At 70.6% G+C, this 95,809-nt stretch carries 97 protein-coding genes, 1 tRNA gene and 1 pseudogene; 59 read left to right on the top strand and 40 right to left on the bottom strand.

The window, feature by feature from the left end; genetic code table 11:
* Positions 1 to 79 precede the first annotated feature (79 nt).
* The 3 genes from VO99_RS22515 (at position 80) to VO99_RS22505 (ending at position 2,813) form a co-directional block, all read left to right on the top strand.
* A complete protein-coding gene (locus VO99_RS22515) occupies positions 80 to 304 on the top strand; it encodes a hypothetical protein (RefSeq protein ID WP_046115179.1) in 225 nt (74 codons plus the stop codon).
* 132 nt (positions 305 to 436) lie between these two features.
* On the top strand, positions 437 to 1,483 hold the full coding sequence (locus VO99_RS30960; RefSeq protein WP_232315474.1) for a methyltransferase domain-containing protein: 1,047 nt from the start codon (positions 437 to 439) through the stop codon (positions 1,481 to 1,483).
* Between the two features lie 103 nt (positions 1,484 to 1,586).
* Positions 1,587 to 2,813, top strand: coding sequence for a GAF domain-containing sensor histidine kinase (locus tag VO99_RS22505; RefSeq protein WP_157039709.1), 1,227 nt, complete (start codon positions 1,587 to 1,589; stop codon positions 2,811 to 2,813).
* A gap of 34 nt (positions 2,814 to 2,847) precedes the next feature.
* Here the strand turns inward: VO99_RS22505 and VO99_RS22500 are convergent, their stop codons facing one another.
* Both VO99_RS22500 and VO99_RS22495 read right to left on the bottom strand, forming a co-directional pair.
* Positions 2,848 to 3,840 (bottom strand): helix-turn-helix transcriptional regulator, encoded by a 993-nt coding sequence (locus tag VO99_RS22500; RefSeq protein WP_052736554.1) that lies wholly within the window; start codon positions 3,838 to 3,840, stop codon positions 2,848 to 2,850.
* The gene (locus VO99_RS22495; protein WP_046115178.1) at positions 3,807 to 4,208 is read right to left on the bottom strand and encodes a VOC family protein; all 402 of its coding nucleotides are present in this window, start codon (positions 4,206 to 4,208) and stop codon (positions 3,807 to 3,809) included. Before VO99_RS22495 ends, VO99_RS22500 begins: the two co-directional genes overlap by 34 nt.
* 200 nt (positions 4,209 to 4,408) lie before the next feature.
* Between VO99_RS22495 and VO99_RS22490 the strand changes: the two genes are divergently transcribed.
* From VO99_RS22490 to VO99_RS22480, 3 genes are all read left to right on the top strand, one after another.
* Entirely contained in the window at positions 4,409 to 6,082 is a 1,674-nt protein-coding gene (locus tag VO99_RS22490; protein ID WP_198157023.1) for a PAS domain-containing sensor histidine kinase, read from the top strand.
* A gap of 99 nt (positions 6,083 to 6,181) precedes the next feature.
* On the top strand, positions 6,182 to 7,792 hold the full coding sequence (locus VO99_RS22485; RefSeq protein ID WP_046115176.1) for a GGDEF domain-containing protein: 1,611 nt from the start codon (positions 6,182 to 6,184) through the stop codon (positions 7,790 to 7,792).
* 27 nt (positions 7,793 to 7,819) lie between these two features.
* Positions 7,820 to 9,187, top strand: coding sequence for an APC family permease (locus VO99_RS22480; RefSeq protein ID WP_046115175.1), 1,368 nt, complete (start codon positions 7,820 to 7,822; stop codon positions 9,185 to 9,187).
* Between the two features lie 30 nt (positions 9,188 to 9,217).
* Here the strand turns inward: VO99_RS22480 and VO99_RS22475 are convergent, their stop codons facing one another.
* Together VO99_RS22475 and VO99_RS22470 are read right to left on the bottom strand one after the other, a co-directional pair.
* On the bottom strand, positions 9,218 to 9,502 hold the full coding sequence (locus VO99_RS22475) for a DUF2185 domain-containing protein (protein ID WP_046115174.1): 285 nt from the start codon (positions 9,500 to 9,502) through the stop codon (positions 9,218 to 9,220).
* Between the two features lie 40 nt (positions 9,503 to 9,542).
* Entirely contained in the window at positions 9,543 to 10,490 is a 948-nt protein-coding gene (locus VO99_RS22470; protein ID WP_083440837.1) for a PEP-CTERM sorting domain-containing protein, read from the bottom strand.
* Between the two features lie 174 nt (positions 10,491 to 10,664).
* On the opposite strand from VO99_RS22470, the gene VO99_RS22465 reads away from it, so the two are divergent.
* Positions 10,665 to 11,033 (top strand): DUF1428 domain-containing protein, encoded by a 369-nt coding sequence (locus tag VO99_RS22465; RefSeq protein WP_046115172.1) that lies wholly within the window; start codon positions 10,665 to 10,667, stop codon positions 11,031 to 11,033.
* On the opposite strand, the gene VO99_RS22460 is transcribed toward VO99_RS22465, so the two are convergent.
* Entirely contained in the window at positions 11,023 to 11,943 is a 921-nt protein-coding gene (locus VO99_RS22460) for a LysR family transcriptional regulator (protein WP_046115171.1), read from the bottom strand. The genes VO99_RS22465 and VO99_RS22460 overlap by 11 nt on opposite strands.
* 150 nt (positions 11,944 to 12,093) lie before the next feature.
* Between VO99_RS22460 and VO99_RS22455 the strand changes: the two genes are divergently transcribed.
* The 3 genes and pseudogenes from VO99_RS22455 to VO99_RS31760 all read left to right on the top strand — a co-directional run bounded on the left by VO99_RS22455 (position 12,094) and on the right by VO99_RS31760 (position 13,467).
* Positions 12,094 to 12,861 (top strand): SDR family oxidoreductase, encoded by a 768-nt coding sequence (locus VO99_RS22455; protein WP_046115170.1) that lies wholly within the window; start codon positions 12,094 to 12,096, stop codon positions 12,859 to 12,861.
* Between the two features lie 50 nt (positions 12,862 to 12,911).
* Positions 12,912 to 13,339: pseudogene (locus VO99_RS22450) on the top strand (VOC family protein).
* Complete coding sequence (locus VO99_RS31760; protein ID WP_259374802.1) at positions 13,339 to 13,467, top strand: hypothetical protein; 129 nt, start codon at positions 13,339 to 13,341, stop codon at positions 13,465 to 13,467. The pseudogene VO99_RS22450 and the gene VO99_RS31760 overlap by 1 nt, the downstream one beginning before the upstream one ends.
* 588 nt (positions 13,468 to 14,055) lie before the next feature.
* Here VO99_RS31760 and VO99_RS22445 read toward each other — a convergent pair.
* The 8 genes from VO99_RS22445 to VO99_RS22410 form a co-directional block, all read right to left on the bottom strand.
* The gene (locus VO99_RS22445) at positions 14,056 to 15,132 is read right to left on the bottom strand and encodes an RES family NAD+ phosphorylase (protein ID WP_046115169.1); all 1,077 of its coding nucleotides are present in this window, start codon (positions 15,130 to 15,132) and stop codon (positions 14,056 to 14,058) included.
* Positions 15,133 to 15,297: 165 nt separating this feature from the next.
* Positions 15,298 to 16,446: a galactonate dehydratase gene (gene dgoD / locus VO99_RS22440; protein WP_046115168.1), complete on the bottom strand. Its 1,149-nt coding sequence runs from the start codon at positions 16,444 to 16,446 to the stop codon at positions 15,298 to 15,300.
* Positions 16,443 to 17,390, bottom strand: a complete 948-nt coding sequence (locus VO99_RS22435; protein ID WP_046115167.1) for a dihydrodipicolinate synthase family protein — start codon at positions 17,388 to 17,390, stop codon at positions 16,443 to 16,445. The genes dgoD and VO99_RS22435 overlap by 4 nt, the downstream gene beginning before the upstream one ends.
* A gap of 11 nt (positions 17,391 to 17,401) precedes the next feature.
* Positions 17,402 to 19,141, bottom strand: coding sequence for an IlvD/Edd family dehydratase (locus VO99_RS22430; protein WP_046115166.1), 1,740 nt, complete (start codon positions 19,139 to 19,141; stop codon positions 17,402 to 17,404).
* A gap of 35 nt (positions 19,142 to 19,176) precedes the next feature.
* Positions 19,177 to 20,190 (bottom strand): galactofuranose ABC transporter, permease protein YjfF, encoded by a 1,014-nt coding sequence (yjfF, locus tag VO99_RS22425; RefSeq protein WP_046115165.1) that lies wholly within the window; start codon positions 20,188 to 20,190, stop codon positions 19,177 to 19,179.
* Positions 20,187 to 21,224 (bottom strand): ABC transporter permease, encoded by a 1,038-nt coding sequence (locus VO99_RS22420; protein ID WP_157039708.1) that lies wholly within the window; start codon positions 21,222 to 21,224, stop codon positions 20,187 to 20,189. The genes yjfF and VO99_RS22420 overlap by 4 nt, the downstream gene beginning before the upstream one ends.
* Before the next feature lie 4 nt (positions 21,225 to 21,228).
* Positions 21,229 to 22,755 (bottom strand): sugar ABC transporter ATP-binding protein, encoded by a 1,527-nt coding sequence (locus tag VO99_RS22415; RefSeq protein WP_046115190.1) that lies wholly within the window; start codon positions 22,753 to 22,755, stop codon positions 21,229 to 21,231.
* A gap of 26 nt (positions 22,756 to 22,781) precedes the next feature.
* On the bottom strand, positions 22,782 to 23,750 hold the full coding sequence (locus VO99_RS22410; RefSeq protein WP_046115164.1) for an ABC transporter substrate-binding protein: 969 nt from the start codon (positions 23,748 to 23,750) through the stop codon (positions 22,782 to 22,784).
* A 116-nt stretch (positions 23,751 to 23,866) separates the two neighbouring features.
* On the opposite strand from VO99_RS22410, the gene VO99_RS22405 reads away from it, so the two are divergent.
* On the top strand, positions 23,867 to 24,823 hold the full coding sequence (locus tag VO99_RS22405) for a LysR family transcriptional regulator (RefSeq protein ID WP_046115163.1): 957 nt from the start codon (positions 23,867 to 23,869) through the stop codon (positions 24,821 to 24,823).
* Here VO99_RS22405 and VO99_RS22400 read toward each other — a convergent pair whose 3' ends face one another.
* Positions 24,824 to 25,597 (bottom strand): SDR family NAD(P)-dependent oxidoreductase, encoded by a 774-nt coding sequence (locus tag VO99_RS22400; protein WP_046115162.1) that lies wholly within the window; start codon positions 25,595 to 25,597, stop codon positions 24,824 to 24,826.
* A gap of 120 nt (positions 25,598 to 25,717) precedes the next feature.
* Here VO99_RS22400 and VO99_RS22395 point away from each other — a divergent pair, with 120 nt between their 5' ends.
* Positions 25,718 to 26,641, top strand: a complete 924-nt coding sequence (locus VO99_RS22395; protein ID WP_046115161.1) for an SMP-30/gluconolactonase/LRE family protein — start codon at positions 25,718 to 25,720, stop codon at positions 26,639 to 26,641.
* A complete protein-coding gene (locus tag VO99_RS22390; protein WP_046115160.1) occupies positions 26,628 to 27,566 on the top strand; it encodes an aldose 1-epimerase in 939 nt (312 codons plus the stop codon). The genes VO99_RS22395 and VO99_RS22390 overlap by 14 nt, the downstream gene beginning before the upstream one ends.
* Before the next feature lie 36 nt (positions 27,567 to 27,602).
* Here the strand turns inward: VO99_RS22390 and VO99_RS22385 are convergent, their stop codons facing one another.
* The gene (locus tag VO99_RS22385; RefSeq protein WP_046115159.1) at positions 27,603 to 28,355 is read right to left on the bottom strand and encodes an SDR family oxidoreductase; all 753 of its coding nucleotides are present in this window, start codon (positions 28,353 to 28,355) and stop codon (positions 27,603 to 27,605) included.
* Between the two features lie 112 nt (positions 28,356 to 28,467).
* On the opposite strand from VO99_RS22385, the gene VO99_RS22380 reads away from it, so the two are divergent.
* Entirely contained in the window at positions 28,468 to 29,418 is a 951-nt protein-coding gene (locus VO99_RS22380) for a LysR family transcriptional regulator (protein WP_046115158.1), read from the top strand.
* 56 nt (positions 29,419 to 29,474) lie between these two features.
* On the top strand, positions 29,475 to 30,926 hold the full coding sequence (locus tag VO99_RS22375) for a PQQ-dependent sugar dehydrogenase (protein ID WP_046115157.1): 1,452 nt from the start codon (positions 29,475 to 29,477) through the stop codon (positions 30,924 to 30,926).
* Here the strand turns inward: VO99_RS22375 and VO99_RS30955 are convergent.
* The 4 genes from VO99_RS30955 to VO99_RS22355 form a co-directional block, all read right to left on the bottom strand.
* Positions 30,905 to 31,600 carry a hypothetical protein gene (locus VO99_RS30955; protein ID WP_046115156.1) on the bottom strand — a complete coding sequence of 232 codons (696 nt, stop codon included), beginning with the start codon at positions 31,598 to 31,600 and terminating at the stop codon, positions 30,905 to 30,907. The genes VO99_RS22375 and VO99_RS30955 overlap by 22 nt on opposite strands.
* Before the next feature lie 73 nt (positions 31,601 to 31,673).
* The gene (locus VO99_RS22365) at positions 31,674 to 32,675 is read right to left on the bottom strand and encodes a Bug family tripartite tricarboxylate transporter substrate binding protein (RefSeq protein ID WP_046115155.1); all 1,002 of its coding nucleotides are present in this window, start codon (positions 32,673 to 32,675) and stop codon (positions 31,674 to 31,676) included.
* 40 nt (positions 32,676 to 32,715) lie between these two features.
* Entirely contained in the window at positions 32,716 to 33,933 is a 1,218-nt protein-coding gene (locus VO99_RS22360; protein ID WP_046115154.1) for a CaiB/BaiF CoA transferase family protein, read from the bottom strand.
* 1 nt (position 33,934) lies between these two features.
* Complete coding sequence (locus tag VO99_RS22355) at positions 33,935 to 34,879, bottom strand: hydroxymethylglutaryl-CoA lyase (RefSeq protein ID WP_046115153.1); 945 nt, start codon at positions 34,877 to 34,879, stop codon at positions 33,935 to 33,937.
* An 84-nt stretch (positions 34,880 to 34,963) separates the two neighbouring features.
* Between VO99_RS22355 and VO99_RS22350 the strand changes: the two genes are divergently transcribed.
* The 3 genes from VO99_RS22350 (at position 34,964) to VO99_RS22340 (ending at position 37,861) form a co-directional block, all read left to right on the top strand.
* Positions 34,964 to 35,851 carry a LysR family transcriptional regulator gene (locus VO99_RS22350; RefSeq protein WP_046115152.1) on the top strand — a complete coding sequence of 296 codons (888 nt, stop codon included), beginning with the start codon at positions 34,964 to 34,966 and terminating at the stop codon, positions 35,849 to 35,851.
* A 349-nt stretch (positions 35,852 to 36,200) separates the two neighbouring features.
* Positions 36,201 to 36,725, top strand: coding sequence for a hemerythrin domain-containing protein (locus VO99_RS22345; RefSeq protein WP_046115151.1), 525 nt, complete (start codon positions 36,201 to 36,203; stop codon positions 36,723 to 36,725).
* Positions 36,722 to 37,861 carry a glutathione-independent formaldehyde dehydrogenase gene (locus VO99_RS22340; protein WP_046115150.1) on the top strand — a complete coding sequence of 380 codons (1,140 nt, stop codon included), beginning with the start codon at positions 36,722 to 36,724 and terminating at the stop codon, positions 37,859 to 37,861. The genes VO99_RS22345 and VO99_RS22340 overlap by 4 nt, the downstream gene beginning before the upstream one ends.
* A 57-nt stretch (positions 37,862 to 37,918) precedes the next feature.
* On the opposite strand, the gene VO99_RS22335 is transcribed toward VO99_RS22340, so the two are convergent.
* A complete protein-coding gene (locus VO99_RS22335) occupies positions 37,919 to 38,350 on the bottom strand; it encodes a winged helix-turn-helix transcriptional regulator (RefSeq protein WP_046115149.1) in 432 nt (143 codons plus the stop codon).
* A gap of 158 nt (positions 38,351 to 38,508) precedes the next feature.
* Here VO99_RS22335 and VO99_RS22330 point away from each other — a divergent pair, with 158 nt between their 5' ends.
* The 5 genes from VO99_RS22330 (at position 38,509) to VO99_RS22315 (ending at position 44,090) form a co-directional block, all read left to right on the top strand.
* On the top strand, positions 38,509 to 39,117 hold the full coding sequence (locus tag VO99_RS22330) for a (2Fe-2S)-binding protein (RefSeq protein ID WP_083440835.1): 609 nt from the start codon (positions 38,509 to 38,511) through the stop codon (positions 39,115 to 39,117).
* Positions 39,110 to 40,099, top strand: a complete 990-nt coding sequence (locus VO99_RS22325) for an FAD binding domain-containing protein (protein WP_046115148.1) — start codon at positions 39,110 to 39,112, stop codon at positions 40,097 to 40,099. Before VO99_RS22330 ends, VO99_RS22325 begins: the two co-directional genes overlap by 8 nt.
* Before the next feature lies 1 nt (position 40,100).
* Complete coding sequence (locus VO99_RS22320; RefSeq protein ID WP_046115147.1) at positions 40,101 to 42,308, top strand: xanthine dehydrogenase family protein molybdopterin-binding subunit; 2,208 nt, start codon at positions 40,101 to 40,103, stop codon at positions 42,306 to 42,308.
* Between the two features lie 116 nt (positions 42,309 to 42,424).
* Positions 42,425 to 42,574 (top strand): hypothetical protein, encoded by a 150-nt coding sequence (locus VO99_RS30460; RefSeq protein ID WP_198157021.1) that lies wholly within the window; start codon positions 42,425 to 42,427, stop codon positions 42,572 to 42,574.
* 10 nt (positions 42,575 to 42,584) lie between these two features.
* A complete protein-coding gene (locus VO99_RS22315) occupies positions 42,585 to 44,090 on the top strand; it encodes an FGGY-family carbohydrate kinase (RefSeq protein ID WP_046115146.1) in 1,506 nt (501 codons plus the stop codon).
* A gap of 48 nt (positions 44,091 to 44,138) precedes the next feature.
* On the opposite strand, the gene VO99_RS22310 is transcribed toward VO99_RS22315, so the two are convergent.
* The 7 genes from VO99_RS22310 to VO99_RS22280 all read right to left on the bottom strand — a co-directional run bounded on the left by VO99_RS22310 (position 44,139) and on the right by VO99_RS22280 (position 51,372).
* Positions 44,139 to 44,840 (bottom strand): ABC transporter ATP-binding protein, encoded by a 702-nt coding sequence (locus VO99_RS22310; protein WP_046115145.1) that lies wholly within the window; start codon positions 44,838 to 44,840, stop codon positions 44,139 to 44,141.
* A 78-nt stretch (positions 44,841 to 44,918) separates the two neighbouring features.
* A complete protein-coding gene (locus VO99_RS22305; protein ID WP_046115144.1) occupies positions 44,919 to 45,662 on the bottom strand; it encodes an ABC transporter ATP-binding protein in 744 nt (247 codons plus the stop codon).
* On the bottom strand, positions 45,662 to 46,678 hold the full coding sequence (locus VO99_RS22300) for a branched-chain amino acid ABC transporter permease (protein ID WP_157039706.1): 1,017 nt from the start codon (positions 46,676 to 46,678) through the stop codon (positions 45,662 to 45,664). Before VO99_RS22300 ends, VO99_RS22305 begins: the two co-directional genes overlap by 1 nt.
* A 43-nt stretch (positions 46,679 to 46,721) precedes the next feature.
* Positions 46,722 to 47,594, bottom strand: a complete 873-nt coding sequence (locus VO99_RS22295) for a branched-chain amino acid ABC transporter permease (RefSeq protein WP_046115142.1) — start codon at positions 47,592 to 47,594, stop codon at positions 46,722 to 46,724.
* Positions 47,595 to 47,721: 127 nt separating this feature from the next.
* Positions 47,722 to 48,846 (bottom strand): ABC transporter substrate-binding protein, encoded by a 1,125-nt coding sequence (locus VO99_RS22290; protein ID WP_232315475.1) that lies wholly within the window; start codon positions 48,844 to 48,846, stop codon positions 47,722 to 47,724.
* Between the two features lie 47 nt (positions 48,847 to 48,893).
* Entirely contained in the window at positions 48,894 to 49,715 is an 822-nt protein-coding gene (locus tag VO99_RS22285) for an alpha/beta fold hydrolase (protein ID WP_046115140.1), read from the bottom strand.
* 73 nt (positions 49,716 to 49,788) lie between these two features.
* A complete protein-coding gene (locus VO99_RS22280) occupies positions 49,789 to 51,372 on the bottom strand; it encodes a benzoate-CoA ligase family protein (RefSeq protein ID WP_046115139.1) in 1,584 nt (527 codons plus the stop codon).
* Between the two features lie 293 nt (positions 51,373 to 51,665).
* Here VO99_RS22280 and VO99_RS22275 point away from each other — a divergent pair, with 293 nt between their 5' ends.
* From VO99_RS22275 to boxA, 4 genes are all read left to right on the top strand, one after another.
* Positions 51,666 to 52,598: a helix-turn-helix transcriptional regulator gene (locus VO99_RS22275; protein WP_046115138.1), complete on the top strand. Its 933-nt coding sequence runs from the start codon at positions 51,666 to 51,668 to the stop codon at positions 52,596 to 52,598.
* A 112-nt stretch (positions 52,599 to 52,710) separates the two neighbouring features.
* Positions 52,711 to 54,384 carry a 2,3-epoxybenzoyl-CoA dihydrolase gene (gene boxC / locus VO99_RS22270; RefSeq protein WP_046115137.1) on the top strand — a complete coding sequence of 558 codons (1,674 nt, stop codon included), beginning with the start codon at positions 52,711 to 52,713 and terminating at the stop codon, positions 54,382 to 54,384.
* A gap of 19 nt (positions 54,385 to 54,403) precedes the next feature.
* Positions 54,404 to 55,831, top strand: a complete 1,428-nt coding sequence (boxB, locus tag VO99_RS22265) for a benzoyl-CoA 2,3-epoxidase subunit BoxB (protein ID WP_046115136.1) — start codon at positions 54,404 to 54,406, stop codon at positions 55,829 to 55,831.
* Between the two features lie 22 nt (positions 55,832 to 55,853).
* A complete protein-coding gene (gene boxA / locus VO99_RS22260; protein ID WP_046115135.1) occupies positions 55,854 to 57,152 on the top strand; it encodes a benzoyl-CoA 2,3-epoxidase subunit BoxA in 1,299 nt (432 codons plus the stop codon).
* A gap of 50 nt (positions 57,153 to 57,202) precedes the next feature.
* On the opposite strand, the gene VO99_RS31755 is transcribed toward boxA, so the two are convergent.
* Positions 57,203 to 57,325 (bottom strand): hypothetical protein, encoded by a 123-nt coding sequence (locus tag VO99_RS31755; protein WP_259374803.1) that lies wholly within the window; start codon positions 57,323 to 57,325, stop codon positions 57,203 to 57,205.
* A 110-nt stretch (positions 57,326 to 57,435) separates the two neighbouring features.
* Here VO99_RS31755 and VO99_RS30950 point away from each other — a divergent pair, with 110 nt between their 5' ends.
* Positions 57,436 to 57,858: a CBS domain-containing protein gene (locus VO99_RS30950; protein ID WP_232315472.1), complete on the top strand. Its 423-nt coding sequence runs from the start codon at positions 57,436 to 57,438 to the stop codon at positions 57,856 to 57,858.
* Positions 57,855 to 58,418 (top strand): GGDEF domain-containing protein, encoded by a 564-nt coding sequence (locus VO99_RS30945; protein WP_198157019.1) that lies wholly within the window; start codon positions 57,855 to 57,857, stop codon positions 58,416 to 58,418. The genes VO99_RS30950 and VO99_RS30945 overlap by 4 nt, the downstream gene beginning before the upstream one ends.
* 28 nt (positions 58,419 to 58,446) lie before the next feature.
* Here the strand turns inward: VO99_RS30945 and VO99_RS22250 are convergent, their stop codons facing one another.
* Genes VO99_RS22250 through VO99_RS22240 form a run of 3 tightly spaced genes read right to left on the bottom strand, consistent with a single transcriptional unit; the run spans position 58,447 to position 62,410 of the window.
* The gene (locus VO99_RS22250; RefSeq protein WP_046115134.1) at positions 58,447 to 60,219 is read right to left on the bottom strand and encodes a phosphodiesterase; all 1,773 of its coding nucleotides are present in this window, start codon (positions 60,217 to 60,219) and stop codon (positions 58,447 to 58,449) included.
* On the bottom strand, positions 60,216 to 62,156 hold the full coding sequence (locus tag VO99_RS22245; RefSeq protein WP_052736551.1) for a DNA/RNA non-specific endonuclease: 1,941 nt from the start codon (positions 62,154 to 62,156) through the stop codon (positions 60,216 to 60,218). Before VO99_RS22245 ends, VO99_RS22250 begins: the two co-directional genes overlap by 4 nt.
* Positions 62,157 to 62,182: 26 nt before the next feature.
* The gene (locus tag VO99_RS22240) at positions 62,183 to 62,410 is read right to left on the bottom strand and encodes a type II toxin-antitoxin system HicB family antitoxin (RefSeq protein ID WP_046115187.1); all 228 of its coding nucleotides are present in this window, start codon (positions 62,408 to 62,410) and stop codon (positions 62,183 to 62,185) included.
* 180 nt (positions 62,411 to 62,590) lie between these two features.
* Between VO99_RS22240 and VO99_RS22235 the strand changes: the two genes are divergently transcribed.
* Genes VO99_RS22235 through VO99_RS31905 form a run of 3 tightly spaced genes read left to right on the top strand, consistent with a single transcriptional unit; the run spans position 62,591 to position 66,308 of the window.
* On the top strand, positions 62,591 to 63,184 hold the full coding sequence (locus VO99_RS22235) for a PEP-CTERM sorting domain-containing protein (RefSeq protein WP_046115133.1): 594 nt from the start codon (positions 62,591 to 62,593) through the stop codon (positions 63,182 to 63,184).
* Complete coding sequence (locus VO99_RS22230; RefSeq protein ID WP_046115132.1) at positions 63,181 to 65,061, top strand: bifunctional metallophosphatase/5'-nucleotidase; 1,881 nt, start codon at positions 63,181 to 63,183, stop codon at positions 65,059 to 65,061. Before VO99_RS22235 ends, VO99_RS22230 begins: the two co-directional genes overlap by 4 nt.
* 5 nt (positions 65,062 to 65,066) lie before the next feature.
* Positions 65,067 to 66,308: a hypothetical protein gene (locus VO99_RS31905; protein ID WP_046115131.1), complete on the top strand. Its 1,242-nt coding sequence runs from the start codon at positions 65,067 to 65,069 to the stop codon at positions 66,306 to 66,308.
* Positions 66,309 to 66,314: 6 nt separating this feature from the next.
* Here the strand turns inward: VO99_RS31905 and VO99_RS22220 are convergent, their stop codons facing one another.
* Positions 66,315 to 66,833, bottom strand: a complete 519-nt coding sequence (locus VO99_RS22220) for a hypothetical protein (protein WP_046115130.1) — start codon at positions 66,831 to 66,833, stop codon at positions 66,315 to 66,317.
* 88 nt (positions 66,834 to 66,921) lie between these two features.
* On the opposite strand from VO99_RS22220, the gene VO99_RS30445 reads away from it, so the two are divergent.
* Positions 66,922 to 67,152 (top strand): hypothetical protein, encoded by a 231-nt coding sequence (locus VO99_RS30445; RefSeq protein ID WP_157039703.1) that lies wholly within the window; start codon positions 66,922 to 66,924, stop codon positions 67,150 to 67,152.
* Here VO99_RS30445 and VO99_RS22215 read toward each other — a convergent pair.
* Positions 67,149 to 67,736, bottom strand: a complete 588-nt coding sequence (locus VO99_RS22215; RefSeq protein WP_046115129.1) for a flavin reductase family protein — start codon at positions 67,734 to 67,736, stop codon at positions 67,149 to 67,151. The two genes, VO99_RS30445 and VO99_RS22215, sit on opposite strands and share 4 nt — an antisense overlap.
* 368 nt (positions 67,737 to 68,104) lie before the next feature.
* Here VO99_RS22215 and VO99_RS22210 point away from each other — a divergent pair, with 368 nt between their 5' ends.
* The gene (locus VO99_RS22210) at positions 68,105 to 68,743 is read left to right on the top strand and encodes a cysteine hydrolase family protein (RefSeq protein WP_046115128.1); all 639 of its coding nucleotides are present in this window, start codon (positions 68,105 to 68,107) and stop codon (positions 68,741 to 68,743) included.
* Entirely contained in the window at positions 68,740 to 69,471 is a 732-nt protein-coding gene (locus VO99_RS22205; RefSeq protein WP_052736550.1) for an alpha/beta fold hydrolase, read from the top strand. The genes VO99_RS22210 and VO99_RS22205 overlap by 4 nt, the downstream gene beginning before the upstream one ends.
* 9 nt (positions 69,472 to 69,480) lie before the next feature.
* Here the strand turns inward: VO99_RS22205 and VO99_RS22200 are convergent, their stop codons facing one another.
* Positions 69,481 to 70,338, bottom strand: a complete 858-nt coding sequence (locus VO99_RS22200; protein ID WP_198157017.1) for a DUF3750 domain-containing protein — start codon at positions 70,336 to 70,338, stop codon at positions 69,481 to 69,483.
* Positions 70,339 to 70,513: 175 nt separating this feature from the next.
* Here VO99_RS22200 and VO99_RS22195 point away from each other — a divergent pair, with 175 nt between their 5' ends.
* The 3 genes from VO99_RS22195 (at position 70,514) to VO99_RS22185 (ending at position 72,526) form a co-directional block, all read left to right on the top strand.
* Positions 70,514 to 70,786 carry a hypothetical protein gene (locus VO99_RS22195; protein WP_046115127.1) on the top strand — a complete coding sequence of 91 codons (273 nt, stop codon included), beginning with the start codon at positions 70,514 to 70,516 and terminating at the stop codon, positions 70,784 to 70,786.
* 49 nt (positions 70,787 to 70,835) lie between these two features.
* Positions 70,836 to 72,065, top strand: a complete 1,230-nt coding sequence (locus tag VO99_RS22190) for a patatin-like phospholipase family protein (protein WP_157039702.1) — start codon at positions 70,836 to 70,838, stop codon at positions 72,063 to 72,065.
* 122 nt (positions 72,066 to 72,187) lie between these two features.
* On the top strand, positions 72,188 to 72,526 hold the full coding sequence (locus VO99_RS22185; protein WP_232315469.1) for a hypothetical protein: 339 nt from the start codon (positions 72,188 to 72,190) through the stop codon (positions 72,524 to 72,526).
* Between the two features lie 53 nt (positions 72,527 to 72,579).
* Here the strand turns inward: VO99_RS22185 and VO99_RS22180 are convergent, their stop codons facing one another.
* Both VO99_RS22180 and VO99_RS22175 read right to left on the bottom strand, forming a co-directional pair.
* Positions 72,580 to 72,906, bottom strand: coding sequence for a hypothetical protein (locus VO99_RS22180; protein WP_083440833.1), 327 nt, complete (start codon positions 72,904 to 72,906; stop codon positions 72,580 to 72,582).
* A 180-nt stretch (positions 72,907 to 73,086) separates the two neighbouring features.
* Positions 73,087 to 73,162: transfer RNA gene (locus VO99_RS22175), tRNA-Ala, on the bottom strand.
* 124 nt (positions 73,163 to 73,286) lie between these two features.
* On the opposite strand from VO99_RS22175, the gene VO99_RS22170 reads away from it, so the two are divergent.
* From VO99_RS22170 to VO99_RS22125, 10 genes are all read left to right on the top strand, one after another.
* A complete protein-coding gene (locus tag VO99_RS22170) occupies positions 73,287 to 74,219 on the top strand; it encodes a MurR/RpiR family transcriptional regulator (RefSeq protein WP_046115124.1) in 933 nt (310 codons plus the stop codon).
* Positions 74,216 to 75,220 carry an isoaspartyl peptidase/L-asparaginase family protein gene (locus tag VO99_RS22165; RefSeq protein ID WP_046115123.1) on the top strand — a complete coding sequence of 335 codons (1,005 nt, stop codon included), beginning with the start codon at positions 74,216 to 74,218 and terminating at the stop codon, positions 75,218 to 75,220. Before VO99_RS22170 ends, VO99_RS22165 begins: the two co-directional genes overlap by 4 nt.
* Positions 75,217 to 77,088 carry a dipeptide ABC transporter ATP-binding protein gene (locus tag VO99_RS22160; RefSeq protein ID WP_046115122.1) on the top strand — a complete coding sequence of 624 codons (1,872 nt, stop codon included), beginning with the start codon at positions 75,217 to 75,219 and terminating at the stop codon, positions 77,086 to 77,088. Before VO99_RS22165 ends, VO99_RS22160 begins: the two co-directional genes overlap by 4 nt.
* Before the next feature lie 68 nt (positions 77,089 to 77,156).
* Complete coding sequence (gene gsiB / locus VO99_RS22155; RefSeq protein ID WP_083440832.1) at positions 77,157 to 78,695, top strand: glutathione ABC transporter substrate-binding protein GsiB; 1,539 nt, start codon at positions 77,157 to 77,159, stop codon at positions 78,693 to 78,695.
* A 1-nt stretch (position 78,696) separates the two neighbouring features.
* Positions 78,697 to 79,617, top strand: a complete 921-nt coding sequence (gsiC, locus tag VO99_RS22150) for a glutathione ABC transporter permease GsiC (protein WP_046115121.1) — start codon at positions 78,697 to 78,699, stop codon at positions 79,615 to 79,617.
* Positions 79,614 to 80,495 (top strand): glutathione ABC transporter permease GsiD, encoded by an 882-nt coding sequence (gene gsiD, locus VO99_RS22145; protein WP_375136414.1) that lies wholly within the window; start codon positions 79,614 to 79,616, stop codon positions 80,493 to 80,495. Before gsiC ends, gsiD begins: the two co-directional genes overlap by 4 nt.
* Positions 80,464 to 81,579 carry a P1 family peptidase gene (locus VO99_RS22140; protein WP_083440831.1) on the top strand — a complete coding sequence of 372 codons (1,116 nt, stop codon included), beginning with the start codon at positions 80,464 to 80,466 and terminating at the stop codon, positions 81,577 to 81,579. The genes gsiD and VO99_RS22140 overlap by 32 nt, the downstream gene beginning before the upstream one ends.
* Positions 81,576 to 82,421 carry a M55 family metallopeptidase gene (locus VO99_RS22135; RefSeq protein ID WP_046115119.1) on the top strand — a complete coding sequence of 282 codons (846 nt, stop codon included), beginning with the start codon at positions 81,576 to 81,578 and terminating at the stop codon, positions 82,419 to 82,421. The genes VO99_RS22140 and VO99_RS22135 overlap by 4 nt, the downstream gene beginning before the upstream one ends.
* An 11-nt stretch (positions 82,422 to 82,432) precedes the next feature.
* The gene (locus VO99_RS22130; protein WP_046115118.1) at positions 82,433 to 83,065 is read left to right on the top strand and encodes a hypothetical protein; all 633 of its coding nucleotides are present in this window, start codon (positions 82,433 to 82,435) and stop codon (positions 83,063 to 83,065) included.
* Positions 83,065 to 83,697 carry a flavin reductase family protein gene (locus VO99_RS22125; protein WP_157039701.1) on the top strand — a complete coding sequence of 211 codons (633 nt, stop codon included), beginning with the start codon at positions 83,065 to 83,067 and terminating at the stop codon, positions 83,695 to 83,697. Before VO99_RS22130 ends, VO99_RS22125 begins: the two co-directional genes overlap by 1 nt.
* A gap of 27 nt (positions 83,698 to 83,724) precedes the next feature.
* On the opposite strand, the gene VO99_RS22120 is transcribed toward VO99_RS22125, so the two are convergent.
* The 3 genes from VO99_RS22120 to hpaR all read right to left on the bottom strand — a co-directional run bounded on the left by VO99_RS22120 (position 83,725) and on the right by hpaR (position 86,918).
* On the bottom strand, positions 83,725 to 85,485 hold the full coding sequence (locus VO99_RS22120) for a diguanylate cyclase (protein ID WP_046115116.1): 1,761 nt from the start codon (positions 85,483 to 85,485) through the stop codon (positions 83,725 to 83,727).
* A 277-nt stretch (positions 85,486 to 85,762) separates the two neighbouring features.
* The gene (locus VO99_RS22115) at positions 85,763 to 86,302 is read right to left on the bottom strand and encodes a type 1 glutamine amidotransferase domain-containing protein (protein WP_046115115.1); all 540 of its coding nucleotides are present in this window, start codon (positions 86,300 to 86,302) and stop codon (positions 85,763 to 85,765) included.
* Between the two features lie 106 nt (positions 86,303 to 86,408).
* Positions 86,409 to 86,918: a homoprotocatechuate degradation operon regulator HpaR gene (hpaR, locus tag VO99_RS22110; protein WP_046115181.1), complete on the bottom strand. Its 510-nt coding sequence runs from the start codon at positions 86,916 to 86,918 to the stop codon at positions 86,409 to 86,411.
* 58 nt (positions 86,919 to 86,976) lie between these two features.
* Between hpaR and VO99_RS22105 the strand changes: the two genes are divergently transcribed.
* From VO99_RS22105 to VO99_RS30440, 11 genes are all read left to right on the top strand, one after another.
* Entirely contained in the window at positions 86,977 to 87,666 is a 690-nt protein-coding gene (locus VO99_RS22105; protein ID WP_046115114.1) for a fumarylacetoacetate hydrolase family protein, read from the top strand.
* Positions 87,663 to 88,430: a fumarylacetoacetate hydrolase family protein gene (locus tag VO99_RS22100; protein WP_046115113.1), complete on the top strand. Its 768-nt coding sequence runs from the start codon at positions 87,663 to 87,665 to the stop codon at positions 88,428 to 88,430. The genes VO99_RS22105 and VO99_RS22100 overlap by 4 nt, the downstream gene beginning before the upstream one ends.
* Positions 88,431 to 88,459: 29 nt before the next feature.
* A complete protein-coding gene (gene hpaE, locus VO99_RS22095) occupies positions 88,460 to 89,920 on the top strand; it encodes a 5-carboxymethyl-2-hydroxymuconate semialdehyde dehydrogenase (RefSeq protein WP_046115112.1) in 1,461 nt (486 codons plus the stop codon).
* Between the two features lie 20 nt (positions 89,921 to 89,940).
* On the top strand, positions 89,941 to 90,858 hold the full coding sequence (hpaD, locus tag VO99_RS22090) for a 3,4-dihydroxyphenylacetate 2,3-dioxygenase (RefSeq protein ID WP_046115111.1): 918 nt from the start codon (positions 89,941 to 89,943) through the stop codon (positions 90,856 to 90,858).
* A 13-nt stretch (positions 90,859 to 90,871) separates the two neighbouring features.
* Positions 90,872 to 91,300: a 5-carboxymethyl-2-hydroxymuconate isomerase gene (locus VO99_RS22085; protein WP_046115110.1), complete on the top strand. Its 429-nt coding sequence runs from the start codon at positions 90,872 to 90,874 to the stop codon at positions 91,298 to 91,300.
* Positions 91,301 to 91,302: 2 nt separating this feature from the next.
* Positions 91,303 to 92,106: a 2-oxo-hept-4-ene-1,7-dioate hydratase gene (hpaH, locus tag VO99_RS22080; RefSeq protein ID WP_046115109.1), complete on the top strand. Its 804-nt coding sequence runs from the start codon at positions 91,303 to 91,305 to the stop codon at positions 92,104 to 92,106.
* Between the two features lie 12 nt (positions 92,107 to 92,118).
* On the top strand, positions 92,119 to 92,940 hold the full coding sequence (gene hpaI / locus VO99_RS22075; RefSeq protein ID WP_046115108.1) for a 4-hydroxy-2-oxoheptanedioate aldolase: 822 nt from the start codon (positions 92,119 to 92,121) through the stop codon (positions 92,938 to 92,940).
* Positions 92,941 to 93,012: 72 nt separating this feature from the next.
* Positions 93,013 to 93,990 carry a Bug family tripartite tricarboxylate transporter substrate binding protein gene (locus VO99_RS22070; RefSeq protein ID WP_046115107.1) on the top strand — a complete coding sequence of 326 codons (978 nt, stop codon included), beginning with the start codon at positions 93,013 to 93,015 and terminating at the stop codon, positions 93,988 to 93,990.
* Between the two features lie 70 nt (positions 93,991 to 94,060).
* Positions 94,061 to 94,636 (top strand): TspO/MBR family protein, encoded by a 576-nt coding sequence (locus tag VO99_RS22065; RefSeq protein ID WP_052736547.1) that lies wholly within the window; start codon positions 94,061 to 94,063, stop codon positions 94,634 to 94,636.
* A 52-nt stretch (positions 94,637 to 94,688) separates the two neighbouring features.
* Positions 94,689 to 95,033 carry a cupin domain-containing protein gene (locus VO99_RS22060; RefSeq protein WP_046115106.1) on the top strand — a complete coding sequence of 115 codons (345 nt, stop codon included), beginning with the start codon at positions 94,689 to 94,691 and terminating at the stop codon, positions 95,031 to 95,033.
* A 5-nt stretch (positions 95,034 to 95,038) separates the two neighbouring features.
* Positions 95,039 to 95,182 carry a hypothetical protein gene (locus VO99_RS30440; RefSeq protein WP_157039700.1) on the top strand — a complete coding sequence of 48 codons (144 nt, stop codon included), beginning with the start codon at positions 95,039 to 95,041 and terminating at the stop codon, positions 95,180 to 95,182.
* Positions 95,183 to 95,235: 53 nt separating this feature from the next.
* Here VO99_RS30440 and VO99_RS22055 read toward each other — a convergent pair whose 3' ends face one another.
* Positions 95,236 to 95,457: a hypothetical protein gene (locus VO99_RS22055; protein WP_046115105.1), complete on the bottom strand. Its 222-nt coding sequence runs from the start codon at positions 95,455 to 95,457 to the stop codon at positions 95,236 to 95,238.
* Positions 95,458 to 95,809: the final 352 nt, after the last annotated feature.

Raw genomic sequence — 95,809 nt, 5'->3', positions numbered from 1 at the left:
TCTTCGTGTTGCGTGTCAGTCAACTTCCTACACGCCGGCCGCGCGGGTGGCTCGGCACCGCGCTTGCCCCCGCACGGGCATGGACTTTCCCGCCCCCACCCGCCGTCACGCCGCCCCGGCGGATCCACGCCTCCTGCAGCAGGCCGGCCGACCCTTCACCAGCGTGGCCGCGGTGCAGGCCTGGGTGGCCCGCCACGGTGTCGCGCGCCTGGTGCTGGCCTGCGTGTGCGGACGGGTGCGAGGTCCGGCGGCCATGGCGGTGCGGCTGTGGGTGCGCGAGGCCAGCTGGGCCCGGCCCAGGTGAGCGGCTGCGGCGGATCCCCCTAATCCATCGGCGGTTTTTCCAGGGTGGGGCGATTGCAATAGGTTGTATCCCCATGGGATGCCAGGCGTGGGCTGCACAAGCTCGAAGGCCTTCCACTCCGCCATCGCCGTCATGGATGCTCAACGCCAATCGATCGGGGCCAACCTGCAGGGGCATGTGTTGGAAATCGGACCCGGCGCCCGGCCGTATCCCACCGCGCCCGGCGCCTGCGTCACCTATGCCGACCGTTCGGTCGCCGGCGGGCGAGAGCTGAACTGGCCGGAGCTGAAGGGCGCGCCCGCAGGCCCGCAGGCGGACTACGACATCGACCTGGACCACGACGGCCTGGGTGCGCTGGCCGATGCTTCGCAGGATGCGGTGGTGGCCAGCCATGTGATCGAGCACCTGGCTAACCCGGTGGCGGCCCTGGTGGAATTCCAGCGCGTGCTGCGCCCCGGCGGCCAGTTGGTGCTGGTGGTGCCCGACCGCCATCACACCTTCGACTGGGTGCGCCGGCCCACCTCGTTCACGCACCTGTGGGAGGAGTACCAGGCCGGCGTGGTGGAAGTCAGCCGGGCGCACATCCTGGAGTTCTGCCGCGCCATCTCCATGCAGCCGCCACTGCATCCACCGCAGGTGCGCGCCTGGCACGACCCCCGTTGCCTGGACGACCGCCTGCTGGCCCTGCATCGCCGGCGCAGCATCCATGTGCATTGCTGGGCGCCGGAGGAGTTCGCGTCGCTGCTGGCCAACCTGCTGTGGAAGGGCACGCTGTCGTTCAGCCTGGCGCATGCCTACTTCGTCGAAGACCTGGAAGACGGCCATGGCGACGAGTTCGGCTTCGTGCTGGTGAAGGACGCCGCCGCTTCGTCGCCGTCATCCGTCGCCGAGCGGTTCGCGCACGACTGGAGCGTGATCACGCTGGAGAAGTCCCGCGCCTCGCCACAGCGCCTGCTGCGCTTGCAGGCCGCGCTTCGCCGCGACGCCACCGATGCCGGCCCGGTGCTCGGCGCGGTGGTGATGCAGGCCCTGGCCGAGCGCCGGTTGCGGCCGCGCCGCCCGGGTCCGCAGAAGCGGGACCTGCGCCGCCTGGTGCTGCGCGGCCGGCAGGCGGTACGGGAGCTGCTGCTGCCGGCGGCACGGCCCCAGCTGCCGCAGGCCTCGTTCGATCCGGGCTGAGCCCGACGCGCCGCGCCGCGGGGCGGGCCGGCGCTGCGCCTGCCCGTCGACACCCCCGCTGCATAATCACCCGTTGACAGCTGCAACGGTGAGGCGTTGTTCTTTGACTGGTCTGCCTGACAGCGAATCCGTCGCGATCGCCCGCGACCTGGAAGCGGTGCGGCGCGTGAGCGCGGTGCCCACGATCCTGCGCATCCTGTGCGACACCACCGGCATGGGCTTCGCCGCCGTGGCGCGGGTGTCCGACCAGACCTGGACCGCCTGCGCGGTGGAAGACCACATCGGCTTCGGCCTGCAGGCCGGCGCGCAGCTGGAACTGGCGACCACGCTGTGCGTGGAGTCGCGCGCCGCGCGGGCGCCGATCGTCATCGAGAACGTGGCCGAGAGCGATCTCTATCGCGACCATCACACGCCCCGCATCTACGGCCTGCAGAGCTACGTGTCGGTGCCCATCGTGCTGGGCAATGGCGACTATTTCGGCAACCTGTGCTGCATCGACCCCCGGCCGGCGCAGCTCGACCGGCCCGGCCTGCTGGCCACCTTCACCGCCTATGCGGATCTGATCGGCCGGCAGCTGGACCTGGAAGGCGAGCGCCTGCGTGCCGACCAGGCCCTGGTGCACGAGCGCAGCCAGTCGGCCCTGCTGGAGCAGTACGTGGCGGTGCTGGGCCATGACCTGCGCAACCCGCTGGGCGCCATCATGGCCTGCGCCGAGCTGCTGGCCCGGCGCAAGCCCGGCATCGACCCGTCCGACCTCGTCCGCCGCATCCTTGCCAGCGGCGAGCGCATGAGCAAGCTGATCGGCGACGTCCTGGACTTCACCCGCATCCGCTTCGGTGGCGGGCTGCCGGTGCAGCCGCGCTTCGAGCACGACCTGGCCGCCGCCCTGCACAACGTCATCGCCGAGATGGCGGTGCAGCATCCCGAGCGGACGGTGGACGAGGCACTGCAGATCCGCGGCATCGTGTGGTGCGACACCGCGCGGCTGCAGCAGTTGCTGTCCAACCTGCTGGGCAATGCGCTGGTGCATGGCGCGGCCGACCAGCCGGTGCGGGTGGAGGCCCGCCTGACCGGCGGTGAACTGGTGCTGCGGGTGGCCAATGGCGGCGATCCCATCCCGCCCGACCAGCTGGTGCAGATCTTCGAGCCCTACTACCGGCCGCCTTCCAGCCGCCAGGGTGGCGGGCTGGGCCTGGGCCTGCACATCTGCGCCCAGATCGCGGCGGCGCATGGCGGGCGGCTGGAGGCGGCGTCCGATGCCCTCCAGGGCACCGTCTTCACCGCCCGGCTGCCGGTGACGCAGCCGCTGGTGCCGCCGGCCGTCGGCTGAAGCGCCGGGCGCGCAGGCGCCTCATGCCTCACCCTCAGGCCGGGCCGTGCCGCCATGGGTCCGGGTCTCGGCCGGGTCGGGCTCGGGCCCCAAGGCGCCTGCATGGCGGGGCGGGTTCAGGGCCTCTGGCATGGCCGCGCACGGCGGTCGGCGCAAAGCCGAAGCGGTGTCGGAAGCGCACCGCGAAACGCGAGGGCGAGTCGTAGCCCACCGCCAGCGCGATCTCCGACACCGGCCGCGTGGTGGCCTGCAGCATCACCAGGGCGGAGGCCATGCGCACGTCGGCCACCAGCGCGCTCAGCGTGCTGCCTTCGGCGGCCAGGCGGCGGCGCAGCGTGGCCTGGGACATCGCGAAGGCCTGCGCGATGGCCTCGGCGCTGCAGTCGCCGTCCAGCCGGGTGGACAGCAGGGCGCGCAGGCGGCTGCTCAGCCGCGCGTCGTCCGGCGGCATGCGCACCACCAGGCCCGCATGCAGCAGCCAGTGCAGCACCTCCAGCAGCTGCTGGCGCACCACCGCATCCGGCCGCGAGGGGTCCGGCGCCAGCCCTTGCCGCGCCCGCTCGAAGGCTTCGGCCAGCCCTGCCCCCGGGCGTGCACAGGCCCGCGCCGGCGGCATCGCCGCACCGGCCGGCCGCAGGCGCTGGGCCTCGGCCAGGTAGTGCGGGTCGTCCAGCACCGCCGCGCCGAACAGCAGCCAGCGGGCCTCGTAGCGCTGGCCATCGGTCACGCGGTTGTGGAAGTCCACCGTCTGCCCGCCGGCCAGCAGCAGCGCCTGGCCCGGACCCGCCCCCACCGCCGCGCCGCGCGCGGGCTGCACGGTCTTGAGGCCCCGGTCCACCAGGATCAGCGCCGGTCGCTCCACCCGCACCCGCACGATCTGAAGCCCTTCGCCCTGCAGCACATGGGCGGCCACGCCCAGGCCCGGCCGCAGGTGCAGGCTGCGGGCCAGCTCGCCGCCCGCGGGCGAGACGACGAGGCGCCGCGTGCCGCTGCTCAGGGCTGCACCTTGGGCCGGTGCACCGCGCACAGCTTGTTGCCGTCGGGGTCGCGCACATAGGCCAGGTAATAGGCGCCCAGCGCATCGCTGCGCAGGCCCGGCGGCTCCTCGATGGAGACGCCGCCCTGCGCCAGCGCTGCGTCGTGGAAGGCATGCACCTGCTGCGGCGAATGGCAGCGGAAGGCGATGGTGCCGCCATTGGCCACGGTGGCCGGCTCGCCGTTGATCGGCTCGGCGATGCCGAAGCTGCCGCCGTCATGTCGGTAGAACATGCGCATGTGGCCCGACCTGGCGCGGTGCGGCGTGGCGGCCGGCGCGCCCAGCACGCCCAGCACCTGGTCGTAGAACCGGCGCGAACGCTCGATGTCGTTGCTGCCCACCATGATGTGATTGAACATCGCTCCTCCTTGTGATGACGGCACCAGTGTAGGAAGCGGTGGCCGCCAGGGCGGCGCGCGGTCGCTCGACTTCCGTGCCGATCCGCTCACGCGCTCGGCGCGCCTGCGCCGGCTTCGTGTCAATTGTTCGGCGCTGTAACGCGTGCAAGTGCGTGGCGCAGCGATTGCCCTGGCGGGGCATCGTTGGCATGCGTGCGCAGATGTCCCGTCCCCCCACTGAACCTACCGATCCCGCCGACACCAGCGCCCGTGCGGTGTTCCACCGCACCGCCTGGGACCAGACCCCCTTGGGCCCGCCCGCGCAATGGCCCGCCAGCCTGCGGCATGCCGCGGCCATGGTCATCGACAGCCGGCTGCCCATGTACATCGCCTGGGGGCCGGACTGGACCCAGATCTACAACGACGGCTATGCCGCCATCCTCGGCTGGAAGCATCCGGCGGCCATGGGGCTCAGCGCCTGCGTTACCTGGCAGGAAATCTGGTCCACCGTGGCGCCGATGTGGGCGCGCGTGATGTCGGGCGAGGCCCTGGGCTTCGACGGCCTGAAGCTCACCGTCGACCGCTATGGCTTCCCGGAGGATTGCGTCTTCAACTTCTCGTACAGCCCCTTGCGCGACGACGACGGGCAGGTCCGCGGCGTGTTCGTCAGCTGCGTGGAGACGACCGACCGCGAGCGCGTGGAGCAGCGCCTGAAGTGGAAGGCGCAGCGGCTGAAGGAACTGGGCGATGAGGCCGAGGCGCGGGAACAGCAGATGCAGGCGGTGCTGGACTCCGTGTCCGCGGCCGTCATCACCGTGGACCCGGAGTTCCGCATCACCCTGTTCAACAAGGCGGCCGAGCGGGTCTTCCGGGTGTCGGCGGCACAGATGCTGGGCCGCAGCATCGACGACCTGCTGCCCGAGCGCTACCGCCGGGGCCATGGCGCGAAGATGGCCGCCTTCAGCAACGGCGGCGGCGGACCGCAGGTGCTGGGCGTGGACCGCGAGCTGGTCGGCCGCCGCTGGGACGGCGAGGAGTTTCCGCTGGAGGCGGCCATCTCCCGCGTGGGCATGGGCAGCACGGCCCTGCTCACCGTCGTGCTGCGCGACGTGACCGAGGCGCACGAGCTGCGGCGCGAGCGGCTTGCCCGGGCGGCTGCGGAGGAAGCCAGCCAGGCGAAGTCAGAGTTCCTGTCGCACCTCAGCCATGAACTGCGCACGCCGTTGAATGCGGTCATCGGCTTCGCACAGCTGCTCGGCCTGCCGGGCACGGCCGACCAGCCCGCGACGGTGGCCAAGTACGCGCGGCTGATCCACGACGCCGGCCAGCACCAGCTGTCGATGATCGAGCAGCTGCTGGACCTGAGCCAGATCGAGGAACACCGGCTGGAAGTCAAGCTGGCGCCGGTGCGCTTGAGCGAGGCGGTGGAGAGCAGCGTGGCCATGGTGCGCGAGCGGGCGCATGCGCACAGCGTCAGCATCCGCCAGCTGGTCAGCGCGGGCGATGCGGACTTCATCGTGCTGGCCGACCTGCTGCGGCTGCGGCAGATCCTGCTGAACCTGCTGTCCAACGCCGTCAAGTACAACCGGCCCGGCGGCGAGGTGGTGCTGCGGGCCTGGCAGCATGCGGCGGGCACGGTGGTGCTGTCGGTGCAGGACACCGGCTGGGGCATCGCCAGCGACCTGATGCCCCGGCTGTTCATGCCGTTCGAGCGGCTGCATCCCAAGCGTGCCGGCATTGAAGGCGCGGGCATCGGCCTGGCCTTGTCGCGCAAGCTGGCGCGGCTGATGCGCGGCGACCTGGGCGCCAGCAGCACCGAAGGCGTGGGCAGCAGCTTCGAGCTGTCGCTGCCGGCGGCGGGCGCCGGTGCGGTGCGGCCGATCCCGGCCGGTTGATCGGCCCCGGTCGGCCGGCCGCTTCGGTGCAGAATGCCGCCACCGCGACGCCCGTGCCCTGCAACCGGCGCCGCAGGATCCAGCCGTACCGTGACATCCATGACCCGCTCCGCGCCCGTCGGCCCCGTACCCGGCATCGAGGCGGCGCTGGGCCTCTTCCGCACCGATCGACTCCAGGCCGCCCGGGCGCAGGCCGAGGCGCTGTCGGACAGCGACAGTCCCATGCTGCGGGCGGACGCCGCCACCTTGCTGGCGCGCATCACCCGGCGCCAGGGCGAGCTTGACGTGGCCCTCGCCGCCTGTGCGCGTGCCATCCAGGCGGCGGAGGCCGCGCAAGACCCGGCGCGCGAATGCCGGGCCCGTGTGCAGAAGGCCCATGTGCTCGCCGCCCTCGGGCGCATCGAGGCCGCGGCCGAGGAGAGCGACCTTGCGCGGCGACTGTCCGCCGACAGCGGCGATGCCGCGGTGGAGGCCGCCGGCCTGGAAGCCCTGGGGGCGGTGCAGTGGGCGATGGGCCGATGGACCGATGCCCTGGCGAGCTTCGAGCGCATGCAGTTGCTGGCCACCTCGGCCGGCGACCTGGAGCTGCAGGCGGTGGCGCAGGGCGCCCTGGCCAGCGTGCAAGGCGAGCTCGCCCAACGGCCGGCCTGCGACGACCCCGGCCTGCACCGCCGTCGCGCCCTTCGGCATGCAGCCGAGTACCTGCGCCTGGCCAGCGAGCTGGGCGACCTGCATGCCATCCGCTCGGCCCGCCACAACCAGGACGTGGCCCAGCTGGCATCGGGCGACCGCGCGGCCGCACGCCGCACCTTCGAAGCGGTGCATGGTGAAGCCGGCACCGGTGAAGCCCGTGCCGTGGCCCTGCTCAACCTGGCCGAGATGGACCTGGAAGACGGTGCGGCAGCGGCCGCGCTGCAGCGGCTGCAGGACGCCCATGCCTTGCTGTCGGTGCTGGGCGATGCGGCCTATCTGCAGAAGTGCTGCGAGCTGCTGTGCAACGCGCAGGAGGCGCTCGGCGAGCTGGCCGCGGCGCTGCGCTGGCACCGCCAGTTCCATGCGCACTACGTGCAGCTGGCCTCCGACCGGGCGCAGATGCATGCGCGCGCGCTGGAAGTGAAGTTCGAGACGGGCCGCGCCCAGGCGGAAGCCGAGTTCGAGCGCCTGCGCGCGGAACGTTATGAGCGCGCCGCGCTGGTGGACGGGCTCACCGGCATCCCCAACCGGCGTGCGTTCGACCGGGCGCTGGCCACCGCCCAGCGGCACCTGGCCGATGGCCGGCCGTTCTCCCTGGTGCTGCTGGACCTGGACCATTTCAAGTCGATCAACGACCAGCACTCCCACCAGGTGGGCGACGACGTGCTGCGGCGGGTGGGCCGCGTGCTGGTGTCCAGCTGCCGCCACATGGACCTGGCCGCCCGCTATGGCGGCGAGGAGTTCGCGCTCGTGCTGCCCGATGTCGATGCGTCGCTGGCCGAAAGCATCTGCGAGCGCGTGCGCGCGGCCGTGGAGCGCGAGCCGTGGCATGAGGTGTCGCCGGGCCTGCAGGTCAGCGTGAGCATCGGCTGCCTCGGCGTTGCCGCGGCCGATCATGCGCTGTCGATCGAGGCGCTGCTGGCGGCGGCCGACCAGCGGCTGTACCTGGCCAAGCGGGCCGGGCGCAACCGGGTGGTGGGCGCGCGGCCGGAGGCTGGCGGCGCGCCCGGCCCTTGACGGCATACCGGTTGCCCGGTGGCCGGCATGAAGCCTTCCGTTGCGCCGCCTCCGTCCTCCGCCTCCTCCTCATCCTCCGCACCGGATCCGGCCCGTTCCGGCTCGCTGGCGCGTGTGGTGGGCGGGCCCTTGCTGTTCCTGTTCATCCTGGGGGACGTGCTGGGCGCGGGCGTGTATGTGCTGGTGGGCAAGATCGCGGGCCAGGTGGGCGGCGCCACCTGGGCGCCCCTGGCGGTGGCGCTGCTGTTCGCCTTGCTCACGGCGGCTTCCTATGCCGAACTGGTGACCAAGTACCCGCAGGCGGGCGGCTCGGCCGTGTTCGCGCAACGGGCCTTCGGCTCGCGCCTGGTTGCCTTCCTGGTGGGCTTTGCGATGCTGGCGGCGGGGGTCACCAGCGCGGCGGGCCTGGCGCTGGCCTTTGCCGGCGATTACCTGCGGCCCTTGCTGGACGTGCCCGCCTTGCCGGTGGCACTGCTGTTCCTGCTGGCCGTCGCGCTGCTGAATGCACGCGGCGTGCGCGAGAGCCTGGGGGCCAACGTGCTGATGACGCTGGTCGAGGTGAGCGGCCTGCTGCTGGTGATCGGCCTGGGCTTCGCTTTCCTGTGGGGCGGCGAGGGCACGACCGACCGGCTGCTGCGCTTCGATGGCGGCAGCTCGCCGGGTGCGGCAGTCCTGGGCGCCGCGCTGATCGCGTTCTACTCGTTCGTCGGCTTCGAGACCTCGGCCAACATGGCCGAGGAGGTGCGCGACGTGTCGCGCGTGTACCCGCGGGCCCTGTTCGGCGCGCTGCTGGTGGCCGGCCTGGTGTACGTGGGCGTGGCCGTGGCCGCCTCGCTGGTGCTGGACGCGCCGGCATTGGCCGCCTCCAGCGCACCGCTGCTGGACGTGGTGCGTGCCACCGGCTTCAACATGCCGCCCTGGCTGTTCGGCGTCATCGCCCTCATTGCGGTGGCCAACGGCGCCTTGCTCACCATGATCATGTCCAGCCGCCTGGCCTATGGCATGGCCGAGGAAGGCCTGCTGCCCGCGGTGCTCAGGCGCGTGCTGCCGCAACGCCGCACCCCCTGGGTGGCCATCGTGGCGACCACCACCGCGGCCATGCTGCTGGCCGTCACCGGCACGCTGGTGGTGCTGGCCGAGACCGTGGTGCTGCTGCTGCTGTTCGTCTTCCTCAGCACCAACGTGGCCGTGCTGGTGCTGCGGCGCGACGTGGTGCCCCATGCGCACTTCCGTACGCCGGTGGTGCTGCCGGTGCTGGCCATCGTGTCCTGCCTGGTGCTGATGACGCAGCAGGCGCCCGAGAACTGGCTGCGGGCCGGGCTGCTGCTGGCCGTGGGCATGGTGCTGTACTTCGTCTCCGGTGCCCGGCATCCCGTGGTGGCGCCGGCGCATTGACGGACGCACCGGCCCCCGGCAGGGCCTGCGCTATTCCGGCACCGCGTCGAAGCGGCCGCCGGCCTTGGTTCTGGCAAAGGCCGAGCCGACCGGATGCGCCAGCAGGGGCGCGACCTCGGGATGCTCGCGCACGAAGTCGGCCAGCACGCAGGTGACGTAGTGGCTCGGCTGGTCCATGTACTGCTCGCTCTCGCTGCCGCTGAGAAAGCGCCAGCCGCTGTCGGCGGGCGATACCGGCTTCTCCCGGTACGCATAGCCGACGGACTTCTGGCGGGTGGTGATCACCTCGGTGGCCACGCAGGTGGGAGAGGACATGGGCAGGATGGGGGAGGGCGCTGGCGCCGGAGCGAGTAGCTTATCGCCGCGGGGCCGAGGCCCGGCGCCGGGCCACCGCCAGCACGCACAAGCCCCCGCCCAGCAGGGCCCAGGTGCCCGGCTCGGGCACCGCGCTGATCGCGTAGTCGTGGCCGCTTTCGGCCACCAGTTCCAGCCCGGGCGTGATCGCATCCAGGTACAGCCGGGCCGTGTTGGAGGCGTCGATGTGCGTCTCCTGGTTGGTGCCGTAGGTGGTGAGGAAGCCGCCGCGGTCGAGGTACCAGCCGGCGCGGGCGTCGGCGCCCACGCTCAGCTCGGCGCCCAGCGTCAGCGTGTCGCCCACCAGGCCGCTGACCGTCATCGGCAGGCTGAACTCGAAGCTGGGCACCGACTTGTACAGGCCGTTCGGAAAGCGGTACATCGTGTCGATGCCGCTGCCCAGGAAGTAGTGGAAGTAGAAGTTGCCCGAGTCCCAGCCGCTGGCGTCGGGGCCGTTGTGGCCGGGGCGGTTGGTCACCACGTGCATGTTCACCGTGAAGTTGAACTGCACCGGCGTGCCCACCGCCAGCGTGCTGCTGGTCAGGTTCACGGTGTCGACGAAGCGGCTGCTGAAGCTGCCGTCCGCAATCGGTGCGCCGTGGGTGACGGTGGGGATGTTGTCGGCGAACGGTGCGATGAACGTCGAGCCGTCGATGCGGGCCTTGAGCACGCCGGGCGCCGCATAGGCGGAGCCGCTCAGGTCGGCGCCGGCGATCGGGCCCCCGCCGATGGGCCCGACGCGCAGCCGCTTCAGGCCGCTGGCCGATTCTCCGGCGCCCTGGGCCTGCCGCGTCACCGCCATGTCGACGCGGTTCTGGCCGTTGTCGGGCGAGACGAAGCCGCCGCCGTTCGCCTCCACCAGCGTATAGGCGCTGGCGGTGCCGGCGATGGAACACAGCAGCAAAGCGGCCGCCCCCGAGGGGCTGCACCGGACCAGCGTGCACAGCATGATGAGATCCTTGCGTGAGTCATTGCAACAGGACCGCAGCGTGCCAGCCGAACGCGGCCGCGGCTATCGGGCGGCCGCCCCGGCGCTGTTGATTTCATAAGTTTTCATGGGGCGGGCGTGTCGATCGGGCGGGGTCTCGTTCGTCGTTCCACTCCACCACCCGAGGAGCCGACCATGGCCTACATCGACGGATTCGTGATCGCCGTACCCACTGCCAGCAAGCAGGCCTTCATCGACCATGCGCGCCACTTCGATGCGATGTTCATCGAGCTGGGTGCGCTGCGCGTGATCGAGGGCTGGGGCGACGACGTGCCCGACGGCAAGCTCACCGACTTCCGCCGCGCGGTGCAGGCCACGCCCGAGGAGACGGTGGCGTTCTCCTGGGTCGAATGGCCGGACAAAGCCACGCGCGACGCCGGCATGAAGAAGATGATGGAAGACCCGCGCATGGACCCGTCCACGCCGGGCAACCCGCCGATGCCCTTTGACGGCAAGCGCATGATCTTCGGCGGCTTCGAGGCGGTGGTCGAAGTCAAGGCCTGAGCGGCGCGGTGCCTGTTTCCCAATACGGGGGGTTTCCGAACGACTTGCGCAGGCAATCCACCAGTGCTCGCAGCTTGGCCGAGGCGCGGCGGCCCTCGGGGTGCGCGACGTAGATCGACTCCGGCGCGGCGGCTTCGCCGATCTGCACCTCGACCAGGCTGCCGGCCGCCAGCGCTGGGCCGGCGATGAAGGTGGGCAGCAGCGCCAGGCCCAGGCCGGCCAGCGTGGCGTCCAGCATCATGTCGCCGTTGTTCACGCGCAGGGCCGCGGGCGGCCGCTGGAAGGCGTCGCTGCGCACGTCCTCGAAGCGCCAGTCGGCGGCGCCGCGGTTCAGGTAGTAGACGGCGCGGTGCCGGCCCAGGTCGTCCAGCGACTTCGGCCGGCCCTGGCGCCGCAGGTACGCGGGCGAGGCCACCAGGCAGCGCCGGCTGCTGGCCAGCGTCCAGGCCACCAGCCGCGAATCGGCGATGGCGCCGTGCCGGATCACCGCATCGAAGCCCTCGGCCGAGGCATCCACCTGCCGGTCGTCCAGCTCCAGCGTGAGCGAGATGCCCGGGTGCTTCCTGAGGAAGGGGTACAGCGCCGGACCCAGGTGCAGGTGGCCGAAGGCGACGCCGGCCGACAGCCGCATCGGGCCGGTGAGCCGGCCGCGACGCTCGCCCAACTCGGCGGCGGCCTCGTCCACCTCGCGCAGGATGCGCAGCGCACGTTCCAGGAAGGCGGCGCCGTCCTCCGTCAGGCTCAGCTTGCGGGTGGTGCGGTGGAACAGCGGCGCGCCCAGGGCGCTTTCCAGGTCGGCCAGCCGTTCGCTGATCACCGACTTCGACAGCTGCAGCCGCCGCGCCGCCGCGCTCATCGAGCCTTCCTGCGCGGTGGCAACGAAGCTTGCGATGCCTTCCAGCTTGAGCATGCCTTTCTCCCGCCGCCGGCAGGGCGGCCCGGGCCGGATTGTCCGGTGAAACCGAACAGCAGAATCGCTGCGGAGCCGCTTATCGAAAGCACCTCGCCGCACCAGACTTCGCCCATCGATTCATCACGGACCCTTACAAGGAGATTGATCATGGGCAAGCGACTCGAAGGCAAGGTGGCGCTCATCACCGGCGCCAGTTCCGGCATCGGCCATGCATCGGCACTGCTGTTCGCCAGCGAAGGCGCACGGCTGGTGGTCGGCGCGCGCCGCGCCGCCGAGCTGGAACAGCTGGTGAAGGACATCCGCGCCGCGGGCGGCGACGCCGTGGCCCTGGCCGGCGACGTGCGGTCGGAGGCCTATGCCCGCGAGCTGGTGGCGCTGGCCGTCAGCCGCTATGGCCGGCTGGACGTGGCGTTCAACAATGCCGGCACGCTGGGCGAGGGCGGTGCCAGCACCGGCGTCTCGGAAGCGGGCTGGACCGACACGCTGGCCATCAACCTGACCGGCGCCTTCCTCGGCGCCAAGCACCAGATCGCGCAGATGCTGAAGAACGGCGGCGGCTCGGTCATCTTCACCTCCACCTTCGTCGGCTACACCGCGGCCTTTGCGGGCGTGGCGGCGTATGCGGCCAGCAAGTCGGGCCTGGTCGGGCTGACGCAGGCGCTGGCCACCGAATATGGCGCGCAGGGCGTGCGCGTGAACGCCATCCTGCCCGGCGCGGTGGACACGGCGATGTACCGCGAGATGAACGACACGCCCGAAGCGCAGAGCTTCCTGGCCGGCCTGCATGCGCTCAAGCGCGTGGGCACGCCGCAGGAACTGGCCCGCTCGGTGCTGTACCTGGCCTCGGACGACGCCAGCTTCGTCACCGGTACCGCTTCGCTGGTGGACGGCGGGGTGTCGATCAGCCGGGGGTGAGGGGCCGCGCGGGCATGGCAGCATCGCAGCTTCCATTCAGGAGGTTCACGATGGAAGCCATGCCGTTGCACCGCGGCCGGCTCATCGACCACATCCACCTGGTGGTGCGTGCCCGGCCGCCAGCAAGCGCTTCTACCGGGCCATGCTCGGCGCCCTCAAGCTGCCTATGGGCGGCGAGGGCGACGACCACTTCTGGGCCGACGAACTCTTCGTCTCCAGTGCCGAGAGCGAATCGGCCCAAGGCCACCTGACCGGCCGCCACCACCTGGCCTTCCAGGCGCAGGACGAAGCGATGGTCAAGGCCTTCCACGAAGCGGCCCTGGCCCATGGCGGCCAAGACAACGGCGCCCTCGGCCCGCGCAACTACCACCCCGGCTACTACGCCGCCTTCGCGCTGGACCCTGACGGCAACAACATCGAGGCCGTGTACCACGGGCCCGCCCGCCGCAGCGCGCCTTCGGTGCAGGTGGACTTCTGATGGCCGGCAAGGCGGGCAAGCCCACCGGGGAAGATGAGCACGCGGCGCTGCTGGCCACGCTGCAGCAGCGCTTCGAACAGCATCAGGCCAGCAACGTTGCTCTGCGCCGCACATCGGCGGTCACGTGAACCCACAAGGTCATCGCACGGACGAGCCGATCGAGGTGGTAATCGACGGGCCACCAGGCCGTTGCTGGCAAAGGGAAACTGGAAAAACGTGGATCTCATCGTAGCTGTCCACGACACCTTGTCCATGATTGAGGCCAGGGCGAATCGGCCCGGTCAACTGAGCGGTATCGAAGCAAGGTCGCGTGCTTGGAAGGGTCGCGGGCGGCAAGATTTTTGCCGTCAGCCATCAAGATATTGATTGTCGTAACGTTCCCGTCGAACCGAAGTTGCTAGTCCACAAATGAAGGCACTTCGTCGCGTGCCAAATTTTGCAACGCGGCAGGGAGGCGATGGATATGCCGCTTCACATGCCCGGCGCGCTAGCGCGAGCTTGTCCGTGCCGAATGAGCGAAGCTCTGCTGCATACTCATCTTGGACACTCATCAGCGGATGTGTCTCATCGCGTTAGCAGGGCGTCGGATCGACTCGCATCTCGCCCAGTTCGTCTGCTGCCCGGCTTGCAAAAATTCCTAGAGCGCGGCCTTCGCGTAATTCGCAAGTGGTGCGCCGCGGCCGCAGGATACTCAAACGCACTCAGATCGCATCAAGTCAATAGATCACCGGACCGAAGTGCCCCACATAGCCGATTTGGGTTAAGACCAACCGATTGATGCAGTGCACACGCACCGACCGATTCTCGAGTGGGCGCCCGAATAGAGCGAAGTTTGGAATTGTGAACGCGCGGCCGTACTCCTCAGCCTGCGGATGGAACTGACGCAGTGAAAGCCCGTAGGCTGTTTCGAACGGTCGCCCGCCCGTGCGAATCAAGCTGAAGAACGATGGATAGATCACGCCGTCGAACCCGGCATCTCTTGCTGATAGCGCAATCGTGCGGGAGATCTCGTAGGAGTGAGATCGCGCAAGGAAGAGCATGTGAATTGCCATGTCCAAGCTCTCAAACTCAGTCACCTCCTCCTTCAGAACGTGCGTCAGATCTAGCAGCCTCAAGTCCCGCTCTGGCTTTAGCGTCGCGACGAAGATCTCATCTTCGGCGGTTGCGCGGCACTCGTGAACGCAGATGTCGATGTCTTGAGAGCCATATAGGACGGGAAAGCCAATAGAGTCCAGCCGCCCTTTCCCCGCCAGTTGCGTCGGCGGGCTATCGTACTCGCCAGGGTCGTCAGGTTGTTGAGGGCCGACGCGGATGCGATAAAACGCGGAGTCTTTCGCTAATATCCGCTCCGGGTACTCCGTCAAAACACGCGCAATGACGCGTAACCGCTTCGAAGCATCTTGAAGATCCTTGAGTGGTTCGACCTCACCGACCATCCAAAGTCGCGGTCCATAGTGGAAGAACCCGATTTTCGCTGCCTCCTCAATCAGCCTGATGTCCCCCTTGAGCCATGGCGATGGGTAAATATCGCTCTTGCCGTAGTGGTCCTCGTTGAATTGAATAGCTGGAGCGCCACCGTAGTTTCCGAGAACTGTCGTGCCGCTGACAAAAAAACGCCAAGCTAGCGACTTAATGTCGTTCTTGGTGAGCTTCCGCCCGGCCGAGCTCTTGCAGTTCGGGCAATCGCCTTGCTCCTCACGGCCGTGTTTTGAGGCGTCGATACGGAGACCTTCATCCACAAAGCAGGCTGAGCAGAGGAGAGCGGCATCAATGTCGTCTTCAGCGGATTTCATTTCAAAGTAGGCGATGTTTTAGATGCAGACGGCCACGAACAACTGCTTTATAGCCGCTGGCGCTCAGATCTGTTTGGACTTTGACCCACAGCAACCGCTACACGGCGGAAGGTCGCGTTTCCATGCGACCCTCCGCTCTAGATGCCATTCGCAACGCCACGCCCCTCACCACTCCGCCACACTCCCATCCCCATGCCGCCAAACCGGGTTATGCCAATCCGGCGCCTCCCGGCTTGCATGCACCACCCGCTCCTCGTCAATCTCCACACCTAACCCGGGTAAAGGCAGAGCGCGCATATAGCCGCCCTCGATCCGGAAGTCGTCCTTGTTGATCACGTAATCCAGCAGATCCGCATCCCGGTTGTAGTGAATGCCCATGCTCTGCTCCTGCAGCACCGCATTCCAGGCCGTGAAGTCGACTTGCAGACACGCCGCCAGCGCGATCGGCCCCAGCGGGCAGTGCGGCGCGAAGGCCACGTCGTAGGCCTCGGCCATTGCGGCGATCTTGTGGCATTCGGTGATGCCGCCGGCATGTGACAGGTCGGGCTGCAGGATGGCGATGCCGCCTTCCTGCAGCACCCGCTTGAACTCGAAGCGTGAGTACATGCGCTCGCCCGCCGCCAGCGGAATGCTGGTGGCGGCGGCCAGGCGCGGGTAGTGCTCGGCCTGCTCGGCCAGCACCGGCTCTTCGACGAACAGCGGCTTGTAGGGCTCCAGGTCCTTCAGCAACCGCTTGGCCATCGGCGCTGCCACGCGGCCGTGGAAGTCGAGGCCGAAGCTCACCTGTGTACCCAGCGCTTCATGCACCGCGGCGATCTTGGCGACCGCGGCGTCCACCGCGCGCGGTGAGTCCAGCATCGCCATCTCTTCGGTGCCATTGAGCTTGAAGGTGTCGAAGCCGCCTTCCATCAGGCGCTGCATGTGCTCCACGATGTCGGCCGGCCGGTCGCCGCCCACCCAGCTGTACACCTTCATGCGGTCGCGCACCTTGCCGCCCAGCAGCTGGTACACCGGCACGCCCAGGGCCTTGCCCTTGATGTCCCACAGCGCCTGGTCGATGCCGGCGATGGCGCTCATCAGGATGGCGCCGCCGCGGTAGAAGTGGCTGCGGTACATGGTCTGCCACAGGTCGTTGATGTCGGCCGGGTCGCGGCCCACCAGCGTCTCGGCGAACTCGTGCACCGCTGCTTCCACGGTGCGGGCGCGGCCTTCGATCACCGGCTCGCCCCAGCCGCTGATGCCCTCGTCGGTCTCGATCTTCAGGAACATCCAGCGTGGCGCCACGCGGAAGGTCTGCAGCCTCGTGATCTTCATGCCGCGCGCGCTCCGGCCCAGCGCAGCACCAGCGGGTCGAGCCGGCGCGCGGTGTCGAGCAGGCCTTCGCGCACCTCGGGCGACAGCGGCTGCCAGGGGTGGCGCGGCGCATCGCAGTCGATGATGCCGCCAGCCTTCATCAGTGCCTTGGCCGCGAGGAAGCCGGCCTGCCGGTTCTCCACGTTGATCAGCGGCAGCCAACGCTGGTACAGCGCAAAGGCCTCGTCGCGCCGGCCCTCGCGGTGGGCGGTGATGATGGGCTTCAGGCCATCGGCAAAGGCGCCGCCGGTCATTGCGCCGGTGGCGCCGGCGTCCAGGTCAGCCAGCAGGGTAATGCCTTCCTCGCCGTCCCACGGGCCTTCGATGGCTTCGCCGCCCAGGCGGATCAGCTCGCGCAGCTTGGTGGCCGCGCCCGCGGTCTCGATCTTGAAGTACGCCAGGTGCTCGATCTCCTGCGCCATGCGGGCCAGCAGCACGGCGGGCATCGGCGTGCCGCTGGCGGGGGCGTCCTGCACCATGATCGGGATGCCGATGGCGTCCGACAGCCGGGCATAGAACTCGTAGATCGCCGCCTCGCCCACGCGGAAGGTGGCGCCGTGATAGGGCGGCATCACCATCACCATCGCCGCGCCCATGTCCTGCGCGCGGCGGCTGCGGGCCGCGCACACCGCGGTGCTGGTATGGGTGGTGGTGACGATCACCGGCACGCGGCCGGCCACGTGTTCCAGCACCGTGCGGGTGAGCAGCTCGCGCTCGTCGTCGGCCAGCAGGAACTGCTCCGAGAAGTTGGCCAGGATGCAGATGCCGTCCACGCCGCTGTCGATCATGAAGTCGATGCAGCGGCGCTGGCTGGGCAGGTCCAGCGTGCCGGTCTCGGTGAAGGTGGTGGGCGCCACCGGGAAGATGCCGCGAAAGCGCGGGTGGCTCAGTCCGGGTCGGGTCATGGCCGGTGTGCTCAATGCGAGTGGCGGGGCACCGCATTGCCGCGGCAGCCCACGAGAAAGTCGAAGTCGCAGCCTTCGTCGGCCTGCAGCACATGGTCGATGTACAGCCGCTCGTAGCCGCTGCGGCGGCCGGCATGTGGGCTTTCGCCGCTCAAGGCGGCCATGCGGTCGGCCATCTCGGCTTCGCTGATGTCCAGGTGCAGCCGGCCCTCGAAGCAGTCCAGCTCGATCCAGTCGCCGTCGCGCACGATGGCCAGCGGGCCGCCGGCCGCGGCCTCGGGCGCCACATGCAGCACCACGGTGCCATAGGCGGTGCCGCTCATGCGGGCGTCGCTGATGCGCACCATGTCGGTCACGCCCTGGCGCAGCAGCTTGGGCGGCAGGCCCATGTTGCCCACCTCGGCCATGCCGGGGTAGCCGCGCGGGCCGCAGTTCTTCATCACCATCACCGAGCTGGCGTCCACGTCCAGGCTCTCGTCGACGATGCGCTCCTTGTAGTGCTCCAGGTTCTCGAACACCACGGCACGGCCGCGGTGGCGCAGCAAGGCGGGCGTGGCGGCCGAGGGCTTGAGCACCGCGCCGTTGGGCGACAGGTTGCCGCGCAGCACGCGGATGCTGCCGTCGCGCATCAGCGGCCGCTCGATCGGGCGGATGACTTCGTCATTCACGCTGGGCGCGTCCTTCACGTTCTGCCACAGGCTGCGGCCGTTGACGGTGAGCGCATCGGGGTGCGGCAGCAGGCCATGCTCGCCCAGGCGTCGCAGCACCGCGGGCAGGCCGCCGGCGTAATAGAACTCCTCCATCAGGAAGCGGCCCGAAGGCATCAGGTCGACCAGCGTGGGCGTGTCGCGGCCGATGCGGGTCCAGTCCTCCAGCGCCAGCGGCACGCCGATGCGCCCGGCGATGGCCTTGAGGTGGATCACCGCATTGGTGGAGCCGCCGATGGCCGCGTTCACGCGGATCGCGTTCTCGAAGGCTTCGCGGGTGAGGATCTTGGACAGGGTGAGGCCTTCGCGCGCCATCTCCACCGCGCGCATGCCCGACATCTGCGCCAGCACGTAGCGGCGCGAATCCACCGCCGGAATGGCCGCGTTGTGCGGCAGGCTGGTGCCCAGCGCCTCGGCCATGCAGGCCATGGTGCTGGCGGTGCCCATGGTGTTGCAGGTGCCTGCCGAGCGCGACATGCCGCCTTCGGCCGACAGGAACTGGTGCAGGTCGATGGTGCCGGCCTTCAGCGATTCATGCAGCTGCCACACCGCGGTGCCCGAGCCGATGTCCTTGCCGTCGAGCTTGCCGTTGAGCATCGGCCCGCCGGTGACGACGATGGCCGGCACGTCGCAGCTGGCCGCGCCCATCAGCAGCGCGGGCGTGGTCTTGTCGCAGCCGGTGAGCAGCACCACCGCGTCGATCGGGTTGCCGCGGATGGCTTCCTCCACGTCCATGCTGGCGAGGTTGCGCGTGAGCATCGCGGTGGGCCGCAGGTTGGATTCGCCGTTGGAGAACACCGGGAACTCCACCGGGAAGCCGCCGGCCTCGGAGATGCCGCGCTTGACGTGCTCGGCGATCTTGCGGAAGTGGGCATTGCAGGGCGTCAGCTCGCTCCAGGTGTTGCAGATGCCGACGATCGGGCGGCCGTCGAACTCATGGTCGGGGATGCCCTGGTTCTTCATCCAGCTGCGGTACATGAAGCCGTTCTTGTCGGCGGTGCCGAACCATTCGGCGGATCGCAGCTTGCGCGGTTGGTCCGGCATGGCGGAAAGGTCCTGTGGTGGAAAGAGGAGAGCGCTCAGCGCCGCGGCGGGCGTGAGGTGATGAAGCGCTGCAGCAGGCAGAAGACGAACAGCAGCGCGCCGATGACGATGCGGGTCCACCAGGAGCTGAGCGTGCCGTCGAAGGAGATCAGCGTCTGGATGATGCCCAGCGTGAGCACGCCGAACAGCGTGCCCACCACGTAGCCCACGCCGCCGGTGAGCAACGTGCCGCCGATCACCACCGCGGCGATGGCGTCCAGCTCCAGGCCCACCGCATGCAGGCCGTAGCCCGACAGCATGTAGAAGGTGAACACCACGCCGGCCAGCGCCGAGCACAGGCCCGACAGCGTGTACACCGCCACCACCGTGCTGCGCACCGGCAGGCCCATCAGCACCGCCGAATGCTCGTTGCCGCCGATGGCGTACACCGTGCGGCCGAAGGGCGTGCAGTGCGCGAGGAACACCGCCGCCAGCACCACCACGATGGCGATGAGCGCGCCCACCGATAGCGAGGCCTCCTCGCCCAGCGGCAGCCTGTACTGCGACAGCGCGGCATAGCTGCCTTCGGTGATGCTGATGGAATCGATGCTGATGAGGTAGCACAGTCCGCGCGCCATGAACATGCCGGCCAGCGTGACCACGAAGGGCTGCAGCCGGAAGCGCTCGATCAGCAGCCCCTGGAAGGCGCCGAAGGCCGTGCCCATCAGCAGCACCAGCGGGATGACCACGGCCGGGTGCCACTGCCGGTGTTCCACCAGCGCGGCCGACACCATGGTGGTGAGCGCGATCACCGAGCCCACCGACAGGTCGATGCCGCCCGACAGGATGACGAAGGTCATGCCCACCGCCACGATCACCAGGAAGGCGTTGTCGATCAGCAGGTTGAGGAAGACCTGCGCCGAGAAGAAGGCGTCGTAGCGCAGCGCGCCCAGCGTGGCCATTGCGAAGAACAGCGACACCGTGGCCGCCAGGGGCAGGTACTTGGGATTGAGGCGCAGCAGGGGCCGGGCCGGCGCGGGGGCCGCGGTGCGCGGGATGGTGGCCGTCATGCCCGCAGCTCCCGCACCGCCGGCCGGCGTACCGCGCTGCGCACGGTGGCGCGGAACTCGGGCGACTGCAGCAGCATCACCACGAACACCACCGCGGCCTTCACCACCAGGTTGATCTCGGGCGGCACGCCCAGCGAGTAGATGGCGTAGGTCAGCGTCTGGATGATGAGCGCGCCGATCACGCTGCCGGCCAGGCTGAAGCGCCCGCCCGCCAGCGCGGTGCCGCCCAGCGTCACCGCCAGGATGGCGTCCAGCTCCAGCAGCTGTCCGGCATTGTTGCCATCGGCACTCTTCACGTTGGAGCTGATGAGCAGCCCGGCGATGCCGGCGCACAGGCCGCAGAAGGCATACACGCCCAGCACCAGCCGCCGCGAGCGGATGCCGGCCACGCGCGCGGCCGTGGGGTTGATGCCCACCGCCTGGATGAACAGGCCCAGCGCCGTGCGGGTGACCGCCAGGTGCAGCAGCAGGTAGAGGCCGCCGGCGATGAACAGCGAGAACGGCAGCCCCAGCAGCCAGCCGCCGCCGATGAAGAAATAGGGCGCGTAGTAGATGGTGATGATCTGGCCGTCGGTGATCAGCTGCGCGATGCCGCGGCCGGCCACCATCAGGATCAGCGTGGCCACGATGGGCTGCATGCCGATGCGCGCCACCAGCAGCCCGTTCCACAGGCCGCACACCAGCGCCACGCCCAGCGCGGCCAGGATGGCGGCCCACATCGGATAGCGGCTGGCGCCGCCCGAGACGGCCCCGCCGATCATCCAGGCCGCCACCGCGGCGGCAATGGCCACCACCGCGCCCACCGAGATGTCGATGCCGCGGGTGGCGATCACCAGCGTCATGCCCAGCGACACCAGCACCAGCGGCGCGGCGCGGTTGAGGATGTCGACCAGGCTGCCGTACAGGTGGCCGTCGCGCCACTCCACGTGCAGGAAGCTGGGGTTGAAGGCGGCATTCACCGCCAGCAGCAGCACCAGCGTGAGCAGCGGCCACAGCAGCCGGTGGCGGGAGGAGGGCATGTCCATCGTGGCCATGGCGTCAGGCCGCCTGCGCGGCGATCATCTCCAGCACCTGGCCTTCGCTGCTGCCGCCGGGCAGCTCGCCCACCTTGCGGCGGTCGCGCAGCACCACGATGCGATGGGCCACCCGCACCACCTCGCTGATCTCCGACGAGATGAAGACCACGGCCATGCCGGCCTGCGCCAGCCTGAGGATGTGCTCCATGATCTCCTGCTTGGCGGCCACGTCGATGCCGCGGGTGGGTTCGTCCAGGATCAGCAGCCGCGGCTCGGTGGCGAGCCAGCGGGCGATCATCGCCTTCTGCTGGTTGCCGCCCGACAGCAGGCCGATGGGTATCTCGATGCTGGCCGTCTTGATGCCCAGCATCTGCACGAAGCGCTCGGCCATCGCCGCCTGGTCGGCGGCCGACAGCGTGCGCCGCATGCCGCGCCGCGCCTGCAACGCCAGCACGATGTTCTCGCGCACCGACAGCTCGGCCACGATGCCGTCGGTCTTGCGCTCTTCCGGGCACAGCGCCAGGCCGTGGCGGATGGCGTCCGACGGATCCGCGAAGCTCACGGCCTGGCCGTCGATGCGCAGCATGCCGCGGTCGGGCGTGGCCAGGCCGAACAGCAGCCGCGCGGTCTCGGTGCGGCCGGCGCCCAGCAGCCCGGCCAGGCCCAGCACCTCGCCGGCACGCACCTGCAGGTCGATGGGCAGCAGCTGGCCCGCCTGGCCCAGGCCCTCGGCCTGCAGCAGCGGCGCCTGCCGCGCATCGAAGGCGGGCAGGGCGGCCGGTTGGCTGGCCTGCTCGGCCAGCTCGCGGCCCAGCATGGCGGCGATCAGCGCGGCCGGCCCCAGCTCGGCGGCCGGCCATTCGCCCACGCAGCGGCCGTTGCGCAGCACGGTGATGCGGTTTGACACGGCATACACCTGGTTCAGGAAGTGGGTGACGAAAACGATGGCCAGGCCCTCGGCCCGCAGCCGGCGCAGCACCTCGAACAGCTTCTGCACCTCGTCGTCGTCCAGGCTGCTGGTGGGCTCGTCCAGGATCAGCACCTTGGCCTGCACGCCCAGCGCGCGGGCGATGGCCACCATCTGCTGCACCGCCACCGGGTAGCTGGACAGCAGCCGCGTCACGTCGATCTGCAGCCCGATGCGGCCCAGCAGCTGCGCGGCGCGGCGGTGCACCTCGGCCCAGTCGATGCGCCAGCCCTGCGCGGCACCGCGGCGCGGATAGCGGCCGGCGAAGACGTTCTCGGCCACCGACAGGTTGGGGCAGAGGTTCACCTCCTGGTACACGGTGCTGATGCCCAGCCGCTGTGCCTGCAGCGGGGTGGCGGGGCGGATCTCGCGGCCCTCCAGCTGCATGCGGCCGCCATCGTTGGCCAGCACGCCGGTGAGCACCTTGATCAGCGTGCTCTTGCCGGCGCCGTTCTGCCCCATCAGCGCGTGGATCTCGCCGGGGTACAGGCGCAGCGAGATGTCGTCCAGCACCGTGACGCCGGCGAACTGCTTGCGGATGCCATGCAGCTCGAGCAGTGGCTGCGCTGGGTTGCTGGCCATGCCGGCTCCGCCCATCAGCCGCGGCATCAGTACTTGCGCTTCGGAAATTCCTTGGCCGCCACCTCCATCGGGAAGATGCCTTCCTCGGTGACGATGCGCTTGGGCACCTGCTTGCCGGCCTTGATGTCCTTGATCACCGACATCAGCTGCGGCCCCAGCAGCGGGCTGCATTCCACCGACACGTTGAGCTTGCCGGCGATCATGGCCTCGAATGCGCCCTTCACGCCGTCGATGGAGATGATGATGATGTCCTTGGCCGGCTTCAGGCCCGCTTCCTCGATGGCCTGGATGGCGCCGATGGCCATGTCGTCGTTGTGCGCGTACAGCACGTTGATCTTCTTGCCCTCGGCCTTCAGGAAGGCTTCCATCACCTCCTTGCCCTTGGCGCGGGTGAAGTCGCCGGTCTGCGAGCGCACGATCTTGAACCTGGGATCGGCCGCGATGATTTCCTCGAAGCCCTTCTTGCGGTCGATGGCCGGGGCGGAGCCCACGGTGCCCTGCAGCTCCACGATGTTGACCGGGCCGGCCTGGCCCTTCATCTTGTCCACCAGCCAGCGGCCGGCCTTGCGGCCTTCCTCGGTGAAGTCGGAACCGATGAAGGTGACGTACAGCGAATCGTCCTTGGCATTGACCGCGCGGTCGGTCAGCACCACCGGGATCTTGGCGTTCTTGGCTTCGCGCAGTACCGTCTCCCAGCCCGACTCCACCACCGGCGAGAAGGCGATCACGTCCACCTTCTGCGCGATGAAGGAGCGGATGGCCTTGATCTGGTTCTCCTGCTTCTGCTGCGCGTCGGAGAACTTCAGGTTGATGCCCGCGTCCTTCGCGGCCTGCTTGATCGACTCGGTGTTGGCGGTGCGCCATTCGCTTTCGGCGCCCACCTGGCTGAAGCCCAGCACCAGCGGCTTGTCGGCGCTGAAGGCGCGTCCGGGCAGCAGCGCGGCCAGCGTCGCGGCGGCGGCAAGCGTGTTGAAGGATCTGCGGTTGGATGCCATGGGTCGTCTCCGTCGTTGTGCAGCCAGTGTGAGACGAAAAACAATATGCTTCCAATAGTTTTTTGCGCACAATCCATATCCATGGAAGCATTCGCACAAACCCCGATGAGCCGCCGATGAGCACCGCACCCTGGTTCATCCGCCTGCGCCTGAAGACGCGGCAGCTGCTGCTGCTGGTCACGCTGGCCGAGGAGGGCAACATCCACCGCGCCGCGCAGGTGCTGAACATGACGCAGCCCGCCGCCTCCAAGCTGCTGAAGGACCTGGAGGACGTGCTGGAGGTGTTGCTGTTCGACCGGCTGCCGCGCGGCATGCGGCCCACCTGGTATGGCGAGACGATGATCCGCCACGCCCGCGAAGCGCTGGCCAGCCTGCACCGCGCGCATGACGAGCTGTCGGCCTTGAAGGCCGGCCGCTTCGGCCAGGTGAGCGTGGGCGCCGTCACCTCGCCGGGGCTGGTGCTGCTGCCGCCGGCGGTGGCGCTGGTCAAGCGCGACCAGCCCAGCCTGCGGGTGGCCATCGACATCGAGACCAGCCCGGTGCTGCTGGAGCGGCTGGACCAGGGCCGGCTGGACGTGGTGGTGGCCCGCCTGTTCGCCGGCCACGACAACGCCAACCTGCGATACGAATCGCTCACCGGCGAGGCGGTGGTGGCCATCGGCCGGCCGGGCCATCCGCTGGTCCGGCAGCCCGGGCTGACCCTGCGCGACGTGGTGGACGCCGGCTGGATCGTGCCGCCGGCCGGCAGCATGCTGCGCCACCGCTTCGACCTCACCTTCCAGGAGGCCGGGCTGGCGCCGCCGGCCAACGTGGTGGAGACGGCGGCGCTGCTGTTCATCACCGGCATGCTCCAGCGCAGCGACATGATCTCGGTGCTGGCGGCCGACGTGGCGCGGTACTACGAGTCGCACGGCATCGTCTCGGTGCTGCCGCTGGAGCTGCCCTGCCACATGGACGACTTCGGCATCATCACCCGCACCGACCGCGAGGCCTCGCCCGCCGTCAAGGTGATGCTGCAGGCGCTGAAGACCGCCAGCCTGACGCTCTACGGCCGGCGGCTGGAGTCGGTCTAGCTACACCCAGCCGGCGTCCACGGTGAACTCCTGCGCGGTGCACATCGCCGCGTCGTCGGAGGCCAGGAACAGCACCATCGCCGCGATGTCCTGCGGCTGCAGCTTGCCGGGCAGGCACTGGTTGCGCTGCAGTTCCTGCTCGCCGGCCTCGTCCAGCCACAGCGCGATCTGCCGCTCGGTCATCACCCAGCCGGGCGACACGGTGTTGATGCGGATGCGGTCGGCGCCCAGCGTCTTGGCCAGCCCGCGCGTCAGGCCGTTCACCGACGACTTGGCGATGGCATAGCAGGGGTAGCCGCTGCCCTTGGCCTGCCAGCCGGTGGAGCCCAGGTTGACGATGGCACCGCCGCCGTGCCGCCGCATGCCCGGCACCACGGACTGGATGGCGAACAGCGCCGGCCGCTGGTTGATGGCGATGCGCTCGTCGTAGTAGGCCGGCGTCACCGATTCCAGCGTGTGGCGGTCGTCGCTGGCCACGTTGTTCACCAGCACCGAGAAGTCGCCGAGCGCCTGCGCCGCCTCGGCGATGGCCTGCTGCAGCGCCGGGATGTCGCGCACGTCGCAGCGCTGCCACCACGGCGCCGCATGGCCCGCCTCGGCGATGCGGCCGGCCAGCTGCCGGCTGGCCGCCTCGTCGATGTCGACGAAGGCCACCCGGGCGCCCTGGGCGGCAAAGCCCTGCACGATGGCCGCGCCAATGCCGCTGCCGCCGCCGGTGACGAACACGTTGCGGCCTTGCAGGCTGGGGTAGCGGGTGGCGTCGGCTGGTGGCATGCAGGTCTCCGGTGGTATTGCAACTTGAGTATCGAAGCATCGCGAAAATACGGCTTCTGATAATCAATATGCCTTGCTAGCATCGGCCGCGTCAAGCAGCACAACAAGCAGGAGACATCCATGCCGTTCGACATTGCCGGTGACGCGGTGCGCTGTGTGTGGCCGGCCGCCGCAGCGCTGGGGGAGGGCACCACCTGGTCCGAGCAGCGGCAGGCCGTGTGGTGGGTGGACATCCTCGGCGGGCAACTGATGCTGTACAGCCCCGGCAGCGGCAGCCGGCGCAGCTGGGCCATCGGCGGCCATGTCTCGGCCGTGGCGGAATATGCCGAGGGCCCGTCGCTGCTGCTCACGCTGCGCCACGGCTTTGCCCGCTTCGATCCTGAACTGCCCGGTGCGCAGCCGCAGCTGCTGCATGCGCCGGCGGGCGAGCCCGCGGGCAACCGTTTCAACGATGGCAAGTGCGATGCGGCCGGCCGCTTCTGGGGCGGCACCATGGACTTCGACTGCGAGGCCGCCAGCGGCGCGCTGTACCGCTATGGCGCGGACGGGCACTGCAGCCGCGTGGATGCCGGCTACGTGGTGGTCAACGGCCCGACCTGGTCACAGGACCAGCGGCGCATGTACGTGGCCGATACGCCGCTCAACCGCATCCATGTGTTCGATGTCGACATGGCCAGCGGCCAGCCGTCCCGCAAGCGCCCCTGGCTGAGCCTGCCGGCGGGCGACGGTCTGCCCGACGGCATGACCACCGATGCACAGGGCCGGCTGTGGATCGCCCACTGGGGCGGCGGCTGCGTCAGCTGCCACGATGCCGACAGCGGCGCCGAGCTGGGCCGCATCCGCCTGCCGGCGCAGCACATCACCAACTGCAGCTTTGGTGGCCCGGGGCTGCAGACGCTGTTCATCAGCAGCGCCCGCACCGGGCTGGACGAGGCGCAGCTGCAGGCGCAGCCGCTGGCCGGTGCGCTGTTCGCGGTGGACCTGGCCGGCCTGGCCTCCGGCCTGCTGCCGCACCGCTTCGGAGGCCCGCATGACCACGCCTGAAGACACCCGTTTCCAGTCGGAGGCCCATGAGGTGCTGTGGCTGCGCGCCGGCGAGCAGCGCCTGGGCCTTCTGCCCACGCTGGGCGGCGCGGTGGCCGCCTGGCAATGCGGCACGCCGCAGGGCATGGTGAACCTGTGGCGCCCCTGGGATGGCGGCACCGACCTCTACCGCTGCGCGAGTTTTGCGATGGTGCCCTGGTCCAATCGGATCAGCGGCGGCAGCTTCGAAAGTGCGCCGGGCCGCTTCCATGCCATGCAGCCCAATCGCCAGGGCGAGCCGTATCCGATCCACGGCGATGGCTGGCTGCAGCCCTGGCAGGTGGCCGAGCATGGCCCGGCCCATGCCACCCTGGTGCTCACCTCCTTCGAGCACGGCGGCAACCCGCATCACTACGAGGCCACGCAGCGCTTCGCGCTGGACGCCGAAGGCCTGGACCAGGTGCTCACGGTGCGCCACCTGGGCACCGAGCCGCTGCCCTATGGCCTGGGCGTGCACCCGTGGTTCGAGCGCACGCCCCGCACCCGGCTGCAGGCGCCGGTGCAGGGTGTGTGGCTGAGCGGTGACGACCCGATTCCCACCGGCTACAGCACGCAGCTGCCCGATGACTGGAACCTGAGCGCGGGCATCGAAGCCCACGGCAGCTTCATCGACAACGCCTTCGGCGGCTGGGCCGGCACCGCCCGCATCGAATGGCCCGAGCGCGGCATCGCGCTGGCGTTGCACATGCCCGGCTTCGACCCGGGCGCAGCGGCCGACGCCCGCTGCTGCCTGGTGTACCGGCCGCCCCGGGGCGATGCCTTCTGCTTCGAGCCGATCACCCATCCCATCGATGCCTTTCACCTGCCCGGCCGACCCGGCCTGCGGCTGCTGCAGCCTGGCGACAGCCTGAGCCTGCGCATGCGGTGGTCGGTGCATGCGCTGTGAGGGCGTGGCAGCAATGCGGCGTCCGCCCGGGGCGGATCACACCTGCGTCATGCCGCCGTCGGCGAACAGCTCGACGCCGTTGACGAAGCTGCTGTCGTCGCAGGCGAGGAACACCGCCGCCTTGGCGATCTCGTCGGTGGTGCCGACGCGGCCGAGCGGGATCGTGCGGGCCTGCATCTCGATGAAGCCGGCCAGCTGCTCGCCCTGGAGTCCCAGCAGCTCGTAGGCCGGCGTCGGCACCACGCCAGGGCTGAGCACGTTGACGCGGATGCCCGCCTCCTTCAGGTCCAGCATCCAGCTGCGTGCCAGGTTGCGTACCGCCGCCTTGCTGGCGCTGTAGATGCTGAAGCCGGGCGTGCCCTTGATCGAGGTGGTCGAGGCATTCAGCACGATGGTGGCGCCCCTGGGCATCAGCGGCAGCGCCTTCTGCACCGTGAACACCAGGCCGCGCACATTGGTGTTGAAGATGCTGTCGAAGTGCTCCTCGGTGATCTGGCCCAGCGGCGCCACCTGGCCGCCGCCGGCATTGGCGAAGAGCACGTCGAGCCGGCCCTGGTCGCGCTGGATCGTGGCGTACAGCCGGTCGAGGTCGGCCAGGTCGGACACGTCGCTGCGCACGCCGGTCACGTTGCCGCCGATCTCTTCCACCGCGGCGTCCAGGTGTGCCTGGCGGCGGCCGGTGACGAAGACATGCGCGCCTTCGGCGACGAAGCGCTTGGCGGTGGCCAGGCCGATGCCGCTGGTGCCGCCGGTGACGAGGGCGATCTTGCCGGTGAGTCTGGAAGTCATGGGGGTCTGCCTTGCTGGTGTGTTCAGGAGCGATGCAGTGTGGAAGCGCGATACCCATCGGCCAAGCCGCTGGCCGGCACCGCTCTGTTTCCAATCTGCCAATAATCCGCCGATGGACCAGATCACCGCCATGCGGGTCTTCGCCCGCGTCGTTGAGGCCGGCAGCTTCACCCGCGCGGCCGACCAGCTGCAGATGCCCAAGCCCAGCGTGACCAAGCTGGTCCAGCGGCTGGAGGCGCGGCTCAAGGTCAAGCTGCTGCAACGCACGACCCGGCGGGTGACGGTCACGCCGGAAGGCGCGGCCTACTACCAGCGCACCGCGCGCGTGCTGGCCGAACTGGAGGAGATCGAATCCGACCTGACGCAGGAACGCACCAACCCCAGAGGTTGCGTGCGCGTGGACGTCGGCTCGGTGGTCGCCAACCTGATCCTGATGCCGCGGCTGCCGGCCTTCTACAAGCGTTATCCGCAGGTGCAGATCGCGCTGGGTGTCAGCGACCGGCCGGTGCATCTGGTGGGCGAAGCGGTGGACTGTGTGATCCGCGGCGGCGCGATGACCGACCAGTCCCTGGTGGCCCGCCGCATCGCGCAGATGGCGTTCACCACGGTCGCCTCGCCGGCCTACCTGGCGCAGCACGGCACCCCCGCCAACCCGCAGGAGCTGCTGGATGGCCGTCATGCCATGGCCAACTACTTCTCGGCCGCGTCCGGCCGCATCGTGCCGGCGGTGTATGTGCGCGGCGACCAGCGGTTCGAGATCGCCGCCCAGGGCCCGATCTCGGTCAACGAGAGCACGGCGCACCTGAACGCCGCGCTGACCGGCCTGGGCCTGGTGCAGACCTTCGGCCCCATCGTGCAGCCGCACATCGACACCGGCGCCCTGGTGGAGGTGCTGGCCGACTGGGCGCCGCCGCCGATGCCGTTCCACGTGGCCTATCCGGCCAACCGCCACGTCAGCGCCAAGCTGCGGGTCTTCGTGGACTGGGTGGTCGAGGTGTTCAAGCCGTACAACGCGGGACGTGCTGCGGCCGCATCGATGGCCTTGCCCCGCGGCACGACCTAGGGGTTCAACCGCCCAGGCCCATGGACTAGGCTCGATGCGCTTCGAGGAGCGGTGCCATGAAGAGCCTGTCCCGCGTGGTCGCGATCGCCACCGCCCTGCTGGGCACCTTCGCGCCCTGCCTGGCGCAGACGGTGGCGGACCCGGCGCTGGTCGTCACGCCGTATGCCACCGGCCTGCTGCAGCCGGTGGGCCTGGTGTTCATCGGGCCAGGCGATGCCCTGGTGATCGAGAAGGCGTCGGGCCGGGTGCGGCGCGTGGTCAACGGCGTGGTGCAGGCCGCGGCGGTGCTGGACCTGCCGGTCAATTCCAGTTCGGAGCGCGGGCTGCTGGGCATCGCGCTGCATCCGCAGTTCCCCGCTGTGCCCTCGGTGTACCTGCTGTGGACCGAAAGCGCCACCGGTGCCGACAGCGTGGACGTGTCGGCCACGCCGGCGCTGGGCACGCGGCTGGACCGCTGGACCTGGAACGGCAGCCAGCTGGTGTTCAACCAGAAGCTGCTGAGCCTGCGCGCGCGGCAGACCGACAACGTGCCGGTGCCCGGGCATGAAGGCACGCAGAACGCGGCCGAGCGGGGCAACCACAACGGCGGCCAGTTGCGCTTCGGGCCCGATGGCAAGCTGTATGTCTTCGTCGGCGACCTCGGCCGGCGCGGCTGGATGCAGAACCTGGGCAGCGGCCCGTTCGTGGCCGAGCCGCTGGTGGACGACACCCTGGGCGGGCCGGCGCCGGACGCGGCGCACCTGTCCGGCGTGGTGCTGCGGTTGAATGCCGATGGCAGCGTGCCGGCCGACAACCCGTTCTTCGCGCTGGGCAGCAGCCTGGGTGGCGACGTGGGCGCACAGCTCACGCGGGTGTATTCATACGGCCATCGCAACGGCTTCGGCATGGACTTCGACCGCGCCAGCGGCCTGCTGTGGCTGACCGAGAACGCGGACGATGCCTTCAGCGAACTCAATGCGGTGACGCCCGGCATGAATGGCGGCTGGATCCAGGTGGCCGGGCCCTTGTCGCGCCTGGCGGAGTTCAAGCGCATCGAGACGCTGTCGTTCGGCTCCTCGCTGCAGCAGACCCGCTACCCGCCCACCCGCATCGCCTACACCGCCGCGCTGGCCCGCTCCCGCATGGTGATGTTGCCGGGCGCCACCTACCGCGACCCGCAGCTCAGCTGGCGCTACGAGGTGGCGCCGGCCGGCGCGGCCTTCGTCCACGGCAACGGCCTGGGCACCCCGTACACCGGCACGCTGTGGCTGGGCACCGCCACCGACAGCAACAGCCGCCTGTATTGCCTGCGCCTGACGGCCGACCGGCGGTCGGTGGACACCAGCGCCGATCCGCGGCTGGCCGACGGCGTGGTGGACAACCTGGCCAAGTACGACGCCACCGAGGCCGAGAGCCTGGTCATCGGCCAGGGCTTCGGCGCCACGCCGGATATCCGCGAAGGTCCTGACGGCGCGCTGTACGTCGTCTCGTTGAGCCGAGGCACGGTCTACCGCATCGCCCTGCGCTGAAGGAGTGTCGCCATGCAAGCACCCGCCGCTTTCCATCGCCTGCTGGGGTCGGCCGCGTTGTGCGGTGCGCTGGCCGCCACGGGGGCGCCGGCGCAGGCCGTGCTGGTCAATGGCGGTTTCGAGTCGGGCCTGGACGGCTGGACCGTCGCCGACCGGCCGGGCAGCGACGGCGGCTTCCGCAGCCAGTCCGGCAGCGGCAGCCCGCTGACCGCCAGCCCGGTGGCCGCGCCGCCGCAAGGCACCCGCGCCGCGATGAGCGATGCCGAAGGGCCGGGCGCCCATGTGCTGTACCAGGACTTCGTGGTGCCGGCCGGCGTGTCGACGGCGCTGCTGTCGTTCCAGCTGTACGTTCGCAACGAAGCGGGCGAGGCCTTCGTGCCCGAGACCCTGGCCTTCGCCACGCCCGCGCTCAACCAGCAGGTGCGGGTGGATCTGCTGCTGCCGTCGGCCGACGTCTTCGCCACCGACAGCCTGCAGCCGCTGTACCGCAGCACGCCCGGCACCGCCGGCCAGGCCGCGTACCAGCTGCTGTCGTTCGACGTCGCGGCCGTGCTGCAGGCCCACGAGGGCCAGACGCTGCGGCTGCGCTTCGCGGACACCAACAACGTGGCCCTGCAGAACGTCGGCGTGGACGCGGTGAACCTGGCCGTCAGCGTGGTGCCGGAGCCGGCCACGGCCGGGATGCTGGCGCTGGGCCTGGCAGGCTGCCTCGTGCCGGGCCTCTGGCGGCGCCGGCGGGCGGCGGCCTCAGTCCAGCCGCACGTTGGCCTTGCGCACGATGGCGGCGTACTTGTCCAGTTCGCTGCGCAGGAACGGGCCGGCCTGCTCCGGCGTGCCCAGGCGGATGACGTTGCCCTGCCGGTCCATCATCTCCTTGACCTCGGGGCTGGCAAAGGTGGCGGCCAGCGCGCCATGCAGGCGCTGCACCACCGGCGCGGGCAGGCCCTTGGGCCCCAGCATCGCGAACCAGGCATCCACCACATAGGCCGGCAGGCCCTGCTCGGTAAAGGTAGGGATCTCCTTGGCGGCCGGCACGCGCTCGGCGGTGGTCAGGCCGATGGCGCGCAAGGCGCCGCTGCGCAGATGCGGCTGGGCGGTGGGCAGGGCCACCACCGCGAAGTCGATCTGCCCGCCCACCAGGTCTGAGACCATGGGTCCCACGCCCTTGTACGGAATGTGGCGCGCCTTGGTGCCCGTCTCGTCCAGCAGCAGCTCGGCCGCCAGGTGCAGGATGGTGCCGTTGCCGCCCGAGCCATAGGTCAGGTCGGTCGGCCGGGCCTTGAGCAGCGCGAGGAAGCCCTGCGCATCCGTCACCTGCCAGCGCGGATGCACCACCAGCACCATCGGCGTGGTGCCGCACACGGCCACCGGCGTGAAGTCACCGGGCATCTGGAACGGCAGCGACTTGTAGACGCTGGGAAAGATGACCACGTTGTTCGACACCAGGCTCAGCGTGTGGCCGTCGGGTGTCGCGCGGGCCAGCTGCTGCAGGCCGACGATGCCGCCGGCCCCGGGCTGGTTGTCCACCACGATGGAGGCGCCCAGCGCCTTGCCCAGGGCGTTCTGCATGGCGCGGGCGATGGCATCCACGCCCGATCCCGCCGCATGGGGCAGCACCAGCCGCACGGCGGCAGGCGTGTCGGCGGCCCGGGCCGTGCGCGCCAGGGGCAGGGTGGCCGCTGCCGCAAGGGCGACTGCGCTGCGCAGGCATTGGCGCCGTGTCGCATGGAGGGTCAGGTCGTGGGTCATCGTTGTCTCCGTTTTGTGGAAGGGTCCGGGGCCGCTGCGCTCAGCGCGCGCAGCCCGCAACGCGCAGGGCCTCGACCTGCGCCGGGTCGTAGCCCACGCTGGCGAGCAGGCCGTCGGTGTGCTCGCCCAGCCGGGGGGGCTGCAGCCGCACGCCGGCACGCCGGCCGTCCAGCGTGAAGGGCAGCAGCGTGGTCTTGGCCGTTTGCCCGGCGCGGGCGCCGTCGGGCAGCACCACGTCGGCCAGGCCGCCGCTGGCCAGCAGGTGCGGATCGTCCAGCAGTTCCTCGGGCCGGCGGATGGGCGCAAACGGCAGGCCGGCGGCTTCCATCAGCGCAGCCAGCTCCGCCGCGCTGCGGTGGGCCAGGCGCTCGGCCAGGGTGCGCAGCAGCTGCGGCCGCAGGTTCACCCGCTGGTGGTTGGTGGCCAGCGCAGCGTCCTGCAGCAGGTCGTCCAGGCCCAGCGCGCGGCAGAACAGGCGCCACTGGGCGTCGCTCACCGCCGCCAGGAAGATCTGCTCGCCGCCGGCCACGGTGAACACGTCGTACACCGCCCACGGGTTGTCGCGGGCCGGCATGGGTTGCGGCGGCCGGCCGGTCACCGCGTACTGCAGTATGTGCTGGCCCATCAGGAACACGTTGTTCTCGAACAGTGCGCTCTGCACCTCCGTGCCGCGGCCGGTGATGCCGCGCTGGATGAGCGCGCCCATCACCGCGATGGCGCCGAACAGGCCGCCCATGATGTCGTTGACGCTGGTGCCGGCCCGCACCGGGTCGCCCGGCCGCCCGGTCATGTAGGCCAGGCCGCCCATCATCTGCACCACCTCGTCCAGCGCGGTGCGCCGCTCGTAGGGGCCGGGCAGGAAGCCCTTGTGGCTGGCATAGATGAGCCGCGGGTTGGCGGCGCACAGGCTCGGGAAATCGAGTCCGTACTTGGCCATCGTGCCCGGCTTGAAGTTCTCGATCACCACGTCGGCGCTGGCGGCCAGGCGACGTGCCGCCTCGGCCCCGGCGGGGGTGTGCAGGTCCAGCCCGATGCTCTTCTTGTTGCGGTTGAACATGGGGAAGAAGCCGCTGCCGGCGCCCTGCAGCGTGCGCGTGCCTTCGCCGGCCACCGGCTCCACCTTGATGACCTCGGCGCCCAGGTCGGCCAGCACCATGCCGCAGGTCGGGCCCATCACCATGTGGGTGAACTCCACCACTCGCAGCCCCTGCAGCGGCAGGGCGGTGGTGTTCGCTTGTTCTTGCAGGATGTCGGTCATGTCAGGCTTCAGTGGGTTGGGCCAGCAGGGTCCTGGGCAGGCCGGCGCGCCAGATGGCGCCATGCAGCGGCTCGCCGGCCAGCCACCCGGCCAGGCGGCCGCGCAGCGACATCAGCGCATCGAACTGCAGGCCGGTGGGCACGCCCATGCTGGCGAACAGCCAGGCCAGGTCCTCGGTGGCCACGTTGCCGCTGGCCCCGGGGGCATGCGGGCAGCCGCCGATGCCCCCCGCGCAGGCGTCGAAGCGGCGGATGCCGGCCTGCCATGCCGCCACCACGTTGGCTGCGCCCAGGCCCCGGGTGTCATGGAAGTGCGCGGTGGTGAGGCGCTCGCCGGCCAGGCGCAGGGCGGCGTCGAACAGGCTGCGCACCTGCTGCGGGCCGGCATAGCCCACGGTGTCGGCCAGGCTCACCTCGTCGGCACCGGCATCCAGGCCCGCGGCCACCAGCCGCAGCACTTCCCGCGGCTCGACCACGCCCTGCAGGGTGCAGCCGAAGGCGGTGCTGATGCCCAGCTCGATGCGGCAGGGGCTGCCGGCGCTGTCGCGCGCGGCGCGGATGCGGCCCAGCTCGGCCACCACGTCATCCGGTGTCTTGCGCAGGTTGGCCAGGCTGTGCGCGTGGCTGGCCGACAGCGGCAGCAGCATCACATGGGCACCGGCGGCCAAGGCCGCCTCGGCGCCGCGCAGGTTGGGCACCAGCGCCGTGACCTGCAGCCCCGGCAGCTGGCAGGCAGCCTGCACGATGGTGGCGGTGTCGGCCAGCTGCGGCATCAGCCGCGGCGGAACGAAGGAGCCCACTTCCAGCTGCCGCAGGCCGGCCTGGTACAGGCCCTGCAGCCACTGCAGCTTGGTGTCGGTGGGCACGGTGCGCGCGATGGACTGCAGCCCGTCGCGCAGGCTGGTGTCGCGCACGGCGACGGGGGTCAGGGGCGTATCGGAAGGCATGGCTGCACTCTAGGCATCGCGGCGCGAGAGTCCAGCGACTTTTGGGAACGTCTTTCGTTCCCGTTGGCGATGCCAGAATGCCCCATGGGCCGCATCTTCGATCCCGTGTCGCTGCGACTGTTCATCGCCGTGTGCGAGGAACGGAACATCGCCCGCGCGGCGGCCCGCGAAGCGCTGGTGGCCTCGGCCGTGAGCAAGCGCATGGCGATGCTGGAGGCCGACGTGGGCACGCCGCTGCTGGTGCGCGGGCGCCGCGGCATCGAGCCGACGCCGGCCGGCGAGACGCTGCTGCGCCGCGCCCGCGAGATGCTCAGCCTGATGGCGCGGGCGCATGCCGAGCTGAGCGAGTTCCAGGGCGGCGTGGTGGGCAACGTGCGCATCGTGGCCAGCGTGTCGGCGCTGGCCTCCGGCCTGCCGGGCGACGTGGCCTGCTTCCTGGAAGCGCATCCGCGGCTGCGCGTGTCGCTGACCGAACGGGTGGGCACGGAGGTGGTGCGCGAGGTGCGCGAGGGCACGGCCGACCTCGGCGTGGTGTGGGACGAGGTGAACACGGGGCAGCTGGTGGCGCAGCACTACCGCCACGACCGGCTGGGCGTGCTGATGCCGCACGACCATCCGCTGGCGGCGCAGGCCTCGGTCTCCCTGCTCGAGACGCTGGCCCATCCGGCCGTGAGCGTGGCGCCCGGCGGCCTGCTGGACGGCCTGCTGCGCCGCCATGCGGCGCTGGCCGGTGCCACCTGGATGCCGCGCCTGGAAGTGGCCAGCTTCGAAGCGGCCGAGCACATCGTTCATGCGGGCCTGGGCCTGGCCATCGTGCCCATCGGCGTGACCGGGGATGCCGCGGGCGCCTTGGTATGCCGGCCGCTGAGCGAGGACTGGGCGCATCGCCGGCTGGTCGTGGTCTCGCGCACCGATGACTGGCTGCCGGCGCCTGCGCGGGCACTGCGCGATCACCTGCTGCCCCGGACCTGAGGCGCGCAGCGCGGCCTGACCCCGGCTGCGGCCGCCCCGTGCGGCAATGGGTGCCGATCGGCGCCGGCATGCCAGGGCTTGCACGCCACCGGCCCGCGACATCGGCCTGTGAAGGTCCATGCGCGTCAGACTCTTTCGCAGTCACCGGGCCTTTCATACCAAAGCATCGTCATGTGAAGACGGTGGTTTGCTCGCTGGCCTTGAACGCACCGGGGGCGGGGTCTGGCGGGCGCGTGGCCGGCGGGGCTCGCGATGCGTGGACGGCAGCCTGGCGGAACAGGGCTTGCCCATCCGGATCCCCGCTGCACCGAGCATCAGGCCCAGGCGGCGGCTCAACCAGGAGCGAGCCATGCCAAGCACCATTGCCTATGAAGACGCGGTGGACCTTCTGGACAGCGATCACAAGCTGGTCCAGAAGCTCTTCATCCAGTACCAGACCTTCCATGAGTTCGGTGCCCCCGCCGAGGACCGACAGAAGCTCGCCGAGCGCATCTGCGCTGCACTGAGCGTGCATGCGCAGATCGAGGAGGAGATCTTCTATCCCGCGGTGCGCGAGGCCACCGGCGACGATTCGCTGCTCGACCACGCCGAGGAAGAGCACCAGGAGGCCAAGGACCTGATGGCCCGCATCCAGGGGCTCAGCCCGGACGACGACGGCTATGACGACTGCGTGACGCAGCTCGCGGACGCGGTCATGGCGCATGTGATGGAGGAGCGCGAGCGTGTGTTCCTCCAGGCGCGCTATTCGGCGCTCGACCTGCGCGGACTGGCCGTGACCCTGCATGAGCGCAAGCAGGAACTGAAGGCGGAAGCGGGCGGCATGCCTGAGCTGCCGGCAGAGAAGACCCCCACCCAGATCGAGGAGAACGTATGAAGGCCCTCGTCTACAACGGACCCTGCGACGTGTCGGTCAACGAAGTGCCGGACGCCAGGATCGAACGCGCGACCGATGTGCTGGTGAAGATCACCACCACCAACATCTGCGGCTCGGACCTCCACATGTATGAAGGACGCACCGACATGCCGCCGGGCCGCATCCTCGGCCACGAGAACCTGGGCGTGGTGATCGAGGTGGGACCGGCGGTCGACCGGGTCAAGGTTGGCGACCGCGTGGCCCTGCCGTTCAACGTCGGCTGCGGCTTCTGCGAGAACTGCGAACGTGGCCTGAGCGCGTATTGCCTGACGACGAATCCCGGGATGGCCGGCGCCGCCTATGGCTTTGCCGACATGGGTCCGTATGCGGGCGGCCAGGCCGAGATGCTGCGCGTGCCCTATGGCGACTACAACTGCCTGGTGCTGCCGCGCGATGCGCAGGAGAAGGAGAACGACTACGTCATGCTCGCGGACATCTTCCCCACGGGCTACCACGCCACCGAGCTGGCGGGCGTGCAGCCCGGTGAAAGCGTCGTGATCTACGGTGCCGGCCCGGTCGGGCTGATGGCGGCCCTGTCCGCCGTCACCAAGGGGGCGAGCCAGGTGATGATCGTCGACACCCAGCCGGATCGCCTCGCCCTGGCCGAGAAGGTGGGCGCCATACCGATCGACGACACCGAGGGCGATGGTGTGGAGCAGGTGATGGAGCTGACCGGCGGCAAGGGCGCCGACCGCGGCTGCGAATGCGTGGGCTACCAGTGCTGCAACCTGCACCGCGAAGAGGTGCCGGGCCTGACGATGAACAACCTGGTGGCCTCGGTGAAGTTCACCGGCCGCATCGGCTGCGTCGGGGTGTTCGTGCCGCAGGACCCCGGCTCCAACGACAGGCTCGGTCGCGTCGGCAAGATGCCGTTCGACTTCGGCATGTTCTGGTTCAAGGGCCAGAGCATCGGCACCGGACAGTGCAACGTGAAGGCCTACAACCGCTTCCTCAGCCGCCTGATCGAGAAGGACAAGGTCAAGCCTTCCTTCATCGTCTCGCACGAGCTGTCGCTGGAACAGGCGCCCGAAGGCTACGAGAACTTCGACAAGCGCAAGGACGGCTGGACCAAGGTGGTGCTCAAGCCCGGCAAGTGACGGGGCTGGCGCTTCGGCGGATGGACCGTCGAAGCGCCATGCCGGTCGGCGCCGGGCTCAGGAGGCCTGCTCGCCAGGCTTCGGACGCTCGCGACGCGCGAAGCGGTCCTGCGCCGCGGCGATCTCCTCGCGATGCCGCTCGGCCCAGAGCCATACGCCGCAGAAGGCGGCGCTCAGTTCGCCGCCGAGCTGGGTCAGCTCGTACTCCACGCGCGGCGGCACCTCGGCATACACGGTGCGCACCAGCAGCCCGTCCTCCTCCATGCCGCGCAGCACCTGGGTCAGCACCTTCTGGCTCACCGGCCCGACACGGCGCTGGATCTCGGTGAAGCGTTGGCGGCCATGCTCGGTCAACACCTCCAGCGTGATCAAGGTCCACTTGTCGGCCACGCGGCCGATGATCTCCCTGACCACCCGCTCGACGGCCGGGTCCAGCGGCGCGCCATGGTGCGGATGCACGAAGTGGCTGGTGGTCGGTGATGTCGTCATCGTGTTCTCGTCAGGCAGGGCAGGGACGGACCGCTGGCAGGGGCCGGCATGGTTACCGCGAGGAAACCAAGGACCTGCACGGTGCGTACTTCACAGGCCCGTCCGGTGACTCTACGCTGACCGCTCCCTGCAACGTCATGCCTTCGGAGCTTTCATCGATGAGTGACATCCACCGCCTGCCGGCCCTGGATCGGCGAACCTTCATGGTGGCCACGGCCAGCGCCACCGGCCCGGTGCTGGCGACCGGCTGCGCGGCAGGCGCGCAGGTGGCCGAGGGTTCCAGCCGCCTGCCCATCGAGGTGACGGTCAACGGCATGCCGCGGCAGCTGCAGGTCGAGGCCCGTGCCTCGCTGCTCGACGTGCTGCGGGATCGGCTGCAGCTGACCGGCACGAAGAAGGGCTGCGACCACGGGCAGTGCGGCGCCTGCACCGTGCATGTGGACGACCGCCGCGTGGCCTCGTGCCTGACGCTGGCGGTGAAGTGCCATGGCCGCCAGGTGCGCACCATCGAAGGACTGCCGCCGCGCGATGGTGCGCTCCATGTGATGCAGCAGGCCTTCATCGACCACGACGCGCTGCAGTGCGGCTACTGCACGCCCGGGCAGATCATGGCCGCGGTGGCCTGCGTGCGCGAGGGCCATGCCGGTACCGACGCCGAGATCCGCGAGTACATGAGCGGCAACCTGTGCCGATGCGGTGCCTACGTCGCCATCCTGGAGGCGGTGCGCGACGGGGCGCAGCGGATGAAGGAAGCCGGCCATGCGTGAGTTCGGCTATGCCGCGCCGGCCGATGTGCCGGCGGTGCTGTCGCGCAAGGCGGCCACGCCCGCGGCCCGCTACTACGGCGGTGGCACCACGTTGTTCGACCTGATGAAGCTGGGCGTGGAAGGCCCGGTGTCGGTGATCGACGTCACCCGCTGCGACGCGCTGCAAACGCTGGAGGCCGGGCGCAGCGAGTGGCGCCTGGGCGCGGCAATGACGATGGCCGACGTGGCGGCGGATGCGGCCCTGCAACGCGAGTTTCCGGCGCTGGCCGAGTCGCTGTGGAAGGCGGCGTCGCCACAGATCCGCAACATGGCCACGCTGGGTGGCAACCTGCTGCAGCGCACGCGCTGCGCCTATTTCCGCGGCACGCCGGCCTACGCGTGCAACAAGCGCGAGCCGGGCAGCGGATGCTCGGCGCTGGAGGGCGTGAACCGCGGCCATGCGGTGCTGGGCGGCAGCGAGCATTGCGTGGCGACCTATCCCGGCGACCTGGCGGTGGCGCTGGTGGCCTTCGATGCCGTGCTCGAGCTGCGCAGCCCGCGCGGCCCGCGCACGCTGGCCGTCATCGACCTGCACCGCGAACCCGGCAGCACGCCGCACCTGGAGACGACGCTGGCAGACGACGAGCTCATCGTCGCCATCCGCGTGCCGCGGGCGCCGGCCACCCGCGCCTCTGTCTATCACAAGGTGCGCGACCGTGAGTCGTATGCCTTCGCGCTGGCGTCGGCCGCGGTCGGCCTGCAGATGGACGGCGGGCGTGTGGTCGACGTGCGCATCGGCCTGGGCGGGGTGGCAACCCGGCCCTGGCGGGCCCGGGCCGCCGAGCGGCAGTTGCTGGGCCAGCCGCTCACACGCGAGTCGGCACGGCAGGCGGCCGAATCGGCCTTCGCCGAGGCCCGCCCGCTTTACCACAACCGTTTCAAGGTGGCGCTGGGCATCGACGTGCTCACCGACGCCCTCATGCAATCGAAGGCGAGGCTCTGACATGGCCGGCATCAACACTTCCCCAAGGCGCGCCGGACCGGAGCGCGTCGATGCGCTGGACAAGGTCCGCGGCGCCACCCGGTATGCGGCGGACCAGATGCCGGCCGGCCTGCTGCATGCCGCGCTGGTGCCGGCGGCCATCGGCCGCGGCCGCATCGAGCGCATCGACACCGCGGCCGCCGAGCGCGTGCCCGGCGTGCGGCTGGTGCTGAGCCACGTCAACATCGGCCCGCTGCCCAGTGGCGGCTTCATCCTTGGCGGCGGCTTCGGCTTCCAGAGCCTGCAGCCGCTGGCCGGGCCCGACATCGCCTACCGCGGCCAGTACGTGGCGCTGGTCGTGGCCGACACGCTGGAGGCGGCCCGCGAAGCCGCGCAGCGGGTGGAGGTGGCTTTCACCGCCATGCCGGCCGCGCCCGTGCCGCGATCGCCTGGCGCCGAGACGGCGGCGCAGCCGTCGCTCATTCCGCTGCCGCCCTTGGCGGACAAGCACGTGGGCGATGCCGACGCGGTCTTCGCGCAGGCCGCGGTGAAGGTGGACGTGACGGCGCGGCTGCCGGCGCAGCACCAGAATCCGATGGAGCTCGTCGCCACCGTGGCCGAGTGGCAGGGCGAGCAGCTCGTCGTCCACGAACCGACGCAGAACGCCGAGGCGGTCCGCCACGGGCTGGCGCGGCAGCTCGGCATGCCGGCCGCGCAGGTGCGTGTGGTGTCGCCGGCGGTCGGCGGGGGCTTCGGGCAGAAGAACTCGCTGCAGTCGCACACGGTGCTGGTGGCCATCGCGGCCCGGCGGCTGGGCCGGCCGGTGAAGCTGGTGGTGCCGCGTGCCCTCGTGTTCCACAACACCTCGTTCCGGCCGCACAGCGTGCAGCGCGTGCGCCTGGGGGCCAGCCGCGATGGCCGCGTGCTGGCCGCCATCCACGAGACGGACCAGCAGACCTCACGTCACGACGCTTTTCCTTCCACCGGCAGCGACACCACCGCGCGGCTGTACGACATCCGCCACTTCCGCAGCGCCGATCGCCTGGTCCGCACCGATGTGCAGACACCCGGCTTCATGCGCGGGCCGCACGAGCATCCGGCGGTGTTCGCCTTCGAGCTGGCGATGGACGAGCTGGCCCAGGCCACGGGGCTGGACCCGGTGGAGCTGCGCCTGCGCAACGACGGCACGACCGATCCGGTGACCGGCAAGCCGTACTCATCGCGCCATGTCGCCGCCTGCCTGCGTCGCGGCGCCGAGCTGATGCGCTGGGAACGCCGACGGCCGTCACCGCGCTCGATGTCACTGCCCGACGGCACGCTGGTGGGGCTGGGGGTGGCCACCGGTGCCTACAAGGCGGCGGCGGCGCCCGCCCGCGCGACGGTGCGGCTGGCGTCTTCGGGCCGCCTGTGGGTTGCGGTGGGCGGCCATGAGATGGGGCAGGGCCTGCGCACGGCCATCGCCGAATCGGTCTCGCGGATCACCGGCGCACCGCTGGCGGCGATCGAGGTGCAGCTCGGCGACACCGCATTCGCACCCCAGCACCTCACCGCAGGCTCCTGGGGCACCGCCACCGCCTTGCCTGCGGTGGAGGAGGCCTGCCGCCGCCTGATGGACGAGCTGCAGGCACCGGCCGGGGCGGCGCAGCCGGGCCACCTGCTCGACCGCCTGAAGGCCAGCGGCCGCGAGCAGCTGGAAGTGCGCAGCCAGACCCGCGCGCCGGGGCAGCCCGAGCAGGTCTTCGGGCGGCTGGACGGCGGGCTGCCGGCCGCGGGTGGGCCGGTGTATCCGGAGTTCGTGTCGTTCAGCCACGCGGCGCATTTCGTCGAGGTGCATGTGGAGCCCACCACGCGCCGGGTGCGCGTCGCGCGCTGCGCCAGCGTGATCGATTGCGGGCGCGTGGTGAGCCGGCGCACCGCGCGCAGCCAGGCCGAGGGCGGCGTGGTCTGGGGCATCGGGGCGGCGCTGCGGGAGGTCAGCGAGGTTGATCCACGGCACGGCGGCTTCCTCAATGCCGACCTGGCGGAGTACGTGATTCCGGTCGCCGCGGACATCGGCCGCATCGACGTCGACTTCATCGACGAGCCTGACCCCCGGCTCAACCCGCAAGGCGTCAAGGGCCTCGGCGAGATCGTGATGGTGGGCGTGGCAGCGGCGGTGGCGAACGCCGTGTTCCATGCGACCGGCCAGCGCCTGCACCACCTGCCGATCCGCCTGGAAGACCTCTACTGAAGCCGCGCGGCAGCCCGACGATCAGGCGACGCTGCCGCGCACCACCAGGCTCGCACCCACCATGATCTTCACCGCGGGACACCGAGCTGATCCGCAACCACGCCGAGAGCCTGGGCGTGCCGGTGATGCTCAGCAACATGGTGCATGAGCTGAACAAGGTGGCGCAGAACCTCGGTTGGGGCGAGCTGAACGCCACCGCCATCTTCAAGCTGTGCGAGCTGATGGCCGGGATCGCCCCAGCACCGGGCGCGGCCGGCAAGGCCTAGTCTTCCGCGCATGCAAGACCACCTGCTCGGCATCGACGTCGGCACCTACAGCAGCAAGGCGGTGCTCACCGACCTGGCGGGCCGGGTGCTGTGCACCGCGGTGCAGCCGCATGGCCTGTCGATGCCACAACCCGGCCATGTGGAGCAGGACGCCGATGCCGTCTGGTGGCACGACGTGGGCCTGCTCAGCCGGCGTCTGCTGGCCGACAGCGGGCTGGCGCCCGGGCGCATCGCGGCCATGGCGGTGAGCGCCATCGGCCCCTGCCTGCTGCCGCTGGATGCGGCCGGGCGGCCGCTGCGCCCCGGCATCCTCTACGGCGTGGACGTGCGGGCCACGCAGCAGATCGCCGAGCTGGAGCAGGCCATCGGCGCCGACACGATCCAGGCCTTCTCGCGCATGAGCCTGAGCAGCCAGGCCATCGGCCCGAAGATCCGCTGGCTGCGCCAGCAGGAGCCGGCGGTGTGGCAGGCCACGCGGCACCTGGTGTCGGCCACCTCGTACCTGGTGTGGCGGCTCACCGGCGCGCTGACGATGGACCGCCACAGCGCCAGCCACTTCATGCCGCTGTACAACCCCGCCACCGGCCAGTGGGACGACACCCATGCCGCAGAGGTGACGCCCATCGGCCTGCTGCCGCCGCTGGGCTGGGCCGAGGACCTGGCCGGCCGGCTGCAGCCCGAGGCGGCGACGCACACCGGCCTGGACGTGGGCACGCCGGTGGCCTTCGGCACCATCGACGCCTTGAGCGAGGCGCTGAGCGTGGGCGTCACCCAGCCCGGCGACCTGATGCTGATGCACGGCAGCACCACCTTCTTCGTGCTGCAGCAGGCCACACCCACGCCCGACCCACGGGTGTGGACCGTGGCCGGCGCCACGCCCGGCAGCTGGAACCTGGCCGCCGGCATGAGCACCACCGGCAGCCTGACCCGCTGGTTCAAGGACGAACTGGCCCGCGACCTGCCGCCCGACGAGGGCTATGCCGAGCTGTTCGCCCGCGCGGCCGAGGTGCCGCCCGGTGCCGGCGGCCTGCTGGTGCTGCCCTACTTCAGCGGCGAGCGCACCCCGATCAACGATCCGTTGGCCAGCGGCGTGGTGGCCGGCCTGGGCCTGGGCCATCGCCGCGAGCAGTTGTTCCGCGCGGTGCTGGAGGGCATCGGCTTCGGCATCCGCCACAACCTGGAGGCCTTCGCCGACATCGGCGCGCAGGTGCGCCGCGTGGTGGCCGTGGGCGGCGGTGCACAGACCGACACCGGGCTGCAGATCGTGTCCGACATCACCGGCGTGAGCCAGGAGGTGCCCGGCGTGACGGTGGGCGCGGCGTATGGCGATGCCTTCCTTGCCGGTCGGGCGGCCGGCCTGCTGCAGCCCGACGACCTGCAGCGCTGGGTGCGCCCTGGCCGCCTGGTCCATCCCGACGCGGACCGGCATGCGTTCTACAGCCGGATCTATCCGCACTTCCGCACGCTGTACACCGCCACCCGCGAGGTGGTGCATGCGCTGAAGCGCCTGGGCTGAGGCGACGCCGAGGCCGTCTACCGAGGGGTACGCGGCCTGCGCGTGGCTTCAGACACCCAGGTACTCGGCCAGGCCGGCCGTGTCCGCCGCCAGCATGGTGGAGGCGCCGGCCCGCTCGATGCGGCCCTTCTGCATCACCACCGCCTGGTCGGTGTGCGCCAGCACCTTGCGGTAGTCGCGGTCCACGATCAGCGTGGCGATGCCGGTGGCGCGGATCTCGCCGATCACGCGCCAGATCTCGGCCACGATCAGCGGCGCCAGGCCTTCGGTGGCCTCGTCCAGGATGACCAGCCGGGGGTTGGTCATCAGCGCGCGGCCGATGGACAGCATCTGCTGCTCGCCGCCCGACAGCTGCTGGCCGCCATGGCCCAACCGTTCGGCCAGCCGCGGGAAGGTGCTCAGCACCCGCTCCAAGGTCCAGGCGCGGCGGCCGTCCAGGCCCGGGCGCTCGGTCATCACCAGGTTCTCGCGCACCGTCAGGTTGGGGAAGATGCCGCGGCCCTCGGGCACGTAGCCAATGCCCAGCCGCGCCATCTTCTCCGGCGGCCAGCCGGTGACGTCCTTGCCGTCCACCTGCACGCGGCCGGAGGCGGGCTTCACATAGCCCATCAGCGAGCGGATGAGCGTCGTCTTGCCCATGCCGTTGCGGCCGAGCAGGCCGACGGCCGTGGCGGTCGGGATCTCGACGTCGACGCCACGCAGGATGTGGCTGTCGCCGTAGTAGGTGTTGAGGCCTTCGATGGTGACCATGTCAGTCCCGCCCGGCCGCCCGAAGGGACTGAACGCCCCCCTGGGGGGCAGTGAACGAAGTGAGCTGGGGGGTCGTCATCAATGCTCGCCCAGGTAAGCGGTCTGCACGTCGGGGTGGCGGCGGATGTGCTCCGGCTCGCCGGTGGCGATCACGCAGCCGTTGACCATCACCGTGATGCGGTCGGCGATGCGGAACACCGCGTCCATGTCGTGCTCCACCAGCAGCACCGCATGCGTGGCCTTCAGCCGCTGCAGCAGCGCCAGCATGCGGTCGGTCTCCTCCGCGCCCATGCCGGCCAGTGGCTCGTCCAGCAGCAGCACCCGCGGCGCGGTGGCCAGGCACATCGCCACCTCCAGCTGGCGCTTGCCGCCGTGGCTCATGGTGCCGGCGATGCGGTCGGCCTCGTGCGCCAGGCCGGCGGCCTCCAGCGCCGCCTGCGCGGCGGCATTGCTGCGCACGCAGCCGGTGGCCGATTGCCACAGCGCCCACGGCCGCGCGAAGGCGGCCTGCGCGGCCAGCCGGCAGTTCTCGCGCACGGTGAACTCCGGGAAGATGGTGGTGCGCTGGTAGCTGCGGCCCACGCCGGCGCGGGCGCGGCGGTGCTGCGACCAGCCGGTGACGTCCTGCCCGTCGAAGCGGATGCGGCCGGCGCTGGCGCCGATCTCGCCCGACAGCATGTTGATCAGCGTGGACTTGCCTGCGCCGTTGGTGCCGATCACCGCATGCACCTCGCCCACGTGCAGGTCCAGGGCCACGTCGCTGACGGCCAGCAGGCCGCCGAAGCGCCGGCTCAGGCTTTCCACTTGCAGCATCGCGGCCATCATGCGGCTCCCTTGTGCGTGCCCTGGGGCGACAGCCGATCCATCAGCCCGATCAGCCCCTTGGGCAGCAGCGCGACGAAGCCGATGATGGCCAGGCCCAGCGTGAGCTGCCAGTGGTCGGCCAGCGGCCCCACCAGCCCGTGCGTGGACAGCACCTCGCGCAGCAGCGTGAAGGCCACCGCGCCGATCACCGCGCCGCGCAGGCTGCCCAGGCCGCCGAGGATGATCATCAGCAGCACGTCGCCCGAGGTGTGCCAGGACAGCATCTCGGGGTTGACCACGCCGTCGCGCGAGGCCACGAGGAAGCCCGCCAGCCCGGCGAGCGCACCGCCGATGACGAAGGCCGCCAGCTTGTACAGGTAGGTGTTGAAGCCGGCGGCCCGCATGCGCTGCTCGTTCACCCGGATGCCGGCCAGCGCGGCGCCGAAGCGTGAGCGGCGGATCAGCGCCAGCAGCCCGTAGGTGCCCGCCAGCGCGGCCAGCGCCAGGTAGAACAGCGTGCGCCGGTCCTCCAGGTCGATGGGCCCCAGCGAAGGCCGCACGTACAGGTAGATGCCGTCGCTGCCGCCGCCGATGCCGGTGTCGTGGAACACGAAGTACGCCATCTGCGCGAAGGCCAGCGTGACCATGATGAAGTAGATGCCCCGAGTGCGCAGCCCCAGCGCGCCGACGAACAGCGCATAGGCCGCCGCGCCGCCCATCGCCAGCGGCAGCACGGTGGCGATGGAGCCGCCGGCTTCGCCCGAGGCCAGCACGGTGACGTAGGCGCCGATGCCGTAGAAGGCCGCATGGCCCAGGCTCACCAGCCCGGTCATGCCCACCACCAGCTGCAGGCTGAGCGCGAAGATCGACAGGATCATCACCTTCAGCAGCAGGTCGGTGAGGTAGGGCGTGAGCACCGGGGCCAGTGCGGCCAGCGCGCCCAGCACGCACAGCGCGGGCAGGGCCGGCTTCCAGCCCGCCGGCCGCGGCGGGGCGGCCGCCGGGCCGTGTAGGGGGCTTGCAGGCAGGGCCATGGCAGCGGATGGGGACGTTGCGCCGAGGTCGGTCTTCATGTCGTCAAGCCCTGCGGCCCATCAGGCCTTCGGGCCGCCAGATCAGCACGATGGCCATCAGCAGGTACACGCCGATGCCGCTGAGCTCGGCAAAGAACACCTTGCCGAAGGTGTCGACGAAGCCCACCAGCAGCGAGGCCACCAGCGCGCCGGTGATGGAGCCGATGCCGCCGATCACCACCACCACGAAGCAGATGATGAGCACGCTGCCGCCCATGCCCGGGTACACGCTGGACATCGGCGCGGCGATCATGCCGGCCAGCGCCGCCAGCGCCACGCCGGCGGCGAACACGATGCGGTACAGCCGCCGGATGTCGATGCCCAGGCCGCGCACCATGTCGCGGTTGCTGGCGCCGGCGCGGATCATCATGCCCAGCCGCGTGCGGTTGACCACCCAGTACAGGCCGAGCGCCAGCACGATGCAGGCCGCCGAGGCGAACAGCCGGTAGGTGGGATAGCTCATCACCTCGCCCAGCGCGAAGCTGCCGGCCAGCCATTCGGGCGGCTTCACGCCATGCACGTCGTTGCCCACCAAGATGCTGCGCAGCTCCTCGAACACCAGGATCAGGCCGTAGGTCATCAGCACCTGCTGCAGGTGCTCGCGCTGGTACAGGTAGCTGTAGAAGGCCCACTCGAGGAAGTAGCCGAACACCGCCGCCAGCACGATGCCGGCGGCCAGCATCAGCAGGAACTGGTCGCCGAACAGCGGGCTGAGCGCAAACGCCATGTAGGCGCCCAGCATGTAGAAGCTGCCATGCGCCAGGTTGATGACGCCCATGATCCCGAAGATCAGCGTCAGCCCCGACGCCAGCAGGAACAGCAGCAGCCCGTACTGCACCGCGTTCAGGCACTGAACCAGAAAGGTAGGCACATCCATCGACAGTCTCCAGGTGCAGCCCTTCGCGGCTGCGTGCCTTCATCAAGCGGCCACCACGGATCCGGCTCCGCCGGTCCGTTGGTGGCGCCCCCTTGAGGGGGAGCGCCGGAAGGCGCCCCGAGGGTGGTCACATCCTGCAGCCGCGGGCGGGGTCAGACAGCGACTTGCTGGCGATGCCGACCACCTTGTTCTCCTTGCCGTCCACCTTGCGCAGGTAGATGTCTTGCACCGGGTTGTGCGACTTGGACAGCGTGAACGGCCCGCGCGGGCTGTCGATCTTCGCCTTCTGCAGCGCGGCGGCGAACTCGGCCTTCCTGCTCACGTCGCCCTTGACCGCGGCCAGGCCTGTGGCCAGCATCTGCGCCGCGTCGTAGCCCTGCACCGCGTACACGTCGGGCTGCATCTTGAAGGTCTTGGCGTAGGCCAGGCGGAACTGGTTGTCGCGCGGCGTGTTCAGGCCGTCGGCATAGTGAAGCGTGGTCAGCAGGCCCTGCGCGGCATCGCCCTGCGCCTCCAGCGTGCCATCGGTCAGGAAGCCCGAGCCGTACAGCGGGATGGTCTTGTTCAGGCCCGCGGCGGCATAGTCCTTGACGAACTTCACCGCGCCGCCGCCCGCGAAGAAGGCGAACACCGCATCGGGCTTGGCCGCGGCGATCTCGGTGAGCAGCGCCTGGAACTCCACGTTGGGGAAGGGCAGCGTCAGTTGCTTGCTGACCTTGCCGCCTTCCTTCTCGAAGCCTTCCTTGAAGGCATTGGTCATCTCCTCGCCGGCTGCGTACTTCCAGGTGATGGTCATCGCGGTCTTCTTCTTCTCCTGCTTCGCTGCCACCGTGCCCATGCCGTAGCTGGACTGCCAGTTGGAGAAGCTGCTGCGGAAGATGTTGACCGCGCACATCGGGCCGGTGACGGCATCGGAGCCGGCGTTGGGCACGATCAGCAGCGTGCCGCTTTCCTTGGCCGCGCGGGCCATGCCCATGGCCACGCCGCTGTGCACCGTGCCCACCAGCACGTCGACGTTGTCGCGCTTGATCAGCTTGTTGACGTTGTCGGTCGCCTTCGACGGATCGGACTCGTCGTCCACCTTGAAGAACTCGATCTCGCGGCCGGCCAGCTTGCCGCCCTGCTCGTCCACATACAGGCGGAAGCCGTTCTCGATGGCGACGCCCAGCGCGGTGAAGGTGCCGCTGTACGGCAGCATCAGGCCCACCTTCAGCTTGGGCTGGGCCTGCGCCATCGCCACGGACGATGCCATCAGCAGCGAGGCGGCCAGCGCCGGAATGGCGAATGCGGTCGATCGGATCATCGGGGTCCCCTTGTGTCGTGTGGGCGGTGGTGGTCTTGCAGGAAGCCGCGTGCCGCCGCGATGACGGCCGCGGGCTGGTCACGGTGCGGCGAATGGCCGCAGTCGGGCAACGCCAGCAGCTGCGTGGCGGGCAGCAGCCGCCGGATGCTGCGCACCTGTTCCAGCGTGCCGTACTCGTCGTCGATGCCCTGGATGGCGAGTACCGGCGCGGTGATCTGCGCCACCTCGTGTTCGATGTTCCAGCCGCGGAAGGCCGGGTCCAGCCAGATGCGGTTCCAGCCCCAGAAGGCCGAGTCGGCATCGTCGTGGTAGCGGCCCAGCCGCTGCGGCAGGTCGGTGGTCAGCCAGGCCTGGCGTGCGCCTTCGATGCTGGTGATGGACAGGTCTTCCACGAACAGGTGCGGCGCCAGCACGATGGCGCCGGCTGTGCGGTGGCGGGCCGCATGCAGCAGCGCGATGGAGCCGCCGTCGCTGTGGCCGAAGAGCCAGGGCGGGCTGCCGGCCGTGTCGATGCGCAGCGCATCGAACAGCGCCGGCAGCAGCTCGTGCGCCTGGCGGTGCATGAAGTCGGGTGCCCAGCGCTCGTCGGCCGCACGGGGGGTGCTGCGGCCATAGCCGGGGCGGGAGAAGACCAGCCCGCGCACGCCCAGCGCATCGCACAGCCGCTGCGGGAAGTCCTTCCACATGGCCACCGAGCCCAGGCCCTCGTGCAGGAAGACCATCAGCGGCGCGGCGGCATCGTCCACACGCAGCCACTGGTGCTCGATGCGCACCGTGCGGCCCTGCCAGGCCAGCTCGGCGAAGCGCGTGCCGGTCATGGGGCACCCTCCCGCTGCGCGGGATCCCGCCGCGCGGGAGGAGCGCCGCCTTGGGGCGGCCGGGCGGCGGCGCTCACGCCTGCTTCTCCCGCTCGCGCAGGCGGAAGCGCTGGATCTTGCCGGTGGCGGTCTTGGGCAGCTCGTCGACGAACTCGATGAAGCGCGGGTACTTGTAGGGCGCCAGCCGGTCCTTGACGAAGGCCTTGAGCTCGGCCTCGTCCACCTGCTGCCCGGGCTTGAGCACCACAAAGGCCTTGGTCTTGGTCAGCCCTTCCGCGTCTTCCTTGCCGATGACCGCGCTCTCCAGCACCGCGGGGTGCTGCATCAGCGTGGCCTCCACCTCGAAGGGCGAGACGTAGATGCCGCTGACCTTGAGCATGTCGTCGCTGCGGCCGGCATAGGTGTAGTAGCCGTCGGCATCGCGGCTGTACTTGTCGCCGCTCTTGGTCCAGCCGCCCTGGAAGGTCTCGCGGCTCTTGTCGCGGTTGCCCCAGTACATCAGCGCGGCGCTGGGCCCGCGGATGTAGAGGTCGCCCACCTCGCCGTCGGCCACCGGGCGGCCGTCGTCGCCGCGCAGCTCGATCTCGTAGCCTGCCACCGGCCGGCCGGTGGTGCCATAGCGCACGTCGCCCGGCCGGTTGCTGATGAAGATGTGCAGCATCTCGGTGGAGCCGATGCCGTCGATGATCTCGCTGCCGTAGTGCGCCTTGAAGCGCTGGCCGATCTCGGCGGGCAGCGCCTCGCCGGCCGACGAGCACATGCGCAGCGCCACCGCGTCGCGCGGCGGCAGCCCGGGCGAGGCCAGCATGCCGGCAAAGCCGGTGGGTGCGCCGAAGAACACGGTGGGCCGGGTGCCGGCCAGCGCCGGCGTGGCGCCGGTCCAGCGCTGGAAGGTGGCCGCGGGCGTGGGCCGCTCGGCCATCAACACCACGCTGGCGCCCACGCTCAGCGGGAACGTGAGCGCATTGCCCAGCCCATAGGCGAAGTACAGCTTGGCCGCCGAGAAGCACACGTCGTCCTCGGTCAGGCCCAGCACCGGCTTGCCGTACAGCTCGGCCGTCCAGTAGGGGTTGCCGTGGGTGTGCACCGTGCCCTTGGGCTTGCCGGTGGAGCCTGATGAATACAGCCAGAAGCCGGGCTCGTCGGGCCCGGTGGGCGCGGGCCGCGCGGCCGGCGCGTGGCGGGCGATCAGCGCCGCCAGGTCGTGCGCGCGGGCGCCGTGCAGCTCGGCCGGCAGGGCTTCGTCGGGGTGCGACACGATGATGTGCCGCAGTTCATGCTCACCCAGGTCGAGCGCAGCCTGCAGCGCCGGCAGCAGCGCGCCCGACACCAGCGCCGCCTGCGCGCGGCTGTTGGCCAGCATGTAGGCATAGTCCTCGGCGGTGAGCAGCGTGTTCACCGCCACCGGCACCACGCCCGCATGCATGGCGCCGAGGAAGCCCACCGGCCAGTGGCTGGTGTCGTGCATCAGCAGCAGCACGCGTTCCTCGCGGCGCAGGCCCAGCGCCTGCAGGGCGGCCGACACCCGTCGCACCTGGTCGGCCAGCTCGCCATAGCTCAGCACGCCGTGGTCGTCGATGTATGCCGGCTTGCCGGCGCGGCCAGCATTGAGCTCGAGCAGGTGCTGCGCGAAGTTGAACCGGGCAGGCAAAGTCATGGCGATGTCTCCTCGCACGGGGATGTCTTCTCGGATGCCCATGTCAGGCCGGTGCGTCAGGCCGTGGCCTCGAGCGGGTGGCCCGCGACGTGCCCCGCCGCCTCGGCCATGCGTTGGTGAAATGCGGCTTGCGACATGCGGCTGGCTCCTGACCCGGCGACTCTGCTTGATGCGCTACAGGCAATGAAGTATCTTGCCTGCGACAGGAAGATAGCGAGGGGTCAATGCAGCGTCAAGCAATATAGTGCACTCGCAGTGATAACCCCTAGGGCCCGACCGAGGCAACGGACAACATGAACGACAGCGCTGAACTACGACCCGCCAGCCCGGTGCTCGACGCACCGGACGCCGCGGAGGAGGCCAAGAACCCGTTGCTGCTGGCCCTGGGCGAGCGGGTGCGCACCTTGCGTGCACGCCGCGGGCTGACGCGCAAGCAGGCCGCGTTGGCGGCGGACGTGTCGGAGCGGCACTTCGCCAACCTGGAATACGGCATCGGCAACGCCTCCATCCTGGTGCTGCAGCAGGTGGCTGGCGCACTGCAGTGCTCGCTGGCCGAGCTGCTGGGCGACGTGACCACCAGCTGCCCGGAATGGCTGCTGATCCGCGAGCTGCTGGAGCACCGCAACGAGGCCGAGCTGCGCCGCGCCCGCATCGCCCTCACCGAGCTGCTAGGCCAGCCCGGTGGCGACCGCGCACGCGGCGGCCGCATCGCGCTGGTGGGCCTGCGCGGCGCCGGCAAGAGCACGCTGGGCCAGATGCTGGCCGACGACCTGGACCTGCCGTTCGTGGAGCTGAGCCGCGAGATCGAGAAGGTGGCCGGCTGCAGCATCCGCGAGATCCACGACCTGTACGGCACCGCCGCCTACCGCCGCTATGAGCGCCGCGCGCTGGAGGAGACGGTGCAGATCTATGCCGACGTCGTGATCGCCACGCCCGGCGGCCTGGTGTCCGACCCGGCCACCTTCAACCTGCTGCTGGCGCACTGCACCACCATCTGGCTGCAGGCCTCGCCGGAAGAGCACATGGCCCGCGTGGCCGCGCAAGGCGACATGCGGCCGATGGCCGCCAGCAAGGAAGCGATGGAAGACCTGCGCCGCATCCTGGCCGGCCGCGCCGCCTTCTATTCCAAGTCCGACCTGACGCTGGACACCAGCGGCCGCACGCTGGACCAGAGCTTCGCGGCGCTGCGTGCCATGGCGCGCGAGGTGCTGGCGCTGGAAAGCTAGCTAGAGCAATATATTGCAAGGTGGTTGGCCTTGACGCATGGGATTGCACGCACTATGCTGCATTCCATTGCGTTCGACGGAAGCACATTGCTTCCACCGCCAGGAGACCTGCATGAGCGATCCCATTGCCCAGAGCCCGCGCGTCGACTACCGCACCGAGCCGGGCCGTTACCGGCACTGGTCGATCAGCACCGACGGCGCCATCGCCCGGCTGTCGCTGGACACTGCGGAGGACGCCGGCATCCGCCCCGGCTACAAGCTCAAGCTCAACAGCTACGACCTGGGCGTCGACATCGAGCTGCATGACGCGCTGAACCGCCTGCGCTTCGAGCACCCCGAGGTGAAGACGGTGATCGTCACCAGCGCCAAGGACCGCATCTTCTGCTCGGGCGCCAACATCTTCATGCTGGGCGTGAGCAGCCATGCCTGGAAGGTGAACTTCTGCAAGTTCACCAACGAGACCCGCAACGGCATCGAGGATTCGTCAAGGCATGAAGGCCTGAAGTTCGTGGCCGCGGTCAACGGCGCGTGCGCCGGCGGCGGTTATGAACTCGCGCTCGCCTGCGACGACATCGTGCTGGTGGACGACCGCTCCAGCGCCGTGAGCCTGCCCGAGGTGCCGCTGCTGGGCGTGCTGCCCGGCACCGGCGGCCTGACCCGCGTGACCGACAAGCGCAAGGTGCGCCACGACCTGGCCGACATCTTCTGCACCAGCGTGGAAGGCGTGCGCGGCCAGCGCGCGGTGGAGTGGCGCCTGGTGGACGCGGTGGCCAAGCCGGCGCAGTTCGCGGCCACGGTGCAGGATCGGGCATCGAAGCTGGCCGCCGCCAGCCAGCGCCCCGGCCCGGGCACGCAAGGCATTGCGCTGCCCCGGCTGGAACGCGAAGACGGCGCCGACAGCCTGCGCTACGAACACGTCACGGTGGAGATCGACCGCGCCCGCCGCACCGCCACTTTCACGGTAAAGGCGCCCAGCGCCGCGCAGCCGACGGACGCGGCCGGCATCCAGGCCGCGGGCGCCGCCTGGTGGCCGCTGGCCATGGGCCGGCAGCTCGACGACGCCATCCTGTGCATGCGCACCAACGAGCTGGACATCGGCACCTGGCTGCTGAAGACCGAGGGCGATGCCGCCGCGGTGCTGGCCGCCGGCCAGCTGCTGGTACGGCATGCCGACCACTGGCTGGTGCGCCAGACGCTGGGCCTGCTGCGCCGCACCTTCGCGCGGCTGGACGTGTCCTCGCGCAGCCTGTTCGCGCTGGTCGAGCCCGGCTCCTGCTTCGCCGGCCTGTTGGCCGAGCTGGCCTTCGCGGCCGACCGCAGCTACATGCTGGCGCTGCCCGACGAGCCCGGGCGCGCGCCGCAGCTCACGCTGGACGAGACGAACTTCGGCCTGCTGCCAATGGTGACCGAGCAGAGCCGGCTGCAGCGCCGCTTCTACGAGGAAGCCGGCCCGCTGGAAGCCGCCCGTGCCGCCGCCGGCCAGCCGCTGGATGCCGACGCCGCATTGAAGCTGGGCCTGGTGACCGCCGCGCCCGACGACATCGACTGGGACGACGAGATCCGCATCGCCATCGAGGAGCGCGCCGCCATGTCGCCCGATGCACTCACCGGCCTGGAGGCCAACCTGCGCTTCTCCAGCAAGGAAAACATGGTCACCCGCGTGTTCGGCCGGCTCACCGCCTGGCAGAACTGGATCTTCAACCGCCCCAATGCCGTCGGCGACAAGGGTGCGCTGAAGGTGTACGGCAAGGGCGAAAAAGCGGCCTTCGACCTGAACCGCGTTTGAGCACAACCAGGAACCGGACATGAGCACCATCGACTACGCACAGAAGATCCCGAACAACGTCAACCTGGGCGAGGACCGCACGCTGCAGCGCGCGCTCGAAGGCTGGCAGCCCAACTTCATCAACTGGTGGGACGACGTGGGCCCCACCGGCTCCACCGACTACGACGTGTACCTGCGCACCGCGGTCAGCGTCGATCCGCAGGGTTGGGCGCAGTTCGGCCACGTGAAGATGCGCGACTACCGCTGGGGCATCTTCCTCAACCCGGGCGATGCCAACCGCGGGGTGCATTTCGGCGACCACAAGGGCGAGAACGTCTGGCAGGACGTGCCCGGCGAGCACCGCGCCAACCTGCGCCGCATCATCGTGACGCAGGGCGACACCGAGCCCGCGTCGGTCGAGCAGCAGCGCCACCTGGGCCTGACCGCGCCCAGCATGTACGACCTGCGCAACCTCTTCCAGATCAACGTGGAGGAAGGTCGCCACCTGTGGGCCATGGTGTACCTGCTGCACAAGCACTTCGGCCGCGATGGCCGCGAGGAAGCCGAGGCCCTGCTGCAGCGCCAGTCGGGCGACGAGAACAACCCGCGCATCCTGGGTGCCTTCAACGAGCAGACGCCGGACTGGCTCAGCTTCTTCATGTTCACCTACTTCACCGACCGCGACGGCAAGTTCCAGCTGGCTGCGCTGTCGGAGAGTGCGTTCGATCCGCTGGCGCGCACCACCAAGTTCATGCTGACCGAAGAGGCGCACCACATGTTCGTGGGCGAGAGCGGCGTGTCGCGCGTGATCGCCCGCACCTGCCAGGTGATGAACGAGCTGAAGACCGACGACGTGCAGAAGGTGCGTGCGGCCGGCGCCATCGACCTGCCCACCATCCAGCGCTACCTCAACTTCCACTACTCGGTGACCATCGACCTGTTCGGTGCCGACCAGTCGAGCAATGCCGCCACCTTCTACAGCTCGGGCCTGAAGGGCCGCTACGAGGAAGGCAAGCGCGACGACGACCATGTGCTCAAGGGCCGCACCTACAAGGTGCTGGAAGTGCAGGACGGCCAGCTGGTGGACAAGGAAGTGCCGATGCTCAACGCCTTGAACGAGGTGCTGCGCGATGACTTCATCAAGGACTCGGTGGCCGGCGTGAACCGCTGGAACAAGGTCATCGAGAAGGCCGGCATCCCCACCCGCCTGGTGGTGCCGCACAAGGCCTTCAACCGCCAGATCGGCGCGCTGGCCGGCATCAGGATGTCGCCCGACGGGCGCGTGGTGGGCGAGACCGAATGGCAGGCCAAGAAGAACGAATGGCTGCCCACGCCGGAAGACCGTGCCTTCGTCGCCAGCCTGATGGGCCGCGTGGTGGAGCCCGGCCAGTTCGCCAACTGGATCACCCCGCCGGTGATGGGCATCAACCGCCAGCCCGTGGACTTCGAATACGTCCGCTTCGGATAACCCACCCCCGGAGCGGGCCAGCATGAATGCCATGACCGACGTCGCCATCATCCGGCAGCACCTGATCGACCCGGAGATCTGCATCCGGTGCAACACCTGCGAGGCGACCTGCCCGATCGGGGCGATCACGCACGATGACCGCAACTACGTGGTCAAGGCCGATGTGTGCAACGGCTGCATGGCCTGCATCTCGCCGTGCCCCACGGGCTCCATCGACAACTGGCGCACCATGCCCTTGTCGATGGCCTATCCGGTGGAGGAGCAGTTGCTGTGGGACGAGCTGCCGCCCGAGCTCATGCCCGAGCAGCTGGCCGAAGCCGGCGTGCCGGCGGATGCCGAACCCGCGGCGGCCGGCCTGCCCGCGGTGCCGGTGCTGGCCGAGGCCGCCGCGGCAACAGGCGGCGCGCTGGTGGAAGCGCCGTTCGACACGGCAGCCTACGGCGCCACCACGCCGCCGTGGTCGGCGGCGCATGCCTATACCAACCTGTATCCGCCGAAGAAGCCCACCACCGCCACCGTGGTGGGCAACATCAACTGCACCGAAAGCGGCTTTGCGAGCGAGACCCACCACGTGGTGCTGGACTTCGGCGGCATGCCGTTTCCGGTGCTGGAGGGCCAGAGCATCGGCATCGTGCCGCCGGGCGTGGATGCGAACGGCAAGCCGCACGTGGCGCGCCAGTACAGCATCGCCAGCCCGCGCAACGGCGAGCGGCCGGGCTACAACAACGTGGCGTTGACGGTCAAGCGCGTGACCGAGGACCACCAGGGCCGCCCGGTGCGCGGCGTGGCCTCCAACTACGTGTGCGACCTGAAGGTGGGCGACAAGGTGCAGGTGGTGGGCCCGTTCGGCCACAGCTTCCTGATGCCCAACCATCCGCGTTCGCACATCGTGATGATCTGCACCGGCACCGGCAGCGCGCCGATGCGGGCCATGACCGAATGGCGGCGCCGGCTGCGCAAGAGCGGCAAGTTCGAAGGTGGCAAGCTGATGCTGTTCTTCGGCGCGCGCACGCCGCAGGAGCTGCCGTACTTCGGTCCGCTGCAGACCCTGCCCAAGGACTTCATCGACATCAACCTGGCCTTCTCGCGCCAGCCCGGGCAGCCCAGGCGCTATGTGCAGGACCTGATCCGGGAGCGCGCCGCCGACCTGGCCGGGCTGCTGAAGGACAACAACACCCACCTCTACGTGTGCGGCCTCAAGAGCATGGAGGAGGGCGTGGTGCTGGCGCTGCGCGACGTGGCGCAGCAGGCCGGCCTGGCCTGGGACGCGCTGGGCCCGGTGCTCAAGGCCGAGGGCCGGCTGCACCTGGAGACGTATTGAGCACCGCCGGCTGCCGGCGCGGCCGGTGATCGACGCGGGCCCTGGCGGCGTCAGGCTGCCAGCGCGCGCATCTCGGCATACAGGTCGGCCTTGCCCTCGAAGCCGATGCCGGGCAGCTCGGGCAGCGTCACGTGGCTGTAGCCGGGGTGGCTGCGTGGACTGCCGGCCGGCATGTGGACCTGGGCAACAGCAACGGCATCGTGGCCAGCGGCAACCAGCGCAGCAGCACAGCGCGGGAGAAGTTGCCGGTGACAGCCGCGACGACGGCGCCGGCGGCCGCGTGGTGGATGCCGACGTGGCCGCCGTCACCGCGGGGCAGCTGGCGCACGACGGCCCGGTGGCCACGCCCGCGCTCAGCTGCGCCGAGGTGATCGAGATGTTCCGCCGCGACCCGCGGCTGTATTCGGTGCCGGTGGTGGACGAGGCGGGCCGGCCGCTGGGGCTGCTGCGCTCGCTGCTGGTGCTGCACCGCGGCGCCGAGCGCTTCTTCCTGGAGATCCATGGCCGCGCCAGCTGCCGGCTGCTGATGGACGCCAACCCGCTGGTGTTCGACGTCAGCGCCAGCCTGCGCACCATGAGCGAGGCCATCTCCAACATCGACGACCGCTTCATGGTGGATGGCTTCGTCATCACCCGCGAGGGCTGCTACGTCGGCGTGGGCCGCACGTCGGAGCTGCTGCGGGCGCTGCGGACCTGCAGGTGGTGACTGCACAGAACGCCAACCCGCTGACCCGGCTGCCGGGCAACCTGGCCATCGACCGCCAGCTGGCGCGGCTGCTGGACGAGGGCGCGCGCTTCCTGCTGGTGTACTGGGACATCAGCCGCTTCAAGGCCTTCAACGACCTGTACGGCTATGCGGCGGGCGACGAGGTGATCCGCATGACCGCCGGGCTGCTGCTGGCCGATGCCGAGCAGCACGGCGACTTCGTCGGCCACATCGGCGGCGACGACTTCGTCTGCGTGATGGCCTCGCTGCAGGCCGGGCCCCGGCTGGAACGCCTGTGCGAAGCCTTCGATGGCGGAATGCGCGCGCTGCTGGAACCGGCCCACGTGGCCGCCGGCGGCTACGAGACACCCGACCGGCGCGGCCGGCCGGTGTTCCATGCCATCCCGCTGCTGGTGGGCGGCGCGCTGCCGGTGCAGCCCGGCCGCTTCGCCAGCGTGCGCCAGCTGTCAGCCGCCCTGGCCGAGCTGCGCCAGCAGGCCAAGGGCCTGGCACGCAGCGGCTGTTTCATCGAGCGCCGGCAGGGCCAGCCGCTGGCGTGAGGGCCGGGCCGCGGGTGCGTCGCCCGCCTCAGGCGGTGGCGGTGTGCACCGGCACCGCCTGCAGCACATGCACGCCGCAGCCGCCATGCTTGGCCAGCCGCTTGGCAGCCGCGGCGGCATTGGCCACGCCGTCGGAGCGCCGGTAGTCGCCCGGCTTGATCGGCACCACGCCGATGCACAGCGTGGTGCAGGGATGGAAGCGCATCACGCCATGGCGGTCTTCCGCCTGCAGGCCGCCGGCCGCCAGGGCCTGCGCATCGAACAGGTCGCGCACGCGCAGGTTGAACTCGGCCACGATGGCCTCGCAGCGGGCGCGCCAGTCGGTGCTCTGGAAGACGACGATGAAGTCGTCGCCGCCCACATGGCCGACGAAGTCGCGCTGCGGGTCGGCATGGGCCACGATCACCGCCGCCACCAGCCGGATCATCTCGTCGCCGCGCCAGTAGCCGTACTGGTCGTTGAAGGGCTTGAAGTGGTTGAGGTCGGCATAGCCGGCCGCGAATTCGCAGCCGCTGTCGATCAGGCGGTCGATGTGGTCGCTGATCGGGATGTTGCCGGGCAGGAAGGTGAGCGGGTTGGCATGCCGCGCGGCCTCGATGCGGGCCTCGGTCACCGCCCGCACCAGCTGCTCGCCGGTGCCCAGGCCGCGGTAGCGGCCGTTCTCGGTGACGATGAAGCCTTCGGTCAGGTAGCGCTGGTCGCTGGAGGTGAGCACCGAGGTCAGCTCATGGATGCCGGTGTGGATGTCCACCTGCAGGGCATCGGGGTTGCCGTGCAGCTGTGCCGGCCGGCGGGCATACAGCTCGCGGAAGAAGGGCTGCGCATAGGCATGGATGAACTGCTGCCGGTTCAGCAGCGCCAGCGGGCGCTCGTCCTCCACCACCGCGATGGCATGCAGCGCGGGGTCGGCCTGGAAGCGCGCGAACACCTCGTCATGCGTGATGGCGGCGCTGGCCGGCGGCAGCGGCAGGCACAGCTTGGCCGCGGTCAGGCCGCCGTGGTTGGCGGCGCGCCGCTGCTGCGGCAGCACGGCCACCTCATGGCTGCCCAGCACGGCCAGGGCCGCCGGCAGCGGCGCCTGCACCAGCCGGGCCTGCGGCCGGCCCAGGCCGTAGCCCTGGCCATAGCCGATGCCGAGGTCGCGCACCACCCGCAGGTCCTCGTCCGATTCGATGCCCTCGGCCACCAGCGACGAGCCGAAGGTCTCGGCGATGTGGATCAGCGCCCGCATGGTCTGCAGCTTGTCGCCATGGCTGGCCACGTCGCGGGTGAAGTACTTGTCGATCTTCACCATCTCGGGCTTCAGCTCCGACCACAGCCGCAGGCTGGAGCGGCCATCGCCGAAGTCGTCCAGTGCGAAGGCCACGCCCTGGCGGCGCAGCGCCAGCACCGCGGGCTGCAGGCGTTCCACCTCGCGCACGTGCTCGTGCTCGGTGATCTCGATCACCAGCGCGCTGGGCGGCACGCCGCGGCTGCGCACCACTTCCACCAGGCTGGCGGCATCCTGCTGCTGCAGCACCTCCACCAGCGCGGTGGCGCTGAGGTTGATGAACAGCTTGCCGCTGGGCCGCTGGCGGCTCCAGGCCACCAGCGCGGCACGCAGGCAGGTCAGCTCCAGCTCGATGCTCAGGCCTTCCTGGCGCGCCGCGGTGAACAGCGCATCGGCATTGGGCCAGGGGCCGGTGGTGGGGCGGGCCAGCGCTTCATGGCCCAGGATGCTGCCGTCCTTCATCGCCACGATGGGCTGGAAGTGCATGGTCAGCGCGCGCGCCTCGATCAGCGCGGCAATGTCGAAGGTCATCGGCTGAAGAACTGGTCGTCGCTGTGGATGAGTCTGAGGCGCGGGCCGTCCAGCACCGACTCCACCGCGGCGAAGGGCTGTTCATGTTCGAGCAGCACCTTGGGAAACCGCAGTCCGGTGCGCTCGCCCAGATCGGCCAGGCCGATGCGCGCCCACACCCAGGGCGCCAGTTCCAGGCCCTCGGCCAGCGGCCCCAGCAGGTGCTTCTGCGTCAGCAGGAAGGCATAGGCGCGCAGTGCGCCGCTGGCTTCGTCCACATAGGCCACCACCTTCCAGAATTCGTCGGGCAGCAGGCACTGCTCGCCGTTCTGCTCGAAGCGGCGATCCTGCGCACCGAACACCGGGCCGGCCATCAGCGTGAGCTTGAGCGCGCGCGGTTTCTCCGAATCGAACAGCGTGTTCTCCAGCCGGCCCCACAGGCCGCCCTCGGGGTCGTCGGCCGTGTTGCCGCTCTGGTTGAAGGCCTCGTGCTGCGGCACGATGTTGGTGTAGAAGAAGCTGTCCCGGTTGGCCTGGCGGGCCTCCTCCATCGGGCCCCAGCACAGGTCGGCGCGGCGCGCGATGTGGCCGCGGTCCAGCGGGTTCATGCGGTAGATGGCATCGGTGAGCTGGTGGGCCGGCAGGTCGCCGCGGCGGTCCACCTGGAAGCCGGTGCGCTTCAGGCGCTTGAAGCTGGCGCCGTCGATGTTCCAGGCCACGCACAGCGCGTACTTGCGCTGCCGGCTCAGCCACACCGAGAAGTGGCAGTAGCGCAGCTCGGCATCGCCTTCCAGCACCGCCAGGTCGCGCCGGCGTGCGGCAGTGAAGGTGGGCGGCACGATGGCGCGGCCCAGGAAGTCGCGGTCATAGCCGGCGCGCAGCGCATCGTCGCCGCCCTGGGCCACCGGCGGCAGCGCCAGCTCGCCGGCCGGCTCCACGTCCAGTGCGGTCATCACCGACTGGGCATAGCAGGCCAGCGCGAACTCGCCCTCGCTGCGCTCCGCGTCCCCGGCGAAATGCAGGCCCAGCATCACCGGCGCGGGCTTGCCGCGGCGGTCCACGGCCATCCAGGCGGCGCCCGAATCGCCGCCGCGCGAGATCTCGCCATCCGGCGGCAGGGCCTGCGGGTCCAGGCCCACCTCGAAGCCGCCCACGATGGCCACCACGCCGCCGCCGTAGTCCAGCCGGGTGTTCACCTCGATGCGGGTGACGCGGCCGCGGGTGACGCCGGTGGTGCGGCCGCTCTTGACCACCGCATCGCCCAGCTCCGGGTCGCCGATGGCGGTGACCGACACGCCCAGTTCCCAGGCCTGGCTGGACACGCCGCGGCCGCTGATGCGGGCCACCGCGCAATCACCCGCCGGCCCCAGGTGGCTGCGCAGCAGCACGCCGATGCCGTTGGCCTCCACGCGGTTGTCGTCATGCCGTCCGGGCTGCACCACCGTCACGCCCAGCGCGGCCTGCGGGCCGTGCACCACATGCCAGTTCGACAGCAGCAGCAGCTCGCCGCTGCGCCGGTCGCGCACGAAGGCGCCGATGGTGCCGGCGCTGGTGTGCAGGTTGCCCACGCTGAGGCCAGGCGACACCACCTCGGCGCGCACCTTGCGCGGGTCCTTGGCCGGCAGGGCCACCGGCAGGTAGGCCGGCTTGAAGCTGCGCGGCACCACCTCGGTGGGCACGTCCACATCGCCGATGCGGATGACCGGCGGCACGTCCACCGGCCGCGCCGCGGCCAGCGCGCCTTCGGGCACCGCAGCCGAGTCCACGGTGAACTGCACGGTCCAGGGGCCCCTTCGTCCGGCGGCGGTGGTGGGCCGGGTGAGGCCGACGCTGGTCAGGCGCGGGTCGGCCAGCCACTGCGCGGCGCGGCTGCGCACATGGGCGCGCAACACGCGTTCGAATTCGGCGGGATCGGCGGGGTCGGCAGCTTTCTTGCGAACGCGGCGGGTAGGGGCCATCGGGGCAACTTCAGGACAGCAGGGGTTCAGTCGGGCGAGGGCGCCAGCCAGCATTCACCGGGCTGCAGCGGACTGGGACGGGGCAGGGCCCGGCCCTGGTGCCGGTGCTCGTGCAGCACCCGCGCGATCTGGTCGGCTGCCAGGCGCAGGGCTTGCGGGGCATCGCTGGCGAAGGCCTGCACTTCCGGCAGGTCGCGGCAGAAGGACAGGAAGCCGACGAAGGGCACCGACGTCACCGTCACGGCGTAGTTCATGGCTGTCATCGGGCGTGTGGGCTGGTGGGGGCGCTGCGAACCGAACGGTAGCCCGCCCGCATGGCAGGCGCATGACAGCCCGCGGCCGCGACGGCCCAGGCTGGCCTGTCATACCCGCGTCAAACGCCTGCGTCATCGTGCGGCAACGGGCGGATTCCACGCCCATCCAGGAGGATCGACTTGAACCACCAGCGCCGCATTGCGGCCGCCTGCGCCTTGTCGCTGGCGGCCTGCCTGCCCCTTGCGTCCCCCCAGGCGCATGCCGTCGAGTTGCAGGCCGATGGCCAGTGGGCCGAGTTCTACATCGACGAGATGACCGCGCAGGGCGGCGGCCTCGGCTGGATCGACACCGACACCGGCCTGGCCCAGACCTTCGAGTTCAGCGTGCCCACCGGCTTCACCGGCACCTTGACGGTGGTGGACGGCGGCTTCGCCGGCGACGTGTTCAGCCTCACGCTCGGCGGCCTGCCGCTGGGCAGCACCAGCGCCGTGGCCAGTGCGGCCGGCACGGCCATCGGCGTCGACTTCGACGCCGCGCTGGCCGATGGTGGCTACAGCCGCGGCGTCTTCACGCTGCAGGCGGGTTCGTACACGCTGGGCGGCCAGCTGCTGCAGTCGGCCACCTTCGAGGGCGTGCCGCTGAACGCGACCGTCGGCGGCCTGCGCCTGCAGGTGAGCCCGGTGCCCGAGCCCGGCAGCCTGCTGATGCTGCTGGCCGGCCTGCCGCTGGTGGGCTTCGGCCTGCGCCGCCGCCTGCAAGGGGGTGCGCAATGAACACGCTGCGCATCCTCGCCGCCACGGCGATGGCCGGCACCGTGCTGTCGGCCTGCGCCGTCACCACCGCGCCCGCGCCGGTGAGCATCAAGATCGTGGGCTTCAACGACTACCACGGCAACCTGGAATCGCCCGGTACCTTCGGCGCCAACACCTCCGTGCCCTCCGCCCAGCGACCGCCGGTGGGCGGCGCCGACTACCTGGCCGCCTACGTGGCCCGCATGCGCGCCAGCAATCCCAACACCGTGGTGGTGGGCGCGGGTGACTTCATCGGCGCCACGCCGTTGATCTCGTCGCTGTTCTTCGACGAGCCGGCGGTGGAGACGCTGAACAAGATCGGCGTGGAGTTCTCGGCGGTGGGCAACCACGAGTTCGACAAGGGCAAGGACGAGCTGCACCGGCTGCAGAACGGCGGCTGCAAGATCACCGCCGGCGCGCCGGACGCCAACAGCTGCCGCGGCTTCGGCTCGGCCGCGCCGGGCAGCTTCGACGGCGCGAAGTTCCGCTGGCTGTCGGCCAACGTGGTGGAGACGGCCACCGGCAAGACGCTGCTGCCGGCCTACGGCATCAAGAGCTTCGGCAAGGTGAAGGTGGCCTTCATCGGCATGACGCTCAAGGGCACGCCCAGCATCGTCACGCCCACCGGCGTGGCGGGCCTGAGCTTCCGCGACGAGGCGCAGACGGTCAACGAGCTGGTGCCGCGGCTGCGTGCCCAGGGCATCGAGTCCATCGTGGTACTGGTGCACCAGGGCGGCTTCCAGGGCGCCGGCAACAGCGACATCAACGGCTGCGTGGGCGACCTGGCCGGCAGCGAGATCGCCAACATCGTCAGCAAGCTGGACAACGCGGTGGACCTGGTGATCAGCGGCCACACCCATGCGGCCTACAACTGCTCGCGCAACACGCTGGACAACGGCAGCGTGGCCCGCAGCACCGGCCTGCCCAACAAGGCCGGCCGCAAGGTCCCGGTGACCAGCGCCAGCGCCTTCGGCCGCGTGCTGACGGAGGTGGACCTGAAGATCGATGCCACCACCCGCGACGTGCTGGAAGTGAGCCCGGTCAACCGCCTGATCGACCGCACCGATGCCGACATCACCGCGGCCATCAACGCCAACCCCGAGGTGAAGAACGTGGTGGCGGCGTACAAGAACGCGGTGTCGCCGCTGGCCAGCCAGGTGGTGGGGCGCATCACCGCGCCGCTGAGCAATTCGGCCGATGCCGCCGGCGAGATGCAGGCCGGCGACCTCATCGCCGATGCGCAGCTGCAGGCCACGCAGCCCGCGGCGCTGGGTGGCGCGGTCATGGCCTTCATGAACGGCGGCGGCGTGCGCAACCCCGGCTTCGTCAATGCCGCGGGCACCTACCCGTACGACCTGACCTATGGCGACGCCTTCACCGTGCAGCCCTTCGGCAACAGCCTGGTGACGATGACGCTGACCGCGCTGCAGCTGAAGAACCTGCTGGAGCAGCAGTTCGCCGGCTGCAACGGCCAGACGGTGACCCGCATCCTGCAGGTGTCCAACGGCCTGCAGTACCGCTGGAGCGCCAGCGGCCCCACCTGTGCCAAGGTGACCGACGTGGCCTTCACGCCCACCGACCTGCAGTCGGTGCCCCCGGTGGCCACCGGCCCCACCGAACAGATCGTCGTCGGCGGGGTGGTGCAGAACCCCACTCGCACCTACCGCGTCACGGTCAACAACTTCATGGCCACCGGCGGCGACGGCTTCAGCGTGCTGACCGACGGCGCCGCAGTGCAGGGCGGTGCGCAGGACATCGACGCGCTGGTCGCCTACCTGGCCGGCTACAAGCAGCCGGCCGCCGCCTACGACCCCACGGTCCCGGCGCTGCGCAAGCCGCGCATCGTTCGCCTGCCTTGAGCGGCTTGCCGCGCGCTTGCCACGCACGGGCCGGAGCGGCGCTGCTGGGCCTGGCGGCAGCCGCGGCGCTGGCGCAGCCCGCGCCACCGGCTTCGGCCATCCCACCGCTGGAGCTGCCGCGCTTCGCCCAGCCGGTGCTCGGCCCGCGCGGCCCGCTGTCGCCCGAGCAGGAGGCCGGCCGGCAGCAGCTGCTCGCCCGGGCACGACAGGCCTTGCAGGCCGGTGAGCCGGCCGCGGCGCAGGCACCGCTGGACCAGGCCGCCGCGATGCGCCACTCGGCCGACACCGAGCTGCTGATGGTGCAGCAGATGATGCAGCGCGGCGCCTACCGGCAGGCCCTGGCCTTCGCGGCCCATGCCGCCGGCGCCCATGCCGACGTGCCGCAGGCACGGGCGCTGTATGCCTGGCTGGCGGCGCTGGGCGGCCAGCCCGCCTTTGCCGATGCCCAGCTCAGCCTCGGCCTGCAGCGCCTGCCCGACGATGCGTTGCTGCTGGGCGCCCGCCAGGCGCTGGCCGGCCTGCAGCCTGGCGCGCTGCAGCCGGTGGTGCCGCCGGGCGACATCGGGCCGGTCGCCACCGGCGCGGTGGTGCCGCCTGGTGCCCGCGCGGTGGCCAGCGGCCTGCTGCTGCCGGGCGGCAGCCATGCGCTGCTGATGCTGCCGGCCGAAGGAACGCCGCCGGCCGCCCGGCTCTGGGTGCGGGACGGCCTGGGCCGCACGCGCGCCGCCACGCTGCAGCAACAGCCGGGGCCCGCCAACGGCCTGGCGCTGGCGGTGCTGGAGGCGCCGCTGGAAGGCGCCGCGCCCTTGGCCGCCGCGGCGCAGCCAGGCTTTGCCGGCAGCCCGGCGGTGGTGGTGGGACACCTGCGCCTGCCGCAGCCGGCTGCCCAGGCCGGCCACGCCACGCCGCCTGTCTGGCCGGCGCTGCACATGGGCTTCCTCGGCCGGCCGATGGGCGATGCCGCGCAGGCGCTGGGTGTGGGCGTGCCGGCGGAGTTGCCGGGGGCGCTGGTGCTGGACCTGGGCGGCCGGTTGCTGGGCTTGGCGCTGCCGGGCGGCGCTACGGCGCCCGAGCGGCTGCTGCCGCTGCCCGTGCTGCGCAGCCTGCTCGGCGAGCAGGCGCAGGCACTGCTGCCTGCCGCTGCCGCGGGCCCGCGCCGCACGCCCGACGAGTTGTACGAGCTGGCGCTGCCGTCGGTGCTGCAGGTGCTGGCGATGCCGCTGGATGCAGCGGCATCGCCGAACTGAGCGTGCTCAGCCCGCGGTGCCGTCGTCCGTCGCCGCGTCCGCCTTCGGCCGGCCGGTCTTCAGGCTGGGCGCGCGGTCCAGCGCCAGCAGGAAGTTCTTGTCCGACATGCTGTGCAGCGCGGCGATGCCGGCGCGCAGCAGCTCGCTCTTCTTCACATGCCGCTGCAGCTGGGTGCCGCGTTGCTTCAGCACGGCCAGCAGTTCGTACTCGTCCTTGGGCATGGTGAAGCTGTCGCGCACCAGCTTGGCCTTGGGCTTGGGCGCCTCCTGCGCCGGCTTGGCGGCGGACCTGGCGTCAGCCTTCTTGCCGTGCTGCTTGCCTGCCTTGCCCGGCTTGGCGGCCTCGGCGGGCGGCGCCTGCAGCTTGATGGCCGGCTTGGCCGCTGAGCGGGCCACCACCACGCCGTTGGCCTGCGCCGGCGCTTCGACCTTCGCAGCCAGGGTGGCGGTGTCCGTCGACGTGGCGGGCAGGGCGGCCACCTGGGTGGCGACGGTGGCTTTGCGCTGGCGGGTCACTTTGGTCATGGTGCTTTCTACAACTGTGTATACGGTATAAACAGTTTATACTGAAAGCCTGGGCCTTCACCCAGCCTCCCGTGCGGAAAGGATCGTCATGCAGTTCAACTCCAACGCATTGCGCTTCTGCCCGGCATCGGTAGGCGCGTTGATGGACACCGGCTTCCTGCGCAGCGTGCTGCACGACGTGGAAGACCCCACCCATCCCGACGGCGCGCTGGCGCAGCCGGGGCCGGATGCCGCTGCGCCCCGTCCGCTGCGGTCGCGCTGGCGCGGCCTGCTGCACGCCATCAGCGGCCACCGCCCCGCGGCGGCTGCCGATCGCTAGCCCGCAGGCAGGGCTTTGGCCTGCAGCACGCCACCGGCCCGCACGAAGTGGCCGGCGCCCAGGTGGTGGATCGTCTGCAGCTCGAGGTTGTCGTCGCTGAACCGCCAACGGCCGTTCGAGAAGACACGTTCATCGGCGGCGGCCGCCACCACCTCCGCGAAGCAGGTGTCGTAGGCCGCTTCGGTGTGCGGCTCGGGGATCAGCCGGCATTCCAGCCAAGCCGCGCAGCCCGTCTCGATCAGCGGCATGCCGAGCTTCGGACCCGGCCGCGCGACGATGCCCAGGCGCTCGAATTTGTCGCCATCGCGGCCGCTCGTGCTGCCGACGGCATAGGTCACATCCACCAGCGCGGTGCCGGGCAGGCACAGCGCGAATGCGCCGCTCGCCGCGACGAGTTCGCGGGTGAAGGTCTGCTTGTCGATCACGACCGCGATGCGCGGCGGCGTGAACTCCACCGGCATCGACCAGGCCGCCGCCATCACGTTGCGCTGGGCGCCGTGGGCGCTGGTCACCAGCACCGTGGGCCCGTGGTTGACCAGCCGGCTGGCATGTTCGAGGGCGACCGGTCGGAAGTGTGGATTCATGGCAGTTCGTGCTCCGGGCTGTGGCAGGTCAGGCACCTGCGTGCGGGCCGTGCCTGCGGTGAGGCGGTCGGGCTTCCGGCCCGACGACCTTGCGCCGTTCGGGGCGACGGCCGGAGTATGAGCCGCGGCTGAAGCTGCCGCGCGCCGTGGCCGCCGCGGCCTGCTGGCTGCGGGCCATGTCGCCATGCCGTCCTCTCCGATCGTGCACCGGCCTACTTCCAAAGCGCAAGGCGCCGTCCTTGCTCCGGTGGCAACCCGCTGACGCTCCGCAGGCGGATGCGGCAAGTGCCGGTGGCGGCGATGCTGGCGGCGCCGACCTGGCATGTGCCCGGTCGGCCCGGCAGACCCGCCGACCACCGGAGAGGAACATGGACGTCTCTTACTCGAGGACCGATACGGCACTGCTGCTGATCGACCCGTACAACGACTTCCTGAGCGAGGGCGGCAAGCTGCACGGTCTTGCGAAGCAGGTGTTCGACGCGACCGGCACGCTGGACAACCTCCGCCGCGTCGTCGCAGCCGCCCGTGCCGCTGGCATCCGGGTGTTCTTCACGCCGCACCACCGGGCGCGGCCGTCGGACTTCAGCCTGTGGAAGAACGCCTCGCCCTACCTCCTGGGCGGCGACCGGATGCAGGTGTTCGCCGAAGGCAGCTGGGGTGGCGAGTGGCATCCCGACTTCGTGCCGCAGGAGGGCGACGTGGTGGCCAAGGAGCACTGGCATTCCAGCGGCTTCGCGCACACCGACCTGGACCTGCTGCTGCGCCGGCACGGCGTCGAGAAGGTCATCCTCGTCGGGCTGCTGGCCAACACCTGCGTCGAATCCACCGGCAAGTTCGCGGCGGAACTCGGCTACCACGTCACCCTGGTGGTCGATGCGACGGCCGCGTTCACCCGGGAGGCGATGGACGCCGCCCACAAGATCAACGGCCCCACCTATGCGCACGCGATCGTCGCCACCGCGAACCTGGTGCAGGCCCTGGCCGCCCCGGCGGTGCTCGAGCCATGACGCGCAGCACCGGCCATCCGATCCAGCACCGCCCCACCACCACCCGCCAGGAGTCCTCTGACATGAGCATCGCATCCAGCGGGCTGTGGACCGGTGTGCCCAATCACGATCCGGCGGCACTGGCCAAGGACGCGAGCGACCTGATGAAGGCGCTGAAGCTGGGCAGGTCGGTGATCGCCGGCTGGTCGCTGGGCGGCATCGCGGCGCAGGTCTTCCTGGCGCTGTTTCCGCAGCAGGTCTCGCACGTGGTGGTGATCGGTTCGGTGCCACCTGGCCCGAACGTCAAGCCCGCCGAGCAGCTCTTCTTCGACACTGCCAACATCCCCGACTACACGCTCGAGGACCAGACCATCCTGTTCTTCGAGCCGAAGTCGGCGGCCAGCCGCGAGGCGGCGCGGCGGTCCGTCGATCGCATGGCGTCGCGCACCGCGGGCCGCAGCATGCCCGTCCCGCACGGCTGGGCCAGGGAGTACCTGGGCACCTCGCCGAAGAGCCCGCTGTTCCCTTCGGACGCGGTTCTGCAGGTGATGAAGACCACCACGGTCCCCATCCTGCACGTGGGCGGCGACCACGACATCATCTTCCCCGTCGAGAACTGGTACGCCCTGAACCAGGTGCTGCCCACGGTCCGGCTGCTGACATTCCCGTCCTCCGGCCACGGCCCGCAGCACCAGCATCCGGTGGCGGCGGGCGAAGGCATCGCGTCGTTCATCCGGTCCGCGAAATGATCCCGGCGCTCAGGGCGGCGAGGGCTCGATCCCCGGCGGCGGCGTCGCGCTCGTCGTGTCGGCAGGCCCCGGCCAGAAGCCCACGCCGGGCAGCCGCAGGCGCCGGTCATCCACGTCGATGCCGACGTTCAGGCCGAGCAGGCTGAGCTCCAGCCCCTCGGTGCGGGCCACCGTCGCGCCCAGCAGCCCGAAGACCGACACCTGCCAGCCAGTGCCGCTGGGTGCCGGGGCCAGCAGCGTCGTGGGCCCGATGTAGTCCTTGCCGATCGCCGTGGCGGGCAGGTCGAGACCCAGCTCCGGCGCCTGGCGGGCCACCCAGGCGACGAAGGTGTTGCTGTTCGGCCCGGGCCAGATCCGGTAGCTGCGCGACCAGGGATAGCCGCGCACCGCTTCCTCGATGCGATCGATGAGCGCGTCCACGCCGGGTCCGCGACGCTGCGCAAGCAGCATGGGCTCGGCGCCGTACCAGCGTCGGTCTGGCGCATCGGTGCTCGATTCGACGACACCATCGCCGCCTCGCCAGCTGCGCCAGCCGACCATCTGGTAGGTCGTCCATTCGGTCGCCCCGCTGCGCTTGACGGCGATCCACGGGTGGATGGCGAAGGCGCCGCGCCAGCGCACCGTGCGCGCTCCGTAGACCTGCACCACGGCCTCCTGCACCGTGGCCGCATCGGGGGCCAGCCCGACCCGGTCCTGGCTGCCTTCGTACCAGGGGCGCTCGAGATCCACGTCGCCGAAGGCCAGCACCCCCAGCGGCCCCATGAGCAGCAGCAGCACCGAGCCGACCAATGCGCGCAGCAGGCGATGCCACCAGGCGCGCCGCGGCGGCCTCGGCCTGTCGGGCTGGATGTCGGTCTGGTTCGCCACGCTGCTTCCTTTGGGTCGTCGAAGGTGCACGCACGGCCGCAGGCGCGGGTGCGCTTCGCGATGTGGCCGGTGGGCGCGTGCATCGCCGCACCCGGTTGCCCGTCAGGCCGGTGCGGCCGCTTCCGCGCTGCCTTCGGCCGCGCCAGGGCGGCGCTGCGTGCGCAGCCGCGCGATTATGAAGTTGGCGGCGAGCATCGCCGCGTGCTGGTCCCGCCCCTATCCCACCGTGACCGATGCCCGGGTGCAGTCGCCCGAGCCCGCCAACTGGCTGCAGTACCGCGGCAACTACGCCGGCTGGGGCTACAGCCCGCTGGAGCGCACCGACCGCCGCAACGTCGGCAAGCTGCAGCTGGCGTGGTCGTACACCACGGGCCAGACCGAAGGCCACCAGGCGCCCCCCATCGTCAATGGCGGCTACATGGACGTGGCCACGCCGGGGAGCAGGTGATCGCGCTGGATGCCAAGTCGGGCAACTGCTGGCCTTCCTCACCTTCCCGATGGCGGTGAAGCTGATGGCCTGGGTCGACGGACGGGGCAGCCTGCGGGCTGGGCAACCCGTTTGCCAAGCTGCTGCGCACACAGGAGCTTGGATGAAACCTCAAATCGGCTTGGCGCTGTCCGGCGGCAATGCGCTGGGCGCCTATGCGGCCGGCGCGTATGCCGCGCTGCACCGCGCCGGCATGGAGCCGCAGGTAATCAGCGGCGCGTCCATCGGTGCCGTCACGGCCACCCTCATTGCCGGCAATCCGCCCGAGCGTCGGGTGGCGCGGCTCGAGGAGTTCTGGCGGCAGGCGGCTGCGCCGAGCATCTACGGGGGCGGCGTGCCCAACGGCTGGATGCGCGATCTCTACAACAAGCTGCAGGCGACGCAGGCGTTGATGGTCGGGCGACCCGGCCTGTTCAGGCCGCGGCCGAGCGGCTTCCTGTCGTTGCTGCCCGGCACGCCGCCCGACGTCGGGCTGTTCGACCCGCTGCCGCTGGTGGGCACGCTGGAGCGCCTGGTGGACTTCGACTACCTGAACCAGCAAGGGCCTGCGGTGGTGCTCACCTGCGTCGACCTGCTCGATGGCTCGCCGGTCTATTTCGACAGCCGCAAGCAGGTGATCGAGCCGCGCCACGTGCTGGCCAGCACCGCCTTCATCCCCGGCTTTCCGCCGGCGCGGATCGATGGACGGCTGCTCGGCGACCCTGGCATGCAGGCCAACCTGCCGCTCGATCCGTTGCTGGAGGCACCCACGGGCGACCTGACCTGTTTCGCCGTGGACCTGTTCGACTCCGTGGGTCAGGCACCCACCTCGATGGACACCGCGCTGGAACGGGCGCAGGACATCCTGTTCAGCGCCCAGTCCCTGCGGACCATCGCGGCGGTCCGCAAGGCGCGTCGCCTGCAGCGCAGCCTGGCGGAGGTGAAGTCACGGCTGGCCGCGCAAGCCATCGACCTGAACAGCCTGGCGCCGTGGCTGGACGATGTGCAGGTACACGAGCTGGAGCTGGTGCTCATCGCCTACCGGGCGCCGGTGCACGAACTCGGCGCCAAGGCGATGGAGTTCTCCGCGCGGTCGATCGGCGAACGGTGGCAGGCGGGCGAAGCCGACATGGACCGCGCGCTGGCCCTCCACCAGGCGGGGCAGGCCACCACCGACGACCCCGGCTTCCGCTTCTACGATGGACGTCGCCGGGACCCACGCACCGCGACGACGGGCGCCAACGACGCATCGGCGTCCTGAGGCGCCCGGCATGGGCCGTCCGCGCACGCTGCGCATCACCCGACGGCCGGCCCGGTGACGGGAACCCGGCGTGCTGCGCGACAACCCGCAAGGCGCCCAGTCTCATGCGCCCTGATGCCCCCATGACACCAGACGGGCGCTATCTGGTGGTGCGCGGCCGCCTCTGGCGCGCCGCCAATCCCGCGCTGCCAGCCACGGTGCGGCAGGAACTGGTGCAGCAACTGATGTCGGCGCGGCGGGCGCTGAGGGGCACCCGACCGGCGCAGGAGCGGGCGGACGCGCGCCGGCGGGTCGATGCCGTCAAGACCGCGCTGGGCGAGCGCGGGCCGGTCTGGTGGACCGATGGCGCACCGGACTACAACCGCAAGCTGGCCCGCAACACGCCTTACGCGGACTGGTACGAACGGTTGGAGCGCTCACAGGCAGCCGCTGCCGGTGGAGAGCGCATGCAGCCACGCTGATCGGGCACCGTCGGGCGCGCCAGCCACGGGTGCCGATGCCGGCCCGTGCCCGTTCAGCCTTGCCACACCCCGTAGCCCGCCTCCCGCAAGGCGATGCCGAGTTCGACTTCCATCTCGCAGGCGGCTGCATACGGCATCGGGTTGTATACCTCGTACAGATGCGGCAGCAGGCGCAAGCCGTAGCGCAACACGTAGCGGTTGGCCTGGATGCCCGCCTTGTGGCGGTCGAAGCGCAGGTCGGGATCGAGGCCGGTCATGCCGACGTAGACCAGCGGCTTGCCCAGCCGGTAGTCCGGGTTGCAGCGCCGGAAACGCGCTTCGTTCCAGACCTGGTCGGCCAGCTCGACGACGTAGACGTGATGATGGTGGGTCGTGCGCATGAGCCTGTCGGACGCCATCTTCCTGCACCCACCGCCGGTCATCGGGGGTGGAGGTGTTTCCCGGCTCGCGGGGCCGGATGTGCCGGCTCGATCGGCCACCAAGAAAAAAGCCCCGGGCGCTGCGGCCAGGGGCTTCGTTTCTTCCGCCGGGCATCCGTGGGACGCTGCGGGACATCGGGTTGGTGGAGACGAGGAGGATCGAACTCCTGACCTTCGCATTGCGAACGCGACGCTCTCCCAGCTGAGCTACGCCCCCACTACAGCCGGCGATTATAGACACACCTTTGGGGGATAACGCCGGGGCGCGCACCGGGCTGGGGCGGTACAGTCGGCCTGTAAGTTGCTTTCCAGAAGCTATTGCTTTCTGTAATCCTGTTTTCATGCCGACCCCTGTTCATCCCGCCGACTGGTCGGGCCGCTTCGCTGCCCTGCCGGTGCTGCAGCAAGTGGCTGCCGCCATGCCCGGCATGCCGGCGGCATTGCAGCGCATGGGGCAGGCGGTGCTGGCGCATCCGTTCCGTGCCGCCACGCTCAACATCGACGAGTTCGCCGGTGAGGTGTCGGTCTCGGTGGCCACGGCCAACCGCTTTGCACGGGCGCTGCATTTCGCGGGCTATCCGCAGTTCCGTGCCGAACTGGCCCGCGGCTTCGAGGCCATCCTGGCGCCAGTGGAAAGCCTGCGCAGCAACCTGCGCCACGGCGCCAGCATCCCGCAGGCGATGGCCGCCTCGCTGGGCGAGACCCTGGGCAACCTGGAGCACACGCTGCAGGCGCTGCAGCAGCAGCCTTGCGAAGCCGCGGTGCGGCTGATCGCCGAGGCCGAGCAGGTGCTCACGCTGGGCTGGGGCAGCAGCGCCTACCTGGCCGGGCTGCTGCAGCATGAGCTGGAGCCGTACTGCTCCCGCGTCAGCAGCCTGGCGCAGGCCGGCGGGCCTTCCCATGCGGCGCGGCAGCTGGTCAAGCGCGGGCCGGCCGACGTGCTTATCGCACTGGCCTTCCCGCGGTACGTGGAAGACACCATCCTGCTCACCCGGCTGGCGCGCGAGCGCGGCGTCAAGGTGCTGGCGCTGACCGACGAGCCCACTTCGCCGCTGGTGCCGCTGGCCGACGTGGTGCTGTATGCCCGCGTCAACCGCCAGATCGCCTCCACCAGCAATGCCACGGTGCTGGCGCTGCTGGAAGCCCTGGTGGCGGCCCTGGTGCACAACACGACCGGCGCGGTGCAGCGCGCCGAGGAGATGGCCAGTGGCGTGCTGCCCTGGCTGCAGATCGGGCCGGGCCGCAGGCCCTCGGCCCGCAAGGAATCGCCATGAGTTCTTCGAGTTCCCGTCCCGTGCCGGTCATCGCGCTCCATGGCGGCGCCGGCACCCTGTCGCGCGCCACCATTTCCGCCGAGCAGCAGGCCGCCTACCGCGATGCGCTGGGCACCATCCTGCGTGCCGGCCAGGCCATGCTGGCCGAGGGCGCGGATGCGCTCGACGTGGTCACCGAAGCGGTGCGCCAGCTGGAGGAATGCCCGCTGTTCAATGCCGGGCGCGGCGCGGTGTACACCGCCGAGGCACGGCATGAGCTCGATGCCTGCGTGATGCGCGGCAGCGACCTGGCCGCCGGCGCGGTGGCCGGCGTGCGCACGCTGCGCAATCCGGTGCTGGCCGCGCGGGCGCTGCTGGAAGAAGGCGGCGCGGTGATGCTGATCGGCGAGGGCGCCGAGCGCTTCGCGGTGCGGCAGGGCTGCGAGACGGTGTCGCCCGACTGGTTCGGCACGCCGGCGCGGCTGCAGCAGCTGCGCACGATGCAGGCCGCCCAGGCCGGCGACACGATGGCGCTGGACCACGACGGCGCCGCGGCGCAGGCGGCGCAGGCCGCCCCCTTGGACGAGCGCGCCAAGTTCGGCACCGTCGGCGCGGTGGCGCTCGATGCCCAGGGCCACCTGGCCGCCGCCACCTCCACCGGCGGCATGACCAACAAGCGGCCCGGTCGCATCGGCGATTCACCGCTGATCGGCGCCGGCTGTTATGCCAACGACCGCACCGTCGCCGTGTCCTGCACCGGCGCAGGCGAGGCCTTCATGCGCGCGCTGGCCGCGCACGACATCTCCGCATTGATGGCCTACGCCGGCCTGCCGCTGGAAGAGGCCGCGCGCCGCGTGGTGATGGACACCCTGCCGCCGCTGGGCGGCCGCGGCGGGCTGATCGCGGTGGATGCGCAGGGCCATGTCACGCTGCCCTTCAACACCGAAGGCATGTACCGCGGCTGGGCCCGCGTGGGCCAGCCAGTGCGGGTGGCCATCTATGCCGACGAGGAGGGCGCATGAACAACAAGCCCGCCGTGCCGGCGGCGCTGCGCCGCGTGCTGGAGGTGGAAGACCTCAGCGTCAGCTTCAAGACCGAGCAGGGCCGCTTCCAGGCGGTGCGGTCCCTGGGCTTCCACGTGGACGCCGGCGAGACGCTGGCCATCGTGGGGGAGTCGGGCTCGGGCAAGTCGGTTTCGTCACTCGCGTTGATGCGGCTGGTGGAGCATGGCGGTGGCCGCATCGACAGCGGCCGCATGTGGCTCACCCGCCGCGATGGCGAGCGCATCGACCTCGCCCAGGCGAGCCCGGCACAGATGCGCTCGCTGCGCGGTGCCGACGTGGCCATGGTGTTCCAGGAGCCGATGACCTCGCTGAACCCGGTGTTCACCGTCGGCCAGCAGGTGGCCGAGAGCATCGTGCTGCACCAGGGCCGCAGCCAGGCCGAGGCGATGGCCGAAGCGCTGCGCCTGTTCGACCTGGTGCGCATTCCGGAATCGCGCGAGGTGCTGGGCCGGCACCCCCACCAGCTGTCGGGCGGCATGCGGCAGCGGGTGATGATCGCGATGGCGCTGGCCTGCCGGCCCACGCTGCTGATCGCCGACGAGCCCACCACCGCGCTCGACGTCACCATCCAGGCGCAGATCCTGGCGCTGATCCGCCAGCTGCAGCAGGAGCTGGCGATGGGCGTGATCTTCATCACCCACGACATGGGCGTGGTGGCCGAGATCGCCGACCGCGTGCTGGTGATGAAGCGCGGCGACAAGATCGAGGAGGGCGATTGCCGCTCGCTGTTCGCGCAGCCGCGGCAGCCCTACACCCAGGCCTTGCTGGCTGCGGTGCCGCAGCTGGGCGCGATGCAGGGCCAGGACCTGCCGGCCCGCTTCGCGCTGCCGGGCGAGGCATTGGTCGATGCGGCCGGCGAGCAGATCCTGATGCCCGACAGCGTGCGCCGCGACCTGCCTCCGGTGCTCAAGGTCGACAAGCTCGTCACCCGCTTCCCGCTGCGCAGCGGCGTGTTCGGCCGCGTCAAGCGCCAGGTGCATGCGGTGGAGCAGATCAGCTTCGAGCTGCAGGCCGGCGAGACGCTGGCCCTGGTGGGCGAATCGGGCTGCGGCAAGAGCACCACCGGCCGCTCGCTGGCGCGCCTGATCGCGCACCAGGGCGGCCACGTGGAAGTGGCCGGCCGCGACATCGCGCCGCTGGAAGGCGCGGCGCTGCAGGCGCTGCGGCGGGACATCCAGTTCGTGTTCCAGGACCCATATGCCTCGCTCGACCCGCGGCTGACGGTGGGCTATTCGGTGATGGAGCCGCTGCTCATCCACAAGCTGATGCCGGCCGACAAGGCGCAGGAGCGGGTGCGCTGGCTGCTGGAGAAGGTGGGCCTGCCAGCCGAGGCCGCGCACCGCTATCCGCACGAGTTCTCGGGCGGGCAGCGGCAGCGCATCGCCATCGCCCGCGCGCTGGCGCTCAACCCCAAGGTGGTGATCGCCGACGAGGCGGTGTCGGCGTTGGACGTGTCCATCCGCGCGCAGATCATCAACCTGCTGCTCGACCTGCAGCAGGAGTTTGGCATGGCCTACCTCTTCATCTCGCACGACATGGCGGTGGTGGAGCGCATCAGCCACCGGGTGGCGGTGATGTACCTGGGCCAGATCGTGGAGATCGGCCCGCGCCGCGCGGTGTTCGAGAACCCGCAGCATCCCTACACCCGCCGGCTGATGTCGGCGGTGCCGGTGGCCGACCCCACCCGCCGCAAGCAGCGCGAGCTGCTGTCCGACGAGATCGCCAGCCCGGTGCGTGCACTGGGCGACCCGCCCACCGTCGCGCCGCTGGCGCAGGTGGCGCCGGGGCATTTCGTTGCCCGCCATCCGGTAGGCGGCGCGTATTGAAAGCAAGGCCGGCTTCGGCCCGGACCCGTTTCCGAAGTAGCAGTAGCAGTCGTAGTAAGGAGTACCAGATGTATAGACAACAGCTCACCCGCCTGGCCGCCGCGCTGGCCATCGCCGGCACCGCCGTGGCCGCCCACGCCGCCAAGGACGTGGTGGTGGCCGTGCCGTCCACCTTCACCACCACCGACCCGTACGACGCCAACGACACCCTGTCGCAGGCCGTGGCCAAGTCCTTCTACCAGGGCCTGTTCGGCTTCGACAAGGACATGAAGATGGTGCCCGTGCTGGCCGACAGCTACACCGCCAGCAAGGACGGCCTGGTGTTCACCGTCAAGTTGAAGACCGGCATCCAGTTCCATGACGGCACGCCCTTCAATGCCGAGGCGGTCAAGGCCACGTTCGACCGGGTGACCAACCCCGAGAACAAGCTCAAGCGCTACAACCTCTACAAGAACATCGCCAAGACCGAGGCGGTGGACGCGGCCACGGTGCGCTTCACGCTGAAGGAGCCGTTCTCGCCCTTCATCAACTCGCTGGCGCATCCGTCGGGCGTCATCATCTCGCCGGCCGCGCTGGCCAAGTACGGCAACAAGGGCATCGCGCAGAACCCGGTGGGCACCGGCCCCTTCAAGTTCGTGGAATGGAAGGCCACCGACTACCTGAAGGTGGAGAAGTTCGACAACTACTGGCGCAAGGGCTACCCGAAGGTGGACTCCATCACCTGGCGCCCGGTGGTGGACAACAACACCCGCGCCGCGGTGATGCAGACCAACGAGGCGCACTTCGCCTTCCCGGTGCCGCCCGAGGCGGTGGCCACGCTGCAGAAGAAGCCCAGCCTGGAAGTGACGGCCGCGCCGTCCATCATCCACCGCTACCTGTCGATGAACACGCAGCACAAGCCGTTCAGCGACCCGCGGGTGCGTGAGGCCATCAACTACGCCATCAACAAGGAAGCGCTGGTCAAGGTGGCCTTCTCCGGCTATGCCATTCCTGCCGAAGGCGTGCTGCCGCAGGGCGTGGAATACGCGGCCAAGCTGGGCCCGTGGCCCTACGACCCGGCCAAGGCGCGCGAGCTGCTGAAGCAGGCCGGCTATCCCAACGGCTTCGAGAGCACGCTGTGGTCGGCCTACAACCACACCACCGCGCAGAAGGTGATCCAGTTCGTGCAGCAGCAGCTGGCCCAGGTGGGCATCAAGGTGCAGGTGCAGGCGCTGGAAGCCGGCCAGCGGGTGGAGCGCGTGGAAAGCGCGCAGGACCCGGCCACCGCCCCGGTGCGCATGTACTACGTGGGCTGGTCGTCCTCCACCGGCGAGGCCGACTGGGCCATGCGCCCGCTGCTGGCCTCGGAATCCTTCCCGCCCAAGCTGTTCAACACCGCGTACTACAAGAACGATGTGGTGGACCAGGCCATTGCCAAGTCGCTGGTGACCACCGACAAGGCGGAGAAGGCCAGGCTGTATGCCGATGCACAGAAGCAGATCTGGAAGGACGCGCCCTGGGCCTTCCTGGTGACCGAGCGGCTGGTGTCGGTGCGTGCGCGCAACCTGGCCGGCTTCTACGTCATCCCCGACGGCAGCTTCAATTTCGACGACGTCGAGCTGAAGTGACATGCTGAGCTATCTGCTGAAGCGGCTGCTGGGCCTGGTGCCCACGCTGCTGCTGGTGGCGGTGTTCGTGTTCGGCTTCGTGCACCTGCTGCCCGGCGACCCCGCGCGGCTGGCCGCGGGGGTGGACGCGGGCCCGGAGACGGTGGAACTGGTGCGCCGCGACCTGGGCCTGGACCAGCCGCTGCACATCCAGTTCGTGCGCTTTTTCAGCCATGCGCTGCAGGGCGACTTCGGCAAGTCCATCCGCACGCAGCGGCCGGTATCGGCCGAGATCGCAGAGCGCTTCGCGCCCACCTTCTGGCTCACCGTCGCCGCCATGGGCTGGTCGGTGCTGCTGGGGCTGGTGCTGGGCATCGCCTCGGCGGTGTGGCGCAACCGCTGGCCTGACCGGGCCGGCATGTCGCTGGCCATCTCGGGCATCTCGTTCCCGCCGTTCGCACTCGGCATGCTGCTGATGCAGCTGTTCTCGGTGCAGCTGGGCTGGCTGCCCACGGTGGGCGCGGACACCTGGCAGCACTACATCCTGCCTTCGCTCACGCTGGGTGCCGGCGTGGCCGCGGTGATGGCGCGCTTCACCCGCAGCTCGTTCATCGACATCCTGAAGGAAGACTACGTGCGCACCGCCCGGGCCAAGGGCCTGGACGAGGCGCGGGTGATCTTCAAGCACGGCCTGCGCAATGCGCTGATCCCGGTCGTCACGATGATGGGCCTGCAGTTCGGCTTCCTGCTGGGCGGCTCCATCGTGGTGGAGGTGGTGTTCAACTGGCCCGGCATGGGCCGGCTGCTGATCGACTCGGTGGAGATGCGCGACTACCCCGTGATGCAGGCGCTGGTGCTGCTGTTCTCGCTCGAATTCATCCTCATCAACCTGGTGGTCGACGTGCTGTATGCCGTGATCAACCCGACCATCCGATACCAGTGAATACCCCATCTGTTGCCACGGCCACGCCGGTGCGCACGCCGGCCGCCGAGTTCTGGCGCAAGTTCAGGAAGCAGCGCGTGGCGCTGGTGGCCGGCGGCTTCGTGCTGCTGCTGGTGCTCGTCGCCGCGCTGGCGCCCTGGCTGGCGCCGTATGACGCCGAGAACTTCTTCGACTACGACGCGCTCAATTCGCCGCCTTCGGCCACCCACTGGTTCGGCGTCGATCCGCTGGGCCGCGACATCTTCAGCCGCATCCTGATGGGCGCGCGCGTCTCGCTGGCCGCGGGCTTCATCTCGGTGGCGGTGGGCGCGGTGGTGGGCACGCTGCTGGGCCTGCTGGCCGGCTACTACCAGGGCTGGTGGGATCGCATCGTCATGCGCATGAGCGACGTGCTGTTCGCCTTCCCGGGCATCCTGCTGGCCATCGGCATCGTGGCCATCCTGGGCAGCGGCATGATCAACGTGATCCTGGCGGTGGCGGTGTTCAGCGTGCCGGCCTTCGCGCGGCTGGTGCGCGGCAACGTGCTGTCGCTCAAGCACCAGACCTACATCGAGGCGGTGCGCTCCATCGGCGCGCCCGACTCGGTCATCATGCTGCGCCACCTGCTGCCGGGCACGGTGGCCTCGGTGGTGGTGTACCTCACCATGCGCATCGGCACCTCCATCATCACCGCGGCCAGCCTGAGCTTCCTTGGCCTGGGCGCGCAGCCGCCCACGCCGGAGTGGGGCGCGATGCTGAACGAGGCCCGGGCCGACATGCTCAACGCGCCGCACGTGGCGCTGTTTCCCAGCCTGGCGATCTTCGTCACCGTGCTGGCCTTCAACCTGCTGGGCGACGGCCTGCGCGATGCACTCGACCCCAAGCTCGACCGCGCCTGAGGCCGGCGGCGCCGCGGCCCGCAGCCGGCTGGGCGCGCCGCAGGTGGGCACGCTGCCCAGCGGCCCGCGGGATGCCATCACCGACGTGGCAGGGGTCTCTGTGGCCCATTGCACGCTGGCCGACGGCCCGGTGCAGACCGGCGCCACCGTGCTGCTGCCGCAGCCGGGCAACCTGTTCCTGCAGCAGCTGCCGGCCGGCGTGGCGGTGATCAACGGCTTCGGCAAGAGCGCGGGCCTGGTGCAGGTGCAGGAGTTGGGCACGCTGGAGTCGCCCATCGCGCTGGTGAGCACCCTGGCCGTGGGCACCGCCTTCACTGCCCTGGTGCGCGATGCCATCGCCCACACGCCCGAGCTGGCGCGCAGCCTGCCGACGGTGAATCCGCTGGTCTTCGAATGCAACGACGGCTGGCTCAACGATGCGCAGGCGCTGCCGCTGCAGGAGGCCCATGTGCTGCAGGCGCTGGCCGCCGCGCGGCAGGGCGGCGGCAGCTTCGACGAAGGCAGCGTGGGCGCGGGGCGGGGCATGTCCTGCCACGGGCTGAAGGGTGGCATCGGCAGCGCCTCGCGCTGCGTGCGCTGGCAGGGCCGCGGCTACACGCTGGGTGCGCTGGTGCTGGCCAACCAGGGGCGGCCGGGCGCGCTGACGGTGGCCGGGCAGCGCATCGCGGTGCCGATGCAGCTGCCGGGCAGGCCGCCGCAGGCGCCCGCCGCCGAGCGCGGCTCCATCATCATGCTGCTGGCCACCGATGCACCGCTGGATGCTCGCCAGCTCACCCGCGTGGCACGTCGTGCGGCGGCCGGGCTGGCCCGCACCGGCAGCGACTATGGCCACGGCAGCGGCGACATCGCGCTGGCCTTCAGCACCGCGATGCGGCTGCCCCAGCGGCCCACCGAACCCATGCCGGCGCTGCCGCTGCTGCACGAGGCGGCGCTGGACGGCCTGTTCCAGGCCGCGGCCGAGGCCACCGAGCAGGCCATCCTGCATGCGCTGTTCGCGGCCACCGCCGTCACCGGCCGCGAAGGCCACCACCGGCCGTCGCTGCGCGACGTGGCGCCTCACCTGTTCCACAAGGATTCCGCATGAAGCAGCAGCCCACCGTCCTGGTCGCCGTGGACATCGAAGGCGTGGCCGGCGTCTGGCGGCCCGAGCAGACGCAGGCCGGCAACGGCGACTACGAACGCGCGCGCCGCTGGATGACGCTGGAGGCCGATGCCGCGGTGCGCGGTGCCTTTGCCGGCGGCGCCGGCACGGTGCTGGTCAACGATTCGCACGGCCACTTCGGCAACCTGCTGGCCGACGAGATCGACCCGCGGGCCCAGCTCATCCAGGGCAAGCCGCGGCAGCTGGGCATGATGGCCGGTGTCGACCAGCAGGTGGACGGCGTGCTGATGATCGGCTGGCATGCCCGCGCCAAGGCGCCCGGCGTGCTGGCCCACACCACCAACAGCTTCGCCTTCGCCCGTGTGTGGCTCAACGGGCTGGAGGTGGGCGAGATCGGCCTGTATGCCGCGCTGGCCGGCCAGTTCGGCGCGCCGGTGCTGATGGTCAGCGGCTGCGACGTCACCGCCGCCGAAGCCGCGGCCCTGATGCCGCAGGTGGCCTGCACCGTGGTGAAGTGGTCGGAAGGGGCGCGCAGCGGGCGATCGATGTCGCCGCCATCCTCGCGCACGCTGATCGAGGCGGCCGCGAAGGAGGCGGTGCAGCGCCTGGCCAGCGATGCGCCGGCACCCCTGCAGCTGCCGGGCGGCGAAGGACGCATCGCGCTCAGGCTGCAGTGCCAGACGCCCGCGCTGGCCGATGCCTTCGCCCTGTGGCCCACGGTGCGGCGCGAAGCCACCGACACCCTCACGATCGACTGCGCCACGGTGCACGAGGCGGTGCGCTGCCTGAACGCGCTGTCCCTCATGGGCAGCGCGCTGCGCTGAGCGCCAAGGCCATGCGCGGGCTCGACTTCAGCTCCTGGCAGGCCCTGCTCACCACGCTGGCCGGCGTGGTGGCGATCACGCTGGTGGTGGTGGGCATCCGGCTGGTGGTGATGCAGGCGGTGCAGGAGCGCCGGCAGCGCGAGAACCGGCAGATCAACGAGCGTCTGCGCACGCTGATCGCCGCCTACAAGACGCTGGGCGGCTCCTTCACCGGCACCCTGGCGGTGGACCCGGCGCACCGGCGCGAGCTGCGTGCGCTGGGGCCCGAGGCCGACGGCGCCGCGGGCACCGAGCGCCGCCGCCGCATCCGCGATGCGGTGGAGGCCGCGCTGTCCGACATCATCCTGCTGGGCACCGAGGAACAGGTGCGGCTGGCGGTGCAGGCGGCCAACGACATGGCCGCCGGCCGGCCGGTGGAAACCGCGGAGATCGTGGTCTCGCTGCGCAACTTCATCCGCGAGGTGCTGGACCTGGACCCGGTGCCCAGGGAACTGGCCATCCCGCGCCAGGGCCCGCTGCGCCCGCCGGCCGGCGGTGCCCGCGGCGGCGGCAGCGGCACGCGGGGCGGCCAGGGCCGCGGCGCGCAGGACGGCGGCGGCGGCGGCCTGGGCGGCGGCATCGACATCGACACCGGGAAACACTGATGGACATCGACTTCGGCCAGCTCGACGCCTATGCCCGCTACAAGCTGATGGCCAGCCTGATCGTGCCGCGGCCGATCGCGCTGGTGACCACGCTGGGCGCGGACGGCACGGTGAACGCGGCGCCCTTCAGCATGTTTAACATGGTGGGCGAGGACCCGCCGATCGTGATGATCAGCATCAACCGGCTGACCGACGGGCAGCTCAAGGACACCGCCGCCAACATCCTGGCGCGGCGGGAGTTCGTGGTGCACATCACCGACGAGGCGATGGCCGGGCGCATGCATGCCTGCGGCGACCGGCTGCCGCCGCACGAGAGCGAGCTGACGCATGCCGGGCTGACGCCGGTGCCGTCCCGGGCGGTGGCGCCGCCGCGCATCGCCGAGGCGCCGGTGGCCTTCGAATGCGTGCTGCACGAGACGATGGAGACGCCCAGCCGCTACGTGTTCATCGGCCGCGTGGTGTGGCTGGCCGCGCGGGAAGGGCTGATCGACACCGAGCGCTGGCGCGTGCGGCTGCAGGATTACCACCCGGTGGGCCGCTTCGGCGCCAGCTTCTACGTGACCACGCGGGACCGCTTCGCGGTGGATGGCAGCGACAAGCCGAGTACGCAGACGGCGATCGACGAGATGTGACCCCGGGCGAGGCCACCCGGTGGCGCCTCAGGCCGGTGCCATCACGGGGCGCCCGCGCTGGGCCCGGCGGCGGCCGGCCTGCTTGCCGGCATACATGGCCGCATCGGCCTGCTTGATGAGGTCGTCGGCCGCCAGGCCGTCCAGCGGCGCCAATGCATAGCCGATGGTCAGGCCCACCCGGCACACATGACCCGCGGCATCGAAGGGCACGTCGAAGGCCTGCAGCAGCTTCTGGCTCAGCGCCTGGGCGGCGTCGGCATCCGGCAGGCCGGTGGCGAGCACCACGAACTCGTCGCCGCCCAGGCGGGCCACCACGTCGGCGCTGCGCAGCTCCTGCTGCAGCCGCTGGCCCACCGACACCAGCAGCGCATCGCCCACGTCGTGGCCGTAGAGGTCGTTCACCGGCTTGAAGCCGTCCAGGTCCAGCAGGAACACGGCCAGCAGCTGCTCGCTGCTGCAGGCCTGCAGCGCCGGCTCCAGCCGGTCGTGCAGGCCGCGCCGGTTCGGCAGGCCGGTGAGGGCATCGGTGTGGGCCAGGTTGCGCAGCGCATGCGATTCGATGCGGGTGCGCTCCGCATGTCGGTGGATGGCCTGCACGCGCATCGCCAGCACCACCATCCACACCGCCATCTCGCACATGGTGGCCAGCGGGTACAGATGCAGCGGCCAGAAGGTGGCTTCCAGCTTGCCGAGGATGGTGCCCACCAGCGCCGCGGTGCCCACCAGGAAGATGCTCCAGCCGGCCACCATCACCATCGCCGTGCGGTCGCGCCGGCGGGCGCGCACCAGGGCCACCGGCAGCGCCACGCTGGTGGGCAGCAGGCCCATCATCGTGGCCAGTCCCTGAACCGCGCGGAAGTCCATCAGCCCCAGCTGGTAGGCGGCCAGGCCGGCCAGCGCCGTCCAGCCGATGGCCCGCAGCGCCCAGGCCGCCCAGCGGCTGACGTCGCGCACCTGCAGCGCCCGCGCCATGAAGCCCGAGCCGCCGAACACCGCCACCAGCACCGCCTGCGGCGAGATCTCCTGCGCCAGCGCCGGATCGTCCGGCCACACATGCTGGGCCAGGATGCCGAAGTAGGACAGGAAGAACACGGCATTGGCCGCCAGCATCAGCGCATAGAAGCCGAACATCGCGTCGCGCAGCGCCACGCCGTGGGCCAGGCTGTAGATCAGCATGGCGATGGCCAGGCCGGCCAGCAGGCCCTGGAGCAGCTGGGCCCGCGACTCCTGCTGCGCGAAGGCGGGCGGGGTGCGCAGGGTCATCGGCAGCACCACCGAACTGCGCGCCCACACCCGCACGATCAGCTCGCTGCCGCCCGGCGGCAGGTCCAGCGGCGCGGCCAGGGTGCGCGAGCGCAGCGGCCGCTGGTCATGCGGCATCGAGCTGCCCATCCGCACCTGCGACAGCAGCCGGCCATCGGCCACCAGGTACACGTCCACCCGGTCCAGTGGTGGGTAGTTGATCTCCAGCACCCGCTGCTGCGGCGCGGGGCCGGCCACCTGCAGCGGAATGCGCAGCCACACCGTGGCGGGCATGCGGCCCAGATTGCCGGGGGTGCCGGCATGCGGTTGGAAGGTCGCGGGGCTGGCCAGCACGTCGGCCAGCGTCAGCGTGTGCTCGGCATCCAGGCGCAGCGTGACGGCCGGCCACAGCGGGATGGCTTCACGCTCGTCCACCGCCAGCGGCTGCGCGGCGGCCGGTGCCATCACGGCCAACCCCATACCCATCACCAGGCAGCAGGACAACAACAGCAGCAGGCAGTGGCGGTACAACGGGTGCAGGGGCATGACGGAGCCCTGCGGCGCGGCCGGGCGCTTGCGACACGCCTCGGCACGCCGGCGGGCGGCGCGGTGGAAAGACGGGCGCTATTTGGCCACAGCCCCGGCACGTCCGAGGGCCAGCCGAGTGCCGATGCGGCCTTCGTGACCGGTGCGGTGCTGGTGGCCGACGGCGGGGCCAGGGTGCCGGCGGCCGCACGCGCGGGGTAGGGGCCTGCACGAGGGCTTCCTCGTGACCGGGCTGCCCCTGCAGCTGCCCGGCGGCACAGGCCCCTGGCGCCCCGCCTCAGGCCAGCTGCGAAGCGATTGCAGCCACGAAGTCGTGCAGGTCCTCTGGCTTGCGGCTGGTGATGATGCCGCGGTCGACCACGGCCGACTCGTCGACCACCTCACCGCCCGCATTCGCCAGGTCCGTGCGAACCGAGGGCCACGAGGTCACCTTGCGGCCCTTGACCAGGCCCGCGTCGATCAGCAGCCAGGGCGCGTGGCACACGGCGGCCACCGGCTTGCCGGCTGCGGCGAAGGCCTTGATCAGGGCGATGGCGTCCGGCTCCAGACGCAGCGCGTCGGGGTTCATCTGGCCGCCCGGGAGCACCAGCGCGTCGTAGTCCTTGGCGTCGGCGTCCGACAGTGCCAGGTCGACCTTCACGCTCTGGCCCCAGTCGGTGTGGTTCCAGCCCTTGATGGAGCCGCTCTTCGGAGAGGCGACATGCACGGTGGCACCCAGGTCCGTCAGCTCCTGTTGAGGAACGAGCAGCTCGGACTGTTCGAAGCCATCGGTGGCGACGATCAGGATGCGGCGGTTGGAAAGCTTTTGGGCGGACATGGTCGGTGCTCCAGGCAGGGTTCGTTGTCAGCAGAAAAGCTTAGGTTCGATCCTGCGCGCTGCTGTCGGACAAAGCCGGCGCCTGGCCTCGGTCAACGGATCGAATTCACTCACCACCTGGCTCAGGCAGCGCCCCCAGCACCTCGATCAACTCGTCCAGCGTCGCATAGAAGCGGTCCATCAGCTCGCTGCCGATGTGCGCCTCGATCTCGGCATACACCGCCTCGATCTGCGGCGCCATCGTCTCGGCCAGGGCGCGGCTGCGTGCGGTCAGGCTCACCATCACGCGCCGCTGGTCGGTGGGCAGGCGCTCGCGCGCCACCAGGCCCAGCTCGTCCATCCGCGCCAGGATGCCGGCCAGGCTGGGGCTGGAGATGCGGCACACCTGCACGATCTGCCGCGGCTCCAGCGGGCCGCCTTCTTCAAGCAGCGCCCGCACGATGCGCCATTGCTGCTCGGTGATGCCATGCGCATGCAGGATGGGCCGGAAATGCGCGAACACGCCTTCTCGCGCCTGCAGCAGCAGCAGCGGCAGGTTGCGGTGGGTGAAGACTGGCGGCGTGCCGCGCCGTGAGGGCTTGCGCTGGCTGCGCCCGCTCGTTCTTTCGGTTGACATGCTCACATCTTAGCGAATACATTGCTCACATCTTAGTGATCAAGCCGGATGCTCCGCCATGGCCCGCTGCCTGCCCGATCTGGAAGTGCCGCCCTACCGCCTCACCGGCACGGTGTACGGCGCCCTGCTGAACCATCGGGCGCAGCTGGAGGCGCTGGGGCAAGCCGCCTCGCAGCCGCCCTACAAGGCCCCGCCGCAGGCGCCGGTGCTGGCGGTTCGGCCGCGGCACATGCTGGCCGCCGATGGCGACCCGCTGGTGCTGCCGGCGGGCTTCGATGCGCTGGAGTGCGGGCCTTCGCTGGGCATCGTCATCGCCCGCGCGGCGTGCCGGATAGCGGCTTCGCAGTCTCTGTCGCATGTGGCAGGCTACCTGCTGGCCGGCGAGGTGCGGCTGCCGCTGGCCAGCCACTACCGGCCGGCAGTGCGCTTTGTCGCCCGCGACGGCTTCTGCCCACTGTCCACGCGCTTCGTGCCGGCCGCACAGGTGCCGCAGCCGGATGCGCTGCAGGCCACGGTGCATGTCGATGGCGAGCGCATGCAGCTCACCCACACCGGCGACCGCCTGCGCGGCGTGGCGCAGTTGATCGCCGACGTCACCGAGTTCATGACGCTGCAGCCCGGCGACCTGCTGCTGCTGGGGGCCTCGCACGGCGCACCGCAGGCCAGGGCAGGGCAGCGCATCACGCTGGCCATCGAAGGGTTGGGCCAGCTGAGCCACACCGTGGTGACCGAGGAGGAGCTTGCATGAAGACCGCCCGTGTCGCCTACCAGGGGGCGGTGCACGCCGCCGTGCCGCATGAAGCCGGACTGCAGCTGGCCGACGGCCGCGTGCTGGCCGAGCAGCAGGTGGTGTGGCTGCCGCCTTTCGAGGTGGGCACCGTCATCGCGCTGGGCCTGAACTATGCCGACCATGTGAAGGAGCTGGCCAAGGAGCTCACCGTCAGCACGCAGGACGAGCCGCTGGTCTTCTTCAAGGGCCCGGGCAGCCTGCTGGGCCACCGCGGCGCCACGCGCCGTCCGGCGGGCGTGCAGTTCATGCACTATGAATGTGAGCTGGCCGTGGTCATCGGCGCCACCGCCCGCCGCGTCCGCCGTGCGGACGCCATGCGCCATGTGGCCGGCTACACCGTGTGCAACGACTATGCGGTGCGCGACTACCTCGAGAACTGGTACCGCCCCAACCTGCGCGTGAAGAACCGCGATGGCGCCACCGTGCTGGGCCCGTGGTTCGTGGAGGCGGCCGACGTGCCCGACCCGCATGCACTGGCGCTGCGCACGCTCGTCAACGGCCGCGTCACGCAGCAGGGCTGCACCGCCGACTTCGTCAACGACATCCCGGCATTGATCGAGTACCTGAGCAGCTTCATGACGCTGCGCGCCGGCGACGTGATCCTCACCGGCACGCCCGACGGCGTGGTGAACGTGAACATGGGCGACGAGGTGGTGACCGAGATCGACGGCATCGGCCGGCTGGTCAACACCATCGTCGGCGACGACGACCACGGCCGTTGAGACCGGCCACACGACAAGGAGACCCGCGCATGCGCATCCAGCACCTGATCGACGGCCGCGCCGTCGAAGGCCGCGACTACTTCGAGACCGTCAACCCTGCCACCCAGGACGTGCTGGCCGAAGTGGCCGCTGGCGGCGAGGCCGAGGTCCACGCCGCGGTGGCCGCGGCCAAGGCCGCCTTCCCCAAGTGGGCCGGCCTGCCCGCCACCGAGCGAGCGCGGCTGATGCGCAGGCTGGGCGAGTTGATCGCCGCGCACGTGCCCGAGATCGCGCGCACCGAGACGATGGACGCCGGCCAGGTGATCTCGCAGACGGGCAAGCAGCTGATCCCGCGGGCGGCCGACAACTTCCACTACTTCGCCGAGATGTGTACGCGGGTGGATGGCCACACCTATCCCACGCCCACGCACCTGAACTACACGCTGTACCACCCGGTGGGCGTGTGCGCGCTCATCAGCCCGTGGAACGTGCCCTTCATGACGGCCACGTGGAAGGTGGCCCCGGCGCTGGCCTTCGGCAACACCGCGGTGCTGAAGATGAGCGAGCTGTCGCCGATGACGGCCGCGCGCCTGGGCGAGCTGGCGCTGGAGGCGGGCATTCCGGCCGGCGTGCTGAACGTGGTGCACGGCTACGGCCGCGAGGCCGGCGAGCCGCTGTGCCGCCACCCGGACGTGCGCGCCATCAGCTTCACCGGCTCCACCGCCACCGGCAACCGCATCGTGCAGTCCGCGGGCTTGAAGAAGTTCAGCATGGAGCTGGGCGGCAAGAGCCCCTTCGTAGTGTTCGACGATGCCGACATGGACCGCGCGCTGGATGCCGCCATCTTCATGATCTTCAGCAACAACGGCGAACGCTGCACCGCGGGCAGCCGCATCCTGGTGCAGAAGAGCGTGTATGCGCAGTTCGTCGACCGCTTTGTTGAGCGGGCACGCCGCATCACGGTGGGCGATCCGATGGACGAGAAGACGATCGTCGGCCCGATGATCAGCCCCGCGCACCTGGCCAAGGTGCGCAGCTACATCGAGCTGGGCACGCAGGAGGGCGCGACGATGCTGTGCGGCGGGCTCGATGCGCCCGAGCTGCCGGCCGCGATGGCGCGCGGCAACTTCGTGCGGCCCACCGTGTTCGCCGACGTGCACAACCGCATGCGCATCGCGCAGGAGGAGATCTTCGGCCCGGTGGCCTGCCTGATTCCCTTCGCCGACGAAGCCGATGCGGTGGCCCAGGCCAACGACATCGCCTACGGCCTGTCGAGCTACGTGTTCACCGAGAACATCGGCCGCGCCCACCGCGTGGCGGCCGGCATCGAGGCGGGCATGTGCTTCGTCAACAGCCAGAACGTGCGCGACCTGCGCCAGCCCTTCGGCGGCACCAAGGCCAGCGGCACCGGCCGCGAGGGCGGCACCTGGAGCTACGAAGTCTTCCTGGAGCCGAAGAACGTGGCGGTATCGCTGGGTTCGCACCACATTCCGCATTGGGGCGTGGCCTGAAGCCACGGCAGGAGCACACCATGGGCAAGCTGGCATTGGCCGCCAAGATCACGCATGTGCCGTCGATGTACCTGAGCGAGATCGACGGCCCGGGCAAGGGCAGGCGGCAGGCGGCCATCGACGGCCACCTCGAGATCGAGCGCCGCTGCCGGGCGCTGGGCGTGGACACCATCGTGGTGTTCGACACCCACTGGCTGGTGAACGCGGGCTACCACATCAACTGCGCGCCGCGCTTCGAGGGCGTGTACACCAGCAACGAGCTGCCGCACTTCATCAGCAACATGGCCTATGCCTACGACGGCAATGCGCCGCTGGGCCACCTGCTGGCCGAGGCTGCCAATGCCGCCGGCATCCAGACGCTGGCGCACAGCAACACCACGCTGCCGCTGGAATACGGCACGCTGGTGCCGATGCGCTACATGAATGCGGATCGGCATTACCGGGTGGTGTCGGTCTCGGCGCTGTGCCAGGTGCACACGCTGGCCGAAAGCGCCAGGCTGGGCTGGGCCTTCCGCCGCGCGATCGAGGACCGCTACGAGGGCACGGTGGCGATGCTGGCCAGCGGATCACTCTCCCACCGTTTCGCGCAGAACGGCACCGCCGACGACTTCCGCGACCGCATGTGGAGCCCCTTCCTGGAGCGGCTGGACCACGGCGTGGTCGACATGTGGCAGCGCGGCGAATGGGCCGACTTCTGCGACATGCTGCCCGAGTACGCCGCCAAGGGCCATGGCGAAGGCTTCATGCACGACACCGCGATGCTGCTGGGCGCCCTCGGCTGGAACCACTACGCCGGCCAGGTGGAGGTGGTGACGCCGTTCTTCCCCAGCTCGGGCACCGGCCAGATCAATGCCCTGTTCCCGGTGCAGCCGATGCCGGCCGACCTGCGCGGCATCGGCGAGCCGCGCCACCGCGCGCTGGCCGCGCCGCGGCTCTGAAGGGGCGCCTGCCATGCCGCACATCGTGGTGCTGTACACCGCCAACCTCGACGATGCCACGCCCACCACCGGCGCCTCGGCCGACATCGGCCGCCTGTGCCGCAGCCTGGCCGACGCGCTGCTGACGGTGCGCGACGAAGCCGGCGCGCAGGTCTTCCCCACCGGCGGCGTGCGGGTGCTGGCCTATCCGGCCGCGCACTTCGCGGTGGCCGATGGCAGCGTGGCCGATGCCGGCTTCGTCTACATCACGCTGCGCATGGCCCGCGGCCGCAGCGCGGCGGTGCAGCAGGCCACCGGCGCGGCGCTGCAGGCGGCCACCGCGGCGCACTTCGGGCCGCTGCTGGCCGAGCGCCGCTTCGGACTGACGCTGCAGATCGACGAAGGCCCGGAGGTGTTCGACGCCAAGCTGGGCAACCTCCATCCCCTGTTTGCAAGGCCCTGACCATGCTGCCCCCCGACACCACGCAAGCCCTGGCCCGCGAGCTCTTCGAAGCCCGCCGTGAGCGCCGCCAGCTGCGCCACTTCTCGCAGCGCCATCCGCAGATGACGGTGGACGACGGCTATGCCATCCAGCGCGAATGGGTGAAGCTCGAGCAGGCCGAAGGCCGCGCGATCAAGGGCCGCAAGATCGGCCTGACCTCGCGTGCGATGCAGCTGTCCAGCCAGATCACCGAGCCCGACTACGCACCGCTGATGGACGACATGTTCTTCGAGCAGGGCGGCGACATCCCGTTCAACCGCTTCATTGCGCCGCGGGTGGAGGTGGAGCTGGCCTTCGTGCTCGGCCGACCGCTGGCCGGCCCCGGCGTCACGCTGTTCGACGTGCTGGCCGCCACCGAGTACGTGTGCCCCGCGCTGGAGATCATCGACGCCCGCATCGAGCAGTTCGACCGCGAGACGAGGGCGCCGCGCAAGGTGTTCGACACCATCTCCGACTTCGCGGCCAATGCCGGCATCGTGCTCGGCGGCCGGCCGGTGCGGCCGGATGCGGTGGACCTGCGCTGGGTGGGCGCAATGCTGTTCAAGAACGGCGTGATCGAGGAAACCGGCCTGGCCGCCGGCGTGCTGAACCACCCGGCCACCGGCGTGGCCTGGCTGGCCAACAAGATCGCGCCGCACGACGAGCGCCTGAACGCCGCCGACGTGGTGCTGGCCGGCAGCTTCACCCGGCCCACGCCGGCGGTGGCGGGCGACAGCCTGCATGCCGACTACGGTCCGCTGGGCACCGTCAGCTTCCGTTTCGCCTGAGCGAGCCGCCCGATGCAGATCCCGCGCAATACCTTCCGCGATGCGCTGGCCGCCGGCCGGCCGCAGATCGGCCTGTGGGTGGGCCTGGCCGACGCCAATGCCGCCGAGGCCGTGGCCGCCACCGGCTTCGACTGGCTGCTGTTCGACGGCGAGCATGCGCCCAACGATCCGCGCAGCGTGCTCGCGCAGTTGCGCGCCGCAGCGCCGTATCCGGTGCATCCGGTGGTGCGGCCGGTGCAGGCCGACGTCGCGCTGGTCAAGCAGTACCTGGACATCGGCGCGCAGACGCTGCTGCTGCCGATGATCGACACGCCCGAGCAGGCCGCGCTGATGGTGCGCGCGATGCGTTACGCGCCGGCCGGCATCCGCGGCATGGGCGCCGCGCTGGCGCGGGCTTCGCGCTGGAACCACGTGGACGACTACATCGCCCAGGCCGATGCGCAGATGTGCCTGCTGGTGCAGGCCGAGACGGTGCAGGCGATGCAGCAGCTGCCGGCCATCGCCGCGGTGCCGGGCGTGGACGGCGTGTTCTTCGGCCCGGCCGACCTGTCGGCCTCGATGGGCTACCGCGGCCAGCCCGGCCACCCCGAGGTGCTGCGCGCGCTGCTCGACGGCATCGCCACCGTACGTGCCGCGGGCAAGGCGCCGGGCGTGCTGGCGGCCGACCCGGCGCTGGCGCAGCAGTACCTCGATGCGGGTGCGCTGTTCGTGGCGGTGGGCGTGGACACCACGCTGCTGGTGCGCGCGGCCACCGCGCTGTGCCGGCGCTTCAAGCCGCCGGATGCCGCTGCGGCGCCGGGTTCCCGCGCCGGCGCCGCCACCAGCGCCTATTGAGTCACCCGTCGTTCCTGCCAGGCGGCCGGCACAGGCTGCCGGCCCCGTCACGCCCTTTGCATTGGAGACACCATGACCGCATCCTTCCTGCACCGCCGCCACCTGCTGGCCCTGGCCGCCACGCTGCTTGCCGGCCCCCGGCCCAGCCTTGCCCAAGGCAACAAGCCGATCGAATGGGTGGTGGGCATGGCGCCGGGCGGCGGCTCCGACATCGTGGCGCGCACCGTGGCCGAGGCGATGGGCAAGATCCTCGGCCAGACCATCATCGTCAACAACAAGCCGGGCGCCGGCACCAACATCGCGGCCGACTACGTGGCCAAGTCGCGCGACCCCGACCATGTGCTGTTGACGGGCGACTTCGCCACGCTGGCCAGCAACCCCTGGCTGTACGGCAAGCTGCCCTACAACGCCGAGAAGGACCTGGGCAGCGTGGGCATGCTGGTGCGGTTCCCGCTGATCGCGGTGGTCGCGCCGGACCATCCGGCCCGGTCGTTCAAGGAGCTGGTGGCCTGGCTCAAGGCGCAGCCCAACGAGGTGGCCTATGCCTCGCCCGGCGCGGGCACGCCGCACCACCTGGCCACCGAGGCGCTGCTGCGCCGGCTGGGCCTCAAGGGCAGCCATGTGCCGTACCGTGGCGCCGCGCCGGCGCTGCAGGACGTGATGGGCGGCCGCGTGCCCTGGATGCTGGTGGAGTCGGCCGGCGGCATGCCGCTGATCACCGGCGGCAAGCTGCGGGCGCTGGCGGTGGGCACCGCCCAGCGCATGAAGACGCTGCCCGAGGTGCCCACGCTGCAGGAGCAGGGTGTCGCGGGTTTCGAGGCTTTCGCCTGGCAGGGGCTCTCGGTGCCCGCCGGCGCTTCCCCCGCCAACGTGGCGCGGCTGAGCAAGGCCCTGGCCGAGGCGCTGGACAGCACCTTCGTCAAGGCCCGGTTCCAGGCGCTGGGCGTGGAGGCGATGCCGGGCACGCCCGACGACATGAACCGCTTCGCCCGCAGCGAGCGGGAGCGCTGGGGCGCCTTGATCCGCGACTTGCAGCTGAAGCTCGACTGATCTCCCGCCCGCACCACCCGACCGCAGGCGCCGTGCCCCGTGCCGGCACGGTGATTGCCGCTTGCGGTGCATGACACCGGCCCCGCATCGCGCCCTTGCCAGCAGCACGCGGCTGACGCTGCCCAACCTGCATCGGGGGGAGCCCTGGCCGCCGCTGGCGGCCGCGGCCCTGGCCAGCGGGGCGCTGCTGCTGCCGGTGGCGGCAGGCTGGGCCTTCGGGCCGCAGCGGCCGGCGGCCTTCGTCTGGTATGCCACGCTGCGCATGCCGCGGTGGAAGCCGCCGGACCCGGTCATTCCCGCGGCCTGGACCTTGATCGACTGCGGCCTGGCCGTGGCCGCCTATCGGCTGCTGCGCGCCCCGGGCGGACCCGGCCTGCCGCAGCAGCAGGCCCGGCACGAGGCACTGGCCTGGCTGGCGCTCAATGTCTCGTTGATCGGCGGCTGGAGCGCGGTGTTCTTCGGCGCCCGCCACCTGCCGGCCAGCCTGCTGGTGGCCGCGGCCATGGTGGGCACCGGCAGCGCCGCGGTACGCGCCGCCGCCCGGGTGGACGGCGTGGCCGCACGTGCCACCCTGCCTTTCGTCGGCTGGGTGGGCTTCGCCACCGCGCTCACTGCCGCCATCTGGTGGCTCAACCGCAGGCGCTGACGCCGTCGGCGCCCGGCCCCTTTTTCCTCATCCCACAGGAGTAACGCAGCCCATGGCCCTGCCGCATGCCCAACCCGTCGAACCCGTGGACGTGCGCCCGCTGGGCGACCGCCTGGCCAGCGAGCGCAACACCGCGCTGTTCAAGTCCGAGGACCTGGAGGTGATCCGCCTGGTGCTGCCCACCGGCGAAGGCGTGCCGCCGCACCAGGTGGCCGGCGAGGCCACGCTGCAGTGCCTGGAAGGCCGGCTGCGGGTGGACGCCCAGGGCCAGCAACAGGTGCTGGAGGCCGGCCAGCTGCTGTACGTGCCGGGCGGCATGCCCTACGCCATCACCGCCCTCAGCCCGGCGTCGGCGCTGCTCACCATTGCGCTCAAGCCGCCTTCGAAGAAGGAGTGACCCGCATGCAGCCCCACCGCCCCGACGAGCGCCCGGCCCGCCACGGTCCGCGGCAGGAAAAGCGCCTGCGCCAGTGGGAGCACCGGCCGGAGCCGGCCCGCCCGCTGTTCCCCGAGCCCGATCCGCCGATCTACAAGCCGATGGGCTGAGCCAGGACGGCGGCCGCACCTGGGCGGCTGACGCCGCCGTCCGGCGCGCGGCGTCACACCCGGACCACCACCGGCGCGGCGTACTCGCGGCCCACCAGCGACAGCACGCGGTGGTAGCTGGCGCGGGCCGCCTCGCTCAGCGCCGCGTCGTCCACGGTGCCCACGGCGTCGCAGGGGAAGGAAAAGCGCCGGCCTGGATCGGTCAGCGACTCGAAGCGCAGTTCGTAGCCGACCGGCCCTTCGCCGGTGGGCGGGTCGGAATGCAAGGTGTTCATGGTCCATCCACTTCAGTCGGGCACCGGCAGGAGCTGCCGCAGGATCCCCGTTGCCCCAGAACGTGGCAACGGCCATGCCGGCTGACCGCGGCAGGTTTTGCCGCATGCGGTGGCCGCCCGCGGCGTGCGTCGGCGTGCGCTGCGCGGCGGTGGGTCGGCCACGCGATGCCGCCTCCGGCACCTGCCTTGCCCTCAGCGCCCGGGCCCCATGGGGAGGGGCGACATGCGAAGGAGCGTCGAGATGAGCACGGTCTTGTATCCACCCGCCGATGCCGGCGGCTCCACGCACGGCACGCCGCACGGCGAAGTGCACGACGAGCGCCACGAGATGCCGCATGGCTGGCGGCGCTGG

This window comes from Aquincola tertiaricarbonis, from assembly GCF_000969605.1.
Lineage (GTDB): Bacteria > Pseudomonadota > Gammaproteobacteria > Burkholderiales > Burkholderiaceae_C > Aquincola > Aquincola tertiaricarbonis.
This window is presented reverse-complemented; position numbering and strand designations above follow the sequence as displayed.

Excerpts from the sequence above, each read along its gene's own strand:
- VO99_RS22460 (WP_046115171.1), bottom strand. The coding sequence starts at position 11,943 with ATGCTCAAGCTGGAAGGCATCGCAAGCTTCGTTGCCACCGCGCAGGAA.
- VO99_RS22190 (WP_157039702.1), top strand. The coding sequence starts at position 70,836 with ATGGCGGTGAAGCTGATGGCCTGGGTCGACGGACGGGGCAGCCTGCGG.
- VO99_RS22275 (WP_046115138.1), top strand. The coding sequence starts at position 51,666 with ATGAACGACAGCGCTGAACTACGACCCGCCAGCCCGGTGCTCGACGCA.
- VO99_RS22085 (WP_046115110.1), top strand. The coding sequence starts at position 90,872 with ATGCCGCACATCGTGGTGCTGTACACCGCCAACCTCGACGATGCCACG.
- VO99_RS22290 (WP_232315475.1), bottom strand. The coding sequence starts at position 48,846 with ATGGCATCGTCCGTGGCGATGGCGCAGGCCCAGCCCAAGCTGAAGGTG.
- VO99_RS22415 (WP_046115190.1), bottom strand. The coding sequence starts at position 22,755 with ATGGCCAGCAACCCAGCGCAGCCACTGCTCGAGCTGCATGGCATCCGC.
- VO99_RS22485 (WP_046115176.1), top strand. The coding sequence starts at position 6,182 with ATGACCCGCTCCGCGCCCGTCGGCCCCGTACCCGGCATCGAGGCGGCG.
- boxC (WP_046115137.1), top strand. The coding sequence starts at position 52,711 with ATGAGCGATCCCATTGCCCAGAGCCCGCGCGTCGACTACCGCACCGAG.
- dgoD (WP_046115168.1), bottom strand. The coding sequence starts at position 16,446 with ATGAAGATCACGAGGCTGCAGACCTTCCGCGTGGCGCCACGCTGGATG.
- yjfF (WP_046115165.1), bottom strand. The coding sequence starts at position 20,190 with ATGACGGCCACCATCCCGCGCACCGCGGCCCCCGCGCCGGCCCGGCCC.
- VO99_RS30960 (WP_232315474.1), top strand. The coding sequence starts at position 437 with ATGGATGCTCAACGCCAATCGATCGGGGCCAACCTGCAGGGGCATGTG.
- boxA (WP_046115135.1), top strand. The coding sequence starts at position 55,854 with ATGAATGCCATGACCGACGTCGCCATCATCCGGCAGCACCTGATCGAC.
- VO99_RS22055 (WP_046115105.1), bottom strand. The coding sequence starts at position 95,457 with ATGAACACCTTGCATTCCGACCCGCCCACCGGCGAAGGGCCGGTCGGC.
- VO99_RS22245 (WP_052736551.1), bottom strand. The coding sequence starts at position 62,156 with ATGGCCCCTACCCGCCGCGTTCGCAAGAAAGCTGCCGACCCCGCCGAT.
- VO99_RS22410 (WP_046115164.1), bottom strand. The coding sequence starts at position 23,750 with ATGGCATCCAACCGCAGATCCTTCAACACGCTTGCCGCCGCCGCGACG.
- gsiB (WP_083440832.1), top strand. The coding sequence starts at position 77,157 with ATGTATAGACAACAGCTCACCCGCCTGGCCGCCGCGCTGGCCATCGCC.
- VO99_RS22335 (WP_046115149.1), bottom strand. The coding sequence starts at position 38,350 with ATGACGACATCACCGACCACCAGCCACTTCGTGCATCCGCACCATGGC.
- VO99_RS22140 (WP_083440831.1), top strand. The coding sequence starts at position 80,464 with ATGCACTCGACCCCAAGCTCGACCGCGCCTGAGGCCGGCGGCGCCGCG.
- VO99_RS22470 (WP_083440837.1), bottom strand. The coding sequence starts at position 10,490 with ATGCTGTGCACGCTGGTCCGGTGCAGCCCCTCGGGGGCGGCCGCTTTG.
- VO99_RS22380 (WP_046115158.1), top strand. The coding sequence starts at position 28,468 with ATGGACCAGATCACCGCCATGCGGGTCTTCGCCCGCGTCGTTGAGGCC.
- VO99_RS22060 (WP_046115106.1), top strand. The coding sequence starts at position 94,689 with ATGGCCCTGCCGCATGCCCAACCCGTCGAACCCGTGGACGTGCGCCCG.
- VO99_RS22125 (WP_157039701.1), top strand. The coding sequence starts at position 83,065 with ATGGACATCGACTTCGGCCAGCTCGACGCCTATGCCCGCTACAAGCTG.
- VO99_RS22220 (WP_046115130.1), bottom strand. The coding sequence starts at position 66,833 with ATGACCAAAGTGACCCGCCAGCGCAAAGCCACCGTCGCCACCCAGGTG.
- VO99_RS22130 (WP_046115118.1), top strand. The coding sequence starts at position 82,433 with ATGCGCGGGCTCGACTTCAGCTCCTGGCAGGCCCTGCTCACCACGCTG.
- VO99_RS31760 (WP_259374802.1), top strand. The coding sequence starts at position 13,339 with ATGGCCGGCAAGGCGGGCAAGCCCACCGGGGAAGATGAGCACGCGGCG.
- VO99_RS22395 (WP_046115161.1), top strand. The coding sequence starts at position 25,718 with ATGCCGTTCGACATTGCCGGTGACGCGGTGCGCTGTGTGTGGCCGGCC.
- VO99_RS22100 (WP_046115113.1), top strand. The coding sequence starts at position 87,663 with ATGAAGACCGCCCGTGTCGCCTACCAGGGGGCGGTGCACGCCGCCGTG.
- VO99_RS22360 (WP_046115154.1), bottom strand. The coding sequence starts at position 33,933 with ATGACCGACATCCTGCAAGAACAAGCGAACACCACCGCCCTGCCGCTG.
- VO99_RS22340 (WP_046115150.1), top strand. The coding sequence starts at position 36,722 with ATGAAGGCCCTCGTCTACAACGGACCCTGCGACGTGTCGGTCAACGAA.
- VO99_RS22295 (WP_046115142.1), bottom strand. The coding sequence starts at position 47,594 with ATGGATGTGCCTACCTTTCTGGTTCAGTGCCTGAACGCGGTGCAGTAC.
- VO99_RS22515 (WP_046115179.1), top strand. The coding sequence starts at position 80 with ATGGACTTTCCCGCCCCCACCCGCCGTCACGCCGCCCCGGCGGATCCA.
- hpaD (WP_046115111.1), top strand. The coding sequence starts at position 89,941 with ATGGGCAAGCTGGCATTGGCCGCCAAGATCACGCATGTGCCGTCGATG.
- VO99_RS22310 (WP_046115145.1), bottom strand. The coding sequence starts at position 44,840 with ATGGTCACCATCGAAGGCCTCAACACCTACTACGGCGACAGCCACATC.
- VO99_RS22250 (WP_046115134.1), bottom strand. The coding sequence starts at position 60,219 with ATGACCTTCGACATTGCCGCGCTGATCGAGGCGCGCGCGCTGACCATG.
- VO99_RS22070 (WP_046115107.1), top strand. The coding sequence starts at position 93,013 with ATGACCGCATCCTTCCTGCACCGCCGCCACCTGCTGGCCCTGGCCGCC.
- VO99_RS22205 (WP_052736550.1), top strand. The coding sequence starts at position 68,740 with ATGACGCGCAGCACCGGCCATCCGATCCAGCACCGCCCCACCACCACC.
- VO99_RS22355 (WP_046115153.1), bottom strand. The coding sequence starts at position 34,879 with ATGCCTTCCGATACGCCCCTGACCCCCGTCGCCGTGCGCGACACCAGC.
- VO99_RS22210 (WP_046115128.1), top strand. The coding sequence starts at position 68,105 with ATGGACGTCTCTTACTCGAGGACCGATACGGCACTGCTGCTGATCGAC.
- VO99_RS30440 (WP_157039700.1), top strand. The coding sequence starts at position 95,039 with ATGCAGCCCCACCGCCCCGACGAGCGCCCGGCCCGCCACGGTCCGCGG.
- VO99_RS22375 (WP_046115157.1), top strand. The coding sequence starts at position 29,475 with ATGAAGAGCCTGTCCCGCGTGGTCGCGATCGCCACCGCCCTGCTGGGC.
- VO99_RS22495 (WP_046115178.1), bottom strand. The coding sequence starts at position 4,208 with ATGTTCAATCACATCATGGTGGGCAGCAACGACATCGAGCGTTCGCGC.
- VO99_RS22180 (WP_083440833.1), bottom strand. The coding sequence starts at position 72,906 with ATGCGCACGACCCACCATCATCACGTCTACGTCGTCGAGCTGGCCGAC.
- VO99_RS22480 (WP_046115175.1), top strand. The coding sequence starts at position 7,820 with ATGAAGCCTTCCGTTGCGCCGCCTCCGTCCTCCGCCTCCTCCTCATCC.
- VO99_RS22390 (WP_046115160.1), top strand. The coding sequence starts at position 26,628 with ATGACCACGCCTGAAGACACCCGTTTCCAGTCGGAGGCCCATGAGGTG.
- VO99_RS22430 (WP_046115166.1), bottom strand. The coding sequence starts at position 19,141 with ATGCCGGACCAACCGCGCAAGCTGCGATCCGCCGAATGGTTCGGCACC.
- VO99_RS22475 (WP_046115174.1), bottom strand. The coding sequence starts at position 9,502 with ATGTCCTCTCCCACCTGCGTGGCCACCGAGGTGATCACCACCCGCCAG.
- VO99_RS22120 (WP_046115116.1), bottom strand. The coding sequence starts at position 85,485 with ATGCCCCTGCACCCGTTGTACCGCCACTGCCTGCTGCTGTTGTTGTCC.
- VO99_RS22135 (WP_046115119.1), top strand. The coding sequence starts at position 81,576 with ATGAAGCAGCAGCCCACCGTCCTGGTCGCCGTGGACATCGAAGGCGTG.
- VO99_RS22330 (WP_083440835.1), top strand. The coding sequence starts at position 38,509 with ATGAGTGACATCCACCGCCTGCCGGCCCTGGATCGGCGAACCTTCATG.
- VO99_RS22435 (WP_046115167.1), bottom strand. The coding sequence starts at position 17,390 with ATGACCCGACCCGGACTGAGCCACCCGCGCTTTCGCGGCATCTTCCCG.
- gsiC (WP_046115121.1), top strand. The coding sequence starts at position 78,697 with ATGCTGAGCTATCTGCTGAAGCGGCTGCTGGGCCTGGTGCCCACGCTG.
- VO99_RS22240 (WP_046115187.1), bottom strand. The coding sequence starts at position 62,410 with ATGAACTACGCCGTGACGGTGACGTCGGTGCCCTTCGTCGGCTTCCTG.
- VO99_RS22285 (WP_046115140.1), bottom strand. The coding sequence starts at position 49,715 with ATGACCGGCACGCGCTTCGCCGAGCTGGCCTGGCAGGGCCGCACGGTG.
- VO99_RS22400 (WP_046115162.1), bottom strand. The coding sequence starts at position 25,597 with ATGCCACCAGCCGACGCCACCCGCTACCCCAGCCTGCAAGGCCGCAAC.
- hpaH (WP_046115109.1), top strand. The coding sequence starts at position 91,303 with ATGCTGCCCCCCGACACCACGCAAGCCCTGGCCCGCGAGCTCTTCGAA.
- VO99_RS22160 (WP_046115122.1), top strand. The coding sequence starts at position 75,217 with ATGAACAACAAGCCCGCCGTGCCGGCGGCGCTGCGCCGCGTGCTGGAG.
- VO99_RS22350 (WP_046115152.1), top strand. The coding sequence starts at position 34,964 with ATGGGCCGCATCTTCGATCCCGTGTCGCTGCGACTGTTCATCGCCGTG.
- VO99_RS22280 (WP_046115139.1), bottom strand. The coding sequence starts at position 51,372 with ATGACTTTGCCTGCCCGGTTCAACTTCGCGCAGCACCTGCTCGAGCTC.
- VO99_RS31755 (WP_259374803.1), bottom strand. The coding sequence starts at position 57,325 with ATGCCGGCCGGCAGTCCACGCAGCCACCCCGGCTACAGCCACGTGACG.
- VO99_RS22365 (WP_046115155.1), bottom strand. The coding sequence starts at position 32,675 with ATGACCCACGACCTGACCCTCCATGCGACACGGCGCCAATGCCTGCGC.
- VO99_RS30445 (WP_157039703.1), top strand. The coding sequence starts at position 66,922 with ATGCAGTTCAACTCCAACGCATTGCGCTTCTGCCCGGCATCGGTAGGC.
- VO99_RS22230 (WP_046115132.1), top strand. The coding sequence starts at position 63,181 with ATGAACACGCTGCGCATCCTCGCCGCCACGGCGATGGCCGGCACCGTG.
- VO99_RS22490 (WP_198157023.1), top strand. The coding sequence starts at position 4,409 with ATGTCCCGTCCCCCCACTGAACCTACCGATCCCGCCGACACCAGCGCC.
- VO99_RS22320 (WP_046115147.1), top strand. The coding sequence starts at position 40,101 with ATGGCCGGCATCAACACTTCCCCAAGGCGCGCCGGACCGGAGCGCGTC.
- VO99_RS22215 (WP_046115129.1), bottom strand. The coding sequence starts at position 67,736 with ATGAATCCACACTTCCGACCGGTCGCCCTCGAACATGCCAGCCGGCTG.
- hpaI (WP_046115108.1), top strand. The coding sequence starts at position 92,119 with ATGCAGATCCCGCGCAATACCTTCCGCGATGCGCTGGCCGCCGGCCGG.
- VO99_RS22315 (WP_046115146.1), top strand. The coding sequence starts at position 42,585 with ATGCAAGACCACCTGCTCGGCATCGACGTCGGCACCTACAGCAGCAAG.
- VO99_RS22170 (WP_046115124.1), top strand. The coding sequence starts at position 73,287 with ATGCCGACCCCTGTTCATCCCGCCGACTGGTCGGGCCGCTTCGCTGCC.
- VO99_RS22385 (WP_046115159.1), bottom strand. The coding sequence starts at position 28,355 with ATGACTTCCAGACTCACCGGCAAGATCGCCCTCGTCACCGGCGGCACC.
- VO99_RS22185 (WP_232315469.1), top strand. The coding sequence starts at position 72,188 with ATGACACCAGACGGGCGCTATCTGGTGGTGCGCGGCCGCCTCTGGCGC.
- VO99_RS22465 (WP_046115172.1), top strand. The coding sequence starts at position 10,665 with ATGGCCTACATCGACGGATTCGTGATCGCCGTACCCACTGCCAGCAAG.
- hpaR (WP_046115181.1), bottom strand. The coding sequence starts at position 86,918 with ATGTCAACCGAAAGAACGAGCGGGCGCAGCCAGCGCAAGCCCTCACGG.
- VO99_RS22325 (WP_046115148.1), top strand. The coding sequence starts at position 39,110 with ATGCGTGAGTTCGGCTATGCCGCGCCGGCCGATGTGCCGGCGGTGCTG.
- hpaE (WP_046115112.1), top strand. The coding sequence starts at position 88,460 with ATGCGCATCCAGCACCTGATCGACGGCCGCGCCGTCGAAGGCCGCGAC.
- VO99_RS22345 (WP_046115151.1), top strand. The coding sequence starts at position 36,201 with ATGCCAAGCACCATTGCCTATGAAGACGCGGTGGACCTTCTGGACAGC.
- VO99_RS22300 (WP_157039706.1), bottom strand. The coding sequence starts at position 46,678 with ATGGCCCTGCCTGCAAGCCCCCTACACGGCCCGGCGGCCGCCCCGCCG.
- VO99_RS22115 (WP_046115115.1), bottom strand. The coding sequence starts at position 86,302 with ATGTCCGCCCAAAAGCTTTCCAACCGCCGCATCCTGATCGTCGCCACC.
- VO99_RS22105 (WP_046115114.1), top strand. The coding sequence starts at position 86,977 with ATGGCCCGCTGCCTGCCCGATCTGGAAGTGCCGCCCTACCGCCTCACC.
- VO99_RS22455 (WP_046115170.1), top strand. The coding sequence starts at position 12,094 with ATGGGCAAGCGACTCGAAGGCAAGGTGGCGCTCATCACCGGCGCCAGT.
- VO99_RS22420 (WP_157039708.1), bottom strand. The coding sequence starts at position 21,224 with ATGGCCACGATGGACATGCCCTCCTCCCGCCACCGGCTGCTGTGGCCG.
- VO99_RS22445 (WP_046115169.1), bottom strand. The coding sequence starts at position 15,132 with ATGAAATCCGCTGAAGACGACATTGATGCCGCTCTCCTCTGCTCAGCC.
- VO99_RS22065 (WP_052736547.1), top strand. The coding sequence starts at position 94,061 with ATGACACCGGCCCCGCATCGCGCCCTTGCCAGCAGCACGCGGCTGACG.
- VO99_RS22305 (WP_046115144.1), bottom strand. The coding sequence starts at position 45,662 with ATGGCCGCGATGCTGCAAGTGGAAAGCCTGAGCCGGCGCTTCGGCGGC.
- boxB (WP_046115136.1), top strand. The coding sequence starts at position 54,404 with ATGAGCACCATCGACTACGCACAGAAGATCCCGAACAACGTCAACCTG.
- VO99_RS22405 (WP_046115163.1), top strand. The coding sequence starts at position 23,867 with ATGAGCACCGCACCCTGGTTCATCCGCCTGCGCCTGAAGACGCGGCAG.
- VO99_RS22165 (WP_046115123.1), top strand. The coding sequence starts at position 74,216 with ATGAGTTCTTCGAGTTCCCGTCCCGTGCCGGTCATCGCGCTCCATGGC.
- VO99_RS22195 (WP_046115127.1), top strand. The coding sequence starts at position 70,514 with ATGAAGTTGGCGGCGAGCATCGCCGCGTGCTGGTCCCGCCCCTATCCC.